This window comes from Betaproteobacteria bacterium (assembly GCA_016720065.1).
Classification (GTDB): domain Bacteria; phylum Pseudomonadota; class Gammaproteobacteria; order Burkholderiales; family Rhodocyclaceae; genus SSSZ01.
The window spans coordinates 190,344-301,319 of the sequence record JADJXY010000002.1; the positions used below are offsets into that span (position 1 = coordinate 190,344).

General features: G+C 64.1%; 114 protein-coding genes, 2 tRNA genes and 5 pseudogenes (2 of these 121 running past the window's edge). 54 read left to right on the forward strand and 67 right to left on the reverse strand.

All coding sequences use genetic code 11. The features are described from left to right. The 15 genes and pseudogenes from IPM73_03995 to IPM73_04065 form a co-directional block, all read right to left on the reverse strand. Positions 1-217 carry the 5' portion of a hypothetical protein gene (locus IPM73_03995; protein ID MBK8917229.1) on the reverse strand. The gene continues 752 nt to the left of window position 1, outside the view, so only the first 217 of its 969 coding nucleotides appear in the window; the start codon lies at positions 215-217; its stop codon lies beyond the left edge, outside the window. Beyond that, positions 214-1,293 carry a CHAT domain-containing protein gene (locus IPM73_04000; GenBank protein ID MBK8917230.1) on the reverse strand — a complete coding sequence of 360 codons (1,080 nt, stop codon included), beginning with the start codon at positions 1,291-1,293 and terminating at the stop codon, positions 214-216. The genes IPM73_03995 and IPM73_04000 overlap by 4 nt, the downstream gene beginning before the upstream one ends. 108 nt (positions 1,294-1,401) lie before the next feature. Then, entirely contained in the window at positions 1,402-2,502 is a 1,101-nt protein-coding gene (locus IPM73_04005; protein MBK8917231.1) for a caspase family protein, read from the reverse strand. A 25-nt stretch (positions 2,503-2,527) separates the two neighbouring features. Next, entirely contained in the window at positions 2,528-5,017 is a 2,490-nt protein-coding gene (locus IPM73_04010) for a hypothetical protein (GenBank protein MBK8917232.1), read from the reverse strand. A 4-nt stretch (positions 5,018-5,021) separates the two neighbouring features. Beyond that, on the reverse strand, positions 5,022-5,858 hold the full coding sequence (locus IPM73_04015; GenBank protein MBK8917233.1) for a hypothetical protein: 837 nt from the start codon (positions 5,856-5,858) through the stop codon (positions 5,022-5,024). 3 nt (positions 5,859-5,861) lie between these two features. Further along, positions 5,862-6,647, reverse strand: coding sequence for a hypothetical protein (locus IPM73_04020; GenBank protein MBK8917234.1), 786 nt, complete (start codon positions 6,645-6,647; stop codon positions 5,862-5,864). A 172-nt stretch (positions 6,648-6,819) separates the two neighbouring features. Continuing rightward, complete coding sequence (locus tag IPM73_04025) at positions 6,820-8,142, reverse strand: hypothetical protein (GenBank protein MBK8917235.1); 1,323 nt, start codon at positions 8,140-8,142, stop codon at positions 6,820-6,822. A gap of 220 nt (positions 8,143-8,362) precedes the next feature. After that, positions 8,363-9,399 (reverse strand): annotated as a pseudogene (locus IPM73_04030) (IS630 family transposase). 291 nt (positions 9,400-9,690) lie between these two features. After that, the gene (locus tag IPM73_04035; protein ID MBK8917236.1) at positions 9,691-11,280 is read right to left on the reverse strand and encodes an IS66 family transposase; all 1,590 of its coding nucleotides are present in this window, start codon (positions 11,278-11,280) and stop codon (positions 9,691-9,693) included. After that, positions 11,277-11,663, reverse strand: coding sequence for an IS66 family insertion sequence element accessory protein TnpB (gene tnpB, locus IPM73_04040; GenBank protein MBK8917237.1), 387 nt, complete (start codon positions 11,661-11,663; stop codon positions 11,277-11,279). Before tnpB ends, IPM73_04035 begins: the two co-directional genes overlap by 4 nt. Next, positions 11,647-11,892 carry an IS66 family insertion sequence element accessory protein TnpB gene (locus IPM73_04045; GenBank protein ID MBK8917238.1) on the reverse strand — a complete coding sequence of 82 codons (246 nt, stop codon included), beginning with the start codon at positions 11,890-11,892 and terminating at the stop codon, positions 11,647-11,649. Before IPM73_04045 ends, tnpB begins: the two co-directional genes overlap by 17 nt. A 172-nt stretch (positions 11,893-12,064) precedes the next feature. After that, positions 12,065-13,390 carry a type II toxin-antitoxin system HipA family toxin gene (locus tag IPM73_04050; GenBank protein MBK8917239.1) on the reverse strand — a complete coding sequence of 442 codons (1,326 nt, stop codon included), beginning with the start codon at positions 13,388-13,390 and terminating at the stop codon, positions 12,065-12,067. A gap of 2 nt (positions 13,391-13,392) precedes the next feature. Beyond that, positions 13,393-13,779 carry a helix-turn-helix transcriptional regulator gene (locus IPM73_04055; protein MBK8917240.1) on the reverse strand — a complete coding sequence of 129 codons (387 nt, stop codon included), beginning with the start codon at positions 13,777-13,779 and terminating at the stop codon, positions 13,393-13,395. Between the two features lie 130 nt (positions 13,780-13,909). After that, positions 13,910-14,530, reverse strand: coding sequence for a response regulator transcription factor (locus IPM73_04060; GenBank protein ID MBK8917241.1), 621 nt, complete (start codon positions 14,528-14,530; stop codon positions 13,910-13,912). Then, a pseudogene (locus IPM73_04065) lies at positions 14,523-16,873 on the reverse strand (PAS domain S-box protein). The gene IPM73_04060 and the pseudogene IPM73_04065 overlap by 8 nt, the downstream one beginning before the upstream one ends. A 210-nt stretch (positions 16,874-17,083) precedes the next feature. On the opposite strand from IPM73_04065, the pseudogene IPM73_04070 reads away from it, so the two are divergent. Further along, a pseudogene (locus IPM73_04070) lies at positions 17,084-19,922 on the forward strand (peptidoglycan-binding protein). Positions 19,923-19,961: 39 nt separating this feature from the next. On the opposite strand, the gene IPM73_04075 reads toward IPM73_04070, so the two are convergent. The 8 genes and pseudogenes from IPM73_04075 to IPM73_04110 form a co-directional block, all read right to left on the reverse strand. Further along, entirely contained in the window at positions 19,962-20,894 is a 933-nt protein-coding gene (locus IPM73_04075) for an HrgA protein (GenBank protein MBK8917242.1), read from the reverse strand. A 13-nt stretch (positions 20,895-20,907) separates the two neighbouring features. Next, the gene (locus IPM73_04080; GenBank protein ID MBK8917243.1) at positions 20,908-21,273 is read right to left on the reverse strand and encodes a Fic family protein; all 366 of its coding nucleotides are present in this window, start codon (positions 21,271-21,273) and stop codon (positions 20,908-20,910) included. 251 nt (positions 21,274-21,524) lie between these two features. After that, complete coding sequence (locus tag IPM73_04085) at positions 21,525-21,665, reverse strand: hypothetical protein (GenBank protein MBK8917244.1); 141 nt, start codon at positions 21,663-21,665, stop codon at positions 21,525-21,527. Continuing rightward, on the reverse strand, positions 21,643-21,834 hold the full coding sequence (locus tag IPM73_04090) for an antitoxin VbhA family protein (GenBank protein ID MBK8917245.1): 192 nt from the start codon (positions 21,832-21,834) through the stop codon (positions 21,643-21,645). Before IPM73_04090 ends, IPM73_04085 begins: the two co-directional genes overlap by 23 nt. Positions 21,835-22,056: 222 nt before the next feature. Next, positions 22,057-22,311 (reverse strand): annotated as a pseudogene (locus tag IPM73_04095) (malate synthase A). A gap of 12 nt (positions 22,312-22,323) precedes the next feature. Then, complete coding sequence (locus IPM73_04100) at positions 22,324-23,493, reverse strand: ATP-binding protein (GenBank protein MBK8917246.1); 1,170 nt, start codon at positions 23,491-23,493, stop codon at positions 22,324-22,326. Positions 23,494-23,712: 219 nt separating this feature from the next. Next, on the reverse strand, positions 23,713-25,311 hold the full coding sequence (locus IPM73_04105) for a malate synthase A (protein MBK8917247.1): 1,599 nt from the start codon (positions 25,309-25,311) through the stop codon (positions 23,713-23,715). A 22-nt stretch (positions 25,312-25,333) separates the two neighbouring features. Next, positions 25,334-26,116 carry a sulfite exporter TauE/SafE family protein gene (locus IPM73_04110; protein MBK8917248.1) on the reverse strand — a complete coding sequence of 261 codons (783 nt, stop codon included), beginning with the start codon at positions 26,114-26,116 and terminating at the stop codon, positions 25,334-25,336. Positions 26,117-26,346: 230 nt separating this feature from the next. Between IPM73_04110 and IPM73_04115 the strand changes: the two genes are divergently transcribed. The 3 genes and pseudogenes from IPM73_04115 (at position 26,347) to IPM73_04125 (ending at position 27,280) form a co-directional block, all read left to right on the forward strand. After that, positions 26,347-26,631 carry a type II toxin-antitoxin system mRNA interferase toxin, RelE/StbE family gene (locus IPM73_04115; protein ID MBK8917249.1) on the forward strand — a complete coding sequence of 95 codons (285 nt, stop codon included), beginning with the start codon at positions 26,347-26,349 and terminating at the stop codon, positions 26,629-26,631. 1 nt (position 26,632) lies between these two features. Continuing rightward, complete coding sequence (locus IPM73_04120; protein ID MBK8917250.1) at positions 26,633-26,893, forward strand: helix-turn-helix transcriptional regulator; 261 nt, start codon at positions 26,633-26,635, stop codon at positions 26,891-26,893. Between the two features lie 117 nt (positions 26,894-27,010). After that, positions 27,011-27,280: pseudogene (locus IPM73_04125) on the forward strand (LysR family transcriptional regulator). A 33-nt stretch (positions 27,281-27,313) separates the two neighbouring features. On the opposite strand, the gene IPM73_04130 reads toward IPM73_04125, so the two are convergent. Together IPM73_04130 and IPM73_04135 are read right to left on the reverse strand one after the other, a co-directional pair. After that, positions 27,314-27,715: a PIN domain nuclease gene (locus tag IPM73_04130; protein ID MBK8917251.1), complete on the reverse strand. Its 402-nt coding sequence runs from the start codon at positions 27,713-27,715 to the stop codon at positions 27,314-27,316. Then, on the reverse strand, positions 27,712-27,906 hold the full coding sequence (locus IPM73_04135; GenBank protein ID MBK8917252.1) for a type II toxin-antitoxin system VapB family antitoxin: 195 nt from the start codon (positions 27,904-27,906) through the stop codon (positions 27,712-27,714). The genes IPM73_04130 and IPM73_04135 overlap by 4 nt, the downstream gene beginning before the upstream one ends. 134 nt (positions 27,907-28,040) lie before the next feature. On the opposite strand from IPM73_04135, the gene IPM73_04140 reads away from it, so the two are divergent. The 4 genes from IPM73_04140 to IPM73_04155 all read left to right on the forward strand — a co-directional run bounded on the left by IPM73_04140 (position 28,041) and on the right by IPM73_04155 (position 30,692). Further along, entirely contained in the window at positions 28,041-28,943 is a 903-nt protein-coding gene (locus IPM73_04140) for a LysR family transcriptional regulator (GenBank protein MBK8917253.1), read from the forward strand. A gap of 5 nt (positions 28,944-28,948) precedes the next feature. Continuing rightward, positions 28,949-29,293, forward strand: coding sequence for a YbaN family protein (locus IPM73_04145; GenBank protein ID MBK8917254.1), 345 nt, complete (start codon positions 28,949-28,951; stop codon positions 29,291-29,293). A gap of 82 nt (positions 29,294-29,375) precedes the next feature. Beyond that, the gene (locus IPM73_04150; protein MBK8917255.1) at positions 29,376-30,047 is read left to right on the forward strand and encodes a glutathione S-transferase family protein; all 672 of its coding nucleotides are present in this window, start codon (positions 29,376-29,378) and stop codon (positions 30,045-30,047) included. A gap of 57 nt (positions 30,048-30,104) precedes the next feature. Next, entirely contained in the window at positions 30,105-30,692 is a 588-nt protein-coding gene (locus IPM73_04155) for a hypothetical protein (GenBank protein ID MBK8917256.1), read from the forward strand. A 46-nt stretch (positions 30,693-30,738) separates the two neighbouring features. Here IPM73_04155 and IPM73_04160 read toward each other — a convergent pair whose 3' ends face one another. The 4 genes from IPM73_04160 to IPM73_04175 all read right to left on the reverse strand — a co-directional run bounded on the left by IPM73_04160 (position 30,739) and on the right by IPM73_04175 (position 34,585). Further along, on the reverse strand, positions 30,739-31,275 hold the full coding sequence (locus IPM73_04160; GenBank protein MBK8917257.1) for a hypothetical protein: 537 nt from the start codon (positions 31,273-31,275) through the stop codon (positions 30,739-30,741). After that, positions 31,256-32,947, reverse strand: coding sequence for a nicotinate phosphoribosyltransferase (locus IPM73_04165; protein ID MBK8917258.1), 1,692 nt, complete (start codon positions 32,945-32,947; stop codon positions 31,256-31,258). The genes IPM73_04160 and IPM73_04165 overlap by 20 nt, the downstream gene beginning before the upstream one ends. After that, positions 32,944-33,786: a ribose-phosphate pyrophosphokinase gene (locus IPM73_04170; GenBank protein ID MBK8917259.1), complete on the reverse strand. Its 843-nt coding sequence runs from the start codon at positions 33,784-33,786 to the stop codon at positions 32,944-32,946. Before IPM73_04170 ends, IPM73_04165 begins: the two co-directional genes overlap by 4 nt. A gap of 142 nt (positions 33,787-33,928) precedes the next feature. Then, a complete protein-coding gene (locus IPM73_04175) occupies positions 33,929-34,585 on the reverse strand; it encodes an NUDIX hydrolase (protein MBK8917260.1) in 657 nt (218 codons plus the stop codon). A 152-nt stretch (positions 34,586-34,737) separates the two neighbouring features. Between IPM73_04175 and IPM73_04180 the strand changes: the two genes are divergently transcribed. Next, on the forward strand, positions 34,738-35,313 hold the full coding sequence (locus IPM73_04180; GenBank protein ID MBK8917261.1) for a hypothetical protein: 576 nt from the start codon (positions 34,738-34,740) through the stop codon (positions 35,311-35,313). Positions 35,314-35,318: 5 nt separating this feature from the next. Here the strand turns inward: IPM73_04180 and IPM73_04185 are convergent, their stop codons facing one another. From IPM73_04185 to clpS, 6 genes are all read right to left on the reverse strand, one after another. Beyond that, entirely contained in the window at positions 35,319-36,173 is an 855-nt protein-coding gene (locus tag IPM73_04185; protein ID MBK8917262.1) for a hypothetical protein, read from the reverse strand. Continuing rightward, positions 36,137-36,700: a hypothetical protein gene (locus IPM73_04190; protein MBK8917263.1), complete on the reverse strand. Its 564-nt coding sequence runs from the start codon at positions 36,698-36,700 to the stop codon at positions 36,137-36,139. Before IPM73_04190 ends, IPM73_04185 begins: the two co-directional genes overlap by 37 nt. A 248-nt stretch (positions 36,701-36,948) precedes the next feature. Beyond that, positions 36,949-38,259 carry an isocitrate lyase gene (aceA, locus tag IPM73_04195; GenBank protein ID MBK8917264.1) on the reverse strand — a complete coding sequence of 437 codons (1,311 nt, stop codon included), beginning with the start codon at positions 38,257-38,259 and terminating at the stop codon, positions 36,949-36,951. Between the two features lie 256 nt (positions 38,260-38,515). Next, the gene (rraA, locus tag IPM73_04200; protein MBK8917265.1) at positions 38,516-39,007 is read right to left on the reverse strand and encodes a ribonuclease E activity regulator RraA; all 492 of its coding nucleotides are present in this window, start codon (positions 39,005-39,007) and stop codon (positions 38,516-38,518) included. A gap of 69 nt (positions 39,008-39,076) precedes the next feature. Then, positions 39,077-41,332: an ATP-dependent Clp protease ATP-binding subunit ClpA gene (gene clpA / locus IPM73_04205; GenBank protein MBK8917266.1), complete on the reverse strand. Its 2,256-nt coding sequence runs from the start codon at positions 41,330-41,332 to the stop codon at positions 39,077-39,079. Further along, entirely contained in the window at positions 41,332-41,640 is a 309-nt protein-coding gene (gene clpS, locus IPM73_04210) for an ATP-dependent Clp protease adapter ClpS (protein ID MBK8917267.1), read from the reverse strand. Before clpS ends, clpA begins: the two co-directional genes overlap by 1 nt. A 318-nt stretch (positions 41,641-41,958) precedes the next feature. Here clpS and IPM73_04215 point away from each other — a divergent pair, with 318 nt between their 5' ends. Continuing rightward, a complete protein-coding gene (locus tag IPM73_04215) occupies positions 41,959-42,162 on the forward strand; it encodes a cold-shock protein (protein ID MBK8917268.1) in 204 nt (67 codons plus the stop codon). Between the two features lie 83 nt (positions 42,163-42,245). Here IPM73_04215 and soxZ read toward each other — a convergent pair whose 3' ends face one another. Genes soxZ through moaC form a run of 3 tightly spaced genes read right to left on the reverse strand, consistent with a single transcriptional unit; the run spans position 42,246 to position 43,534 of the window. Then, the gene (gene soxZ / locus IPM73_04220) at positions 42,246-42,557 is read right to left on the reverse strand and encodes a thiosulfate oxidation carrier complex protein SoxZ (protein ID MBK8917269.1); all 312 of its coding nucleotides are present in this window, start codon (positions 42,555-42,557) and stop codon (positions 42,246-42,248) included. A 1-nt stretch (position 42,558) separates the two neighbouring features. Continuing rightward, on the reverse strand, positions 42,559-43,044 hold the full coding sequence (gene soxY / locus IPM73_04225; protein ID MBK8917270.1) for a thiosulfate oxidation carrier protein SoxY: 486 nt from the start codon (positions 43,042-43,044) through the stop codon (positions 42,559-42,561). 4 nt (positions 43,045-43,048) lie between these two features. Further along, a complete protein-coding gene (gene moaC, locus IPM73_04230) occupies positions 43,049-43,534 on the reverse strand; it encodes a cyclic pyranopterin monophosphate synthase MoaC (GenBank protein MBK8917271.1) in 486 nt (161 codons plus the stop codon). 65 nt (positions 43,535-43,599) lie between these two features. Between moaC and IPM73_04235 the strand changes: the two genes are divergently transcribed. From IPM73_04235 to IPM73_04250, 4 genes are all read left to right on the forward strand, one after another. Further along, positions 43,600-45,051, forward strand: a complete 1,452-nt coding sequence (locus IPM73_04235; protein MBK8917272.1) for a M48 family metallopeptidase — start codon at positions 43,600-43,602, stop codon at positions 45,049-45,051. A 39-nt stretch (positions 45,052-45,090) separates the two neighbouring features. Next, on the forward strand, positions 45,091-45,318 hold the full coding sequence (locus tag IPM73_04240) for a sulfurtransferase TusA family protein (GenBank protein ID MBK8917273.1): 228 nt from the start codon (positions 45,091-45,093) through the stop codon (positions 45,316-45,318). Between the two features lie 102 nt (positions 45,319-45,420). Beyond that, a complete protein-coding gene (pabB, locus tag IPM73_04245) occupies positions 45,421-47,253 on the forward strand; it encodes an aminodeoxychorismate synthase component I (GenBank protein ID MBK8917274.1) in 1,833 nt (610 codons plus the stop codon). Between the two features lie 111 nt (positions 47,254-47,364). Next, the gene (locus IPM73_04250) at positions 47,365-48,492 is read left to right on the forward strand and encodes a trypsin-like peptidase domain-containing protein (GenBank protein MBK8917275.1); all 1,128 of its coding nucleotides are present in this window, start codon (positions 47,365-47,367) and stop codon (positions 48,490-48,492) included. 6 nt (positions 48,493-48,498) lie between these two features. Here IPM73_04250 and IPM73_04255 read toward each other — a convergent pair whose 3' ends face one another. The 6 genes from IPM73_04255 to IPM73_04280 all read right to left on the reverse strand — a co-directional run bounded on the left by IPM73_04255 (position 48,499) and on the right by IPM73_04280 (position 55,220). Then, positions 48,499-48,981: a hypothetical protein gene (locus IPM73_04255; GenBank protein ID MBK8917276.1), complete on the reverse strand. Its 483-nt coding sequence runs from the start codon at positions 48,979-48,981 to the stop codon at positions 48,499-48,501. A gap of 14 nt (positions 48,982-48,995) precedes the next feature. Next, positions 48,996-51,953: a valine--tRNA ligase gene (locus IPM73_04260; protein MBK8917277.1), complete on the reverse strand. Its 2,958-nt coding sequence runs from the start codon at positions 51,951-51,953 to the stop codon at positions 48,996-48,998. A 114-nt stretch (positions 51,954-52,067) separates the two neighbouring features. Then, positions 52,068-52,865, reverse strand: a complete 798-nt coding sequence (locus IPM73_04265; GenBank protein ID MBK8917278.1) for a crotonase/enoyl-CoA hydratase family protein — start codon at positions 52,863-52,865, stop codon at positions 52,068-52,070. 12 nt (positions 52,866-52,877) lie between these two features. Then, complete coding sequence (locus IPM73_04270) at positions 52,878-53,291, reverse strand: hypothetical protein (protein ID MBK8917279.1); 414 nt, start codon at positions 53,289-53,291, stop codon at positions 52,878-52,880. Continuing rightward, entirely contained in the window at positions 53,291-53,713 is a 423-nt protein-coding gene (locus IPM73_04275; protein ID MBK8917280.1) for a DNA polymerase III subunit chi, read from the reverse strand. The genes IPM73_04270 and IPM73_04275 overlap by 1 nt, the downstream gene beginning before the upstream one ends. 10 nt (positions 53,714-53,723) lie before the next feature. Next, the gene (locus IPM73_04280) at positions 53,724-55,220 is read right to left on the reverse strand and encodes a leucyl aminopeptidase (protein MBK8917281.1); all 1,497 of its coding nucleotides are present in this window, start codon (positions 55,218-55,220) and stop codon (positions 53,724-53,726) included. A 71-nt stretch (positions 55,221-55,291) separates the two neighbouring features. On the opposite strand from IPM73_04280, the gene lptF reads away from it, so the two are divergent. Beyond that, positions 55,292-56,374, forward strand: a complete 1,083-nt coding sequence (gene lptF, locus IPM73_04285; protein MBK8917282.1) for an LPS export ABC transporter permease LptF — start codon at positions 55,292-55,294, stop codon at positions 56,372-56,374. Positions 56,375-56,502: 128 nt separating this feature from the next. Then, positions 56,503-57,585 (forward strand): LPS export ABC transporter permease LptG, encoded by a 1,083-nt coding sequence (gene lptG, locus IPM73_04290; protein ID MBK8917283.1) that lies wholly within the window; start codon positions 56,503-56,505, stop codon positions 57,583-57,585. Between the two features lie 56 nt (positions 57,586-57,641). Here the strand turns inward: lptG and IPM73_04295 are convergent, their stop codons facing one another. From IPM73_04295 to IPM73_04310, 4 genes are read right to left on the reverse strand one after another with little or no spacing between them, the layout of a single operon-like run. Further along, positions 57,642-58,061 (reverse strand): RDD family protein, encoded by a 420-nt coding sequence (locus tag IPM73_04295; protein ID MBK8917284.1) that lies wholly within the window; start codon positions 58,059-58,061, stop codon positions 57,642-57,644. Beyond that, positions 58,061-58,582 carry a DUF3106 domain-containing protein gene (locus IPM73_04300; GenBank protein MBK8917285.1) on the reverse strand — a complete coding sequence of 174 codons (522 nt, stop codon included), beginning with the start codon at positions 58,580-58,582 and terminating at the stop codon, positions 58,061-58,063. The genes IPM73_04295 and IPM73_04300 overlap by 1 nt, the downstream gene beginning before the upstream one ends. Continuing rightward, positions 58,555-58,938: a DUF3619 family protein gene (locus IPM73_04305; protein MBK8917286.1), complete on the reverse strand. Its 384-nt coding sequence runs from the start codon at positions 58,936-58,938 to the stop codon at positions 58,555-58,557. Before IPM73_04305 ends, IPM73_04300 begins: the two co-directional genes overlap by 28 nt. Next, positions 58,935-59,498, reverse strand: a complete 564-nt coding sequence (locus tag IPM73_04310) for an RNA polymerase sigma factor (GenBank protein MBK8917287.1) — start codon at positions 59,496-59,498, stop codon at positions 58,935-58,937. The genes IPM73_04305 and IPM73_04310 overlap by 4 nt, the downstream gene beginning before the upstream one ends. A 121-nt stretch (positions 59,499-59,619) precedes the next feature. On the opposite strand from IPM73_04310, the gene ilvB reads away from it, so the two are divergent. The 6 genes from ilvB to IPM73_04340 all read left to right on the forward strand — a co-directional run bounded on the left by ilvB (position 59,620) and on the right by IPM73_04340 (position 66,093). After that, positions 59,620-61,320, forward strand: a complete 1,701-nt coding sequence (gene ilvB, locus IPM73_04315) for a biosynthetic-type acetolactate synthase large subunit (GenBank protein MBK8917288.1) — start codon at positions 59,620-59,622, stop codon at positions 61,318-61,320. A 17-nt stretch (positions 61,321-61,337) separates the two neighbouring features. Continuing rightward, positions 61,338-61,829, forward strand: coding sequence for an acetolactate synthase small subunit (gene ilvN / locus IPM73_04320; GenBank protein MBK8917289.1), 492 nt, complete (start codon positions 61,338-61,340; stop codon positions 61,827-61,829). An 85-nt stretch (positions 61,830-61,914) separates the two neighbouring features. Further along, complete coding sequence (ilvC, locus tag IPM73_04325) at positions 61,915-62,931, forward strand: ketol-acid reductoisomerase (GenBank protein ID MBK8917290.1); 1,017 nt, start codon at positions 61,915-61,917, stop codon at positions 62,929-62,931. 135 nt (positions 62,932-63,066) lie between these two features. Beyond that, positions 63,067-63,705, forward strand: coding sequence for a phosphatidylserine decarboxylase (locus IPM73_04330; GenBank protein MBK8917291.1), 639 nt, complete (start codon positions 63,067-63,069; stop codon positions 63,703-63,705). A 3-nt stretch (positions 63,706-63,708) separates the two neighbouring features. Then, positions 63,709-64,467, forward strand: a complete 759-nt coding sequence (pssA, locus tag IPM73_04335) for a CDP-diacylglycerol--serine O-phosphatidyltransferase (GenBank protein ID MBK8917292.1) — start codon at positions 63,709-63,711, stop codon at positions 64,465-64,467. A gap of 84 nt (positions 64,468-64,551) precedes the next feature. Continuing rightward, positions 64,552-66,093 carry a 2-isopropylmalate synthase gene (locus IPM73_04340; GenBank protein ID MBK8917293.1) on the forward strand — a complete coding sequence of 514 codons (1,542 nt, stop codon included), beginning with the start codon at positions 64,552-64,554 and terminating at the stop codon, positions 66,091-66,093. A gap of 41 nt (positions 66,094-66,134) precedes the next feature. Here the strand turns inward: IPM73_04340 and IPM73_04345 are convergent, their stop codons facing one another. Beyond that, a complete protein-coding gene (locus tag IPM73_04345) occupies positions 66,135-66,485 on the reverse strand; it encodes a DUF2069 domain-containing protein (GenBank protein MBK8917294.1) in 351 nt (116 codons plus the stop codon). Beyond that, entirely contained in the window at positions 66,482-67,078 is a 597-nt protein-coding gene (gene wrbA, locus IPM73_04350; protein MBK8917295.1) for an NAD(P)H:quinone oxidoreductase, read from the reverse strand. Before wrbA ends, IPM73_04345 begins: the two co-directional genes overlap by 4 nt. Before the next feature lie 173 nt (positions 67,079-67,251). On the opposite strand from wrbA, the gene IPM73_04355 reads away from it, so the two are divergent. Continuing rightward, positions 67,252-68,001: a YihY family inner membrane protein gene (locus tag IPM73_04355; protein ID MBK8917296.1), complete on the forward strand. Its 750-nt coding sequence runs from the start codon at positions 67,252-67,254 to the stop codon at positions 67,999-68,001. Here the strand turns inward: IPM73_04355 and IPM73_04360 are convergent. Beyond that, positions 67,973-69,478, reverse strand: coding sequence for a hypothetical protein (locus IPM73_04360; GenBank protein ID MBK8917297.1), 1,506 nt, complete (start codon positions 69,476-69,478; stop codon positions 67,973-67,975). The genes IPM73_04355 and IPM73_04360 overlap by 29 nt on opposite strands. Before the next feature lie 223 nt (positions 69,479-69,701). Between IPM73_04360 and rpsP the strand changes: the two genes are divergently transcribed. From rpsP to rplS, 4 genes are all read left to right on the forward strand, one after another. Continuing rightward, entirely contained in the window at positions 69,702-69,956 is a 255-nt protein-coding gene (gene rpsP / locus IPM73_04365) for a 30S ribosomal protein S16 (GenBank protein ID MBK8917298.1), read from the forward strand. 139 nt (positions 69,957-70,095) lie between these two features. Beyond that, positions 70,096-70,593 (forward strand): ribosome maturation factor RimM, encoded by a 498-nt coding sequence (gene rimM, locus IPM73_04370; protein MBK8917299.1) that lies wholly within the window; start codon positions 70,096-70,098, stop codon positions 70,591-70,593. Next, positions 70,575-71,387, forward strand: a complete 813-nt coding sequence (trmD, locus tag IPM73_04375; protein ID MBK8917300.1) for a tRNA (guanosine(37)-N1)-methyltransferase TrmD — start codon at positions 70,575-70,577, stop codon at positions 71,385-71,387. The genes rimM and trmD overlap by 19 nt, the downstream gene beginning before the upstream one ends. Before the next feature lie 25 nt (positions 71,388-71,412). Then, a complete protein-coding gene (rplS, locus tag IPM73_04380) occupies positions 71,413-71,781 on the forward strand; it encodes a 50S ribosomal protein L19 (protein MBK8917301.1) in 369 nt (122 codons plus the stop codon). Positions 71,782-71,887: 106 nt separating this feature from the next. Here the strand turns inward: rplS and IPM73_04385 are convergent, their stop codons facing one another. Next, the gene (locus tag IPM73_04385) at positions 71,888-72,244 is read right to left on the reverse strand and encodes a cupin domain-containing protein (GenBank protein MBK8917302.1); all 357 of its coding nucleotides are present in this window, start codon (positions 72,242-72,244) and stop codon (positions 71,888-71,890) included. A gap of 104 nt (positions 72,245-72,348) precedes the next feature. Continuing rightward, the gene (gene msrP, locus IPM73_04390; GenBank protein MBK8917303.1) at positions 72,349-73,290 is read right to left on the reverse strand and encodes a protein-methionine-sulfoxide reductase catalytic subunit MsrP; all 942 of its coding nucleotides are present in this window, start codon (positions 73,288-73,290) and stop codon (positions 72,349-72,351) included. Between the two features lie 115 nt (positions 73,291-73,405). Between msrP and IPM73_04395 the strand changes: the two genes are divergently transcribed. Further along, on the forward strand, positions 73,406-74,041 hold the full coding sequence (locus IPM73_04395) for an SGNH/GDSL hydrolase family protein (protein ID MBK8917304.1): 636 nt from the start codon (positions 73,406-73,408) through the stop codon (positions 74,039-74,041). 8 nt (positions 74,042-74,049) lie between these two features. Here IPM73_04395 and IPM73_04400 read toward each other — a convergent pair whose 3' ends face one another. The 4 genes from IPM73_04400 to IPM73_04415 form a co-directional block, all read right to left on the reverse strand. Beyond that, entirely contained in the window at positions 74,050-74,583 is a 534-nt protein-coding gene (locus tag IPM73_04400; protein ID MBK8917305.1) for a peptide deformylase, read from the reverse strand. Between the two features lie 4 nt (positions 74,584-74,587). After that, positions 74,588-74,941: a hypothetical protein gene (locus IPM73_04405; GenBank protein ID MBK8917306.1), complete on the reverse strand. Its 354-nt coding sequence runs from the start codon at positions 74,939-74,941 to the stop codon at positions 74,588-74,590. Between the two features lie 58 nt (positions 74,942-74,999). Continuing rightward, positions 75,000-76,673 (reverse strand): MCP four helix bundle domain-containing protein, encoded by a 1,674-nt coding sequence (locus IPM73_04410; GenBank protein ID MBK8917307.1) that lies wholly within the window; start codon positions 76,671-76,673, stop codon positions 75,000-75,002. A 113-nt stretch (positions 76,674-76,786) separates the two neighbouring features. Beyond that, positions 76,787-77,539, reverse strand: a complete 753-nt coding sequence (locus tag IPM73_04415; protein ID MBK8917308.1) for a fused MFS/spermidine synthase — start codon at positions 77,537-77,539, stop codon at positions 76,787-76,789. A 165-nt stretch (positions 77,540-77,704) separates the two neighbouring features. Here IPM73_04415 and IPM73_04420 point away from each other — a divergent pair, with 165 nt between their 5' ends. Then, the gene (locus IPM73_04420; protein MBK8917309.1) at positions 77,705-78,490 is read left to right on the forward strand and encodes an HDOD domain-containing protein; all 786 of its coding nucleotides are present in this window, start codon (positions 77,705-77,707) and stop codon (positions 78,488-78,490) included. A 6-nt stretch (positions 78,491-78,496) separates the two neighbouring features. On the opposite strand, the gene IPM73_04425 is transcribed toward IPM73_04420, so the two are convergent. Both IPM73_04425 and IPM73_04430 read right to left on the reverse strand, forming a co-directional pair. Next, complete coding sequence (locus IPM73_04425) at positions 78,497-79,684, reverse strand: PilT/PilU family type 4a pilus ATPase (protein ID MBK8917310.1); 1,188 nt, start codon at positions 79,682-79,684, stop codon at positions 78,497-78,499. A 320-nt stretch (positions 79,685-80,004) separates the two neighbouring features. Continuing rightward, a tRNA-Arg gene (locus IPM73_04430) sits at positions 80,005-80,079 on the reverse strand. Positions 80,080-80,220: 141 nt separating this feature from the next. On the opposite strand from IPM73_04430, the gene IPM73_04435 reads away from it, so the two are divergent. Next, the gene (locus IPM73_04435; protein ID MBK8917311.1) at positions 80,221-82,146 is read left to right on the forward strand and encodes an ATP-binding cassette domain-containing protein; all 1,926 of its coding nucleotides are present in this window, start codon (positions 80,221-80,223) and stop codon (positions 82,144-82,146) included. 153 nt (positions 82,147-82,299) lie between these two features. Here the strand turns inward: IPM73_04435 and IPM73_04440 are convergent, their stop codons facing one another. After that, positions 82,300-83,145 (reverse strand): HDOD domain-containing protein, encoded by an 846-nt coding sequence (locus tag IPM73_04440; protein ID MBK8917312.1) that lies wholly within the window; start codon positions 83,143-83,145, stop codon positions 82,300-82,302. Positions 83,146-83,309: 164 nt separating this feature from the next. Here IPM73_04440 and IPM73_04445 point away from each other — a divergent pair, with 164 nt between their 5' ends. Then, positions 83,310-83,945: an MBL fold metallo-hydrolase gene (locus tag IPM73_04445; protein MBK8917313.1), complete on the forward strand. Its 636-nt coding sequence runs from the start codon at positions 83,310-83,312 to the stop codon at positions 83,943-83,945. Positions 83,946-83,979: 34 nt separating this feature from the next. On the opposite strand, the gene IPM73_04450 is transcribed toward IPM73_04445, so the two are convergent. Next, positions 83,980-85,185: an HDOD domain-containing protein gene (locus IPM73_04450; protein ID MBK8917314.1), complete on the reverse strand. Its 1,206-nt coding sequence runs from the start codon at positions 85,183-85,185 to the stop codon at positions 83,980-83,982. A 103-nt stretch (positions 85,186-85,288) separates the two neighbouring features. On the opposite strand from IPM73_04450, the gene IPM73_04455 reads away from it, so the two are divergent. The 6 genes from IPM73_04455 to IPM73_04480 all read left to right on the forward strand — a co-directional run bounded on the left by IPM73_04455 (position 85,289) and on the right by IPM73_04480 (position 90,976). Next, on the forward strand, positions 85,289-85,906 hold the full coding sequence (locus IPM73_04455; GenBank protein ID MBK8917315.1) for a DNA-3-methyladenine glycosylase 2 family protein: 618 nt from the start codon (positions 85,289-85,291) through the stop codon (positions 85,904-85,906). Between the two features lie 194 nt (positions 85,907-86,100). Further along, on the forward strand, positions 86,101-87,069 hold the full coding sequence (locus IPM73_04460; GenBank protein ID MBK8917316.1) for an acetyl-CoA carboxylase carboxyltransferase subunit alpha: 969 nt from the start codon (positions 86,101-86,103) through the stop codon (positions 87,067-87,069). Positions 87,070-87,177: 108 nt separating this feature from the next. Continuing rightward, on the forward strand, positions 87,178-88,059 hold the full coding sequence (gene tilS, locus IPM73_04465) for a tRNA lysidine(34) synthetase TilS (protein MBK8917317.1): 882 nt from the start codon (positions 87,178-87,180) through the stop codon (positions 88,057-88,059). 139 nt (positions 88,060-88,198) lie between these two features. Beyond that, complete coding sequence (locus IPM73_04470) at positions 88,199-89,077, forward strand: 4-hydroxy-tetrahydrodipicolinate synthase (protein MBK8917318.1); 879 nt, start codon at positions 88,199-88,201, stop codon at positions 89,075-89,077. 10 nt (positions 89,078-89,087) lie between these two features. Continuing rightward, positions 89,088-90,215 (forward strand): outer membrane protein assembly factor BamC, encoded by a 1,128-nt coding sequence (gene bamC, locus IPM73_04475; protein ID MBK8917319.1) that lies wholly within the window; start codon positions 89,088-89,090, stop codon positions 90,213-90,215. Continuing rightward, entirely contained in the window at positions 90,215-90,976 is a 762-nt protein-coding gene (locus IPM73_04480) for an MBL fold metallo-hydrolase (GenBank protein ID MBK8917320.1), read from the forward strand. The genes bamC and IPM73_04480 overlap by 1 nt, the downstream gene beginning before the upstream one ends. Before the next feature lie 140 nt (positions 90,977-91,116). On the opposite strand, the gene IPM73_04485 is transcribed toward IPM73_04480, so the two are convergent. Further along, on the reverse strand, positions 91,117-91,371 hold the full coding sequence (locus IPM73_04485) for a hypothetical protein (protein ID MBK8917321.1): 255 nt from the start codon (positions 91,369-91,371) through the stop codon (positions 91,117-91,119). A 142-nt stretch (positions 91,372-91,513) separates the two neighbouring features. Continuing rightward, complete coding sequence (locus tag IPM73_04490; protein MBK8917322.1) at positions 91,514-91,984, reverse strand: hypothetical protein; 471 nt, start codon at positions 91,982-91,984, stop codon at positions 91,514-91,516. Positions 91,985-92,035: 51 nt separating this feature from the next. Here IPM73_04490 and rlmD point away from each other — a divergent pair, with 51 nt between their 5' ends. Continuing rightward, a complete protein-coding gene (gene rlmD / locus IPM73_04495; protein ID MBK8917323.1) occupies positions 92,036-93,337 on the forward strand; it encodes a 23S rRNA (uracil(1939)-C(5))-methyltransferase RlmD in 1,302 nt (433 codons plus the stop codon). Positions 93,338-93,423: 86 nt separating this feature from the next. Here the strand turns inward: rlmD and IPM73_04500 are convergent, their stop codons facing one another. Then, the gene (locus IPM73_04500; protein MBK8917324.1) at positions 93,424-94,116 is read right to left on the reverse strand and encodes a Bax inhibitor-1/YccA family protein; all 693 of its coding nucleotides are present in this window, start codon (positions 94,114-94,116) and stop codon (positions 93,424-93,426) included. Positions 94,117-94,285: 169 nt separating this feature from the next. Between IPM73_04500 and IPM73_04505 the strand changes: the two genes are divergently transcribed. Both IPM73_04505 and IPM73_04510 read left to right on the forward strand, forming a co-directional pair. Next, a tRNA-Ser gene (locus IPM73_04505) sits at positions 94,286-94,373 on the forward strand. A gap of 38 nt (positions 94,374-94,411) precedes the next feature. Further along, positions 94,412-95,185, forward strand: a complete 774-nt coding sequence (locus tag IPM73_04510) for an NAD-dependent protein deacylase (protein MBK8917325.1) — start codon at positions 94,412-94,414, stop codon at positions 95,183-95,185. A gap of 63 nt (positions 95,186-95,248) precedes the next feature. On the opposite strand, the gene IPM73_04515 is transcribed toward IPM73_04510, so the two are convergent. After that, positions 95,249-96,385 (reverse strand): patatin-like phospholipase family protein, encoded by a 1,137-nt coding sequence (locus IPM73_04515; GenBank protein ID MBK8917326.1) that lies wholly within the window; start codon positions 96,383-96,385, stop codon positions 95,249-95,251. Between the two features lie 189 nt (positions 96,386-96,574). Continuing rightward, positions 96,575-97,018: a 6-carboxytetrahydropterin synthase QueD gene (gene queD / locus IPM73_04520; protein ID MBK8917327.1), complete on the reverse strand. Its 444-nt coding sequence runs from the start codon at positions 97,016-97,018 to the stop codon at positions 96,575-96,577. A 43-nt stretch (positions 97,019-97,061) separates the two neighbouring features. Between queD and IPM73_04525 the strand changes: the two genes are divergently transcribed. Continuing rightward, positions 97,062-97,898, forward strand: a complete 837-nt coding sequence (locus IPM73_04525; GenBank protein ID MBK8917328.1) for a radical SAM protein — start codon at positions 97,062-97,064, stop codon at positions 97,896-97,898. 27 nt (positions 97,899-97,925) lie between these two features. On the opposite strand, the gene IPM73_04530 is transcribed toward IPM73_04525, so the two are convergent. Continuing rightward, positions 97,926-98,231 carry a transcriptional regulator gene (locus tag IPM73_04530; GenBank protein MBK8917329.1) on the reverse strand — a complete coding sequence of 102 codons (306 nt, stop codon included), beginning with the start codon at positions 98,229-98,231 and terminating at the stop codon, positions 97,926-97,928. A 261-nt stretch (positions 98,232-98,492) separates the two neighbouring features. Here IPM73_04530 and IPM73_04535 point away from each other — a divergent pair, with 261 nt between their 5' ends. The 13 genes from IPM73_04535 to truA all read left to right on the forward strand — a co-directional run. After that, positions 98,493-98,939, forward strand: coding sequence for a CBS domain-containing protein (locus IPM73_04535; GenBank protein MBK8917330.1), 447 nt, complete (start codon positions 98,493-98,495; stop codon positions 98,937-98,939). Between the two features lie 240 nt (positions 98,940-99,179). Then, complete coding sequence (aroC, locus tag IPM73_04540; GenBank protein ID MBK8917331.1) at positions 99,180-100,280, forward strand: chorismate synthase; 1,101 nt, start codon at positions 99,180-99,182, stop codon at positions 100,278-100,280. Between the two features lie 51 nt (positions 100,281-100,331). Beyond that, complete coding sequence (locus IPM73_04545; GenBank protein MBK8917332.1) at positions 100,332-100,595, forward strand: DUF465 domain-containing protein; 264 nt, start codon at positions 100,332-100,334, stop codon at positions 100,593-100,595. Between the two features lie 26 nt (positions 100,596-100,621). After that, entirely contained in the window at positions 100,622-101,773 is a 1,152-nt protein-coding gene (locus IPM73_04550) for an MFS transporter (protein ID MBK8917333.1), read from the forward strand. Between the two features lie 68 nt (positions 101,774-101,841). Beyond that, the gene (gene leuC / locus IPM73_04555; GenBank protein MBK8917334.1) at positions 101,842-103,248 is read left to right on the forward strand and encodes a 3-isopropylmalate dehydratase large subunit; all 1,407 of its coding nucleotides are present in this window, start codon (positions 101,842-101,844) and stop codon (positions 103,246-103,248) included. Between the two features lie 11 nt (positions 103,249-103,259). Next, positions 103,260-103,388 (forward strand): entericidin A/B family lipoprotein, encoded by a 129-nt coding sequence (locus IPM73_04560; GenBank protein MBK8917335.1) that lies wholly within the window; start codon positions 103,260-103,262, stop codon positions 103,386-103,388. Between the two features lie 18 nt (positions 103,389-103,406). Then, entirely contained in the window at positions 103,407-103,538 is a 132-nt protein-coding gene (locus IPM73_04565) for an entericidin A/B family lipoprotein (GenBank protein ID MBK8917336.1), read from the forward strand. Beyond that, on the forward strand, positions 103,538-104,176 hold the full coding sequence (gene leuD / locus IPM73_04570; protein MBK8917337.1) for a 3-isopropylmalate dehydratase small subunit: 639 nt from the start codon (positions 103,538-103,540) through the stop codon (positions 104,174-104,176). The genes IPM73_04565 and leuD overlap by 1 nt, the downstream gene beginning before the upstream one ends. Positions 104,177-104,188: 12 nt before the next feature. Continuing rightward, positions 104,189-105,244 carry a 3-isopropylmalate dehydrogenase gene (leuB, locus tag IPM73_04575; GenBank protein ID MBK8917338.1) on the forward strand — a complete coding sequence of 352 codons (1,056 nt, stop codon included), beginning with the start codon at positions 104,189-104,191 and terminating at the stop codon, positions 105,242-105,244. Between the two features lie 48 nt (positions 105,245-105,292). After that, positions 105,293-106,426, forward strand: a complete 1,134-nt coding sequence (gene asd / locus IPM73_04580) for an aspartate-semialdehyde dehydrogenase (protein ID MBK8917339.1) — start codon at positions 105,293-105,295, stop codon at positions 106,424-106,426. A 187-nt stretch (positions 106,427-106,613) separates the two neighbouring features. After that, positions 106,614-109,808, forward strand: coding sequence for a pilus assembly protein (locus IPM73_04585; GenBank protein ID MBK8917340.1), 3,195 nt, complete (start codon positions 106,614-106,616; stop codon positions 109,806-109,808). A gap of 109 nt (positions 109,809-109,917) precedes the next feature. After that, complete coding sequence (locus IPM73_04590; protein ID MBK8917341.1) at positions 109,918-110,517, forward strand: hypothetical protein; 600 nt, start codon at positions 109,918-109,920, stop codon at positions 110,515-110,517. Beyond that, positions 110,514-110,976, forward strand: partial view of a tRNA pseudouridine(38-40) synthase TruA gene (gene truA / locus IPM73_04595; GenBank protein ID MBK8917342.1) — the 5' portion only. 326 nt of this gene lie beyond the right edge of the window; 463 of the gene's 789 nt are visible here — the first part of the coding sequence; it begins with the start codon at positions 110,514-110,516; the stop codon falls past the right edge of the window. The genes IPM73_04590 and truA overlap by 4 nt, the downstream gene beginning before the upstream one ends.

The window sequence follows — 110,976 nt, forward strand, 5'->3', positions numbered from 1 at the left end:
TCTTACGTTGCTTGACTGGCTTGGCTCTGGATAAAGTATCCACGGTGCTCGATTTCGAGACCAGCGCCTCCATCAGGCCTGGAGGGATCCGATCTATTGCTAACGTCTTCGACTGCCGCTTCAGCGCAGCGCTCACGGACGATTCCGCAATCTTGCGCGAAGCAGTCAACTGGACTGGGCGGTTGACGATGCTAAACGGATTCTTTGGCTTCATCATACTTCTCCCCGCGGCGTAAACAGTTGTGCGCCCCCTGGCAATCTGTATAGAGCCGGAATTCCCCACTCGACCACCGCACTGTTCAATGGGATGGTCTTCCGCAGTTCATCCTGCAGTGCCACGCGCCCAGACATTACAGCCGCATCGATATTTCCGTCCCGAAGGAGCCTCTGGTAAAGAGCACCAACGAACGGAGCGACCGACTTGGTCGGAATCGAGGTTTGGTTGGCTACCACCGCGAGAATTCCACTGCTTATCAGTGCATTGGCGACCGGACCAAAGTCATCCCTGATGTCGCCAGCCCCGCTTAGGCAAGCGCTAAGGATCACCAGGCGCAAGTTCTGACCTGACAGCGCTGATGCGACCTGCCTGGCGGTCATGAAGTCTGACTTCTTCGTCGCGACATCGACGAGAACCAGCCGTCCTTCTCCTCCAACAATGCATCCATGGCCGAGAAAATGGAAGACGTCGTAGGACTGTTCTTCCAGCGCTTTGCGAAGTGCCCGGCTCGTTGCCCCAGGTATGACTTTGAGCGTTGCCAAGCCCTCCGTTTGAGCCTCGAATGCCCTGCGGATGGATGATTCGACGTCATGCCACGTGACCCCCGCCTGGTCTATGGGGTCCGCGACCGCTAGCAAGACCTTCAACTTTTTCAGCGACTTCGCCGGCGCCGGATCCGCTGGCGCGCAAATAGGAAGTACACGAACAACACAGCGGTCACGGTGGGGCACAGCCAACCTGTCGTGGGGTCGGATGAACTCCCAAGGGATGCGTTGAACCTTCGGATCGTCTGTCGCAATCTGGATGCTGAAGTTCACTGTCGGAACGCGGTTGTAGAGGCGAAGGACCTCACCCTGAAAGATGTGGTCAAAGAGGCGCGTGCCGATGTCATCGAGCTCGGCTACCGTTGGACGCGCGCCCCCAAGTGCCACTTGCTCGATGCGTTCCGTAAAATCGATGAACTCCTGAAGCTCAGCATGAGCTAAATCTAGCTTGGTAACAGCGGTATCGGGCCCACGACGAGCAACAACCAGCGCTTGGTCGGCAACAAAACCATTTAGTAAGAACAGATCCATACGCTCCAATCGTTGCTTCGGGCGCACCTCGCTGGCGCGGTTATTGAGCTTGGTACTGACGAATGCAGATGCTGTATGGCCCAGGCGATTATGCTAAAGCCGTCTCGCTCAAGGCACATGCAGCATCGACAACTGCGGATGGTTCGAAAAGTCTTCCTTGGCTGTTCTAAGCAAGCTGCCGAAGTTGATACTCCTACCTCCGCCGCCCTGTTTTAGCGTGCGAAGCGCTGCATGCCAAGCAGCCTGACCGGTGGGGCGAAACTGGAGGCGGGACAAGTCACCGCCTGCGCGGCTCCACACTTCCTGGTCCCGCGGTCCAAATGGGTAGAGGTCGACTAGGAGCTTCTCTAACACTAACCAAGAATCCTCCTCTTGCACCGTTGGCGTTGTTTCGGGACTGTTCGGCGACTTCTTCCCGCCTTGACTCAGAGCGACAGCGAAGTTCCCTTCAAGGTTGTCAGCCTTAAAAATTGGGTGCTGGTCGTCTGGGATTAGTTTGGGCACCTCTTCGGAGACGTAGTTAAACAGGTCAAAGACCTTGATGAAGCCGCTGGCGCTCTTGTCGGCGGCCCCACGGAGACCCGCAAGCAGTGCAGTCGAAAAAACGCTGTTCCTCGCCCCGTTAAACACGGCGGACTCTTCGTCAGCACGACACGATGCCATCAGCGCACGCCCGCTTCCAACTGCCAGCTTCGCGAAGGTGTTTGGGCTATAGCCAGATTTGAGATTGTGGCCCTTGCCATCGGACAAACTCTTCGAGATTGCAGCCCCCCCAGCATGACAAGCGTCAATGAAGACCAGCAGTCGTTTCGCCTTAATTCGCGACAATGCAGCCGCTAACACATCCGAGCTAATGGATGTGTTTTCAATGTCAGCGAGGTCGCTATCTACGGTCGCAAGCACGCTGTCCTCATGGCCGGGCCCGCCAACGACGCCACCGTGACCGGAGAAGAAAACGCAGGCCGTGTCATCAGGACCTGCCCGAGCAGCAAGTTCGTCTAAGCCCTTCAATATAGCTGCCCGAGTAGCATATTCGTCCAAGAGAGTGACGACGTTTGCCGGAGCATAAGCACAGTAGTTAGGCGACGACAGCGTTGCGGCCACGTCGTTGACGTCGTTCAGGATCGCAGCGGGTAGGCTGGAGATTTTCTGGTAGTGCGCTACGCCAATAAGAAAGGCGTGGCCTTGAGGATAGCCAGTCGGGGGCATGTTTCAACGATGGTTAGGTGAGGCGTCAGTACCAGCCAACGATATCCGTGTCAGTGGCATATAGGCGAAGTTTTTCGTTCAACGGGAAATCTTGGCACATCACTTTAAGGAGATCGCGCCTACTCGGACGGCCACCGTAACGGATTGAGTTCAACGCGGCGTGCCAACGCGTCGCCCCGTTTTCGGATCGTCCCGGCAGGTCGGAATTTTTGCCTCCTGCGCGTGACCAGAGTTCGCCGCTATCCGGACCGCTTGGATAGAGTTCACGGGCTTCATCTTCAAAGGCTTCCAACTTATCAGCCGCGCTTGGTTTTGAGATTTCAAGCTTCCAACGTGTATAAAAGCTAAGCAAGTCTGCGCACAGCCGTAGCCCTGGCATGAGATCTGGACGATGGTCGGCAAGACGGTCCGAAAGATGTTTGGCCACGCGCTCCCAATGTCGGGACGCCACAAGCGTTCCCAGCCGCTCGGAATCCGTATGAGAAAGAATGCGAACGCTCCTCAAGAGGTTGTTCAGCCATGTGATGAACACCTCTTCGCGGAACGACGGAAGGGCACTGACAATTGAGAGCCGTGCATCAACCGTCACCGATGACCTTTCAAGAACCGACTGCAAGCTCGAACTCGACATGATCACTCGCTCAAGCTCGGCTTCGGGGGGGGGCATCACCGCCCCTTGCGCAGCAAGTTCCAGCCAGCCGGTTGCGGTCGTCTGTAGGTAGTGATCACTCTGCGAAGCGGGCAGAAGCGACCACAGCCGCGCCCGCTCCGGGGTGGCGCTGAGGTCAGCCAAGGGGGTCATTGCAAGCGCCTCGAGTAGGCCGGTGTCGACGGGCCGTCCTTCGGCGAGTTGAGCTACTACGGTGTCGCGAAGACTGATGGCATTGCTAGGTGCGTTCCACAGGGAAGAGTTCTTACCAATCGCAGCGCCCCAGACCTTTTGCTCGGTGATATCGTCGCAGCGGATGTTAGACAGGATCTGAGGGTGGGCAGCGGCCAGGTCTGCGCACAATTCGACCAAGCGCAAGTCCTTATGCGCGAGTGCGCATTCCAACGTCTGGGTAGGACTCGCGTACCGAAGGGCTGACCGCAAACCGGCGCTGTGGCCTGGATCCTTGTCCACCTTGAGCTGCTGACTTGCGGCATCAAGGGGGGGCAGCGTTGACGCCATTACGGCGCCGTACGCGATCAGCCAGCGCTTCTTCAGCAGCGGCGCGAGCAGGGCCGGCGTAGTCGTAACGTGAAGCATTCTGGGAACTTCCGCCGCCAGCCGCTGCTCAACTGCCGCGTCAGCCGGTAGGGTGCCTACGGCCGTGGCGAACGCCACTTGGCTACGCTCGGCCCATCTCCAGACTGCTTGGAAAATGTCGGGCTTGTCTAGACGAGCGGCAGACGATAAGCCGGCCATCACCGCAGCTCGCCACGGCGGCAATGCGAGATCCTCATTAACCGCCGCCACGACCATCTCCATTAAGTCACTGTCGTCCTCTGGCGCAACTCCGAGGTTGCTGACGAGGAGCTCAACGGCCGACCACAGCGATCGCGTGTTGGCAAAACCAGAGAGCGCCAAATTCCTCATTGGCAGTAACTGCTTGCAGCCTGCGCTTGGAATCAAGGCCGTGAACCGACCGAGGAGCTCGTCCTTGACACTTGCGCCGAGCGTCGGCTGATTTGAGAGGCCGTCTGCCAAGCGTATGGCAGTCAGCAGATCATCGAAGCTTTCGCCGCCAGAGCGGAGGCTGTGCAGCCGCTCAAGCCTGCTCAGTTCCTTCAGCGTACTTACTTCAAGGCCCAGATCCTCGGCGAGAGCCAGGATTGGCTTCACGTCACGCTGGCCACAGAGAACCCCTGCGGATTCAGATTCCGAGGTTTGATCGTCAGGCTTGACTACGCAGTGCTTCGTCCAGCGAGCTTGGAGCTGCTCGGGCGTGCATACGAGCGCCGGCGTGGGTTGCTCAACCACGTCGTTCGGACCGAAGCTCAGCCTGAACGCGAAGTTTCGCCTTAAGGCCGGCCAGAGGTTTCTCCACAGTGAATCGACGAGGTGTTCGAATCCCTCGACGCCCAGTCGGACAACTGGAGTTGGTCCTTGGGCTGCTAACGCGTTGGCCGTGCCGATCAGGTCAGGGGCCGGCGCGTGGGTGCTGCCGGCAGTGTCAAGCTCAAGCGTTGCCACCGAACCGGAGCAGTCTGTGGCCGAGGGAGCCAGCCAGCCAAACAACGCGGCCAGGCTCCCAACCTCGCACATATCGTCCAAGCTGACGATGAGCGCGTGAGTCAGCACCATGCCGCCGCGCGACGCGCTTGAATCCAGGAACGTGCGAGCGAGAACGTAGTGATCGTCGATGGGAAAACCGCGAACGAACGGCGACCAAGCCTGGACACCTGGGGGCACTGCATCTGGCAGGTCAAGCTTTGATGCGATGGCCGCGGCTATGGGCACATCCGAACTCGACGCTCGGAGTCCGTGACCGCGGCCTGGGACCTCGCCATAGACGGCCTGCTCGACTCGCATTCGCTCAGGTCCCCTCGGCCATCAAGCGTTGGATCGGCAGGGTAATGTCGTTGTTCTTTACACCGTTGGGTAGAACCACGTAGCCGAACTCTTCGGGGCCGCGGGTTGCGTACTCCAGGTCCGCATCCGTCTTGCTGAGTGCGCGTTCAAGGGCCGACAGGCCAATGACAGTGGGCGATGTCCAATTGCTGCGCACGAACGACCACAGCATTGGCAGTCGAGAGGCAAGGAGGTCAGCCGGCAGCTCAGTCGTTTCAAGCTCATCCCAGCAGCTCAGCAAGACAGTCAGGCGAGGCTTTTGAAGCGGCCGGTCAAGGTGAAAATGTGCCAAGTAGAGCAGCATTTGAAGGAGCTCAACTGTCCTAGCTTGGTCCGACAGCTCGTATGCGGGTGTCTCTTCCTCGGGGGCAACCGCAGCGAATGACTGCAGTGGGCGCGAGAACAGGTCGTCTTCGGACCGAAGCGAATGCAGTCGGATGAGCAACACCCAGTCTGTGGCTTCGAGCACGCGCTCGCGCCAAGCGGCCGGGATCCGGCGCTGCGTGACAAGGTTACGAACCTGTTCGCCGCCGTAGTCCGGCCAAATCAGTTCGGCGTAGTGGCCGGCCTCGTCCGTAATGGGCCAGACGCTCTCGACGTAGATGTTGGCCGGTGTGTGGTCGGTTGATTTTCCTTCAGTCAGGCAACTAAGCGCTGTATTGAACGCCTCTAGGTTCGTTGGAGCGCCAGACATCTTGAGCGCGCACGCCTTGACCATGAGCCGCTTCAAAAACTGGGCCCCGTAATGAGTCTTCCCGACGTTCGACTCGCCGACCAACAAGATGGAGTGTTGAGCAGCCACCAACTATCTCCTACCGGATCGAAATAGCGGGTCGTGACCAGACGCTTCTGTCGTGGGCAAATCTACCTCCGCGCGCTTGGTGCAAAGAATCCAGCCAAATAGCTCGCGGAAGCCTTCTGCAGCGTCGACCTCACCACGGGGGGACACGCTGACAGTGAACTCCGGGACGCTTGATGAGACCGACGCCACCGCTTTTCTAATCTGTGCCTCCATGGCCGGTGCCACTTCTACGTCCCCCTTTGTCCAGACGAGTGCCAGACGCCGTCCGCGAGCCTCGGCCACTGCACGCAGAGCAAGCAACTGAAAGTCGTTTCGAGCGGCCCCCATCTTGGGCCCAGCAAGTGCCTGCCGGTCTGCAATCAGTAGCGTGACGTCTGCGTGTCGGGCAATCCAACGAGCCCCTTCCGCATCGGCTGCCTGCTCGTTGATCGCCCATTTCTGAAACCACTCTCCAGGGGCATCTGCAAAAATAAAGTCGCGTAATGACCCATCCTCACGGCGAAAACCAAGGTGAAGCATGCCGGGGGATCGAGCCGCTCCGCTAGGCGTGTGGGGCGGAAAGCTTGGGGGCAGCCCCGGCTTCCAGCGTAGATAGGTCGCCACCGCTTCCCAACCTGCCAGCGTGTAAGAGTTGCTGAACAAATTGACGTCAGTAGTCAGTGCACCTCGACCCAGCAGCAGATAGAACGCACCGAGAATGGTCGTCTTGCCGGCGCTTTCCGGGCCGACGATACCGACAGTGATGGGCTTGACCTTACCGCTGACGAAGTTGAGGTCTGCCCCTCCCATCGCTAAGCCGCTCCATGGGAGGAGCATTTGGTCGGAATCATCCGATGCGGCTACTTCGCCTTTGCTGCCACACTTCCACTCGGGGCACATATCGAGCCGGATGTGACCAAGCGTGCAGGTGGTGTTGTCGTCCGCGAAACAGTTGGGGTGGGAGCACCGGTTCATTGGAGTCTTACTTCTTCTTTACCCGCTTGGCAGGGCTGTCGCTGGTGGCGCGTGCGGTCTGAAGCTCACGAAATAGGTATGTTCCCCAATCGGACGGAGTCATCTTGGTGGAAGCGTCCACGCCACTGAGGGCGAGTAGGGTCGAAGCGTCGACTGCGCCTGAGTCCTGCGCGTGCCCAATCAACGACAGCAGCGGGCCGCGGCCAACTGGTACAGGCGCGTACTGAGCAGCCAACGCGCGGAAAGGCTGCATGAATGCTTTTGTCCTGGCGTCGCGCACAAGGCTAGCGACGTCACGCTCACCGTTGCTTTGGTCATCATTTTTAGCCGGAAGGCAGCGGATGGTCTCCCGTAGAAAGGCTGATACGCTCGCTGGCGAATAGGTTGGCACTTGTTCATGTAGATCGAGCGCCATCAACGCAGAGGCCTCGAACGGTGACAGGTCAAGGTAGCTCGCATGAGCACTCGGGGAATACAGCGCTTCCTTCCACCAAAGCAGGTTCGTGCGGCGCTGCAAACCTGCCGTCGCGCCGCTGAAGCTGGCCAACGCCTTTTCAACGTGAGATGTGACAGCCTTCGCCAGCGTAGCCAGCGGGCTCGAGAGGTCGACGGGGGCTGGCGCAAGCTCCTCAGCCATCCCATCCAACGTCTCCGCGATGGCGACGCTCATCTTGTTTGCAAATTCTTGCGCCCATTGCTGAGGGTGCTGATGGGGGGAATACTGATTTTTCGGATCAGAACCCCAAGGTCCCGCGGCGGAATGGATTTTCTTCAGAAGGTCACTTTGATCGACAGTAGGTGACTCGTAGTCCGTCGTTGCCACAGGAGCTGGCGGCGTGTACTGCAACGGATCGACCGTAATCATCTCCGGCGTTGCCCACTCGGCCTCGGCGCGTGCATCGACCTTCGTCTCAATTTCGCTGACTGCTTCGCGCCAAATCTCAGCTTCGTCGGACGTTTCGGAGTAGGCCAGCGCATTGCGCGCCGTGTTGACGAAGGCCACCGCAATCGCGTCGTCCGAACGAGCCGCCTGGATGACCGCGTCTAGCAGGATGGCTCGCAAAATGCCAACGGGACGCCCTGAAAAGGCGTTTGCCACAGTCTCCCATTGCTTGCGGAGAGAGGCCATCGCCTCCTCTACAGTTGGATCTGTGGCTGCAACATTGGGGTCGGCCGCCACCATCGTGAAGCTGGCGGTCTTCGAGGGCGTCTTTCGAAGAGTGGCTGCCAGGTCTTTTGCTGTGAGCCGGAGCTTCTCGAGTTTTGTGTCATCGCCTTTGAGGTCGATGGTTCCGACCTCAAGAAACTTCAACAGAAATTCTTGTTCCACCCCTAGCCTCCCGACCAATGTTGTGATGTTGCGAAATGATAATTGTATTTATTCTACACATCCTGCCCGCGCACTGTTCGCTCTATCTCGGCGAGGTATTTGTAATTTTATACGGTTGACATCAGCGTTAATTGCCAGCGCCGTGGAACAGGAGGAGCGCGGTAGTTCAGGGGAGGAGGCTCGCGTTCGCTATTGATCCGGCCAGCTTAAGTTTGAATTTTCAAGCGGCATATTTGACACGCGGATCTTGGAAGAAGCTTTTGACCCGCTCGGGTGATTGTTCGAGTTTGACCATGTGTTCGGTAGCGGCGAGTTTCAATTTGGCCTTGGTGCGCACCGGCACTTTCGTCCCGATGGCATGCTTGAGGTCGGCATTGAGACGCTCCTCAGGGTTCAGCTCCGGGCTATAGCTGGGCAGGTAGAACAGTTCGATCTTGTCCTGACGTTCAGCGGCCCATGCCTTGACCGGTTTGCTGTGATGGACCCGCAAATTGTCGAGAATCAAGAACACCTTCTTGCCGGCATCCTTGATCAGCGCGTCAAGGAATTCGATCAGCTTGTCGGAGTTGAACGCCTCGTCAATGATCATCCAACGTGTTTTGCCCTGATTGGTCACCGTCGCAATCATCGACAGCTTCTGCCGCGTACCGCCTACCGTGTAGGTGACCGGCGTCTTGCCTGCCGGTGCGTAGCAGCGACCGCGTACATCGGTATTGACCAAGGCAGTTTCATCGCCCCAGTGAATCTCGCCGCCTTCCGCCTTGGCACGCTTCTCTATTTCCGGGTATTGCTCATTGAGCCAGGCTTGCACGGCTTCCGGTCGTTGCTCGTAGGCCTTCTTGATCGGCTTCTGGGGGTGAAGCCCCAGCGCGACAGATAGTTGCCGACACCGCGTACCGATAGTTTGATGCCATATTCCCGTTCGATCAGTTGCATGACCGCAGCACGATTCCAAAGCGCAAATTCCATCTTCAGTTGCTCGGGGCGCTTGTCACAAATGATCTTTCGGATCGCCTCCTCTTGCTCCTCTGTCAGCGTCCGCCCTTGACCTGCACGTTTGCCTCGCTTGGTCGGCTTGAGGGCAGCAAGGCCACCTTCTTCATACCGATCAATCGCAGACCGAACTGCCGGATACGAAAGCCCACTGAGCTCGACGATTTGCATTACGCCGTAGCCCTTGCGGTGCAGCCGCACCACTTGCTTACGCCGTTCGTGCAGTTGCTCAAGTGTCGAATATCTTGCGTCGTCTTTTTCCATTCGTCCAACATGGGGGCTGACCCATAAATTTCAAGCATTATTGTGCCGAGTCAATAGTTAGAAGATCTACCGCTCGCGGCCTATCAAGACTGAAAGTCCGCTTAGGAACGGACTGCTGCCCAATTCGGCAGTTCTGACCAACGACGGCAAAGGCCGACAAGCAGAATCACGCAAACAAGCCCCACGTCCAAAACGGATTTTCGGCCTGCTACGGTCAACCGGAAAAATAGGCCAAAATTAAAATTTGCTTTACCTGCCTGGGCGTAACCGGTAACTACCGGGCGTTCTTTCCTACGCCTGAAGGCTATGCAAAGGGGAACGGAGGGGATTTTCGGCGAAGCGCTGCTTCCACAGCCGTGGCGTGAGTTCGTGGACCTGACTGGCCGGATGCTGGCCGACACGCTGGAGCACATCGACCAGATAGTCGTAGGGATCGATCTGGTGCAGGCGGCAGGTCACGATCAGACTTTGCATGATGCCGACGTGTCTGGCCCCGAGCTCGGTCCAACAGAACATCCAATTTTTCCGACCCATCGGAATGGCCCGTAGGGCGCGCTCCAGGTGGTTGGTGTCGATCGGCACGTCCGGGTCGGTCAGATAGACCTCCAGCCCGAATCGTCGCTCCCGGGCATAGGCCAGGGCCTTGGTCAGCGGGTTGCTCGGCAACAGGCCCTGGGCCTCGAACTGCTGGTTCACCCAGGCGAAGAACTGGTCGACAATCGGCTTGGCGTGCATCAGGCGATAGTCGAGCTTCTTCGCCGCATTGAGCTTCTGGTCTCGGATGTGGGCTTCCACCGCGTAGAGGCCGCTGATGAAGTCCAGTCCGCGCGCCGCCGCTTCCGGTTCGGCGCCCTGCGCCTCGAACAGCTTGCGCCGGGTGTGGGCCCAGCATTGGGCGTGGGTGAGCCCGGTCTTGTTGGTGTAGTGCGCGTACGCGGTATAGCCGTCGCTGAGCAGGACGCCGCGCTCGACCGGCGTCAGGCCGAGCGCCTCTTCGACGTGCTCGATGCGGCGACTCTCATAGAACGGGAAGCACACTTCGTCGAGCTGGCCATAGACCGGCCAGAAGTACGCGGGCTTGAGCTTGCCGGGTCCGGCGCGGCCGGCCTTGATCGGCGTCTCGTCCATGGCCTTGACACGGGAGGCGCGGATCGAGGCGAATTGCGCATCGTAGATCGGTTCGAGCAGCGCGATGGCCTGCTGCCCGATCTGGGTCAGCCACGGCCGGCTGACGGTGATGCCGGCGTCGCCAAGACGCTGGTGCTGGCGGTAGAACGGCAGGTGATAGGCGAACTTGTCGAGCAGGAGGCCGGCGAGGAAACTCACATCGGCGCGGCTGCCGTCGAGGACGCCGGCCGGCGCGCCCGGGCAGACGATGGCCTGGCTCGCCTTGAGCTTGATGACCGGCCGCCGGTACTTGAGCACCACATAGCTGCCCGGACGCTGGGCGAGCCGGAAGCTCTCCTTGTGGCCGATGACCTCGAAGTCTTCCGGAGCGAGTCCCGCGGCTTCCGGCGCGGCCAGTTCGATGACTTCGACCGGCACCCTGGTCTCGTCGAAGAAGGGCACGCTGTCGTCGCCGGTGTCGGGTTTCTTCGCCGCCATTCGCCGGGTATGGGCGGCGACGGGGCGCTCGGGCGGCGGGGGCGAAGGCGTCGGCGCCGCGTCGAGGGCCTCGCCCAGACTCATCTGGCCGTGGGCCCCGTCGATGAGGCGGCGTTCGCTCTTCTGGCCGAAGACCTGGCGCTTGAACCAATCGAGTTGATGCTTGAGGGTGTCGACTTCCCGGCTCAGCGAACCAACCAGATCGACGACCTGGTGCGGGCTGAAGGTGGCGGCCTCGGCGAGGCTGGGCACACGGCTTGTGGGCGTCGAACTCATCCCCTGATTATACCGCAGGCATCGGCGCCAGAAGGCCGCCGGTAGCGCTTCTTGACGACTTTCGCCTCGATGCCTTCGAGCAGGAGCTTGAGTCCGGTCCAGTCCATTTCCCGGGTGGTAACGCGGCGCCAGTCGGAGAGGAATCGTCCTTGTTCGAGCCGCTTCGCCCACACGCAGAAGCCGGTGCGGTCCCAGTAGAGCACCTTCATCTGGGTCGCGCGGCGGTTGATGAAGACGAACAGCCGGCCATTCAGGGGTCCTGGCCGAGTTCCTGGCGCGTCAGGGCGTAGAGACCATCGTAGGATTTGCGCATGTCGACCGGGCAGCCATAGACATGTACCCGGACTTGGCCTTCGGGGAAGAACATCAGTGGCGTACCAGATGCAGGATCAGGCCGTCGCCGAGGTCGAGCTTGAGATCGATCCGTGGCCGGGGTGTCGCCACCGAATTCAGCGTACCGAGATCGACGAATGTCGGCGCCGTCTCCCGGCCGACGACTTCGCCACCCTCGCCGAGCAGGCGGCGCCAGCGGTACAGGCTCGCCGCACTGATCGCTTCCCGTCGGCAGAAGGCGGCAACGCCCAGGCCGCTGTCGTCGAATTTCGCCAACAAGGTTCCCCACTCGTGTGGGGGCGCCGTGACCCTTTGCCCTGCTTTCGTCTTGCCATCGCTCTTGCTCCCGTCGGTGATTTGTCCAGGGAGCAATTCTCGTCATCGCGCGCGCGAACGGAAGAACGCCGTAGGGTTACCGGTTACGCCTGGGCGGAAGTTTTGCCGGAGCGCGCTATTCCACCAGTCGGGCCGCCTGATTGCGCACGCCGGAGAGAATCGTTTCGGCTACGTCTGGCGGAAAAGCGGCTGGCAATTGTTGGCTGACTTTATCGATTACTACATCCACGCCAGCGACGATTTCTTCAATCAGGCGTTCTGCGCTGGCGGCGCCGAGGCCGACGTGTTGGGCCTGGGCGAGCCAGTGGCGGCGGTGAATCTTTTCGATCAGGTAGTGGTTGGTGTTGCCGCGCACGGCCATAGCGAGGCGGGCTTTTTGCGGGGCGATTTGCTGTTTGCCGGTGCCGATGATGGGGTGGGCCGAGAGCACGTCGTATATGGGCGTGGAACGGTAGCGGCCACCGGGGCGGTGGGCGATGCTGAAGTTCTTGGCGTGACCGTCGGGGGCGGCGAGTAGCCAGAAGATGATCTGGGCGTTGAAGAAATTGGTTCGGTCCTGCTCGGCGGTTTCCGAGCCGAGCAGCAGGGACATGATGGCGGCGATGCCCGGCCCGCCTTCGGACTGGTACTTGCGCAGCGGCGAGGTGCCGGTGGCCTGGCACAGGTCTTCCTGGGGCAGGCGGACGATCCAGCTGCCGTCGCTGGCAGGCGTGCGGTCGAAACGTTCGACGACGAGGACCTTCTGGTCTTCGAAAACGCCGATGTCGCAGGGCGCGACGGGGATGCCGAAGGCAGCGACGATCTTCGCGCAGAGCCATTCGTTTTCGGCGGAGGTGCGCATGTCGGCCTGCATGTTGCCGACGAGGCCGAGGGGCAGTTTGAAGATGTGGGTGGTCGGTGTGCTGCCCTGCGGCAGCAGCCATTGGCCGTTATGGCGCAGGAGGGCGGTTTTTTCCTGGGCGCCGGCGATGGAGAGGCGCAGATCGCCGTCGTCCTGCATGCCCGGTGCGGGGGCGGCGGTGGTGTTGCGCAGCCGTTCGGCGATGTCGGCCTCGCTCAGGGCCTGGCCGTGGATTTCGTCGATGTCGCTCGGCGTTTCGTTCTCCGGCAGGAGCTGGATCGCACCGACGCAATCGCGCCCCAGTTTGTGCAGCAGTTGAAAGGCCTCGGTGCCGCCAGCCCCGTGACGCTGCGCCAGACGGCGACGGATGGCGTCGCTGTCGGGGAGCAGGTTGTCGAAGTAGTTGCCGACCGCTTCGCCGCGATGGGCGGCATTGCCGGGAAGGAAGGGCAGCGACAGGGAAAGCGGGCGGCCCTGTGGATCGGTCAGCCAGTCGTCGAAATAGGCCAGATGCTCGCCCTGCCGGCCGGTCTCCCAGTAGCCGACCGGGAGACCGTTCATCCAGATGTTGAGGCGCTGGGTCTTGGCGCGGCGTCCCATGCTTACCAGCTTTCCCGCTTCTTCGGCGGCATGGCGGGGGCGGTTTGCTGGTTCGCCGGTTTGCCTGCGGCTTTTGGGGTGGCGACCTTGCGCGGAACCGCTGCGGCTGGCGAGGCTTGGCCGTAGGGCTGAACATCCGGTTCGCTCAGGGTGTCGAGGGCCGATCCGCTTTTCGCGAGCGAAATGTCGACATCCAGCAGGCGCAATACCGTGAACAGGCGCTCCAGGCTCGCCGCTGCCGGGTTGGCCTCGAAGGCGGCGTAGCTTTGCTGGGTGACGCCCAGTTTTTCGGCCAGCGCCGCCTGGGTCAGCCCCCTTTGCTTACGGAAGGCCTTGAGGACCAGGGGCAATTGGCTCAGCGTCTTGATCGGGTAATTCATCTTCGCCATCCGCGGGGTGCAAGAACAAAAACATGGCGTAGATTGTATATTAAATTAACAGACCATAAATTGTATAAAACGATAACAATCGATCGACTGTTAATCAGCAAAACGGTTTTTGGGTTGTAGCCCCGGCGCTTCAGCCGTCATCCTTCTCCAGGGCGACCACGGCCTTCACCAGTTCGGCCAGGGTGCGTACGCCCATTTTTTCCATGACCCGGGCGCGGTGGGCTTCGACGGTCTTCATGCTGATGTCGAGTTCGTCGGCGATCTGTTTGTTGAGGCGGCCGGCCACCACCAGGCGGAGGACTTCCGCCTCCCGCGGGGTGAGCTGTTCCAGGCGGTGGCTGAGGGCGGCGTCGCGGGTGCGGCGGGCGGCGAGGACGGCGTCCAGTTCCAGGGCGCGCTGGATGCGGGAAAGGATGTCGGCGTCGTTGAAGGGCTTCTGGACGAAGTCGCAGGCGCCGCGGTGCAGGGCGGCGACGGCCATGGGGACGTCGCCGTGGCCGGTGATGAAGACGATGGGCAGGGTGGAGCCCAGGGCGTCGAGCCGTTCCTGGAGTTCCAGGCCGCTCATGTCCGGCATGCGCACGTCGAGGACCAGACAGCCGCGCATGTCGTCGCGGCGGGCGGCGAGGAAGGCAGGGGCCGAGGCGTAGGCGGCTACGGCGTAGCCTTCGCCCTCCAGCAGCCAGGTCATGGAATCGCGCATGGCGTCGTCGTCGTCGATGACGTGGATTACGGGGTTCGCGTCAGTCATGGGTTTCCTCGGCGGGTAGGGTGAAGCGGAAGACGGTGCCGCCCCCGGCGTGGGGTTCGGGCCATAGCCTTCCCTGGTGGAATTCGATCATGGAGCGGCAGATGGCGAGACCGATGCCCATGCCGTCCGGCTTGGTGGTGTAGAAGGGGGCGAATATCCGTTCGAGGTCGTCGGCGGCCAGGCCGTGGCCGCGGTCGGCCACCGCCACCTCGACCCAGCCGGCTTCGTTGTGGCGGGCCGATACGCCGAGGCGCCGCGTTCCGGCCGGCGTCGGCGCCATGGCTTCGATGCCGTTACGCATAAGGTTGAGCAGGACCTGTTCGATCATGATGCGGTCCATGACCACCCGGGGCAGGTCGGCGGGGAGGTCGATGAGCACCTCGACGCCCAGCTTGCCGGCCTCGATGTCGGCCAGGGCACGGGTCTCCTCCACCAGTTCGGCCAGGGCCACCGGCTCCCGGCGGGGGGCTTCCTTCTTCACCATGTCGCGCATGCGGCGGATGATCTTGCCGGCCCGCTCCGCCTGGGCGGCGGCCTTGTGCATGGCGGCGAGGATGTCGTCGATGCGGGGATTGCCGTCCGAGAGGCGCTTGATGCAGCCGGCGCAGTAATTGGCGATGGCCGAGAGGGGCTGGTTGAGTTCGTGGGCCAGGGAGGAGGCCATTTCGCCCATGGTGATGAGGCGGGAGGTCTGCTCCAGGCGCTTGTGCTGCTCCCGCTCGACTTCCTCCAGGTGCTTGCGTTCGGTGATGTCGGCGGCCACCTGGACGCGCACCGTGCGGCCGTCCACCCAGCGGATGGCCTGCTCGTGGACGTGGTACCAGCGCCCGTCGAGGGCATGCAGGAGTTCGCCATCGTACAGTTCGCAGGGCAGGGCGGCGGGGGGCAGGGTGGCGGGGTCCGCGGCGAGGGCCTCGGGCGGCGGGCGGCAGGCGGCGGTGACCTGGGCGGAGACGCGGCCCACGGCATGGGGACCGAAGCGGTTTTCGAAGGTCCGGTTGGCGAAGAGGATTTCGCCGCTCCCGGCGTCCGCCACATGCACTGCCGCGTCCAGACCGTCGATGACCGTTTCGAAGCGCTGGTGGGCTTCTTCCAGTTCCACCCGGGCGCGCTTGGGTTCGGTGATGTCGTTCATCGAGGCCATCCAGCCGATCTGATGGCCCTGGGCGTCGATGAGGGGGGAGAAGTAGAGCCGCACGTCGAAGCGCTCGCCGTTCTTGCGCATGATGCGCATCTCGAAGCCGCTGGCCGGGGCGAGGCCGGCCAGGGCCTGATCGATGTTGTGCTGCAACTGGGCCGCTTCCTCGGCCGGCCAGTAGGGGTAGGGAGGCGCGACGCCCAGCAATTCCTGTTCGGAAAAGCCGGTCATGCGGCAGAAGGCGGCATTGACGAAGGTGATGCGCCCCTCCAGATCCACCGCCCGCAGGCCGGTGACCAGGGATTGGGACATGGCCTGGCGAAAGGCGTAGGCGGCCCGCAACTGCTCCTCGGTGCGGGCGCGGTGCTCCGCGTGGCGGCGCAACTGGACGAGGCTCGCCGCCGCCAGCACGGTAAGGAGCGCGATCAGCGCCGCAGGGACGTAGGGCAGCCAGGCGCCGCCAGTGCGGTGGGCCACGACGTTGAGGGCAAAGCGGGTGTCGGCGAGATCGAGGCTGATTTCGCCCGCCAGGCGCCGGTCGGTGGGCCGCAGCGAGCTGTTGGCGTACAACTCGCGCTGGGACTGGTCGATGAGGGAAAGGCGGTAGCGGGCGCTGAACCAGGTGGGCAGCGACGTGCGCATCAGGACGGCCAGGGAGAGGGGGCGACGAAGGCTCCCAGATCGCTGCTGCCGCGCTGGACCGGGTGGATGAGATCGGTGCTCGGATCGCGGCCGAGTTCCAGGTAATCGGCGCCGAATCGCTGGCGGCGCTGGCGCAGGGCCTCGTTGAGGGAGTCGAGCCGTACCCCGGTGAGTTGGTCGCCGGTAAAGGTGGCGGTCGCCTCGTTGGGCGCGACCCATTCGACCTTGCCCAGGGTATCGACCCAGACGATGGCCGCAAACTCCGGGTTGTCGCGCACGTAGCGGCCGGCGCGGACCTGGAAGGATTCGTAATCCAGGCGGCCGAACTCCCTTTCCCGGGCCAGGCTGGCGAGAAAATCCTGATGCCCCCGCACCCGCGCCTCGATGGTGCGCTCAGCCCAGTGCATATCGCCTTCCAGGGCCGCCTGGGCGGTGTCCTGCTCGCGCCATTGCAGGAGCGCCGTGACGACCAGCATGGCCACCGCGAACACCCCCACCGCCAGGTAGGGGGCGGTCCACAGCCAGGATTTGTACTGGGATCGGGGAGGGGGCGGGGTGAGCATCGCGCGATTATCGCCGCCCGGTCGGGGCGGGCCATAGGGTATAACCCTAATCCCGGGCGATCGGCGGGGCAATGGCGCCCCTGCGGTGGAAGGGGCTGTCGCTCCGGATCACTCCGTATTCATTGCGATGGCATTTTTCATTCCCATGGACTAGATTGGAGTCCTCGAACCGTTGCCATACGGTTTGGTCTCGAAACTTGGAGGATCGCCATGGAAGCCATACTGCGACGCGGAGCCCGGGGTAACCGGGTGGTGGAACTGAAAAAGGCCCTCGGGGCCGTCCTCGGGCCGGTGGCGGCGGAATACGCCGGGCTGGCCATGGGTGACGCGCTGGATGCCGATACCGAAGCAGCGTTGCGACGCTGGCAGGCCGGGGTGGGGCTGATTGCGGACGGCGTCGTCGGGCCGCGCTGCCTGGAGGCCCTGGGGGTGGTGGCTTTCGCAGCGCTTGAGGCCACGCCTTCGGCCGACGCCGTGCGCACCCTCTTCCCGGCCACCAAGCCGGCCAACATCGCCCGCTTTCTGCCCTATGTGCTGGCCGCCCTGCGCGCTGCCGGACTGGCCGATCGGGGCCTGCTGCTGAGCGCCTTGGGCACCATCCGTGCCGAGAGCGAGGGCTTTCTGCCCATTTCCGAATTCCAGTCGCAATTCAACACGCCTCCCGGCGGGGCGCCTTTCAGCCTTTACGACGGCCGGAAAAACCTGGGCAACACCCAGGCCGGCGACGGGGCCCGCTTCATGGGGCGGGGGTTCGTCCAACTGACCGGGCGGGCCAATTACCGGCAGTTTGGCGCGGAGTTGGGTATCGACCTGGAAGCAGAACCGGATCTCGCCAATGCGCCGGAAATCGCCGCCGCCCTGCTCGCTGCCTTCCTCACCAGCCGGGCCTCGGCCCTGCGCGAAGCCTTGGCGGCGGACGACCTGCGCCGGGCGCGCAAACTGGTCAATGGCGGCAGCCATGGTCTGGCCCGCTTCAAGGATGTCTTTGCCCGGGCCGCTCCGTCCTGGCCGGAGGCAGCGGCGACCGGCCTCGTTGGGGCGGCAGGCCGGGCCGGGCGGCAGGCGCCCGTCGGTCGCGCCGGGCGCAAGCTTACGGCGGTGCCCGACCCGGGGGATCTGCGCGACCGCGCCTACGCGCCGCCTCCCGTGTCCTTGCCCGACCAGTATCCTCCCGACGAGCGCATCAAGGCCTGCCTGGGGGCCTATACCCGGGCCGGGCTGATCCTCGACCAGGGCCAGGAGGGGGCTTGTACCGGCTTCGGCCTGGCCTGTGTGATCAACTATCTGCTGTGGCAGAAGGCGGGCATGCCCAAGCGCCTGGAGTCGGTCAGTCCCCGCATGTTGTACGACTTTGCGCGCCGCTACGACGAATACGCCGGCGAGGATTACGACGGTTCGAGCTGCCGCGGCGCCTTGAAGGGCTGGCACAAGCATGGTGTCTGCCTGAACAAGGACTGGCCCTACCGCCAGGGGCGAAAGCGGCACGCCGCTCTTCGGTTGGGCCGAGCGGGCCACCCGCACGACCCTGGGGGTCTATTTCCGCATCGACAAGGCCTCCATCACCGACCTGCAGGCGGCCATTCGCGAAGTGGGGGCGGTCTACGTCTCCGCATTTACGCACGATGGCTGGAGTCTGGACAAAGCCGACCGCAAGCCTCCCGCAGGCCATGAGGACGTGCCCAGCATTCCCTTCGACGGCCAGCCTTCCCGCGACGGCGGCCATGCCTTTGCCCTGGTGGGTTTCAACGAACGGGGTTTCATCGTCCAGAATTCCTGGGGGGTCGATTGGGGGCGGGGCGGTTTTGCCGTCCTCGCCTACGCGGACTGGCTGGCCAACGCCATGGACGCCTGGGTGGCGGCCCTGGGGGTGCCCGGCGTCGTCGTCGGCCGCCTCACCGGCGGCGGGGCGCGGGCCGGCGCCGCCGCCGGGGCCGACCAGAGCCGCTGGTGGAGCGAGGATCAGGCCTACCGCCACAGCGTCGTCCTGGGCAACGACGGCCGGGTGGACCGCTACCTTACCGAGGACGAACCGAGCCGCAAGCTCTTCCACCAGGCCTGCGTGCTGCCCGACGCCTGGTTCCGCCAGAGCGGCGCGGACAGCAAGCGCCTGGTCATCTACGCCCACGGCGGCCTCAACAGCGAATCCGACGGGATCGACCGGGCCCGGGCCATGGGCCGCTACTTCACCGGCAACGGCTGCTACCCGCTGTTCCTGGTGTGGAAGACGGGCATCCTGGAATCCATCGGCAACCTGCTGCGGGAGGCCTTCGCACCGAAGCCCGGGCTGGCGGGCTGGTCTTTGGCCGATCTCAGTGATCCCATGATCGAAAAACATCTGGGCCGCAAGGCCGTCCGCCCCATCTGGAGCGAAATGAAGGAAAACGCCCAGCGCTCCGCCCTCACCGGCCGCGGCGGCGACCTCCTGGCGGACGCCCTCACCAAGCTCGCGGCCACCTGGGGCGACCAGCTGGAAATCTATCTGGTGGGGCACTCCGCCGGCTCCATCATCCTCGGCGCCTTCCTCAGACTCCTGGCCCAGAGAGGCCTCGTTCCCCGCCTCGCCTCCACCCATCTCTTTGCCCCGGCGTGCAGCGTGGAATTCGCCAACCAGCACTACGCCGCCCTGCCGGAAGTCATGCAGAAGCTCCACGTGCACGTACTCTCCAACCGGGTCGAACTCGACGACAATGTTGCCGGCATCTACCGGAAGTCGCTGCTGTACTTCGTTTCCAACGCCCTGGAGACGGACCTGCGCACGCCCATCCTGGGCCTGGACAAGATCAACGACCCCGGCTACGGCGGTTGGGACGGCGCCTCCAGCACTGTCGCGGCCCTCGCCACCTGGCGCGAGGTCGCCCGTGCGGCGGGTCTCGGCAAGCGCTGGAAGGTGATCGACAGCGACAAGGTGCTCAGCGCCCAAAAGCCCGAAACCCCCATCGACGCCGCCCACGGCAGCTTCGACAACGATCTGGCGGTGATCAAGAGCACCCTGGAAACCATCACCGGCGGGCCGCTGGCGCTGGCGGTGGATGATTTACGGGGGTTCTGAGGCGCCGACAGGTGGATTTTCGATGCCGGGGGCGGCGATTCAGTCGGTTGCGGCCGGCAAGTCCCAATCGCCGACCCCGGCGTTGTCGGTCTGGTGGAACTGGCGCACCCAGCTCACCACGTTCTGGAAATCGCTGTTTTCCTGGGCCAGGCGGTTGCAGGCATCCCAGTCGATGTCCGGGCGCTCCCGGGCGGGGATCAGCACTTCGCTCTCGCTCGGGTCGTGGGCGTCCAGGCGGATCAGGCCGATGCCGTAGGAGGCGGCGAGCAGCCGCAGTTCCTTCATGGCCGATTCCTGGATTTCGGCTGCCACCAGATAGCCGAGATTGGCCCAGCTGGAGTTGGAAACCGCCTGGAACCAGGCTTCCCGTACGTTGGCCCGGTTGATCAGCAACTTGACCTCGAAGGACCACAAGCGCGCCCGTTGCGCCCCCACCTGCTGCACGCAGGCGCGGATTTCCCGGTCCCACTCCCGCCCCAGGTCTTCCAGGGCCACCAGGTCGGGGAACAGCCACTTGTTGCCGTTGGGGCCGTTGCGGTTGGAAGAGCGTTTCTCGTCGATACGCTTGGGGAAGAGCTGCCATTCGCTGTGCAGGTAGCGGCAAAGCAGCGGGTAAAGCTCATGCTCGCTCAGCTTTCCCCTGGGCGTTGCGGCAGTCTTCTCCGCCTCCGCCACTTCGGCGGCTTCCGTGACCGCCGTCCAGTAATACTGGCGCGGCCGGCCTTCCGTCGTGCGCACCTGGGGCCAGCGCTTCTGGATTTCCGGGCGATTGGCGCCGATCTCGGCCACCAACTGCCACAGAAAGGCCGCGTCCTCGCGCAAATCCTGCTGACTGTTCCGCCGCTTCTCCTCGCAGGCCTCGCGCAGATTCTCGAAAATCCAGAGGGCGATCTGCCGCGCCGTGAAGCGCTCGTTGGGCCGGGCCTTGAGAAAATCGACGAGGGTTTGGCGGAGGTTGAGTTTGGTGGTCATTTGTCCAGGCCGGCTATTCGATAATCGCCGTGATTCGTTCCAGCAGTGCTTCGAGCTGCATATTGTCACCGCGGAAGCTGGCGGTCATGGCGGCGACCATTTCGTCGCGGCTGACTTCGGCGAAGTCGATGAAGTAGCCTGCCTGTTCCGCCAACTGTGCGCAGAACGCGCGTTGAACCCGGCCATTGCCGTCTCGGAAGGGATGGGCAGCGTTGATTTCGCCCAGGTCGTGGGCCAGTCGTCGGATGACGGTTTCCGGTGGGTAGCCGAGCAGGAAATTCTCCTTGGCAATCTCGTCCAGCTGCTGGCCGAGGTAGGCTTCGATCTTGCCGCAGTTACCAAAACGGCTGCTGCCCTTGCTGATGTCGACAGTGCGCAGTTGCCCGGCCCAGTCTTAGACATCCTGAAACAGATGACGGTGGATCGCTTGCAGGTGGGGTAGGTTGAATTTCCCGGCGATTGGAGTCTAGTAGTCAGTCACATAGGTTTGCGTGAATGCCGAGGCGCGCCTCCGCGCCCGGATCGCGCGAAGCGAACCGCAGCCATAGCCGAAGCTATGGCGAGGATGAGCGACAAAGCGAGCGGGGATGCGGGGCGTGCCGAACATAGCTGAACCTATGTGACTGACTACTAGGTCAGTTCCAACAGACGAATAGCCGTTGCATCCGCTTCGAACGCTGCAAGCGCCGTCTGCTCATGCAGATCAGCCTTGTTTTTCAATACATCGGATTCGGGGTAGGTGTAGCAGTCAGACCCGGCGTAGCGCGACATGGCGACTCATCACATCGGCAAGCAGTTTGTCGGTCGTGACGTTGCCGGCAATGCAGGTACGAAGCCCGCTGACGACGCTCGGACTGGGCGTCAGTTGCTCGATGCGTAGCGAAGCCAGGACGTTTGCAACAGCCTTTTGCCGCTTGGCCGACTTGCTGATCGTTTTCATGGCGCACCTCTAGAACATTGGCTTGTCGGCCTTGATTTTAGCATCCTGAGAAAATGTTCCGGCCCCGATTTGGGGGATGGGAGATGAGGTTGGAGCGTCTTCGTTGGGGAGTGGGGAGGGCTTCTCCGCCGTCCCCAACGAAAACGCCCCGGTTTCCCGGGGCGCTTTCTTGCGGCTTCTCTGTCGGGGTGGGGCGTCTGATGCGCCGCTCCCGGTTGCTGCTCAGGCCATCTCCTCGTACAGCGGGAGGGGCAGGAATTCCGGATATTCCGGGGTCAGGGACATCTTGTCAAAGGTGCCGGCGGCTTGGTCGTAGCTGGCGGTGTCCTCGCCCTGGGCGGTGACGGTGGCCTTCACCTTGGCCAGTTCCTCGGCGATCATGGGGCGCACCATCTCGACCGTGACCTTGCGGCCGTCGTTGAGCACGCCCTTGGGCGAGACCACCCACTGCCACACCTGCGAGCGGGAGATCTCGGCTGGCTAGGGCGTTCATGCTGGCGTGATGGCTGCCTGAAAGTCTCGCCAGCCCAAGATTTTCACGCCGCTGCGTTCGTGACTATCGTCTCCGCCATAGATCAGCCAGGGGGTCAGCGCTTCGTCTTCGGCCATGCGGGTAGCCCGTTGGCCGGCGCGGATGGTGTCGCTGGTGATGGTTTGCCCAGACTTGATCTCCACCATTTGCAGGCGGTTGTCCTGCTCGAAGATCAGGTCGGCCTCCAGGCCATTGTTGTCGCGCCAGAAGTAGAGGTCGGCCGGCTGTCCCCGGTTGTAGCGGGCCTTGATGAATTCGCCGACGACCCAGTTTTCGAACAGTGCGCCACGCAGTGGGTGCAGGGCGAGCACGTCTTCGCTGCGGATGCCGAGTAGCCAGCAGGCGAGGCCGGTGTCGAGAAAATACAGTTTCGGCATTTTGACCAGGCGCTTGCCGAAGTTGCGGAAATACGGCGGGAGCATGTGAATGAGGTCGCTGGATTCGAGTACGGCGAGCCAGCTTTTGGCGGTGTGAGCGGTGATGCCGGCTTCGCTGGCCAGGGCGCTGATGTTGAGGAGTTGCCCGGTGCGCCCGGCGCACAGGCGCAGGAAGCGCTGGAAGGTGGGCAGGCTCTGGATGTTAAGGACTTGCCGGATGTCGCGCTCGACGTAGGTGGCGATGTAGCTGGCGAACCAGTCGGCAGGCTCGGCGGGCAGGGTGTGCAGCGCCGGGTAGCCACCCTTGAGCATCAGGCTGTCGAGCGAGAGTTGGCGGTCGGCGACAGCCGGGATTTCGGAGGCGGCCAGTGGCAGCAGGCGGGTCATGCCGACCCGGCCGGCGAGCGACTGGGTGACCCCGGCGAGCAGGCCGAATTGCTGTGAGCCGGTGAGGATGAAGCGGCCGGGACGGCGGTCTGCATCGACCATGCCCTGCAGATGCGAGAAAAGGTCGGGCCAGCGTTGGGCTTCGTCGAAGACCGCGCCCTGGGTGAAGCGTGCCAGAAAGCCGCGCGGGTCTTCGTTGGCAAAGGCACGCTCGACCGGGTCTTCCAGGCTGACATAGGGCTTGTCGGCAAATTGAGCGCGGGCCAGCGTCGTCTTGCCGGATTGGCGTGATCCGGTCATCGCCAGCACAGGGAAGCGGGCGGCCAGACGTTGGAGCGTTGGGATAATCGAGCGAGTCAGCATTTATACAAAAATATCAATTGATTGATTGAATTGTATAGATGTGTCGCAAAGGCGTTGATGTTTTTTATCAGGTAGCCGAGTTTCCGATTTTGGCCCAAATTTCCGGCTGACCGTGGGGTTTGCAATTTGCGAACTTGCCCCGCATCTGAGCCTCATCCGCCAACAAAAAAGCGCCGGGCGTGACCCCGGCGCTTCTGTCTTGTTCCAGCCTTTTATTCCTTAGGCCATCGCCTCGTACAGCGGGAGGGTCAGGAATTCCGGATATTCCGGGGTCAGGGACATCTTGTCGAAGATGCCCGCGGCCTGGTCGTAGCTGGCGGTGTCCTCGCCCTGGGCGGTGACGGTGGCCTTCACCTTGGTCAGTTCCTCGGCGATCATGGGGCGCACCATTTCGACAGTGACTTTGCGGCCATCGTCGAGCACGCCCTTGGGCGAGACGACCCACTGCCACACTTGGGAGCGTGAGATTTCCGCGGTGGCGGCGTCTTCCATCAGGTTGTGGATGGGCACGCAGCCGTTGCCGGCCAGCCAGGAGCCGAGGTAGTGGATGCCGACGTTGATGTTGTTGCGCAGGCCGGCTTCGGTGATCGGGGTGGTGGGGCGGAAGTCCAGCCACTGGGCCGGGCCGAAGGAGCCTTCGACCTGCTTCTCGAACTGGTTCGGCTTGTCGCCCAGCACCTTGACGAACTCTTCCATGGCGATGGGCACCAGGCCCGGGTGGGCCACCCAGCCGCCGTCGAAGCCGTCGTTGGCGTCGCGGGTCTTGTCGTGACGGATGCCGGCCAGGGCCTTTTCGTTGGCCACCGGGTCGTTCTTGATGGGGATCAGGGCCGACATGCCGCCCATGGCCGGGGCGCCACGCTTGTGACAGGCCTGGACGAGAGCCAGGGCGTAGCCGCGCATGAAGGGAACTTCCATGGTGATGGCGCCGCGCTGGGCCAGGCAGAAGTCCTTGTTCTTCTTGAACTTCTTGATGCAGGAGAAGATGTAGTCCCAGCGGCCGGCATTCAGCCCGGCGGAGTGGTTGCGCAGTTCGAAGAGGATTTCTTCCATCTCGAAGGTGGCGAGGATGGTCTCGATCAGCACGGTGGCCTTGATGGTCCCTTGCGGCAGGCCGATGTGATCCTGGGCCAGGACGAAGATGTCGTTCCACAGACGGGCTTCCAGGTGGCTTTCCATCTTGGGCAGGTAGTAGAAGGGGCCGGCGCCGCGGGCGATCTGCTCCTTGGCGTTGTGGAAGAAGACCAGGCCGAAGTCGAAGATGCCGCCAGAAACGCGCTGGCCGTCGACGAGGACGTGCTTCTCGTCCAGGTGCCAGCCGCGGGGGCGGATCTGCAGGGTGGCTACTTGCTCGTTGAGCTTGTATTCCTTGCCGGCTTCGTTGGTGAAGCTGAGTTCGCGGCGGATGGCCTTGTACAGGTTCACCTGGCCCTGGATCTGGTTCTCCCAGTTGGGGGAGTTGGAATCCTCGAAGTCCGTCATGTAGGAGTCAGCGCCGGAGTTGAAGGCGTTGATGATCATCTTGGATTCCACCGGGCCGGTGATTTCCACCCGGCGGCACTGCAGGGCGGCGGGCACCGGGGCGACCTTCCAGTCCCCTTCGCGCACGGCCTTGGTTTCCGGCAGGAAATCGGGCATCTCGCCGGCGTCGATGCGGGCCTGGCGGGCGACGCGGGCCTTCAACAGCTCCTGGCGGCGGGCTTCGCAGGCGCGGTGCAGCTTGGCGACGAAGGCCAGGGCTTCGGTGCTGAGAATGGATTCCCATTCGGGCTTCACGGGGGCGGTGATTTGCACACCGGCGGGGAGGTTGAGGGCCATGTTTGCTCCTTGGTAAGAAAGGTCAGAAATAAGTCTTGAAGAAATAGATGACGGTAAGGCTCGCCCCCACGGCCACCACCAGGCGCTTGAGCCAGAGGGCCGGCAGGCGGCGGGCGAAGGCGGCACCGGCGTAGCCGCCGGCCATGGCGGTCACCAGCATCACCAGGGTATGGGGCCAACTGATGGCGCCGGCGATGATGAAGGTGGCCGATGCCACGAAATAATTGATGCCCGAAGTCAGGTTCTTCAGGGCGTTGATTTCCTGCATGTCCTCGAAGCCCTGAATGGACAGCGCGGCCAGGGTCAAAATTCCCATGCCGGCCCCGAAAAATCCGCCATAGACCGCCACCGCGAACTGGAACAGTGCGCCCCCCGAGCCGCCGGGGTTATGGGCATGGATATCGCCACCCAGCCGGCCTTTCACCCACTTCACGATCCGCGACACCTGGCCGGAGAAGGCGAAGAGGGCCGTAGCCACCAGCAGCAGCCAGGGGATCAGCCGGGAAAACGCGGCGTTGGAGGTGGCCAGCAGCAGCAGCCCACCGGCGATGCCCCCGAACAGCGACACGATCATCAACAGCACCGCCCAACGCCCATGGCGCAAGGCTTCCCGCCGATAGGCCCAGGCACTCACCAGGCTCGCCGGGCACAGGCCCACGGTATTGCTGGCATTGGCCATCACCGGCGGGACGCCAGCCGCCAGCAGGGCGGGGAAGGAGAAGAAGGTGCCGCCCCCGGCAATGGCATTCATGCCACCGGCCAGGAAGGCGCCGGCGCTGACGAGGGCGAAATCGAAGGCTTCCATGACTCAGGCGTTCATCCGGGTAGGCAGGCAGCAGGGGTTAGGGCACGATTGATGGACGGATTGTATTGATTTGTATTTAGTATAATAAGGTGTGAATATGGCAATTTATTATATACAATTAGTATGTAATAAACTAGGCAGCAACCCCCGCCTTTCCGAGTACGAGTATGAATTTCCCTCTGTGGCTCGCGGGGCTTGACATACCATTTATAGTATGTGCATGATGAGGCATGTGGCAAATCGAAGAGCACCGTCGTGTCGACAAACAACTATTCGGCTCGGTGTCTGTAGATGTCTTGAAGCGTTACGAGAAATGGAAAGACATCGCCAGGCTTTCCGGCCCGCAAGGATTGAGAGTCATCAAAGGGTTTCACGACGAGGCCTTGTCCGGTGAGTGGAAGGGTCATCGCTCCTCTCGGCTTGGGCTGCAGTGGCGGGTCATTTACCGGGTGGTCGCTGACGTACTGCAGATTCAGGTTGTCCATGTCCCCGCCCACGATTACAGGAGGCCATGAAATGAAGGAGTTCCACCCCGCAAAGAAGCGCGTCGAAGTCTCAGTGGGAGAGTCCGTCCGTATCCTCCGCGAACTCCAAGAGCTGAGCCAAAGCCAGTTGTCGGAACTGACGGGCATCCCGCAATCGACGATTTCTGCCATTGAGAACGGGCGAGTGAACTTGGGCATCGAGCGCGCCAAAATCTTCGCCCGCGCCCTCAAGTGCCATCCCGCCGTCCTCGTCTTTCCCGGCTGGGAGGTTCCGCTTGGGCACGCCGCATAGGCTTGCCAGGGGTGCGGCAATGCAAGACCTGACACCTGACTTGTGACAGGAAGTGGCGGCCCAGCGTCGCTTCGGGCTTCCTTGAAACCTTATCCCATAGACTTGGCCGGGATCTGAATGGGGTCATCTACGGCTGGCTCATCCGGCGCGGAACCTGGGGGCGCCGGCCGTGATCTTTCATTTAACGCTTGTCCGCCGGCCGTAACCGGCAAACTTCTGACCACGGACCACTTTAAGCAGATCAGCGCCTTCGTCAACGTCGCCACCCGGGGCAGCCTTTCCGCCGCCGCCAAGATGGAGGACGTTACCCCCGCCATCATCGGCCGCCGGCTGGATGCCCTGGAGGCGCGGTTCGGCGTCAAGCTGATGATCCGGGCTCTGAAAAAGGGAAAAAAGGGCCGGGCTCAATGCATCCGGCCATTACGCCCCCGGCAGCGCGGAGCGAAGCCCAAGATGCTCGACGAACGGATCGAAATCCCGGTCGCTGTACAACAGCGGCAACCCGCTCGCCATGCAGCGGGTGGCAATGATCGTATCGATGGTTTTGCGGACGGTGACGCCCAGGGCGCGCAGCGTGCGGAAGTTTCTGGCAGCCTGAATGGCAATGTCGCGGCCGCCCAGGTCCACGATTTCCAGCGAGGTCATGAGCTTCCCGGCCTGGGTGAAATCCTTTTCGCGGACAAAGCCTTGAAGCACCTCGGCCAGAATCAGGTCGCCGATGGCGATGGGCTCCACGCCGAGAAGTGTGTCCAGTCTGTCCGTCTGGGGCGTGCCAGTTCCGCGAAAGTAATCGATCCAGACGCTGGAATCGACGAGGATCATTTGTCGCGTCGCATGGCGTCGAGATCGCCCTGCCAGTCGAGTTTTCCGCGGAAATTCTTGATGGCTTCCTGCTGTCGCAGGCGCAGCAAGGTGCGCAGCCCGAGTTCAACGACTTCCCGTTTGGTTTTCAGGCCGGTTGCCCGCTGGGTGTCTGCCATGAGCGTGTCGTCGATGACGATGTTCGTACGCATGATGTGTATCCACCTCAAGAGTTATACACATCATAGGCAGCGCATGCTTCGCTGGCAAGATTTGAGGCTGCTGGAGGCTCGAGCCCAGCTTGTAAATTTGTTGCTGCCGGAATAGGACTGGCGAGCGTCTAACTATGGACCATTTCAAGCAAATCAACGCCTTCGTCAATGTCGCCACCCGGGGCAGCCTTTCCGCTGCCGCCAAGATGGAAGACGTCACCCCCGCCATCATCGGCCGCCGGCTCGACGCCCTGGAGGCGCGCCTCGGCGTCAGGCTGATGATCCGCACCACGCGCAAGCTGACGCTCACCTTCGAAGGCCAGGCCTTCCTGGAGGATTGCCAACGGGTGCTGAACGACCTGGCCAACGCCGAGGCGGCGGTTTCGCTGGGCGGGGTGAAGGCCAGCGGCCAGTTGCGGGTTTCCGCCCCGGCCGGCTTTGGGCGCCGCCATGTGGCGCCCCTGGTGGGGGCATTCATGGCGGCCAACACCGAGGTGACCGTCAATCTCGACCTCTCCGACCGCCTGGTGGACCTCATCAACGAAAACATCGACTGCGCCGTGCGCATCGGCGAGCTGACCGACTCCAGCCTGGTCAGCGTGCGGCTGGGGGAGATGCGGCGCATGGTGGTGGCCAGCCCGGCGTACCTGGTGGTCCATGGCGTGCCGCGCACGCCGGCGGACCTGGCCGGCCACAATTGCCTGTCCCTCGGCCAGCAGCGGGGCTGGCTGTTCCGCAACCCGGAGAGCGGTGAGCAGGAAAACTGGAAGGTGGCCGGAACCTTCGAATGCAACGACGGCGCCGTGCTCCACGAGTGGGCCCTGGCCGGCAAGGGCCTGGCCTGGCGTTCCCTGTGGGAGGTGGGACGGGACTTGAAGGAGGGGCGGCTTACGTCGGTGCTGGACGGCTGGCAGGCCCCGCCCATGGGCATCTATGCCGTCTTCCCCCAGCGTCGCCATCTGCCGCTGCGGGTGCGGCTGTTCATCGATCTGCTGAAAGACACCTACTGCCGGGCGAGTTACTGGGAGCTGACGTGAAGCGGGTGGCGTACAGGGGCCTGGGCATCGCCTGCGTTGGCCTGGGGGTGGTGGGGGCCTTCCTGCCGCTCCTGCCGACGACGCCCTTTCTCATTCTGGCGGCCTTCTTCTTTTCCCGCTCCCATCCGGAGTGGGAGGCACGCTTGTTGGCCCATCCCCGGATCGGCCCGGCCATCCGCGCCTGGCGCGACCACCGGGCCATCCCTCGGGTGGCCAAGATCGCCGCCACAGTGATGCTCGCCATCAGTGCCGTGGGCGGTGCCCTGACTTTGCCGGGGGTCTGGGCCTGGGTGCCCGGCGTCATCGGTGCGGGGGTGCTGGCCTGGATGTGGTCGCGGCCCGCCGCTTAGGGGAAGGGAGCGGGCGGTGGGCGGTTGAATCCCCGTGGGGTGGCATTAGCATGGCGCTTGTCCATTCCGTGCGGATTGCCCCATGTTTACCCTCTACATTGGCAACAAGAATTACTCGTCCTGGTCCCTGCGGCCCTGGCTCCTGATGAAGCACTTTGGTGTTCCCCTCGAGGAGCGCATGGTGTCCGTGGCCGGGCGCGATTACAACCCGGCCCTCAAGCCGCTCGCTGGCAATGCCCGGGTGCCGTGCCTGCACGAAGATGGCTTCCAGGTCTGGGAGTCCATCGCCATCGCGGAGTATCTTGCCGAGCGCTACCCGGCCATGTGGCCGGTGGATGCCCGGGCCCGGGCCCGGGCGCGCAGCGTCTCCGCCGAGATGCACGCCGGCTTCGCCAAGCTGCGCACGGCCATGCCCATGAACCTGAAGCTGAAGCTCAAGGGCAAGACGCCAAGCGCCGAGGTGCAGCGGGACATCGACCGGGTGATCGAAATCTGGACCGAGGCCCGCACGCAGTTCGCCACCGGCGACGGACCCTGGCTCTTCGGCGATTTCTCGGTGGCCGACGCCATGTACGCGCCCATCGTCTGGCGTCTGCACATCTACAACGTTCCCCTGCCGCCGGTCGCGGCTGCCTACAGTGCCGCCCTGATGGCCCATCCGGCCATGCAGGAATGGTTCTCGGCGGCTCTGGAGGAAACCGAGGCCCATGCGCAATACGACGAACTGGCGGCGGAGTATGGCGGCCTGCGCTAGACCGTTCGATCCCACACCAGCCGCAAGCCGGCGGGTGAGCCCGGGCCAGGGCTGATCGTGGCAGTCGGTGAGGTCGTCGGGTTCATCCGCGTCATCCTCGGCTTCATTGCCATTGGCAGCCGCTGGGTTGCCTTGCGGGACAGGAATTTCGGCCTGGTCGACTGCCTGGTGTGCTGGGCGCTCACCGGCGGCGCGCTTGCCTTGGCGCTGGCCTGCTGGGATGCCTTGTCGAGCCACGGCGACCCCTACGCCCGCCTGCTGCCCTTGTTGGGTTTGCTGGCACTTCTGCCCCTTTGCGCAGGCATGCTTGTCGTGGCCGTGAGCTTTCTCGTCCTCGGCCTCATTCAGCTCAAGTCCGTGCGCATCGCGGTGCTGGGCGGCGCGGCCTTGGCGCTCCTGGCCCAGGGCCTCGGCGGGTGGGGTGCCATAAAGTCGGACCTTGTGGATCGCGGTGCCACCCGCCAGGAAGGGGCCGAATGGGCACTGGAATCCGGAGCCGCTCAGCGGGAAGACTGCGAACGCCACTCAAAGTCTTCGAGCTTTCGGGACGGATGTACCGAACAACTGCGCCGCATGGGCAGCGGAAACCCCATGCAGGATCGGGCGCGCGAGCGATTCGAGCGGGTCGAGCGCGGGCCGGGTTGAGAGGCCCGTGTGCCTGGCTTCATGCCGGGCCGGCTCCCCCAGGCCCTCAGTGCAGGATGCCCAGGGCCGCGAGACGCTCCCGGGTTGCGCGGTGGGAGCGATGGTGCAGGCCCAGGCCGCCCCGGGCCTGCCAGGCCCGCAGGTTGCGTTCGCTGTCGTCGATGAGCAGGGCGCCGGGGGCGGCGAAGAGGGCCTTGGCTTCGCCTCCGCTGACCGTGATCACCGGCACCCGGGGGCATAAATGGCGGCGCACCCATTCGCGCTTGTCGTCCGCAGCGGTGGCCAGGCAAGCGGTGGGCAAGGGCGTGGCGGTGAGGATGGCGAGGGGCAGGGAAGCGGCCACCAGTTCGCGGAAGAGTGCCTTTGCCCCGTCCAGGGGCTGAAGCTGGCGATAGAGTGCGGGGATGGCGCTGAGGCGCCGCCAGGCCCAGCCCGGCAAGGGGGAGGGGGGGCGGCAACCCAGTTGGGCGCGGACGAAGGCGTCGAAATCGGCCATGACGCCGTCCAGATCGAGGTAGAGGCGCCGGACGCCCCCGGGGGGAGCGTCCGGCCCCGGCCGGGGGTCAGGCCTCGGAGAGTTCATGCGCCTCCACCGGCACCGGGCTCCAGGAGGCGAGCAGGCGTTGCCGAATCTCCGCCAGGCTGGTTTCGACCAGGAGCCTGCCGTCGCGGAATATCGGTTGCAGCTCGCCCCCTTGCGCCGCCTGCGGGCTCTGGCGGTCGTGCAGCACGTAGCGTTCGCCGTCCTTCTCCACCCGCAGCAGGCCTCGGGCGGAGCGCTTGGTGCCGGAGTCGGTCACCGGATCCTTGAACAGTTCCCGCGGGCTGCCCTGCACGACGCCGTAGGTGGCCTTCATGGCCCAGCCGAAGCTGTCCCGGGTGAGGTACTGGTAGGTGTAGGAACCGATGCCGAGGACCACGTTGCTGCTGGCGAAGCCCTTGGCCGCCAGGCGGGACAGAATGTCCTGAGCCCGCGAGAGGGTGATGGAATCGCCATAGATGAGGCCCACCCGGGGATTGAGCAGGCGGTAGCCGCGGGGACTCAGGCTGCCGCCGAAGATGTCCCACAGGCATTCCACCGCGCCCTTCATCTGCGGGGTGGCGGCCACCGGGGTGGCGCGTACGCCGTCCTCGCCTTCGGGGCGCAATTCGAAGAACTGGCCCTCCAGGCGGGCGTAGGCCCGGTTGCCGCCGCGGCTGTGCAGCACCGCCCGCAGCGCCTCCGGGGCCAGGCTCTTCACCGCGATGGCCTCGCCGGTGAGGATGTCCACCGGGTCGCCGCTGTCGGGCCGGAAAACCACCTTGGCGTTGCCCAGGGCATCCGGGCGACGGCTTTCTATGGTTTCCCTGAGGCGTGCCGCATAGTCTGTGATGACGCGGAAGAAGTCCCAGGTGTCCGAGACGATGGAGACGATCCCGGCCGGATACACCTCGGTGATGAGGCGGCGGAAGGTTTCGATCTCGTCCTCGCTGCCACCCATGCACATCACGCTGTGTTCGGTGGCCGGCACCGACCCGCCGATCAGCTCCTGCTCGGCATCGGCCTGGTACCAGTCTTCCAGGTAGTCGATGGCGGAAATGGTGTCGGTGCCGTAGAAGGACAGCAGGTGTCCCGCGCCGGCCTGCATGGCGTCCGCCATGCCGGACATGCCCCGGGCGGAGAAGTCGTGCCCCTGCCAGGAGACGAAATCCTCGGGGGCACCGGTCAGGCGGGCATAGCCCAGCAGCAGCTTGCGGTACTCGAAGGCGATGGTGGCCGTGGTGGCGGGCTTCCACAATTCGTTGGAAAGCACGGTCTCGATGTAGTTGGTCAGCCAGTAGAAGGCCGGCAGGGTGTTGACCACCGTGAGGGGGGGCACGCCGATGTCGACCCGTGACCCCTCGGGCAGGGCGCGGATCTCGATGGGCAGGTAACCCAGCTCCCAGAGCGCCGCGATGTGGGCAACCGGGACGGCACCAGCTCCCAGGGCTGCATCCAGGCGGCGTCGGTAGCCCTCCACGACCTCTTCCTTGGGGCGGCGGAAAAAGTTGCGCTCCCAGGTGTCCATGAGGAAGCTCTTGATGAAGCCCTGCAGGCCGAACCAGACGATCTTGTTGTCGAACAGTTCGGGAATGACCGGGGCCAGACGCGCCGAGCGGGGGGTGAAGTTGCTGTAGACCAGTTCGGTCCCCGCCGGGTACTGGAAGATGTGGCCGGTCTTGTAGAAGTCGGCCTGGGTGAGCGGGTTGATGCCGATGAGGCTGCGGGTGCTCATGATTGACCTCCTGAGGAAATGACCGTGACGGCGGGATTGCCGGAGGCGGTCCAGTCGCGGGTGGTGAAGATGCCCTGGTAATCCTTGAGCAGAACTTCGACCCCCTTGCTGAAAATGCCGTGGGTGACGTAAAGGTAAAGGGGCTGGTCGGTGACGCCGCGCAGCGCCTGGGCGAGTTCCAGGAAGGTGCGGCCGCCGTCGCAAATGTCGTCCACCACCAGGACGGGCTGGGGCAGCAGCGTGTCGGGCACCGCCACGGCAGTGATCTCGCCGCTCTTCGTGCAGCGCACCTTGTCGGCGTAGGCCACGTCCGGCAGGGCCAGGCGGCGGGCCAGGCCCGCCACCCGCTTGCGGCTCCCGCCATCCGGCGCCAGCAGGGTCACGCCGCGGCGGAATTCTTCCCGCGCCACGACCCGGGATAGCGGGATGGAGGCATCGACCACATGCACCCGGTCGAGAAGGGCCGGCACCACGTCGCTGTGGGGGTCGAGGATGGTCACCGAGGCGAAGCCCAGGCCGTTGATGAGGGTGCAGAACACCTTGGCCGCCAGGGCCTCGCCCGGGTTGCACACGCGATCCTGGCGGGCATAGGGCACGTAGGGCAGATCGAGGCTGATCGGCGCGTCGCCGATCTGGCGGCGCAGGGCATCCGCGAGCAGCAAGAGGGCCATCACGTCGTCGGAGGAGCGCAGGTCGGCGCTGATGGTCAGCGCTTCGATCTCTTCGGCCGGCAGGTCGGCCCGAACCTGGACCTCGCCCCCCGGAAAGACGAAGGACTCCGGCCGCAGGACGATTTCGCGCCGGGATCCGCGGCGGGTGGTGATGCGGAGTTCGAACATGGTACCTCTCCAGTTAGTCGCACAATGCGACGAAGTGAGCTTAGTGTAAATCAGTTATTCGTATAATGCAACTAAGTGTCGGGCGTTTTCTCGCGGCAACTGCGCGGGCTCCGGAATGCCGACCAAGAGGGGGCCGGGAGGCTCAGGCAATGCTGCGGTCGAAAAGCTCCACCGGGCGCGCCTCATAGAGCTGGGCCGGGCGGTGGGCACCCCCTTGGGTGTAGGCGTCCGTGGCCACCACGACCCCTTCGTCCTCGATCTTGCGCCGGAAGGCGGCCTTGTTCAGGGAGTGGCCGACGATGGCCTCATAGGTGGCCTGCAACTGGCTGAGGGTAAAGCGCTGCGGCAGCAACTGGGTCGGCAGGGTGGAATAACGGGTTTTGTTGCGCAGGCGCTGCACGGCCGCGGTGACGATGGCGCCGTGGTCGAAAGCCAGGACCGGCAGCGCGTCGACGCCGTGGAAGTGAAAGACCCCCTCCCGGGCCTCGGACAGCGATGCCTCGGGGACCAGGGCCACGTAGGCGACGGCGACCGACCAGGCGCGGGGATCCCGACCGGGCCCGGAAAAGACACCGAGCTGCTCGATATAGCGCGGCCGGAAACCCGTCTTGTCGAGCAGAACCCGCAGAATCGCCGCTTCCGCCGAGGCGTCCCCATCGGCATGAACGAAGCCCCCCGGCAGGGCGAGCAGGCCGAGGAAGGGCTCCGCCGGCCGGCGATGGAGGGCCACCTGCAAGCCGCCGTCCCGCAGGGTGAGCAGGACGGCATCGACGGTGACGAGGGGCTGCGGATGGTCCATGGCGATTGGCCGGTGAAGGGAGGTGTGCCGGGATTGTCCATGCGCGGGCATGCCGTATCAACCCTGCGGGATGAAGAAGCCGCGCGCCTCGTCGCGTCGTCGGCGTGTCGATGACTTGCTCCGGGGGGGCGGCCCGCCGCAGAATCCGGCCCATGGGGAAGTCGGGGGGCGACATGACGATGCTGCGGGTTCTGCTCGGTCCGGAAGGATATTGGTTGCTGATCGTCATGGCCTGCGGGCTGCTGGCGCGCTTGAACGTGCCAGCCACGGCGCGGGGCAACGAACTGCTCGTCCTCGGTGCCCAATGGCTTCCCGTGTTCGCCGTGCCGCTGCTCTTCTGGCTGGCCTTCAAGGTCTGGCCCCGGGGCGACACGAGTTGGGCGTGGACCGTCGGGCGTTTGTGGCTCGCGACCCTGGTGGGCCTGAATCTGGCAGCTTACCTGCTGCTGATGACCGTCGACTACGGCGACAGCCGCAATGCGGGGGTCGGTATGGCTCCTGTGGCCGTGACGGCTTACGGCACCTTGATCTTCATCGCCTGCACCCTGGTTTCGGCCTTGACCCTGACCCCCTGGGGATGGAAAACCAACGTGCTCGTCGTCGCCGGAGGCGGCATCTGGCTGCTCGTGTTGCTGGTGATGATCGGCGCCGGCGCGCGGACGCTGGCGTGGCTCTGGGCGGCGGCACCCGTGGTGGCAATCGGCCTGCGCTACTTCATTCTGCGCTGAGAGCTTTAGTCCCCCGGGATCGGAGCGCCACCCCACCGGACGTGCTCGCGCTCGGCGTCGGCGAATTCCCGCTCGGCGGCGCGGACTTCGCCCATCATCGCGGTGCCTTCGCCGCCACTGGTGGCCTGACCGGCCCAGGAATACCAGAAACGCATGGCCTGCTCCCGCAGCCAGCACCAGGCGACCGGGTCGCTGATGAGCGCGCCCCGGCGCAGGGCCATGGCCCGGGCGCTGCATTGACGGGCCAGGCGGGCGGCCTCGCCCCAGTCGCCCATGGGGCCGATGCCCTGGACGTAGGCGGTCCACTTATCGTGGGCCTGGACGGCCTGGCCCTTGCTCAGGAGGGCGAGGGCCTGATCGATCTGCCCCTGGAATCCGCCGCTCCCGTGCGGCGGGGTCGGTGCAACAGGCGGATTCGCGGGTATGGAGACATCTACGCCTGCCCCATGCGGGGGCTCATCAGCCTGCGGTGGAGGAACTGCGCGGAAGTGCGGCGCTGACGGTGGCGGGGGCACCTCCTGGCCCGGCCAGGGGCCCCAGGGCTGCGACTGGGCTTCGAAGAGATCCTCGAAGGCCGGGCCTTCGCGGCTGATGGCGTAGCGCAGGGTGGTGGCGACGCCATGCTCGTCCTCGAAGAGGACATCAATGGGGCAGAAGGGATCGAAGCGTTCCCGCGTCATCTGCTGGATGCGTGCGACAAAATCGGCCGGACAGGGGCGGCCCTCGCTGTCGATCCAGGGGCGCCGCGCGCGGACGACCACGCCCGAAGAATAGCGCCCCAGGGTAACGCTGCAGCCCTTGAGGCTGCCGATCTCCGGCCCGGTCATGGCGTCGTCGGCGTGGATCGGGAGGGTGACCATTCCAGGGTGGCGATCTGCCGTTCTCTGGGTTCCCCCTTGCCGCGGTCGCGCCACTGGATGCGCAGCCACATGCCGTCTTGCAGGGGGACCGGCGTCAGACCGCGGCGCTCCATCGCGATTTCGTATTCTCCGGCCATGAATTCGAAGTTGACCCCGCCAACCGTGATCGACTCCCGGTTGGAGGTATCGCCGGTGGCCGCGAGGGGTTTGGCGGTGCCGGTGCTGGTGCGTTCCTGCCAGCGCCGGTGGGCGGTAACCGGACCTTCGACCCGCCGCGCGCTACCGTCACGCACGGCAGCGAGTGTTTGGCGCGCGTCCCAGGCCGGTACCAGGACGCCGACGACGACGATCGCCACGGCGATGAATCCCAGGACGAAAACCGGTGTCGTTTCGCCCCCGGTCTTCACTGCCCGCCAGTACCACAATGCGGCGACGAGCCCGACCGCAAGCGCGACGCCGAGGGCTATTTTCCGATCCGGGGTACGGGGATCGGCGAGCTCGAAGAGTAATTGCCATTCACCAGTCATCGTGACTTCCTTGCGGGGGGGCCGCTGGCCTTTCCGCAGCGGCGACGGTGGATCGGATTCTGGCCAGGAAGGTAGCAGCGAGCCGGCCTGACGTACAGCAGCCGTCCGCGCAAGCGGCGCTCTCAGGGACGCGCCTGCGCAGGTGCCGGGACGGGTTTTCTTCCCGGGGCCTGCAAAACAAAGGGCCGGCCCCTCGTGAGGGCCGGCCCTTGTGGCCCCGCGGCATGGCGCGGGGCGGAGGGCGTTGCTTAGTGGAACTGCTCTTCTTCGGTGGAGCCGGTGAGGGCCTTGACGGAGGAGGAGCCGCCCTGGATGACGGTGGTGACTTCGTCGAAGTAACCGGTACCGACTTCCTGCTGGTGGGAGACGAAGGTGTAGCCCTGTTCGCGAGCGGCGAATTCCGGCTCCTGCACCATCTCGACGTAGTGCTTCATGCCTTCGCCGCCGGCGTAGGCCTGGGCGAACTGGAAGGTGTTGTACCAGTTGATGTGGATGCCGGCCAGGGTGATGAACTGATACTTGTAGCCGAGGGCGGACAGTTCTTCCTGGAAGGAAGCGATCTGGGAGTCGGAGAGGTTCTTCTTCCAGTTGAAGGACGGCGAGCAGTTGTAGGACAGGAGCTTGCCCGGGCAGGCGGCCAGCACGGCCTGGGCGAATTCACGGGCGAAGCCGATATCGGGCACGCCGGTTTCGCACCACACGAGGTCGGCGTAGGGCGCGTAGGCAACGCCGCGGGAGATGGACTGCTCCAGGCCGTTCTTGACGCGGAAGAAGCCTTCCTGGGTACGCTCGCCGGTGAGGAAGGGCTTGTCGTTGGCGTCGTAGTCGGAGGTGATCAGGTTGGCCGCTTCGGCATCGGTACGGGCCAGGATCAGGGTCGGAACGCCCATGACGTCGGCGGCAAAACGAGCGGAGATGAGCTTCTCGACGGCTTCACGGGTGGGAACGAGCACCTTGCCGCCCATGTGGCCGCACTTCTTGGCGGCTGCCAGCTGGTCTTCGAAGTGAACGCCAGCGGCACCGGCGGCGATCATGTTCTTCATCAGTTCGAAGGCGTTCAGAACGCCGCCGAAACCGGCTTCCGCGTCAGCGACGATGGGCAGGAAGTAGTCGATGAAACCCTTGTCGCCCGGGTTGATACCGCGGGACCACTGGATTTCGTCAGCGCGCTTGAAGGTGTTGTTGATGCGGCGAACCATGGTGGGGACGGAGTCGTAGGCGTACAGCGACTGGTCCGGGTACATGGTTTCGGAGGTGTTGCCGTCGGCAGCGACCTGCCAGCCGGACAGATACACGGCTTCCAGGCCAGCCTTTGCCTGTTGCATGGCTTGACCGGCGGTGATGGCGCCGAAAGCATTCACGTAGCCCTTCTTGGCGCCGCCGTTGACCTTTTCCCAGAGGATCTTGGCACCGCGTTGGGCCAGGGTGTATTCCGGCTGCAGGGAGCCGCGCAGGCGGACGACGTCAGCGGCGGAGTAACCGCGCTTGACGTTCTTCCAGCGGGGGTTTTCGGCCCAATCCTTTTCCAGGGCGGCGATTTGCTGTTCGCGAGTGCTCATGAGATTTCCTTGAAGATGACAGGTTGAGGTGTTGACGACGCGATCCGCACGGATTGCGCCGATGGGGAGCGAGTATAGAGGCTTTCCGGCTGGGGAGCAATTGTCTTATATAAGACATAAGACGGAATTATTGCCTTTAAAACCAATTGCTTGCATCGTAAATTTTGTATGGTGAAATGAGTTTTGTGCCAGTGAAACGCCGGTTTGGCCCCGCCGGCAGCCGGGTGGTCCTTCGACCGGAATCGGCGGCCTGGGTTCAGGTCAGAGCGCGATCCGCGACGACCACGCCGTCGGCGTCGGCGTAGAGCCACTCACCGGGCCGGAAGTTGACGCCGCCGAAGGTGACGGCCAGATTGCGGTCACCGACGCCCTTCTTGATGCTCTTCTGGGGGTGGGTGGCCAGGGCCCGGACGCCGAGGTCGACCTCGCCGATGGCGGCGGAGTCGCGGATGCAGCCATAGACCACGATGCCCTCCCAGCCGTTCTTCCGGGCCAGGACGGCCAGTTGATCGCCGACCAGGGCGCAGCGCTGGGAGCCGCCGCCGTCCACCACCAGCACCTTGCCGCGCCCGTCCTCGCCCAGCGCTTCTCGCACCAGGGAGTTGTCCTCGAACAGCTTCAGGGTGACGATCTGGCCGGCAAAGGCCGGACGGCCGCCGTAGCTGCGGAACATGGGGGCAACGACGCGGACGGTGGTGCCGAGTTCGGCTTCGTACTGGTCGCAAAGGTCGGCGGTTTCAAAGCTCATGGGAAATCTCCGGCAAGGAAAAAGAAAAGCCATGGGTTGCATGGCTTTGGGGAGTGGAGTGACGCGGTCTTAGGCGACGGCTTCGGCCTCTTCCTCGAAGACCAGCTTGACCTTGCCTTCGGCATCCAGGTCCACGGTCACGTGGCCGCCGTTGGCCAGCCTGCCGAAGAGCAGCTCGTCGGCCAGGGCGGAACGGATGGTGTCCTGGATCAAGCGGGCCATGGGGCGGGCACCCATGAGAGGATCGAAACCCTTGCCCGCCAGCATTTCCTTGAGGGCGTCGGTGAAATGGGCTTCCACCTTCTTCTCGTGGAGTTGCTCCTCCAACTGCATGAGGAACTTGTCCACCACCCGCAGGATGATGTCGTGGTCCAGGGCGGCGAAGGAAATGGTGGCGTCCAGGCGATTGCGGAATTCCGGCGTGAACAGGCGCTTGATCTCCTGCATCTCGTCGCCCGTCTGCTTGGACGAGGTGAAGCCCATGCTGGTCTTCTGCAGATCGGCGGCGCCGGCGTTGGTGGTCATGATGATGACCACGTTGCGGAAATCGGCCTTGCGCCCGTTGTTGTCGGTGAGCGTGCCATGGTCCATCACCTGGAGCAGGATGTTGAAGATGTCCGGATGGGCCTTCTCGATCTCGTCCAGGAGCAGCACGCAATAGGGCTTCTTGCTGATCGCCTCGGTCAGCAGGCCGCCCTGGTCGAAGCCCACGTACCCCGGGGGCGCGCCGATGAGGCGGGAGACCGCGTGGCGCTCCATGTATTCCGACATGTCGAAGCGCTGCAACTCGACGCCCATGCAGTAGGCGAGCTGCTTTGCCACTTCCGTCTTGCCGACGCCGGTGGGGCCGGAGAAGAGGAAGGAACCGATGGGTTTGCCCGGGTTGCCCAGGCCGGAACGGGCCATCTTGATGGCTTTGGCCAGGGCGTCGATGGCCTTGTCCTGGCCGAAGACCACGGCTTTCAGGTCGCGGTCCAGGTTCTTCAAGGCGCCACGGTCGTCGGTGGTGACGTGCTGCGAGGGGATACGGGCGATCTTGGCGACGATCTCCTCGATGTCCTGCTTGCCGATGACCTTCTTCTGCTTGGATTTGGGCAGGATGCGCTGGGCGGCACCGGCTTCGTCGATGACGTCGATGGCCTTGTCGGGCAGGTGACGGTCGGTGATGTAGCGGGCAGAAAGCTCGACAGCGGACGACAGCGCCGTGGCCGAGTACTTGATGCCGTGGTGGGCCTCGAAGCGGGCCTTGAGGCCCTTGAGGATTTCCACGGTTTCCGCCACCGACGGCTCATTGACGTCGATCTTCTGGAAGCGGCGGGAAAGGGCGCTGTCCTTCTCGAAAATGCCGCGGAATTCGGTGTACGTCGTTGCCCCGATGCACTTCAGGGAGCCGGAGGACAGCGCCGGCTTCAGCAGGTTGGAGGCATCCAGGGTGCCGCCGGAAGCCGCGCCGGCTCCGATCAGGGTATGGATTTCATCGATGAAGAGGATGGCGTTGGGGTTGTCCTGCAGGGCTTTCAGCACGCCCTTCAGACGCTGCTCGAAATCGCCGCGATACTTGGTGCCGGCCAGCAGGGCGCCCATGTCCAGGGCGTAGACGTTGGCCTTGGCCAGGATTTCCGGGACGTCGCTCTCCACCACGCGGCGGGCCAGTCCTTCGGCGATGGCCGTCTTGCCGACGCCGGCCTCGCCCACCAGCAGCGGATTATTCTTGCGCCGCCGGCACAGGGTCTGGATGACCCGCTCCAGTTCCTTGTCGCGTCCGATGAGGGGGTCGATCTTGCCTTGCAGCGCCAGGGCGTTCAGGTTGATGGTGTATTGCTCCAGGGGGCCGGCCTGGGCCTGCTCGGAGTCGGTCTCCGTCTCGCCCTCGGAGGGCGCCTTTTGCTGCGGCACCTTGCTGATGCCGTGGGAAATGAAATTGACCACGTCCAGGCGGGTGACGCCCTGTTTCTGCAGGAAATAAACCGCGTGGGAATCCTTTTCGCCGTAGATGGCCACCAGGACGTTGGCGCCATTGACCTCCTTCTTGCCGGAAGACTGCACATGCAGGATGGCGCGCTGGATGACGCGCTGGAAGCCCAGAGTGGGCTGGGTATCGATTTCATCCTCACCGGACACGGAAGGCGTGTGTTCGGCGATGAAATTGGTGAGGTCGCGCCTCAGGGCCTCGACCTTGGCACCGCAAGCGCGCAGGGCCTCGGCGGCGGAGGGGTTGTCGAGGAGGGCGAGCAACAGGTGCTCGACGGTGATGAATTCATGCCGCTTCTGCCGCGCTTCGACGAAGGCCATGTGCAGGCTGACCTCGAGTTCCTGGGCGATCATCAGTTTTCCTCCATGACGCAGGCTAGCGGATGCTGGTGCTGGCGGGAATAGGCGCTCACCTGCTCCACCTTGGTTGCGGCGATATCGCGGGGAAACACCCCGCAGAGGCCGCGACCTTCAGTGTGAACTTTGAGCATGATTCGGGTTGCCTGTTCGGTGTCCATGCCAAAAAAACGCTGGAGGACGGCGACCACGAAATCCATGGGGGTGTAATCGTCGTTCAGCAGCAGAACCTTGTACAACCGCGGTGGCCGGGCGCGCGTGCGCTGCGCTTCCAGGAGCTCTCCGTCCATCGGTTTGGTCGCCATGAATTGATTCTATACAGTCCGGGTCATTGTGCAATAGGCGTTCCCGCTGTGCACAAGCCGAGAAATCGATCTCGATTGTGCCAAGGCCGCTTTTGCCGGTCGAATGCAGGGGCCGTCGCCCGGAAACCCGCGCCAGGCCTTGGTTTTTTGCTGCGCTGCGAAAAAAATAGATGTTGACGCATAGGGTTATTGCGCGTAGAAAGCCAGAACGTTTGGATTCAGCCAGCATCAGGGATGCCCCGGGCATCAGGTCGGTGAAGTCAGACGGGGAGTCGGGGGAACCCGTTTCATTAAAGTTTTCGTAGGAAAGTAGCAGACATGGCACTAGGCACCGTCAAATGGTTCAATGATTCCAAGGGGTTTGGCTTCATTACCCCGGACGATGGCAGCGAAGACCTCTTCGCTCATTTTTCCGCCATCAACATGAACGGCTTCAAGACCCTGAAGGAAGGCGAGAAGGTTTCGTTCGAAGTCGTGCAAGGCCCCAAGGGCAAGCAAGCTTCCAACATCCAGCGCGCCTGATTTCCGGCAACGGAATTCGTCTAACCCGTCTTCGGACGGGTTTTTTTTCGCCTCCATGCGGCCCTCGTGCCTCTCTGGGAACGTCAGGCGACGGTCGTTTCGTCGCTGCGCCGTTCGCCCCGGGAATCGATCCAACTGACCTCGATCCGGTCGCCGGGTTTAGGGCCCCGGGTGCGGAAGGCAAACAAGGGATTACGGGCGACCGCCGTATTGAGCTGACCTTCGATGAGTGGGCGGCCATTCAGGCTGACGACGAAGGTCTGAATGAAATGGGCGGGCAGAATTTGGCCGCGCTCATCCTTGCGCAGACCCGTCTCCATGGGGTGCTGGAGCAGCATGCGGATTTCGGTGATCTCCCCCTGCACCTGCGCCCTGATCTTGATAGGGTCTGCCATGTCAGGCTCCGCACCCCCCCAGGGTGACCTTGACTTCGCGCCAGGCGACGTGATTCCGTCCATCGCCGGTGCGGGCGACCACCCGCAGGCGAGTACTCTCCGCCAGCTTGAGTTGAATGCGGACGTAGGGCAGTACCCCCTCGGCAAAATCGAGTGTCGCGCACAGGGGCATGGGATTCTTCTCGGCAAATACGGCCAGGTTGCGTGTGTCAGCCAGTCTGGAACTGATCTCGACTTCCACCTTGGCGCCGTTCTCGGCGATTTCTGGCGCGTTGATGGCGATGTCGCGCGTGTCCGTCGCCGTCGCTGCACCGTAGGCGCGCAGGGCATCGGAGAGGTTGCGGGCGGTGAATGCGGCGCGGTTCCAATCCGCCGCCAGCACCCGGTGCGGGACGAGGAGACCCCCTCCCAGCAGGGTCAGCAAGGGCAGGCCGGTGGCACCTCGCAGCAGGGAGCGGCGCAAGCGGCAGGCCGGTGATTCGTCCATGCTGTCAGCGGGGCCTGAGCCAGTGTCCGGACTTGCCGCCCTTCTTTTCCAGCAAGCGGATACCTTCGATACGCATGCCCCGGTCCACGGCCTTGCACATGTCGTAGATGGTGAGGAGGCCGACGGACACCGCGGTCAGTGCTTCCATCTCGACGCCGGTGCCGCCATGGCACTCTGCGGTGACTTCGCAATGGACCGCGCCCTGCTCGCTATCGACGGTAAATTCGGCAGCGACCCGGGTGAGGGCGATGGGGTGGCAGAGGGGGATCAGTTCGCCGGTGCGCTTGCTGGCCATGATGGCTGCGACCCGGGCGATTCCCAGGACATCCCCTTTCTTGGCGCTCCCGCAACGAATCAGGTCCAGGGTGGTCGCTTCCATGAAGATCGAGCCCGCCGCTCTGGCCAGACGGGCTGTGTCGCTCTTGCCGCCGACATCCACCATGTGGGCCTGGCCGGCAGCGTCGAAATGGGTGAGGGGTGAGGGATTCAAGACGGTTTACCTTCGCTTACGGGTTCGCGGACTGAGCGCCGCGCGGGTGGGCTATCATAGCACCCATGCCCCTCGCGAACCGCCTCACCGCCAGCGCCCTGGCCCTGCTGCTGACCCTTTCGCCGGCCCGCGGCGACGATCTGCCCGACCTGGGCGAAGCGTCCGCCGGAGATCTTTCCCCTGCCACGGAAAAGAAGATCGGCCAGAAAATCATGCACGAGTTCCGCTGGCGGGATCCGAGTTATCTCGACGATCCGGACATCGAAACATACCTCAATCAGTTGGGTGGCCGTCTGGTGGCCGTGAGTGACGATCCGGCCATCGGCTTTTACTTTTTTGGTGTAAACGACACTTCGATCAACGCCTTTGCCATGCCCGGGGGGTTCATCGGCGTAAACGCCGGGCTCCTGCTGGCATCCCAGAGTGAATCGGAACTGGCTGGGGTGCTCGCTCACGAAATCTCCCACGTCACCCAACGCCACATCGCCCGCCAGGTCATGCGGGAGAAGCAGTTATCCATGGGAACCATGCTGGCCATGGTGGTGGGCCTGCTGGCGGCTCGCTCCAATTCCCAGGTTGCCGGGGCCGCCATCGCTACCTCCCAGGCGGGAGCCATAGCCGCGCAACTGGGTTACAGCCGCGATTTCGAGCGCGAGGCCGACCGATCGGGCTTCGAGGTGCTGCGCAAGGCCGGGTTCGACGTGCGTGGGATGTCGATTTTCTTCGAGCGCCTCCAGAGGGCGACCCGGGTGTACGAAAACAATGCTCCGGTTTACCTGCGCACCCACCCGGTAACCGGCGAACGCATTTCGGACATGCAAAACCGGGAGCAGGCCGTTCCCTACCGTCAGGTGCCGGATAGTCTCGAATTCCAGCTCGTGCGGGCCAAGTTGCGGGCCAAGCAAGGGACGCCTGCCGAAGCGCGCAAGGACATGCAGGCTCTGGTGGGCGACCGCAAATTCGCATCCGAAGCGGCGGCCCGCTATGGCTTGGCCGTGGCCCTGGGGCGCTCCCGCGACTGGGCCGGTGCGGAAGCGGAAATCCAGGCGGTGCGGAAGCTCAAGGCCGAATCGCCCATGATTGACCACCTGCTGGCCGAGGCTCGCATCGGTCAGGGCGATGCAGCGGGGGGGCTGGCGCTCTACCGCGAGGCCATGGCCCGCTATGCGCTCAATTACGCGCTGATCTACGGCTACGCCGAGGCTCTGGTGGCCTTGAAGCGTTATGCGGAATCCCTGCACTTTGCCGAAACTCAGTTGCAGATTTACCCGGACGATGTGCGTCTGCACAAGTTCCGGGCGGAAAGCTATGCCGGCCTGGGGCGGCGCGCCCAGCAGCATCGGGCTTTGGCCGAGGTCTTTGCCCTGCAGGGGCAGACCCAGGCGGCGGTGGAACAATTGCAGTGGGCCCAAAGGGCCGGCGACGCCAATTTTTACGAGCTTTCGGTCATCGATGCGCGCCTGCGGGAAATGAAGAAGCGGCTCGAGGATGAATTGAAGGAAAAGCGGCGCTGGTAGCGCTAGAATGGGCGCCTTTCCCGAATTCTGGCGCGAACCATGCACTACGACCGCGAACTCGACGTCAAGGGGCTCAATTGCCCCCTCCCCATCCTGCGGACCAAGAAGGCCCTGGCTGAAATGGAAACGGGTCAGGTGCTGCGGGTACTGGCCACGGACCCTGGCGCCATCAAGGATTTCGCCGCCTTCGCCCGCCAGACCGGCAACGAATTGCTGCAGCAAGGTGAAGAGGACCGCGTCTTCGAGTTTTTCCTCAGGCGCAAGTAAAACTCTGTTCGCAGTCATGAAGTGCCCGCGGCGACGTGCGCGTCCCGCTTCTTCCCCCCTACGGGCGCGGGACCCCGTGACGCAGTCCGGGCGAGGGCTTCCATGACGCCGCGCAGCCAGAACATGGGCGTCGGACTCGGGCAGGAGGGGCACAGAGACGGCGCCGGCGGCGCCTCCCCGGGGGCCGGCTGTAACGACCTGGCCTTTCTGGAGGACCGCGGTGCGCTTCCCGGTCAGCCTGCAGCCTGGCTCTTTTCGGACTTGCAGGAGACGGTCGTCTGCCATAACCGGGCCGAAGTCGAGGCCATGCTTGCGCGGACGTCCGGCGCCCACTGGGTGGCTGCCCTGGCCTACGAATTGGGCCATGTCCTGGAGCCGGCGACGGGGCTTGCCACCCGGGCAGAGGGCGGCGTCCTGGCCCGCTTCTGGCGTTTTTCCCGTTGTGAGGAACTGACGCCCGACGCCGCGGGAGCCTGGCTGGACGAGCGTCTGGCCCAACTGCCGTCCGACCGGCGCCATGCTGGCGTGGGAGGCCTGTCCTATGGCACGGACCTCGCCGCCTACCGCCAGCGCCTGGAGCGCATCCAGGATTACATCGTGGCGGGGGACTGCTATCAGGTGAATTTCACCCTGGCTTGCCGATTTGCCTGGTTCGGAGACCCCCTCGCGCTCTACGCGGCGTTGCGGCAGCGGCAGCCGGTGCGCTATGGGGGATTCGTAGCGGTGGGTGGCGAAGCCATCGTCTCGCTCTCGCCCGAACTCTTCGTCGAACGACGCGGCGACAGCGTGGTGACGCGGCCCATGAAGGGCACCGCGCCACGGGAGCGGGGGGCGGAAGCGCTGCGCGCTTCGGAAAAGGACCGGGCCGAGAATCTGATGATCGTCGACCTGCTGCGCAATGACCTGGGGCGCATCGCGGTGCCGGGCAGCGTGCGGGTCGACCGCCTGTTCGAAGTGGAGGCCTATCCCACGGTCTGGCAGATGGTGTCGGAGGTTTCCGCACGGGTGCCCGAGGGCGGCCTGGGCAAGGTGTTGGCAGCGCTCTTCCCCTGCGGATCGGTGACCGGAGCGCCCAAGATACGCGCCATGCAGATCATCGGCGAACTGGAGGAGGGGTCGCGGGGCCTCTATACCGGGGCCCTGGGCTGGATCGATGCCCAGGGCGGCTTTCGCCTCAACGTCGCCATCCGCACCCTGGAACTGGCCGCCGACGGCAGCGGAACCCTGGGGATAGGCAGCGGTGTTGTGGCCGATTCCGACGCAGAAGACGAGTGGCGCGAGTGCCGCCTCAAGGCGGCCTTCCTGACCGAACACGATCCGGGCCTCGTTCTCATCGAAACCCTGCGCTGCGAGGACGGCGTGTGCCTCCGCCTCGAAGGCCACCTGGCCCGCCTGGAATGCTCGGCGACCTGGTTCGGTTTTCCCTTCCCGCGGGAGCGCATCATGGCGGCCCTGGCCGGTTGCTCTACCCGCGGTATCTGGCGCGTGCGCCTTACCCTGGGGCGCGCGGGCTGCCCCGAAGCGACGTTCTCGCCGCTCCTGCCGGAGCCTGCCGGACCCCGTTTCGCCCGTCTGGCGCTGGAGGCCATCGACGGCGACGATCCCCTGCGGCGCCACAAGACCTCAGTCCGGGGCGCCTACGACCGGGCACTCGCGACCCTGGCCGACCAGCCGGAGTGCTTTGACGTGATCTTCCTCAACCGCCGGGGTGAAGTGGCGGAAGGCGCACGCAGCACGGTCTTCGTCCCCCGGGAAGGGCTCCTGCTGACGCCGCCCATCGCCAGCGGCGCCTTGCCCGGGGTCCTGCGGGCAGAACTGCTGGCTTCGGGTCGGGCTCGCGAGGCGGTTCTGGGGCCGGCCGACCTGGCCGCGGGCTGCTTCCTGGGCAACGCCCTGCGGGGTCTGGTACCGGTCAGCCTTGTTCAGGCCCCGTGAAATGTTGGCCCTGCGGCCGGGGTATGATCAGGATCATCCTCGCCCGGCCTGTCTCACGCGTGACGGGCAGGGGCCGTCCTCGCGCTCCTCTTTCTCTCGCAATTTTCATTCATGAAATCGCTTCGTACTCCTCAGTCTCGGGCTGCCCGGGCCTCGATCTTCCTCCTGCTCACTGTTTGCTCCCTGGCCGGGGCAGTCGCTGCGCCCCCAGTGACCACAAGGGATCCTACCGTACGGCCGGTGGCGCCCCGGGGGCCCCTGACGGCGGAGGAAAATTCGACCATCGCCATCTTCAAGAAGGCCAGCCCCTCCGTGGTTTACATCACTACCCTGGACCGGGTGCTCAACCTGTGGACCATGAACGTCAAGGAGGTGCCGCGGGGAACGGGGTCCGGTTTCGTGTGGGACGACCAGGGGCACGTGGTGACCAATTTCCACGTCGTGTCGGGGGCCAAGGGCGCCCTGGTGCGGCTGGCGGACCAGCGCGGATTTGCCGCAGAACTGGTGGGCGCCAGTCCGGACCACGATCTTGCGGTGCTCAAGATCACGGTGCCCGAGCGGCGCCCCGCGCCCTTGCCCCTGGGGGCCAGCGCCGACCTTCAGGTGGGGCAGCGGGTCCTGGCCATCGGCAATCCCTTCGGCTTCGACCATACCCTGACCACTGGCGTGATTTCTGCCCTCAATCGCTCCATCGACGGCGAGGAAGGCAATCCCATCCATCGCCTGATCCAGATCGACGCGGCCATCAATCCGGGCAATTCCGGGGGGCCGTTGCTCGACAGCGCCGGTCGGCTGATCGGGGTCAATACCGCCATCTACAGCCCTTCCGGCGCGAGTGCGGGCATCGGATTTTCGGTGCCCGTGGACACGGTGAATCGGGTGGTTCCGGAATTGATCGCCTTCGGCTATTACCGAAGGCCCACGGCCGGATTCAACGTCATCGACCGGGTGAGCGCCGTGGTGCTGCAACAGATGGGGGTCAAGGGGGTTCTCATCCTGGACGTGGCGCCGGGTTCGCCCGCTGCCCAGGCCGGACTGCGCCCCTCACGTGTGGGGCGGGACGGTACGGTGGACCCGGGGGATGTCCTGCAGTCCCTGGACGGGAGCCCGGTTTACAATTCCTCCGACATCGACCGCATCCTCGGCGGCAAGCGCATCGGCGACCGCATCGTCCTGGGCATCCTGCGCGAAGGCAAGACCCTCCAGCTCAGTCTGACCCTGGCCGAAGGACGGGAGTAGGCGCGCTCAGCCCCTCAGCTTGCGCAGGTACAACCCGACCATCATGAAGATGGCGGCGCCGATGGCGTAGGTGAAGGCCCGGGCGACGTCCACGTCCTGGTAGGCGACCAGAACGGGCGTGTCGTTCTCGATGCGGTAGCGGACGATGGTCTGAAAGTGCCAGGACGAGGCCTTGACCTCGTAGACGCCCTGGTCCGAAGTCCAGCGCAGCCAGTTGAGGGGTTCTTCCAGATCGCCCGCCGGGGCTGTGGGGGCCAGGGCGGTGACTCGGCCCGCAGTGCGTTCCTGGGCCAGATCGCGCCAGGCGACACCGCAAACTTCCTTCTGCTCACCGCAGGCCACCACCAGGCGGAATTCGGGCTTCCACGCCGGATTGCTCTTCTCCCAGGGCCAGGCGGTGATGAACGCGACGGAACACACGCCAACCAGAAAGGAAAAGATCATCAGGGCGGTGAACACCTGGGTGAAGAAGCTGCGCTTGTCCTGCATCGAAATCTCCGGGTTCAGCCCAACTTGGCGAGCTGAGGCTTCAGTTTTTCCAGGGTGGCGGAAAACTCGGCCACCCGCTGTTTGGTCTGATCGACCACTGCCACCGGTGCCCGAGCCACGAAACCCTCGTTGGAGAGCTTCGCGCTGTCGCTGGCGATCTGCTTCTCCAGCTTGTCGATTTCCTTGGTCAGGCGCTCCCGCTCGGCGGCGACGTCGATCTCCACCTTGAGCATGAGACGGGTTTCGCCCACCACGGCCACCGGGGCCACGGCGTCGCTCGGCATGTCGGCGACCATTTGTACCTCGGAGAGCTTACCCAGAGCTTGCAGGATGGGGGCGAACTCCGAAATTTCCTCGCCGCCGCCGGCCACCAGCAAGGGCATGCGCTGGGCCGGAGAGATGCCCATCTCGCCCCGCAGGTTGCGGCAGGCGTAGGTGAGGGCCTTCAGGCGCTCCACCTTGGCTTCGCTGGCGGCGTCGATGCGATTGGGCTCGGCACGGGGGTAGGGGGCGAGCATGATCGAGTCGTGGGTCTTCTTGCCGGCGATGGGAGCCACCGTCTGCCACAGTTCCTCGGTGATGAAGGGCAGCAGGGGGTGGGCGAGGCGCAGGATGGCTTCCAGCACCCGCACCAGGGTGCGGCGGGCGCCCCGGGCGGCGGCCTCGTCGCCATGCTGCATCTCGACCTTGGCGATTTCCAGGTACCAGTCGCAAAACTCGTCCCAGACGAGCTTGTAGATGGCCTGGGCCAGGAGGTCGAAGCGGTAATCGGTGAAGTGCTGCTCGACTTCGGCTTCGACCCGCTGCAACTGGCTGACGATCCAGCGGTCGGCGAAGCTGAATTTCAGCCGCCCGCCGGCAGGGACCGGGCAGGAGCCGTCGGCCTGCTGCTGGTGGTCCAGCGCCAGGTCGTGGCCCTCGACGTTCATCAGCACGAAGCGGGTGGCGTTCCACAGCTTGTTGCAGAAATTGCGGTAGCCGTCGCAGCGGTTGAGGTCGAACTTGATGTCGCGGCCTGGGCTGGCCAGGCTGGCGAAGGTGAAGCGCAGGGCATCGGTGCCGAAGGCGGGGATGCCCTCGGGGAATTCTTTCCTCGTCTTCTTCTCGATCTGTTCGGCCTGCTTGGGGTTCATGAGGCCGAAGGTGCGCTTCTTGACCAGATCCTCGATGCCGATGCCGTCGATGAGGTCGATGGGGTCCAGCACGTTGCCCTTGGATTTCGACATCTTCTGGCCCTCGGCGTCGCGGATGAGGCCATGCACATAGACGTGCTTGAAGGGGATCTTGCCGGTGATGTGCTTGGTCATCATGACCATGCGGGCGACCCAGAAGAAGATGATGTCGAAGCCAGTGACCAGCACCGTCGAGGGCAGGTAGAGGTCCAGTGCCGGGTTAGACTTGGCCGGCCATTCAGACGTCCAGTCCAGGGTCGAGAAGGGCCACAGGGCGCTGGAATACCAGGTGTCGAGGACGTCCGGGTCGCGGGTGAGGCGGGGGCCTTCGGCGAGCAGGGTTTCGAGCTGCTCCAGGCTGGCGTTGGCGAGGAAATCGGGGGATTCCGGGTGGTGCTCGACGAAGCGGGCCCGGGAGAGGTCGCCCTTGAGGTGGGCGATGCGGGCTTCGGCCCGTTCCTTCCAGCGGGCGACGGCTTCCTCCTCGCTGTGGGCGACGACGACGTTGCCCAGGGCGTCATACCAGGCGGGGATCTGATGGCCCCACCAGAGTTGCCGCGAGATGCACCAGTCCTGGATGTTGTTCAGCCACTGATTGTAGGTATTGACCCAGTTTTCCGGGACGAACTTGATGTCGCCGGAAGCGACCACGTCGAGGGCCTTTGCGGTGATCGACATGCCATCGGCCCCGGGCTTGGACATGGCGACGAACCACTGATCGGTGAGCATGGGCTCGATGACCACGCCGGTGCGGTCACCGCGGGGTACCTTGAGCTTGTGCTTGTCGGTCTTTTCCAGGACGCCGTGGGCTTCCAGATCGGCGACGACGGCCTTCCGCGCGTCGAAGCGGTCCAGGCCCCGGTATTTCTCCGGGGCATTGTCGTTGACCGTGCCGTCCAGGGCGAGGATGGAAATCATCGGCAGGCCATGGCGCTGGCCCACGGCGTAGTCGTTGAAGTCGTGGGCGGGCGTGACCTTGACGCAGCCGGTGCCGAATTCGAGGTCGACGTAGCTGTCGGCAATGACGGGAATCTCGCGGTCGGTGAGCGGCAGCTTGACCCTCTTGCCGATCATCGCCTTGTAGCGCTCATCTTCCGGATGCACCATGACGGCGGTGTCGCCGAGCATGGTTTCCGGCCGGGTGGTGGCCACCACCAGCGATCCCGAGCCGTCGGCCAGGGGGTAGCGGATGTGCCACATGAAGCCGTCTTCTTCTTCCTGCACCACTTCCAGATCGGACACGGCGGTGTGCAGCTTGGGATCCCAGTTCACCAGGCGCTTGCCGCGGTAGATCAGGCCTTCTTCGTAGAGACGGACAAAGGTTTCGGTGACCACCTTGTTGAGGCCGGCGTCCATGGTGAAGCGCTCCCGGGTCCAGTCGGGGCTGGTGCCCATGCGACGCATCTGGCGGGTGATGGTGCCACCGGAGTATTCCTTCCATTCCCAGACCTTTCCCAGGAACTTCTCACGGCCGAGGTCGTGGCGGGAAATGCCCTGGGCGTCCAGTTGGCGCTCGACGACGATCTGGGTAGCGATGCCCGCGTGGTCGGTACCCGGCTGCCACAGGGTATTGTGGCCCCGCATGCGGTAGTAGCGGGTGAGGGCATCCATGAGGGTCTGGTTGAAACCGTGACCCATGTGCAGGGTGCCGGTGACGTTGGGCGGCGGCAGCAGGATGCAGAAGGCATCGCTGGCGGGCTTCGCCTGGTCGAGGCCGGCGGCGAAATAACCCTTGGATTCCCAGTCGGGATACCAGCGGCGCTCGATGTCCGCGGGTTCGAAAGCTTTGGCGAGTTCCATGGCCTTGGGAGAAAAAGGAAAACCTTGAATTATACCGGCAAGGGCCGTAGCGCCGGCAGGCTGGGACCCGCCTGCCCCGCGGATATCCGCGAGACTCCCGGCATCCACGCCAGCCTATGGACCTGGCTTGCTGCCGCGTTTGGCGAAGTAGGCCGCGACGGCGGTCTCGTGCTCCGGGGACACATGCATGAGCGCCTGGCCAGCGGCGGAGAGTTCCAGAACGCTTTCCAGGCGTGCGCTCTGCGCCTCGCGCAGGAGACGCTTGCTGAGGCGCAGGGCGCCGCCCGGGTTGCGGGCGATGCGCTCGGCCAGGGCGTGCGCTTCCGGCAGCAAACGCTCCGGCGGAACCACGCGGGAGACAAGGCCGATACGCTCGGCCTCCGCGGCGCCGATGGGCTCGCCGGTGAAACTCAATTCGGCGGCCCGGCTGTAGCCGACGACCCGCTGCAACAGCCACGCCCCGCCGTCGCCGGAGATGAGGCCGAGGGTGACGAAGCTCTCGGCAAAGAGAGCGGTATCGGAGGCGATGCGTATGTCGCAGGCGCAGGCCAGGTCGCAGCCGGCGCCAATGGCGGGTCCATTGACCGCGGCGATGGTGGGAAGGTCGAGGCGGTGCAGGGCGAGGGGAACGCGCTGAATGCCGCGGCGATAGTTTTCGCGGATATCCGCGGGGCTCCCCGCGGCGAGGCCCTCGCGGTCGCGAAAATCCTTGATGTTTCCACCAGCGCAGAAGGTTTCGCCTGCGCCGGTCAGAATGAGCACCTTGACGTGCGGATCAGCCTGGAGGGCGTCGCAGGCCGTGACGACGGCGTCGAACTGCTGCGGATCCGACAGGGCATTGCGCGTTGGGGGATCGTTCAGGGTCAGGACGGCAATGGGGCCGTCCCGTTCAAGGAGCACGCGGGGGCTCATGGGAAGAGGGCGTCAGTCGTGGCGCTGGCGCGCCGCAAACTCAGCCAGCACGTCCCGGGCGGTGTCTTCGACGCCGCGGCGCAGGTCTGCCGTGATCGCAGGCATCGCTGCTGCCAGAGCGGCTTCGACCAGATTCGGCAACTCAGCTTCCAGGCGCCGCTGCACGAGCGTGCTCAACTGCTCCGCCAGCGCAGCGGGCGCCGGGCCGGCCGGTGTTAGGGGGGTAGGCGCCGCGGCGGGTGGTGTCGCAACGGTCGTCGCGGGCAATTCGGCGTCGAGCACTGGAAGTTCGTCGTCGCCCACCACGTCGGTGAGGACGGGAATGTCCTCCGCCTCGCTGGGCGAGACAGGCCGGCGCCGATTCATCAGGGCATCGGCCCGGGCAAAGACCTTGCTGGGAGGCGCGATGCCTTCGAGCTCGTCCATCAGGAGGCGCTCAGATCGAAGTACTGGATGGCATAACCCCGCTCCTTGTAGAAGCGGACCCGCTCCCGGGCGGCGTTACGATCCTCGTCCTCCTGGCCGACCACTTCGATGAGACTGGCAAAACGGGAGAAATTGGGCGGTACTTCCGGCCCGAGGTTCAGGAGGCGCTCGTCCTGCGGCGGTGCGTCAAGGGCGGTGGTGATGAGGATGGGCGTTTCCGCCGCTAGGGGAGAGTCTGCGCGGCAGTGGGGAATGAAGCTCAGCGCCGTCTGGCTCCACAGGAGGCGATCGACTTCATCGGCTTGCCCGGGTTGGGGCGCGAAGACGAGGACCGGCTTGCGCTGGCCCCAGGCCTTGCCGATCAGGGAACAGGCGGCCGCCAGCTTGTCCCGGGCGCCGTGATAGAAGAAAACCTGGGTCACGGCCCGGGGGTCAATCCAGCTTGCCCACCCGGGCGAGCAGGTAGTGAGCGAGGAGCGGAACGGGGCGGCCGGTGGCGCCCTTGTCGTTACCCGCACGGTAGGCGGTGCCGGCAACGTCCAGGTGTGCCCAATCGTACTTCTTGGTGAAGCGGGCCAGGAAGCAGGCTGCGGTGATCGAACCGCCCCAGCGGCCGCCGATGTTGGCCATGTCGGCGAAGGGGCTCTTGAGGAGTTCCTGGTAATCGTCCCACAGGGGCAGGTGCCAGGCCCGGTCGTGGGCGGCGTCGCCGGCGTCGAGGAGATCCCGGGCCAGACTGTCGCGGCTGGAGAACAGGCCGCTGGCCACGTGGCCCAGGGCGACCACGCAGGCCCCGGTGAGGGTCGCCACGTCGATGACCGTGTCGGGCTCGAAGCGTTCGCTGTAGGTCAGGGCGTCGCAGAGAATGAGGCGGCCTTCGGCGTCGGTATTGAGGATTTCGATGGTCTGGCCAGACATGGAGGTGACGATGTCCCCCGGTCGGGTGGCACCGCCGCCGGGCATGTTCTCCACCGCCGGGACGACAACGGTGAGATTGAGGGGCAGTTTCATGCGGGCCGCAGCCAGGATGGTGCCGAGGACCGAGGCGGCACCACACATGTCGAATTTCATTTCGTCCATGTCGGCCGAGGGCTTGAGGGAAATGCCGCCGGTATCGAAGGTGACCCCCTTGCCGACCAACACGACCGGCTTGTCCCCCGCCTTGCCACCCTTGTAACCGAGGACGATGAGGCGCGGCGGTTGGTGGGATCCGCGGGAGACTGCCAGGAGGGAGTGCATTCCCAGGGCTTCCATGGCGGCACCGTCGAGGACCTCGCAACTGAGGCCTTCGTCCTTGGCGACCTGGGTGGCCTGTTCCGCCAGCCAGGTGGGATGGCACACATTGGGGGGAGTGTTGCCCAAGCTGCGGGCAAAAGCGACCCCGGCGGCGATGGCTTCGCCCTGGGCCAGGGCTTCTTCGGCGGCGGCGAGTTCATTGCGGCGCTCGACGGCCAGGGTCAGCTTGCGCAAGGGGCGGCGGACCTCGTCCTTCTTGCTCTTGTATTGGTCGAAGCGGTAGGTGGCCTCCAGGGCGGCAAGTACCGACTGGCGCACCTTCCAGGCGGTCCCCCGCTTCTTGAGTGCTGTTTCGGTCAGGAAGAAGGACGCGTCGAAGGCGCCGGTCTCATTCAGGGTCTTGACCGCGGTGCGTACCGAAGCGATGAACTCCCGTTCGCGGAAATCCTTCTCGCGGCCCAGGCCGACGAGCAGAATGCGGTCGCACAGTGTGCCGGGCACGTTGTGAAGCAGCAGGGTCGAGCCCGCCTTGCCTTCCATGTCGCCGCGGCGCAGCAGGTCGGAAAGATAACCCTCTGAGGCCTTGTCCAGAAGTTCTGCCGGCAAGGTCAGCTTGCGCGGTTCGAAGACACCGACGACGACGCAGGCGCTGCGCTGTTTTTCCGGGCTTCCGCTTTTTATGCTAAATTCCACTTGCCGCTCCTGATGACGCAAATTCATGTAATCAGGGGATTATCCCCGCATTTTTTCAGTTTCGTCAAAGCATGATATTCGAGCGCGCCGCCCGGCGCGAATTCGCTCAGGCGGCGGCTGGGATCAGCGTCGCGCTGCTCGCCATCCTCACCTCGACCCAGCTCATCCGGCTGCTCAACGACGCGGCCGGCGGAAGGATCGCTCCCGAGGGCGTGCTGGTCCTGCTGGGCTTTGCCGCGCTCAATTTTCTTCCGGTTCTGCTGTCTCTGACGCTGTTCGTTTCGATTTTGCTCAGTATGTCCCGGGTTTACCGGGATTCGGAAATGGCGGTCTGGCAGTCGGCGGGTCTCCCGCTGACGGCCTGGTTGCGGCCGGTTCTCAAGTTTTCCCTGCCTCAGATACTTGCCATTGCGCTGCTCTCCGCTTTTCTTTCCCCCTGGGCCCATCTGAAGAGTGCAGATTACCGGGCGCGACTCGCTGCCCGCAATGATGCGAGCCAGATCATTCCCGGGGCCTTCCGCGAAGTGCGGGATGGTCAGCGGGTGATATTTGTCGAGAATTTCAGTGAGGACGTCAGTCGGGTGCGTAGCGTTTTCGTGTCGTCCTACCAGAATGGAAAGCTCGGTGTCGTGATGGCCGCTTCTGGCCACCAGGAGGTCATGGACAATGGCGATCGCTTCATGATTCTGGAAAACGGCCGCCGTTACGAGGTGGAACCCGGAACGCCCGAATTCAAAGTCATGGAATTCGAACGCTATGGCGTGCGCACCGAGGATGCCGAGGCCAAGCCCTCGAACATCCTTCCCAGTCGACGGCCCTTCCCGGAAATTCTCGCCGACCCCGACAATTCGGCCCGTGGGGAAGTCGTGTGGCGTTTGGGAGTGCCGGCGTCGGCCCTGGTGCTCGCCTTGATGGCCATTCCCCTCTCTTACGTGAATCCACGAGCGGGGCGTTCCGCCAATGTCCTCGTCGCCATCCTGATCTACGCTATCTACAGCAATCTTCTCTCCATGAGCCAGTCCTGGGTCTCCCACGGCAAGGTCTCTTTCTGGGTTGGGCTGTGGCTGGCCCATGCAGCGATGCTCGTGCCGGTGGCACTCATGTTCTTCCGCCGCATACACTTGCGCATGCCCTGGCATCGGGGGCGGACCTGACGCATGGTGCGTGCGTGTATCTCATGACGAAAGCCTCTGCGGTGTTCCGTTCATTCAGGCCGGGCGACTATTACGTACTCCCCGCGCGGACAGGCCGCGGCAACGCTGCGCGTCACTTGTTCTGAGCCATGGCGCCCAAACTTTTTCAGCGTTACCTCATGCGGGAAGCCTTCGCGGCGATTTTGCTGGTGCTGGCGGCGTTCATCGCCCTCTTCAGCTTCTTCGATCTCATCAATGAATTGCGCAGCGTCGGCAAGGGGGGCTACCAGTACGGCCACGCAATCATCTTCGTCACCCTGAGCGTTCCAGCCCGCCTTTACGAGCTGATTCCCATCGCTGTGCTGATCGGGACGCTCTATTGCCTCTCGACCTTGGCGCGGCACTCGGAAATCACCGTCCTGAGGGCATCCGGCATGTCAACTCGGGATTTGCTGCTGACGCTGTTTCGAGTAGCCGGTGTCCTGGCCCTCGTGACCCTGTTGATCGGCGAGGCGGTCATGCCATTCTCCGAGCGCGCCGCCCAGGAGCTGAAGACTCGGGCGATCAAAAACGTGATCGCCCATCAGGGGTTCGACACCGGCCTTTGGGTGAAGGATGGCCGAAGTTTCATCAACATCCGCACGGCGACGGCAGATTCGCGCTTGCAGGGCGTGCGCATCTACAGATTCGACGAATCTGCTGCCCTGGAATCGGTAACCGAAGCCAGGGAAGGGGAGTTCCGAATCCCTGACCGCTGGGTGCTCACCGACGTGGTATCGACTCGCATCGAGGGGGAGCGGGCGAGCGTCGAGCGCCGCGACAGCCTGGAATGGCATTCCGCCGTGACGCCAGATCTTCTATCGGTACTGATGGTGGCACCGGAACGCATGTCCCTCTACGGCCTGTATCACTACTTTCGGCATTTGTCGGACAACCGGCAAAAGACCGAACGCTACGAGATCGCCCTGTGGAAGAAACTGATTTATCCCCTGGCGGCCCTAGTCATGGTGGCTTTGGCACTGCCCTTCGGCTACTCCCACGACCGCATTGGTGGGGTGAGCATCAAGATATTCGCCGGGGTGATGATCGGTATTCTTTTCCATATGCTGAACGGACTTTTCTCCAGCCTCGGGGTGATCAACGCATGGCCGCCCTTCGCTAGTGCCGCCATGCCCTCGGCTTTGTTCCTACTGGCTGCCGTCGGCATGATCTGGTGGGTCGAGCGCCGCTGAATTTCGGAGCTGCGGACCCGCTATGCCTGGCAGTAGGCGGGGCTGCCCCGCCGGGATCAGTCCGGAGACTCGAATACGATGCGAGTTCCGGCGATACGGTCGTGAAGAAAACGTCGGTCCCGATCGAATAGGGCGCAGAGGAACCCCGCACCAAGGAGCACCACGCTCAACCAAGCGGCAAGATAACGCAGCACCGCCTGAAGGGGCCGCAAAGCCCGACCGTCAGCATCGACGATGCGCAGCTTCCAAGTCTTCATGGCCAATGTCTGACCACCGTTGAGCCAGAACCAGACGAAATAGAGTAGCAGCATCATCACGAGATGGACCCACAGGAGGCGTCCCGGGGTGCCCTGCAGGAAAGCGGCGAGAATGATCTGCGGGATGAGAAAGCCGACCAGGAGAATGCCAAAAACGACCAGCCCCTCGTACAGGAGACTGGAAAAAAGGCGGGCCAGACCTGGGCGCCTGACGGGCATCAGGGGGCGGCCTGGGCGGTAGGGGTGGCCGCAGGCCTGGACGCTGCTGCCTCTGGCGTGGGTTTTGGGTCGGATGCTGGCTTGGGTAGCCGGCCATCTCTACGTGCCTGCGCCTTTTCTTCCTCGGACAGGCTATTGTAGGTTTCCCACTTTTGTTTGACCGCTTGACGGCGCTCGGCGGGAAGCTGGTTGAATTCCTTGTAGTTGTCCCGCACCTTCTCGCGCTGCTCAGGCGTGAGCAAAGCCCATTCGCGCATGCGGTCGTGCAGGCGTCGCTGTTCGTCGGGCTTGAGGCCTGGAAAGCGCTCGGCGATGAGCAGCCACTTTTTGCGCCTGATATGGTCTAGGCGGTCCCATTCGGCGCCCAGGGGCGCGAGCACTGCCCGCTGGCCCGGCGACAACTTGGACCAGGGTGGCTGGGACGGAGTGCCGATGACCGCGGTGGTGGGCGGCTCCGCCCAGGCTGGTGCCGCGACGAGGAAGGCGATGAACGCTATTCGTCCGGCGAGTCTCTTAGCCATTCGAAGAGGTCGTGGTCCAGGAAGGCTTCCGGGGGAAGGTCATCGGAGAGCAGGGCGCTGTCCACATCGCCTACTTCATTGACATAGTGCTCGCTATGCCAGTAGAAGGCGATCCACATCCCAGCCAGCAAGGCCAGCGCCGAAAGAAGGTTGCGCAGATAGGGGTGCCCGCTACCGACTGCTGCGCTGCGTGATCCTGCCGACGAAGCCATTTGCAGTTCAGTCTGGGAGAGTTTCTGGCGTGACAGGGCCATATGCCTCGCCGCCTCCAGGCGCCGGCTGGCAGCTGGAGGTACGTCCTGCAATCCCCGATTCAGTGCCTGGCGAACGCGGCCGGCGATTTGATGTTCTCTCATAGTTTTATCCCTCTTGCCGAGAGCGCGGCGGCCAGAGTGTGGGTGGCGCGGGAACAATGCGTCTTGACGCTGCCTTCCGAGCAACCCATGACCGCAGCCGTCTCGGCTACATCCATGTCCTCCCAGTAACGCATGAGGAAGGCTTCCCGTTGACGCGTCGGCAATTTTGCCACTTCCTCCTCGATGGCGGCTACCGTCCTGGATTGTAAGAGTTGGGCTTCCGGGGTGACGGAGAGACCGGAAGCGTCCTCGACCTGCATCGATTCCAGGGGGTCGTAGTCCTCGTCGTCGTCCGGACTGAAAGCCGAAAGCATCGATGTCCACAGCGATCTGACCTTGCTGCGGCGGAAATGATCGCGAACCGTGTTCTGGAGGATGCGCTGAAAGAGCAAGGGCAGTTCCGCGGCGGGTCGATCACCGTATTTTTCGGCAAGCTTGAGCATGCTGTCCTGAACGATGTCGAGGGCAGCCTCTTCCTCGCGGACGGCGAACATGGCCTGTTTGAATGCGCGGCGCTCAACGGATTCGAGAAAATGCGAAAGTTCGTTGGGTGAGGCCAGGTGGTCTCTCCTCGGCGGAAAGCCTTGAAAACCTTATGGTTATTGTACGGATGCCTTGACCTGTCTTGCCTGGTCGATTATGGTTATACGTTTTTCGGGCAACAGCTTTGGTAGGCGAAAAATGATGATCAGCGGTGCGGAAATTGTAATCAGGTGCCTCCAGGAAGAAAAGGTCGACACGGTCTTTGGTTATCCGGGCGGCTCCGTACTCCATATTTACGACGCCCTGTTCAAGCAGGATCAGGTCAAGCATATCCTGGTCCGCCACGAACAGGCGGCTGTCCACGCCGCCGACGCCTATTCCCGTTCTTCTCAAAGGGTAGGAGTTGCGCTGGTCACTTCGGGTCCCGGTGTCACCAATACCGTGACCGGCATTGCCACCGCCTACATGGATTCAGTGCCCATGGTGGTCATCACCGGGCAGGTACCCACCGCCTATATCGGTCAGGACGCTTTCCAGGAGTGTGATACCGTTGGCATTACGCGTCCCTGTGTCAAGCACAACTTTCTGGTCAAGGACGTCAAGGATCTCGCCGTCACCATCAAGAAGGCGTTTCACATCGCGGCGACCGGCCGGCCCGGACCGGTGGTGGTCGACATCCCCAAGGACGTCACCGCCCAGATGTGCGAATTCGAGTATCCCAAGACCATTCAGATGCGTTCCTACAACCCCGTGGTCAAGGGGCATCTGGGGCAGATCAAGAAGGCGGTCCAGCTCCTGGCAGAGGCCAAGCGGCCCATCATCTACACCGGCGGCGGTGTCATTCTTTCCGACGCGGCGGAGAAGCTTACCGAACTGGCGCGCCGTCTCAACTTCCCGGTGACTAATACCCTCATGGGGTTGGGGGGGTATCCGGCCACTGACAAGCAATTTGTCGGCATGCTGGGCATGCACGGCACCTTCGAGGCCAACATGGCCATGCATTACGCGGACGTGATCCTGGCTGTCGGTGCCCGCTTCGACGACCGTGTCATCGGGAATCCGGGTCATTTTGGCGAGGAACCGCGGCGCATCGTTCACATCGATATCGATCCCTCGTCCATCTCCAAGCGGGTGCGGGTCGATGTGCCCATTGTCGGAAACGTGCCCGATGTGATCGACGAAATCCTGAAGCTCATGGACGGCGGCTTCACGGCCGATCCCGGCGTGGCCGACTGGTGGAAGCAGATCGGCGAGTGGCGCGGCCGCGACTGCCTGCGCTACAAGCAGGACAAGCTCATCATGCCCCACTACGTGGTGGAGAAGCTCTACGAGGTTACCGGAGGGGACGCCTTCGTCACCTCCGACGTGGGGCAGCACCAGATGTTCGCCGCCCAGTACTACAAGTTCGACAAGCCCCGTCGCTGGATCAACTCGGGGGGGCTGGGCACCATGGGCGTCGGTCTGCCCTACGCCATGGGTGTCCTGTTTGCCAATCCCGGGGCCCAGGTGGCCTGTGTCACAGGCGAAGCGTCGATCCAGATGTGCATTCAGGAACTCTCGACCTGCAAGCAATTCGAGCTGCCGATCAAGATCATCAATCTGAACAATGGTTACCTGGGCATGGTGCGCCAGTGGCAGGAAATGTTCTACTCCAGCCGCTATTCCCACTCCTACGTCACTTCCTTGCCCGACTTCGTCAAGCTGGCCGAGTCCTACGGCCATGTGGGCATGAAGATCGAGCGCCCGGAGGACGTCGAACCGGCTCTCAGGAAGGCCTTTACCGAGCACAAGAATGACCTCGTGTTCATGGACTTCATCGTCGATCCGACCGCCAACGTCTTCCCCATGGTGGCGGCCGGCAAGGGCCTGACCGAAATGATTCTGGCCGAAGACCTGTGAGCGCGGAGACCGACAACATGCGACACATCATTTCCATCCTGATCGAAAACGAAGCCGGTGCCTTGTCCCGTGTGGCTGGACTCTTTTCCGCCCGTGGTTACAACATCGAGTCGCTCACCGTGGCCCCCACCGAGGATCCCTCCCTTTCGCGCATGACCATCCTGACCCGGGGGTCCGACGAGGTGCTGGAGCAGATCACTAAGCAGCTCAATAAATTGGTCGATGTGGTCAAGGTGGTCGATTTGTCGGAAGCCGCCCACGTCGAGCGGGAACTCATGCTCATCAAGTTGCGCGCCACGGGCAAGGACCGCGAGGAGATGAAGCGCATGGCCGACATCTTCCGTGGCCGCATCATCGACGTGACCGAATCGACCTACGTGGTCGAACTCACCGGCGCCAGTTCCAAGCTTGATTCCTTCATCGCCGCTCTGGATGGGGGGCTGATCCTGGAAACCGTACGTACCGGCGTTTGCGGCATAGGCCGCGGCGATCGCATTTTGAAGGTGTGAGACGTAAAAAATGAAAAGTGAAGCGTGACGGGTTCATCGCCTTTCGCCTTCCACGTTTCAATGTACTATTTTTTGTGAGGAAACAATGAAAGTTTATTACGACAAGGACGCCGACCTCTCCCTCATCAAAGGCAAGAAGGTCACCATCGTTGGCTACGGTTCCCAGGGCCATGCCCACGCCCAGAACCTCAAGGATTCCGGCGTCAAGGTGACCGTCGGCCTGCGCAAGGATGGGGCGTCCTGGTCCAAGGCAGAGAAAGCCGGCCACAAGGTCGAGGAGATCGCCAAGGCCGTCAAGGGTGCAGATGTCGTCATGATCCTTCTGCCGGATGAGCAGCAACCCTCGGTCTACTACCAGCATGTCGAGCCCAATCTGAAGAAGGGAGCGGCGCTCGCCTTCGCCCACGGCTTCAATATTCACTACAACCAGATCATTCCCCGCGAGGACGTGGATGTCATCATGGTTGCCCCCAAGGGCCCCGGCCACACGGTTCGGTCCGAGTACCTCAAGGGGGGTGGTGTGCCCTCCCTGATCGCCGTCTACCAGGACAAGACCGGCAAGGCCAAGGATGTTGCCCTGTCCTACGCCGCGGCCAATGGCGGCACCAAGGGTGGCGTCATCGAGACCAATTTCCGGGAAGAAACCGAGACCGACCTCTTCGGTGAGCAGGCCGTGCTCTGCGGCGGCGCCGTCGAGCTGGTCAAGATGGGCTTCGAAACCCTGGTTGAAGCCGGCTACGCTCCCGAAATGGCCTACTTCGAGTGCCTGCACGAACTGAAGCTGATCGTGGACCTCATGTACGAAGGCGGTATCGCCACCATGAATTACTCCATCTCCAACAACGCGGAGTATGGCGAGTACGTGACCGGTCCCGAGGTCATCAACGAGCAGTCCCGCGCCGCCATGCGTAATGCCCTCAAGCGCATCCAGCAGGGTGACTACGCCAAGATGTTCATTCTGGAAGGCAAGACCAACTACCCGGCCATGACCGCCCGCCGCCGCCTGACCGCCGCTCACCCCATCGAGCAGGTCGGCGCCAAGCTGCGTGACATGATGCCGTGGATCAAGAAGAATAAGCTGGTCGATCAGTCGAAGAACTAATTTTGCTGATGGCTCGGTAGCGCGTTGTTGCGCACGCTTGCCGTACTAAAGTACTGTCCGCGTGTGCGCGCCTAGCGCTACCTTCCCTTTGGGCGGTGTGGCAATCTGCACCGCCCGATTCGTTTTAGGGTTGAAATGAACTATCCCCATCCAATTCTGGCCCGCGAGGGCTGGCCTTTCATCGCCGGCTCGCTGGTCCTGGCGATTGCAGCGTCCTACGCCGGCGCATGGTCGCTGCCCTTGTGGATCATTTTCATCTTCTGCGTCCAGTTCTTCCGCGACCCGGGTCGCGTGATTGCCGGCAGTGGGCCCAAGAGCGTCGTGGCGCCTGCCGATGGGCGGGTGATCGTGGTCGAGGAGACCGAAGATCCCTACCTGCAACGCCGCGCCCTCAAGGTCAGCGTGTTCATGAACGTCTTCAATGTTCATTCCAATCGGGCGCCCATCGACAGCACCGTGCAGCAGAAGTGGTACAACGCGGGCAGCTTCGTCAATGCTGCCCTGGCCAAGGCTTCGATCGAAAATGAACGTTGCGCTCTCCATCTCAAAACGCAGGATGGGCGGGACGTCACTTGCGTCCAGATTGCCGGCCTGGTGGCCCGGCGCATCCTCAATTATGTCGATGCCGGAAAGGCCCTCGCCCGGGGTGAGCGTTACGGTTTTATCCGTTTCGGTTCCCGGGTCGATCTGTATCTGCCGCTGGACAGCAAGGTCAAGGTGGCCATAGGGGAAAAGGTGTATGCTTCGACGACCCTGTTGGCCGAACTCTCCTAGCCGATGACCGAACTCAAGCCCCGCAAGGCCCTGTTCAATCCCGAGATCAAGCGCCGCGGGATTTACGTCCTCCCCAATCTGTTCACCACCGCCGCGTTGTTCTGCGGATTTTTCGCCATCGTGCAAGCGATGCAGGGGGATTATTACCGCGCCGCCCTGGCCATTTTTGTCGCCATGGTCCTGGACGGCCTCGATGGCCGCGTTGCCCGCCTGACCCATACCCAGTCCGCCTTTGGCGCCGAGTACGACTCCCTTTCCGATATGGTGAGTTTTGGCGCTGCGCCCTCGCTCGTCATGTATGAATGGGCTCTTAAGGACATGGGGCGTCTGGGTTGGATCGCCGCCTTCATCTACTGCGCTGGCGCTGCGTTGCGTCTGGCCCGCTTCAACACCACCCTCACCGTGATGGACAAGCGCTTCTTCCAGGGCCTCCCCTCCCCGGCGGCAGCCGCCCTGGTGGCGGGGTTCGTCTGGGTGATGATCGACCACGGCATCGCCGGGGGCGACGTCCGTTGGCTGGCTTGCGTCCTGACGCTCTTTGCCGGCATCACCATGATCACCAATGTACGCTACTACAGCTTCAAGGACGTCAACCTCAAGAAGAGCGTGCCGTTCTTCGTGATCGCCGCCATTGCCCTTGGGTTTGCCGTGGTGGCCTACAGCCCCGAGGTATCCGCGTTTGGCTTCTTCATCATCTATGCGCTCTCGGGTTATGTCCTGGCACTGGTGGGACTTTTCCGCAAGAAGCCCACGCTGGGCTGATCCCCGGGGCAGCGCTAGAATGACCGCCTGACGCGAGGGCGGCGGATATCACCGCCGCCCGGAATTTTCCGTACGGAGCACACGATGAAGCAACCCCTGGTCATTTTCGACACCACCCTGCGCGACGGCGAGCAAAGTCCCGGCGCCTCCATGACCAAGGAGGAAAAGATCCGCGTCGCCCGCCAACTGGAAAAGATGCGGGTGGACGTCATCGAAGCCGGTTTCGCCGCCGCCTCCCCGGGGGACTTCGACGCCATCCACGCCATTGCTGCTGCCATCAAGGATTCCACCGTCTGCTCCCTGGCCCGGGCCAACGAGAACGACATCGGCCGCGCCGGCGAGGCCATCAAGCCCGCCAAATCCGGGCGCATCCATACCTTTATCGCCACCAGTCCCATCCACATGGAGAAGAAGCTGCGCATGACCCCGGACCAGGTGGTCGAGCAGGCGGTGAAGGCCATCGGCTGGGCGCGGGGCTACACCGACAACGTCGAGTTCTCCGCCGAAGACGCTGGCCGCTCCGAGCTGGATTTCCTCTGCCGCATCTTCGAGGCGGTGATCAAGGCCGGCGCCACCACCATCAACGTGCCGGACACCGTCGGCTACAACATCCCCTTCCAGTTCGCCGACACCCTGCGCCAGGTCATCGAGCGGGTGCCCAATTCCGATAAGGTGATCTGGTCCGTCCATTGCCACAACGACCTCGGCCTGGCCGTGGCCAACTCCCTGGCCGCCGTCCTGGCCGGCGCCCGCCAGGTGGAATGCACCATCAACGGTCTCGGCGAGCGGGCCGGCAACGCCTCCCTGGAAGAGGTGGTGATGGCGGTGCGTACCCGGGCCGACGTCTTCCCGGTGGAAACCCGCATCGACACCACCCAGATCGTGCCGGCCTCCAAACTGGTGTCCCAGATCACCGGCTATCCGGTGCAGCCCAACAAGGCCGTGGTCGGCGCCAACGCCTTTGCCCACGAATCGGGCATCCACCAGGATGGCGTCCTGAAGCATCGGGAAACCTACGAAATCATGCGCGCCCAGGACGTGGGCTGGACCCAGAACAAGCTGGTCCTGGGCAAGCACTCGGGCCGCAACGCCTTCAAGACCAGACTCTCCGAGCTGGGTATCGAATTGGAGAGCGACGAGGCCCTCAACGCCGCATTCGCCCGTTTCAAGGAACTGGCTGACAAGAAACACGAGATCTTCGACGAAGACCTGCATGCCCTGGTCTCCGAAGAGGTGGTGACCCCCGAGAACGACCACTACAAGCTCGTCTATTCCCACGTCTGCTCGGAAACCGGCGAAATGCCCCACGCCCAGGTCATCCTCGCCGTGGGCGGCGTCGAGCACAAGGGCGAAGCCGACGGCGGCGGGCCGGTGGATGCCACCTTCAAGGCTATTGAGAGCATTGTCGGTAGCGGGGCCGAACTGCTCCTCTATTCCGTCAACGCCATCACCACCGGCACTGACGCCCAGGGCGAAGTCACTACGCGGCTATCCAAGGGCGGACGCATCGTCAATGGCAGCGGCGCCGATACCGACATCGTCATCGCCTCCGCCCGCTCCTACCTCAACGCCCTCAACCGGCTGCATTCCAGTCTGGAGAAGGTCAAGGCCCAGGGCGACGTATGACATTCCTCGCGGGGAGCAAGAATAGGCTGCCGTCAGGCGGCCTATTCTGTTTTTGAGGGGCGGGTGGCGCGCACGTAAAGGATCACCAGGGCGAAAAGCAGGACCACCAGACTCGTTTCGACCATCGCCAGAATCTGCGACAACCCCTGATCGCTGGTGGCCCTTGCCAGTCCTTCCGCCAGGTAAAGCATGAGGAACAGCGACACCCATTTGTAGGTGTAGCGCTTGCCCCGCAGGATGCCGAACAGGGGGGCGAGGAGGAAGACGGCCTTGAGGGCGAGCCAGGAGCCGCCGGGTTTCAAAGGGGCGAGCCACAGTTCCCAGGCCAGGCAGAGGAAGATGAGGGTGACGAGGGCAGCGCTGGCTGCCAACTGGAGTCGGGCCGGGGTCAAGGGCGCACCAGTTTGGCGGCGACCTCGGCGAGGCGGCGGCCCTGGGCGAAGGCCAGGCGGCTCTCGGCCTCGGTCAGGGTGGGGTCGCCGCTGGCGCCGGCGATGTGGCTGGCACCGTAGGGGGTGCCGCCGTGGGTGGTCGTACTGAGATCGGGTTCGGTGAAGGGCAGTCCCAGCACCAGCATGCCGTGATGCAGGAGAGGCAGGGTCATGGAGATCAGGGTCGTTTCGTTGCCGCCGTGCAGGGCTGCGGTGGAGGTGAAAACGCAGGCCGGCTTGCCGGCCAGGGTGCCGTTCTGCCAGGCCGCCACCGTGCCGTCCCAGAAGTACTTCATCGGCGCCGCCATATTGCCAAATCGTGTAGGGCTGCCCAGAGCCAGGGCGCAGCACTCGGCGAGGTCAGCTTCCTCGACGTAAGGGGCGCCGTGGGGCGGTACTTCAGGTTCGGTGGCGATGCAGGTGGGCGATACCCGCGGAACGGTGCGCAGGCGGGACTGCATGCCGGGCACCGAGTCGATACCCCGGGCGATGCGCTCGGCCAGCGCGCGGACCGATCCGCGGTGGCTGTAGTAGAGGACGAGAATGTCGTGCATGGTCGGCTATTATCTCCAAAAGTGCTTGGGTTCAATCTCCCGGAGAATACCGTGCAAGGAATTTCCCCTTTCGAGAGCTTCCGGCCGTGAGCCGCCGACCTTCCCGCCCTCGGGCCGGGGGAGGCGGGCCTGGCGGTGTCGGGGCGATCGTCTCCCGCTTCCGGGAAGAGAATATGGTTCAGACCAGCGCGGCGCTGGCGTTCACAACGCTTCTGGCCCTTGTTCCGCTCCTGGCCCTCTTTGTCGCCGTCGGGAGTGCCGTGCCCTTCGTCGAAGGGCTTTTGAGTCGCTTCGACGCCCTCCTGGTCGAAACCCTCCTGCCCAGCGGCAGTAGCGGAACCATCGTCAAATATCTGGGCAATTTTGCGGGTAAGGCGCAACGGCTGACCATTCCCGGCATTGTCTTCTTGGCGGCGACGGCGATTTTCCTGCTGGCGACCATCGAGAAAGCATTCAATCACGTCTGGCGGGTGGAACCCCGGCCGCTTCTCGCGCGTCTCAAACTTTACGCCATCGTCGTTGCGGTCTGGCCCCTCGTCCTGGGTGCGATCGCTGCGCTAATGTCCTTTGCCGTTTCGGCGTCCCTGGGGGTATTCACGGAACCCCCCTGGGTCCGCATCATGCTGCTGAAGGGGCTCTCCATCGCCCTGTTGGGGCTCTTCTTTGCCTTTCTCTATTACGCAGTACCCAACGCCCGGGTGAGTCGCCGCGGGGCCTGCCTGGGGGGGCTGTTCGCCACGCTGCTTTTCGCCGCCATGCAGCGCGGTTTCGAACTTTACCTCGGTAGCTTCGGCAGTTTCAGGAGCATCTACGGCGCCTTTGCCACGGTGCCTATCTTCCTGGTGTGGCTGCAACTGTCCTGGGCGGTGATCCTCCTCGGAGGTCTGCTCGCCGCTACAGTCTTTCGTCCGGGCGGACGGTAAACATCTCGACGCTGGAGGTCTGCTCGCTGACCTCGGTCGCCCGGTATTCACGAATTTCGAAATTCCCTGCTTCGACCAGGACGATGAGTTTCTGGTCCCTGTCCGTGACCGTGCCGACCGGTACGATGAGCGCCGGCAGCGGGCGCAAGGGGGGCAGCTTGGGCAGCAGCACGGCTTCACGCTTGCCCTGGCGCTCGTTGTCGTGGGGCGCAGCGATCTGGGCTGGCATGCCGCGGGGGGACAGTACCTGGAGCCCGATTTCGACATGGGCTGGATTTTCCGAAATCGCCCAGCGCACCAGGCAGATGTGCCAGGGCCCGGTATCCGTGTCCACATGCCCCTCGTGAGGATGGACGGCGACCACGTCGCCCACCTGCAGGCGGTCGGTAGGGCCACTCACATGCATCATGGCATAGCCATCGGGGCTTTCGTTGATGACCATCCACTCGCTCTTTCCAGGCGGCTGGTCGGGGTGGCGAAGCAACTGCCAGAGCTTGTCCAGGCCACTGCACAGGTCGGCCCGATAGGACTGGCGGCGGCGGGTGAATTTCCGCTTGGCGGGGTGGCCCCATAGGGCGGCCAGACGCCGCAGGACTCCCTGCCCGGCCGTCGTTCCAGCGAAGGCAGGCAGCCCCAGTTCGGCGACCGGAACGCCGCGGCGCAGCGCCGCCAGCCGATCGGCGGCCGTCTGTGCGAGGGCGTCGCAGGCAAAGAAATAGACATCCGTCTCCGGCGGGGGCGGGCGCCGGGCCAGGGCCTGGGCAGGCTGATCCTTGCTCGGATCCACCCAGAAGATGGCTTCGCCATCCGGCGGGGGTTCGGAGCGGATGTCGACGGCTTTGGTGCAGTCGTCGATGTAGTTGACGATGAATTCCAGCTCCCGCGAGGTAAAGGAGGCTGGCTGTGCGGCGGCGACCAGCAGAATCGAGGCGTAAATCTGGGCGATACGGCGTTCCTCGCTGACCGTATCCTGCTCCCCGGCGGTAAAGCGGCGGGAAGAGCGGTAGCAACCGTGCAACTGTTGCCAAATGCCGGGCGCGGGCGGCGCTGCGACCAGAAAGCCGATGCCGAGATGCCAGGCGAGGCAGTGCATGACGCGCCGCAAAGTGATCTGGGGGGAACGTGGCCTTCCTCCGGCCTCATCGGCCCGCATCGACAGGGTGGCCACGTAGTCCTGGGCCAGGATTTCCAGCAGTTCCTGCAGGTTGCGCACGGCCTGGCGCAGCCGGCGCGGAATGGGCAATGTGGCTTCGTGCAGAGCCGGGAACTGGGCCAGGGTCATGTGGACCACGTGGCTGTACAGGAGGTCGAGAATTCTGAGGCGCTGGGTGACGCCTATGGGGGTTCCCCGCAGGCTCTGAAGCTGGGCGAGAAGCCCCTCGGCGTCGTCCAGGGTGGTGCGGCCGTGGGCCATCGCCAGCCATTCCAGAATGGCCTTGACGTTCTTTTCGGCGAGGTCGGTGGCGGTGGCGGTCATGGCGGCTCAGCGGACGGAAGGAGGGAGGATAAACAATTCCGGCGCTTTTCTCCATTGGACTAAAGTCATGGGTGTCGGCCGGGTGGGGGAAGGGCTGGCAGCATTGGGTCCGCTGGCCGCCCGCTGGGTGCCGGGCGCGCAGAAAGAGGCTCGGAACGGCTTGTTTTTGTTCGCTTAAGCGCTATAATCTCAGGTTTTTCCTGCACCGAAAGAAAGAATTTTCATGGTCGTGATCCGTCTTGCCCGTGGCGGCGCAAAGAAGCGCCCCTTCTACAACATGGTCGTTACCGACTCCCGCAACCGCCGCGATGGTCGGTTCGTCGAGCGGATCGGCTTCTACAATCCGGTGGCTGCCGAGTCCGAAGAAGGCCTGCGTGTGGCTATGGATCGCCTGAGCTACTGGCAGCAGAACGGCGCCCAGCTGTCGCCGACCGCTGCCCGCCTGGTCAAGCAGTACGCCGCCAAGCAGGCTGCCTGAGAAACCAAACGGAATGCTCCTGGCGTCGTTGCGCCTCTTCGCCGGACGGATGTGTGTTGTCTTTGTCGGCGGGCCTGGCCCGGGCCGCTTTGCTTCATTCCGTTTTCGTTTCTGAGTAGTTCGTTTGTCCGGCAGCGCTATCGTCGTCCTGGGGCGGCTGGCAGACCCCTACGGCATCCGCGGCTGGATGAGGGTGCACCCCTTCGGCGACGACCCGCTGGCCTGGAAGGCCATGCCGGCTTGGTGGGTCGGCAAGGAAGGCGGGCCCTGGCGTGAAGTCGCGCTGAAGGGTCTGAAGCTGCACAGCGACGGCGTGGTGGTACTCCTCGACGGGGTGCCGGACCGGACCGCTGCCGAAGCGCTGAAGGGCCTGCTGGTGGGGGCGCCCCGCCAGGCCTTGCCGGCCACCGGCGAAGACGAGTTTTACTGGGCCGATCTGGTTGGCCTGGAAGTAGTGAATGCCGCGGGCGAGCGGCTCGGGCAGGTGGCCGGGCTGATCGAGACCGGGGCCAACGATGTGCTGCGGGTCGCTGCGGCGGACGGAACGGAGCGTCTGCTTCCCTTCGTCGAGTCGGTGGTGCTGGCCGTGGAGAAGGAATCCGGAATCATCCGGGTGGAGTGGAGGAGCGACTGGTGAGTCGCGAACCGGGACCCGTTCTCCGGTTCGATTGCGTGACCCTCTTCCCCGAGATGTTTGCGGCGGTGACCGAGTGCGGCATTACGCGGCGGGCGCTGGAAGAAGGACGCTGGGGGTGGCAAGGCTGGAATCCGCGGGATTTTGCCGAAAACGCCTGGCGTCGGGTGGATGATCGTCCCTTTGGTGGCGGGCCGGGCATGGTGATGCAGGCCGGGCCGCTGGAAAAGGCGATCGCGGCCGCCAAGGCAGCACAGCGTGAGGCAGGTTTGGCGAAGAGCCGGGTCATCTACCTCTCGCCCCAGGGCGCGCCCCTCACCCACGAACGGGTAATGGCGCTGGCGGCTGGGGAAGAAGGCCTGGTCCTGCTGTGCGGCCGTTACGAAGGTGTGGACGAGCGTCTGATCGAGCGCTGCGTCGATGAAGAAATTTCGATCGGAGATTTTGTGCTGTCCGGCGGCGAGTTGCCGGCGATGGCGTTGATCGACGCCGTTGTCCGCCAGTTGCCGGGGGTGCTGGGCGATGCCGCTTCGGCGGTGGAAGATTCGTTCGTGACGGGCCTGTTGGACTGCCCGCACTACACGAGGCCCGAAGTGTATGAAGGACAAGGGGTGCCGGAGGTCTTGCTGTCCGGCGACCACAAGCGAATCCGGCGTTGGCGATTGAAGCAGTCGTTGGCGCGGACCCGGGAGCGCCGCCCGGAGTTGTTTGCCCATCGGCTGGCGCAGCGCGCGATGAGCGCGGAAGAGACGCAACTCCTCACGGAGCTTTCCGGAGAGGAGCAATGCGGTGAGTAGATGTTTTTAACTTGAAGGATCTCACATGAACCTGATCGAGCAACTGGAACAAGAAGAAATCGCCCGTCTGGGCAAGACCATTCCCGCTTTCGCCCCCGGCGACACCGTCGTCGTCCAGGTGAAGGTCAAGGAAGGCAACCGCGAGCGTCTGCAGGCCTACGAAGGCGTCGTCATCGCCAAGCGTAACCGCGGCCTCAACTCCGCCTTTACCGTGCGCAAGATTTCTTCCGGCGAAGGTGTCGAGCGTACTTTCCAGACCTATTCTCCTCTGGTCGCCTCCATCGAAGTGAAGCGCCGTGGCGATGTGCGCCGCGCCAAGCTCTACTTCCTGCGCGACCGCTCGGGCAAGTCTGCCCGCATCAAGGAAAAGCTGGCGGCCAAGAAGGTCGGCTGACCACTCGGCCCGCCACGACCAGGGCGCCTGCGGGCGCCCTTTTTTTGGTCGCTTTTCCGTGAGTCATGGGCGATCCATGCCCCCCGGAACCGCTGGTGCCGGGCGCTCAAGGCGTTGTGGCTTCGTACCCCGCTGCACCGGACGAAACGACGGAGACAAAGACGAAATCCTCGCTGCCCACGTTGAGGGCGCCGTGCACCTCGCCCGGGCGGGCGACGGCGACCTGTCCCTTGGACAGGGGGCGCCGAACCCCGTTGCCCTGGTAGTACTGGGCGGAACCCGAAATGACGATCCAGGTATCCTGCCCGGTGGGGTGAAAATGGGCGGCTATTTCCTGGCCCGGGCGGGCGTGCCAGACGACGACCACTGAATCGGGAGTCTCCAGCATCACCGAGCGGATGGGGGTATCGGGGGAGGGCTGAACGAAATCGACGATGTCGAATAGGCGTTGGGGTGCGGACATGAGGGGCTCCTGGCATGGGGCGGCCAATGTCAGGGATGGGCCGCAGCCACATCCTACGGCCCATCCCGGGTTTGTGCAACGCAGCAATGCCCCGTGGAGTGCCCTCAGTAATTGCGGCCGAGGTCCATGCCCGCATACAGGCCGGCGACCTGCTCGCCGTAGCCGTTGAAAGGCAGAGTGTCCCGCTTGAACAATTCGCCGATGCGGCGTTCCCGGGCCTGACTCCAGCGTGGGTGATCGACCCGCGGATTGACGTTGGCGTAGAAGCCGTAATCCCGGGGGGCAACGCGGTTCCAGGTGGTGAGCGGCTGTTCCTCGACGAAGCGGATACGGACGATGGACTTGCCGCTCTTGAAGCCGTATTTCCAGGGCACCACGACCCGCAGCGGCGCGCCGTTCTGGGGGGGCAGCACCTCGCCGTAAAGGCCCAGGGTCAGGAGAGTGAGCGGATGACGCGCTTCATCCAGCCGCAGCCCTTCCACGTAGGGAAACTCCAGTACCACGAAAAAGGGCAGGGACATGCGGGCCTGGTCGTAATAGGACTCGAATTCCACGTAGCGGGCGCTGCCCAGGGGTTCTACCTGACGCAGCAGCGCATCGAGGGGAAAACCGATCCAGGGGATGACCATGGACCAGCCTTCGACGCAGCGTAGGCGGTAGATGCGCTCTTCCAGTGGAGCCAGGCGCAGGATGTCGTCCAGGTCCAGGGTGCGGGGCCGCCGTACCAGGCCCTCCAGGGTGACGGTCCAGGGGCGCGTGGGCAGGCGATGGGCGTTGCGGGCCGGGTCCAGCTTGTTGATGCCGAATTCCTGGAAGTTGTTATAGCCGGTGACCTCCTCGTAGGCGGTGAGCTTCTCGGCGATGGAGTAAGGGCTGCGCAGGCTCGCGGCCAGTGCACTGCCCCGCCGGGGTGCCGATTCGGCCAACGCCCCCGGCAGGCTGCCGGCCAGCCCCAGGCCGGCCAGGGTACGCAGGAAGGCGCGTCGATCCTCGAACAGGGGGCGAGGGGTGATTTCCGAGGGCGGGCAGTCGGCAAGGTGGCGCATGCTTGGGAGGCTCCTTTCAATCTCGGACAGGAAGGGGTGCCGGACGTTCGCGCCGGGGCTTGTCCACCGGAGGGAATGGCGCCATCATGCGCCCATCGCGTTTCGGAGGCCCGCCATGCGGCAGATTCTGGTCTATGGAGATTCTCTCTCCTGGGGCATCGTCCCCGGAACCCGGCGCCGTTTCGATTTCTCCACCCGCTGGCCGGGGGTGCTGGAAGCGGGGCTCGCCGCCCGTTACCTTGGTGTGCGCGTCATCGAGGATTGCCTCAATGGCCGCCGCACCGTCTGGGACGACCCTTTCAAACCGGGGCGACGGGGAATCGAAGGGCTTGCCCAGCGCATCGAGGTCAATTCTCCCCTCGACCTGGTGATCCTGCTCTTGGGGACCAATGATTTCCAATCCATGCACCCCCACAACGCCTGGCATTCCGCCCAGGGGATCGCCGCCCTGGTGCAGGCCATCCGGCAGGCGCCCATAGAGCCGGGCATGCCGGTGCCGCCCGTGCTCATCGTCGTTCCTCCGCCCTTCGACGATCCCCGGGGGCCCATCGGTCCCAAGTTTTCGGGCGGGGAAGGACGCTCCGCGGGCTTGGCGGAAGCCTACCGTGAAGTTGCTTTCACTTTGGGCTGTCCCTACTTCGACGCAGGGAGCGTCACGCCCGCCAGCAGCGTGGATGGGGTGCATCTCGACGCCGATCAGCACGGTCGTCTGGGCGAGGCCCTGGTCGAGATCGTGGCGGGCCTCTTGTAGCCGCCGGCTCAGTCGTTGGGGGCGTCCAGGCCGGGAAAAAGCACTTCGGTGAAGCCGAAGCGGCTGAAGTCCCGCACCCGCATGGGGAAGAGCTTGCCGATCAGGTGATCGCATTCGTGTTGTACCACCCGGGCGTGGAAACCTTCGGCGATGCGATCGATGGGGCTGCCCTCGGGATCCACGCCCCAATAGCGAATCCGCTGCCAGCGCGGAACGACACCGCGCAGACCGGGTACGGACAGGCAGCCTTCCCAGCCGTCTTCTTCCTCTTCCCCCAGGGCTTCGATACGCGGATTGAGCAGGACCGTGCGCGGGACCGGCGGCGCATCCGGGTAGCGTTCGCTGCTGTCGAACCCGAAAAGTACGACCTGGAGTCCGACGCCGATCTGGGGGGCCGCGAGGCCGACGCCACCCGCGGCAGCCATGGTGTCGTGAAGGTCTGCGATCAGGGCGGCGAGTTCCGCCGTGCCAAAGTCGCTGACCGGCGCAGCCGTTTGCAGGAGGCGCGGGTCACCCATGCGCAGGAGGGGGCGGACGGGCATGGATTCAGACCCCTCGCCGGGGGAAGCGGGAACTGGAAGGGCGCGGCCGACGCGGTGGCGGCGGGGTCGGGCGGCGGTGGCCCCGGGCGAGATGCCAGGCGCCGAAGACCGCAGTCACCAGGAGGAGCGGTCCCAGGGCGACGAGGTCGGTGCGTGGCGCCTGGGGGTCGACGCTCGCCTCGCGCAGGCAGAAGGCCCACCAAGGCAGGGCACACAGCGCGAGGGCCAGGCGGCTGCTCGGCGAATAGATGGGAACGAAGACCGGCACCGTAAAGACGCCGGCCAGAATGGCGCACAGCAGGGGGTTGAAGGCAAATACCCCCAGGGGCCAGAAAAACAGGGTGAGCAGATCGGGCATGGAAGGGAAGAGCAAGCCGCAAGACGGCGAGGATACTCCCCTTACCGACAGGCGTCGCTCAGGTGCGGAAGCGTTGGGCGCTGCTCCTCAATTCCGCCGCCAGTGCGGTGAGGGTGCGGGCCGACTCCGCGGTCTGCTGCGCGGCGGCGTTGTTTTCTTCCGACGACTGCGCCACCTTCTCGACGCGATGGGCGATTTGCTGACTGGCCACGCTCTGCTCCCGGATGGCGTCGCCGATGTCTGTCACCGCACGGACCACGTGGTCGACGCTGTCGCGGATTTCCTGGATGGCCGACCCGGCCTGGCTGGCCAGGTCCACGCCCCGGTCCACCTGGCTGACGGCCGATTCCATCTGGTGCAGCGAGGCGGCCGTGTCCATCTGGATCTTGTCGATCATGCTGCCGATTTCGCCCGTGGCGCTCGCCGTGCGCTCGGCCAGTTTGCGCACCTCGTCTGCCACCACCGCAAAGCCGCGACCGGCCTCGCCGGCCCGGGCCGCCTCGATGGCGGCGTTGAGGGCCAGCAGATTGGTCTGGTCGGCCACGTCCTTGATGACCTGGACCACGGTGGAAATGCGTGCCGAACTCTCGCTCAGGGAATTCATGTTTTCCGCGGTGGCGCGCACGGTATTGGCGATGGTGTTGATTTCCGCGATGGCTTCCTCGATGACGCGGCCGCCGTCCTTGGAAAGCTGTCCCGCCTGCTCGGCTGTATGGAGGGCGTCCCGGGCATTGTCGGAAACGTGGTTGATGCTCACCGACATTTCCTCCACCGAGGCCGCCATGGAAGAGGCCGACTCGCTGGTGTCGGCGGAAGCCGACGCCACCTGGGAAGAAGCCCCGGCCAGCGCCGAGGCGGCTTCCTCGGTGCGGGCCACCGAACTGGACATACCGCCGATCATGCTGCGCAGGCTTTCCTGCATCTGCTGCTGGCGGGCCATGAGGCTCTCGCGGTCTCCCGCGCTGACGGCCAGGTTCTGGCGCAAATCCCCCTCGGCGATGCGGGCCACTGCCGCCCGGGCCTCGTCCGGCTCGCCACCCAGGGTCCGGAGGATCGCCGTCGTAGTGCGCAGGCCGAGGATGATGATGACCGCCAAGGCAGCAAGGGCGATCCCGACCATGAGCATGAGGGTATTGCGGCTGCTGACGTCGGCCTGGACCTTGGCCTCTTCGGCGACGGCGAGGTTGAGATCGACGATCTTGCCCAGCGTCGCCGCAGCCTGAGCGATGAGGGGATAAGCCGCGTCCAGGGCAGCCAGATATTCCTTCTTCAACTCCTCGCGGGCGAGTTCTTCGCTTGCTCCGGCCAGGCGTCCGGCGAGGTCGTTCAGCCTGGCATCGGCGGCTTTCCAGGTGTTCCACTCAGGGACGAACTGCTTCCATAAAGTCTCCTCCTCAGAAGTCTGAGGCAGGGGTTCGTAGATCGCCCAGCCCTTGTCGATATGGCTCCAGATTTCCTTGCGGTGTCCGACGACGGCCCCGATGCCGTTCCACTGCTCCGGCTGGCTGAAGATGGCCGCCACCTTGCCGTTCTCCGAGCGCAGCGCCGTCTGGCCTTCACGCATCATCTCCAGGCCGACGATGGAGGGCAGGCGCACCACGCTGATTTCGTGCAACTGGGCGCCGGTCTTCTGGATGCCCAGGATGCCCATGCCCGCGACGAGAACGAGGGCGACGAAGCTTGCAGCCAGAAGCGTGATGAGCCGCGCTTTGACGGTGGTGCCGGTTTGCATAGGGTTCTCCGAAAATCAAGTAGCATTCGACCCGCGGTTTCCCTGAGTCAATTTTCGGATATTACCTATTTTTGGCGAATCTGGACTTCACCGAGGAGAAGTTTTTTGCTGCATCACAGGGCCAGGTGGCCGCCGGGGAGGGTGTGGGCCATCTGCACCCGGGTGAGGGTCGGCCGGAGGTCGAGTCCCGTGGCGGCTTTGAGGGCTGCGGCCCGCTGGCGCAGATCTTCCAGGGAGCAGGCCAGCGTCTCGCCCACCGCGGCAAAGGTGATGGCATTGCCGCTGTCGCAGGAGGGGAAAGCCAGGGCGCGGTCGTCGAAGGCGGCGGCGATACGCTCCACACTGGCCCGGTAGCCCCGGTTGCGCCCCAGGTGATTGACGGCAATGAGCCCTTGATCCGTCAGGCGCGCGCGGCAGGCGGTGTAGAAGGGGGCGGTGTCCAGCACGCCGGCACGGCCGTCGGGGTCGAAGCCATCCACCACGATCAGATCGTAATCCTCGCCTCCCGCCGCCATGAAGCGGGCGCCGTCATCGACGACGATGGACAGCCGCCGCGGGTCGTCGGGAAGGCGGAAGTAGTGGCGGGCGACGCTCTCCATGCGCGGGTCGATTTCCACCACCGTGATGCGGCAGTCCGGCCGATGCCGGTAGAGAAACTTGGGTACCGATCCCGCCCCCAGTCCCACCAGCAGGGCGCGACGCGGCCAGGCCGCATCCGGCTTCAGGAGCAAGGCGGCCATCAGTTCCCGGGTATAGTGCAGTTCCAGGGACCAGGGGCGGCCGATGCGCATGGCGCCCTGGATCCAGTCGGACCCGAAGTGGAGATAGCGAACGCCGGCTTCTTCGCTGAGGTCTATCGCATGCATGGGGCGGCCTTTCTGGGCCGGCATTGTAGCTTGCTCAAGAGGCCGTCGTTTCGGCCGTAATGAAGCCGTTGGCGTCTGCGGGGGAAAACTGTGCTGACTGCGCATCAGATGCGTTGGGGAGTGGACCAGTGGGCCGCCTATCTGAGTGGCCAGGAACTTCCCTGCATGCCACGTTCCAAGGTCATGCTGGCGGCCCTGGAGCAGGTCAAGGGTGACTTCCTTTCTGCAAGGGAACTCGCCGACATCGTTTCCGCCGACCCCTTTCTCTGCCTGCGCCTGCTGCGGGAGGCCGAAAAGCGGCGTACCCAGCGCCTGGGCCACGAGACGACCACCCCCCTTGCAGCGGTGATGCAACTGGGGGTCGACGGCTTCCGCGAACTCCTCCTCAGCAGTCCGGAAACCGTCGAGGACAATCTCGGGCTCGCTGCCTGTGAAGCCCGCTCCCATCTGGCCGCCCAACTGGCCTTACAGTGGGGGTCGGCGCGCTCCGACATCTCGCCGGAGGAAGTGGCCTTGGCCACCCTGTTGGCGGAAATGGGCGAATTGCTCCTCTGGGCTTTCGCTCCGGAATTGCCCCTCGCTGCCCTGGAAGCCCTGGAATCGGGCCGGGCCGACCGCAGCGCCCATGCCCAGGAGCAGGTCTGCGGCTTCGTCTTCAAGCAGCTCACCCTCAAATGCACGGTGATCTGGAGCCTGCCCCCCCTGGTGCAGCAATTGATGCGGGGGGCCGACAATCCCCGCGCCAATCTCTCCCGCATCTGCGTCGATACCGCGCGCCACCTGGCGGCAGGGCCGGACAATCCTGCACTGCCCAGCGACCTTGCGGCCGCCCGCAAGATGATTCCAGGCGCTTCCCTGCCATGGCTGGCCGAGCGCATGGCAGGCCTGGACGAGGCGCGCCGGGGCCAAGTGGTCGCAGCGGCGGAAGAAATCCTGCGCGCTGGAGAATGACAGGTCTCAGGCGGAGCCTGCTTCCTCGCCGGGCACGGGCTCCGGAGCCTTATCCACCTCGATGGTCAGGGACATGCCGCTGGTGCTGGAGGGCTCGCCCTTGCGGCTCCTGAGCTTGATGGCCAGCCGCAACTCGTTGGTCGAATCGGCGTTGCGGATGGCCTCCTCGTAACTGATGTGGCCGGCGTCGTAGAGGTCGAAGAGCGCCTGGTCGAAGGTCTGCATCCCCAGTTCCCGGCTTTTGTCCATGACCGGCTTGATCGCCGCCGACTGACCCTTGGACAGCAGTTCCGCCACCGTGGGGGTGTTGAGCAGGATTTCGATGGCGGCCTTGCGCTTGCCGTCCAGGGACCGGATCAGGCGCTGGGAAATCACCGCCTTGAGGTTGGTGGCCAGATCCATCATCACCTGGGGCTTGCGTTCGTCGGGGAAAAAATTGACCACCCGGTCCAGGGTCTGGTTGGCGTTGTTGGCGTGCAGGGTCCCCATGCACAGGTGGCCGGTTTCGGCGAAAGCCAGGGCGTGCTCCATGGTTTCCAGGTCGCGGATTTCCCCGATCAGGATGACGTCCGGCGCCTGGCGCAGGGTGTTCTTCAGCGCGTTGTGCCAGGAAAGCGTGTCTATCCCCACCTCGCGGTGGGACACCAGGCACTGCTTTGAAACGTGAACGTACTCCACCGGATCCTCCACCGTGATGATGTGGCCCGGCGCACTGCCGTTGCGGTGGTCGATCATGGCGGCCATGGTCGTCGATTTGCCCGACCCCGTCCCCCCCACCACCAGCACCAGGCCGCGCTTGGCGGTGATCACCTCCTTGAGGACCGGCGGCAGGCCCAGTTTTTCGAAATTGGGGATTTCGCTGGTGATGGTGCGGATCACCATGCTCACCGCCGCCTGTTGCTGAAAGACATTGACGCGAAAGCGCGCCACGCCGGGCAGGGAAATGGCGAAATTGCACTCCAGTTCCCGGTCGAATTCCTCCCGCTGATTGCGGTTCATCATGGTCATCGCCAGATTGCGGGCCACGTCGGCCGTCAGCTTCTGGTTCGAAAGCGCCTTCATGGTGCCGTGCACCTTCATCGTCGGGGAAAAATCCCGGGCGATGAACAAATCGGAGCCGCCGTGCTGAACCATCGCTTTCAGCAGGTTATGCATGTAATTCTTGTACTGGTCGCCCAGGATTTCTTCGCTCATGTGCCACCTCGCCGCTGTCGGGGAAAGGCCGTCGCCAAACGCTCCCGCGCCGACCACAGCCACCCGGCAAGGCTACAGGGCCTGAGCCATCAGTCAACCGTCATGGCTGTTCGCCGGCTGACGCCATCCTGGACAGGGCAGCCGCGTCCGAGTATGCGGAAATTGCCGGGGCGATGAGCCTGGCACGCCGTCCCGCGAGGGCCTCGGTCTCGGCGCCGCGGTAGGCTCGGTTCGCCTCCGTGGGGTGTGGCGAAACCTCGTGGCGCATCGGACTTTGGGCGGGGAGGTGGTCAGTGTGTATCGCGCAGGACGGACCAATCTGGTCCCCTCGACAGGAATCGAACCTGTATTTGCCGCTTAGGAGGCGGCCGTTCTATCCATTGAACTACGAGGAGCGCGGGGGCCGTATTGTAGCCTGGGCCCTGCGGGGGCGCCAATTTGCCAGGATGGGACTTTTGCGGGCTGGCACGGGTCTCAGCCGGTACAATGCGGGCGGTTCGGACCTCGCTTTTGGCCGCCTTTCTGTCCTTCTTCCCATGCCCGTTCTCAAGCTTACCGGCGCCTGCTTGGCCTTTGGTCATGTGCCCCTCCTCGATCAGGCCGATTTCCAGCTCGATGCCGGCGAGCGGGTGGCTTTGATCGGCCGTAACGGGAGCGGGAAATCCTCGCTCCTTGCGGCTCTGGCAGCGGGCAACGGGCGGGCGGGGCTGGATGATGGCGAGGTCTGGGTTCAGCCGGGGAAGCGGGTCGCCTATGTGTCCCAGGAGCCGGAGTTTCCCCCCGGTGCGTCGGTCTTCGAGGCGGTGGTGGCCGGGCTGGGCGAGATATCCGCGTTGTTGGCCCGTTACCACGAGGTGTCGCATCGGCTGGCCGAGGGGGGCGGCGGGCAGGAATCCCTGCTTACCCAACTGGACGACTTGCAGCACGCTCTGGAGGCCCGCGGGGCGTGGAGCCTGGAGGCCCAGGCGGAACGGGCGGTGGCGCGTTTCAACCTGGAGCCCGACGCGCCGGTGGCGACGCTTTCCGGCGGCCAGAAGAAGCGTTTGGCCCTGGCGCGGGCGCTGGTCTCGGCGCCGGAGGTCTTGCTGCTGGACGAGCCGACCAATCACCTGGACATTGCCGCCATCGAGTGGCTGGAGACCCTGCTGGTCGAAAGCGGCATGACCCTGCTATTCATTTCCCACGACCGCCGCTTCCTGGACCGGGTGTGCACGCGCATCGTGGAACTGGACCGGGGGCGCCTGGCGAGTTTCCCGGGCAGCTTTACCCAGTATCAGGCACGCAAGGATGCCCTGCTGCACGAAGAGTCCCTGGCCAGCGCGCGGGCCGACAAGCTGCTGCGGCAGGAGGAGCTTTGGATCCGCAAGGGGGTCGAGGCGCGGCGCACGCGGGCGGTGTTTCGGGTGCAGCGTCTGGATCGCCTGCGGGCGGAGCGCGCCGCCCGGCGGGAGCGCCTGGGCCAGGCCAGCCTGCGGGTGGAAAGCGGGGACCGGAGTGGCCGCCTGGTAGCCGAATTGGAGCGGGTGAGCAAAGGCTACGGCGGAGCACCGGTAGTGAAGGACTTTTCCTGCCGCCTGCAGCGGGGCGACAAGCTTGGGCTGATCGGCCCCAACGGCGCCGGCAAGACTACGCTGCTGCGGCTCTTTCTGGGCGAATTGGAACCGGACGAGGGCAGTCTGCGCCGGGGAACCCGGCTGGAGATCGCCTATTTCGACCAGTTTCGCGCCCAACTGGATCCGGAGGCGACCCTGGCCGACGTGATCTCGCCCGGTTCGGACTATGTGGAGGTGGGCGGAGCGCGCAAGCACGTCATCGGTTACCTGGAGGATTTTCTTTTTGCGCCGGAGCGGGCCCGCTCGCCGGTGAAATCCCTTTCCGGCGGCGAGCGCAATCGCCTCCTGCTGGCCCGTCTATTCGCCCGGCCAGCCAATGTCCTGGTGCTGGACGAGCCCACCAATGACCTGGACATCGAAACCCTGGAGTTGCTCGAGCAACTGTTGCAGGACTACGACGGAACGCTCTTTCTGGTGAGCCACGACCGGGCCTTCCTGGACAATGTCGTGACCCAGACAGTGGCGGCGGAGGGGGGCGGGACGTGGCGCGAATACGTGGGCGGGTACTCCGATTGGCTGATCCAGTCGGCCACCCGCGCAGCGCCGCCTGAGCCCACGGCCCGGATCCCCGCGCCGCCGGCGGCGAAGCCTTCTTTGGCGCGGGAGCGGGGAAACAAGCTTTCCTGGAAGGAGCAACGGGAACTGGAGAGCCTCCCCGACCGTATCGCGACCCTGGAGGGCGAACAGAAGGAAATAGCCCTGCGCTTGGAGGATCCTGACCTCTACCGCCGCGACCCACCGGGTGCCCAGGCGGCTGCGGCTCGCCTTGCGGCCATAGACGAGGAACTCCTCGCCTTGCTCGAACGCTGGGAGAACCTGGAAAGCCGTGGCGGCGTCGAAGGAGCATGACGCAGCGTCTTTGTTCCTGCCAATACCCGCGATGAAACCGGGCTGGCGCAGCTTTTTCCTGGGGGCCGCCGTCGCCGCAGCGGTTCTGGTGCTGGGGGCGGCCTTTCTGGCCTACCAGGCGCCGGAACTCCTGCTGGATTGGGTCAACCTGCGTTACTGCGGCTGATCGGGGGGCGCGTCCTGGGCGATGCCGAGCCGTTGGGCGAGGGCTTCGCGGCTGAGGTGAACGAGGTCGGCGATTTCCTGCAGGTCGTCGGGCAGGGCGGGATCGTTCCAGCCCTTGGCCGAGTGTCGCGCAAGGCGTACGGCGAGGGTGACGTTCTTGACGCGCAGTTGGCCCGCGTTGTCGTCATCGATCAATTCCTTCAGGAGTTCGGGCAGGTGCCAGACGCCGCAGAGCGCCATCTGGATTTCCAGGAAGGTGAAGCCCAGCACGTCGCTTTGCGCCACGGCGCTGCGCAGGCCCGGCAGGGCGACCAGCCTTGACCGCATGCGCAGCAGCAGCCGGGGGGCAAAGCAGCCCACCAGAATTTCGGCCAGGTCGTGCAGCAGGGCGGCGATGCGCACTTCCTCCGGGTTCTTGTCGTGGCGCCAGTGGGCCCAGGAGTCGGCGTAATCGGCCGCCCGCTGGGCACGCCGGATGGTCTGCAGGACGGCGAGGAGCGCCTGGGGATCCTCGTCCGCCAGCATGCCTTCGATGGTCGGCATGTCCTGGAAGCGGTTGAAGAAGGGTTCGATTCCCGCCATGAGCACGGCGCCGGCGATGGTGGTGATGTCGCGGTGCAGGGCCTTGCCGGTGATGGGCTGGATGTAGGCCAGTACGCGCACCGTCATGATGGGATCCTGGAGGATGACCCGGGCGAGCTTGCGGCCGTCCACGCCATCGAGATCGGCGCGCATGGCCTGGATTTGACGCTTCGTCTGGCGCAGGACGGGCAGGCTGTTGCCTGAGAACAGCAGCAGCCAGGCTTCAAGATCCTGCAGCGGGTGGTCAAGCATGGAATCGATCTGAAAGGGGGGTGAGGGCGCCAACGCTGGAATCAGGGGAAAGCGCGGTGTTTGCAGCTTCTGCCATGGTTCCCGGCAGTGTATGCAGCGCTCCGGGCGAGAGCAAGCCCTGCTGGCGTGCGATAATGGGGCGATTCGCCAGAGTTCGGATCGCCATGCGCTACGCCATCATCCCCGTGACCCCTTTTGAACAGAACTGTTCCGTCTTCTGGTGCGAAGTGACGCGCCAGGCGGCGGTCATCGATCCCGGGGGCGATATCGAGCGAATCGAGAGTTTCCTCGCCGAGCAGCGCCTGACCCTGGCCAAGATTCTGGTCACCCATGGTCATATCGATCATGCCGGTGGGGTCGCGGCCCTGGCGGAAAAGACCGGGGTGCCCATCGAAGGCCCCCAGCGCGAAGATCAGTTCTGGATTGACGGCATGGCTGAGCAGAGCCGCATGTTTGGCTTTCCCGGGGTGCGCCCCTTCGTGCCCACCCGCTGGCTGGAAGAGGGCGATCGCGTGCAGTTCGGCGAGGTGGAACTGGAAGTTCTGCATTGCCCGGGCCACACACCTGGGCACGTGGTGTTCTTTCACCGCCTGAGCAAGCTGCTCCAGGTGGGGGACGTGCTCTTTCAGGGCTCCATCGGGCGGACGGATTTTCCGCGGGGCGATTACGACACCCTGATCGCTTCCATCCGGGACAAGCTGTTTCCCTTGGGCGATGACGTCGAATTCATCCCCGGGCACGGCCCCATGTCCACCCTGGGTGAAGAACGCCGCTACAACCCCTTCCTGGGCGGGCGTTAGGGCTCTTCCCCGCTGCGCGGGGAAGCTTGCTTGCTCAACTTGCCACGGAGCGGATCTTGGCAGCCCAGGTCAGGGCTTCGATCTGATCCTCGACGTAGACTTCCGGCGCGACGGCGTGCTCCCGCAGGAGCGAGGAAGCCAAGTCGAGTTCGCCGTGGTCGGCGGAATCGGAAATCTTCAAGAGCTTGCCCAGGGCTCCGCCCTGGTGCGCCAGGGCGTCGGCGACCGGCTGCGGCAGGGGCAATTGCGGCAGGATTTCCGTCATCGAGAGGTTGAGCAGCACAGGCAGGAAGGAGAAGGTGCCCACCATGAACGCGGCGTCGCCCACGTTTTCCACCCCCTCGATACCCGGGATGCGTGCACTGAGGATTTCGAGCAGGCGCCCGCGGTTGGCCGCGTAGAGCAGGAGGGGATTGGGGGCGGCACCGTTGGCGGTGTCGGCATAAACCAGCAATTGCAGCCAGCGCTGGAGTTGCCGGCGGCCCAGGAGGTTGATGGCCTGGGAAAAATTGGTGATCGGTGAGCGCGGCGCAATGGCCGCCGAGTTCACGAGGCGCAGGAGCCCGTAGGAAAGCTTGGGCTGCTGTTTGAAAATTTCCTCCAGGGCGCGGGTATCGGCATCCTGGGCGACCAGGGCAAGCAGTTCGAGGAGCTTGAGGCGCGAGACATCGGCCTTGCCCAGCGCCGTGTTGCGGGTCAGGAGATATTCCCCCGAGACGATGCGACACTGGTTGGAAATCGCCCAGGAGAAGTCGTTGCGCGTGCGCACGGAATGGACGACGATGGCCGAGCGCACGGCGAGCCCCATGAGGGTGAAGGGCGGCAGGGTGCGGGCATGGCCCACCGAGAGCACCACGTATTCGAAGGCGCCGGTTGGGGGCAGCGGGTCGCCCGGGGCGAGGGAGAGGGCGATTTTTCGTCCTTCCCGGCGCAGGCCGGCTTCGAGTTTTTCCGCCGCTTCCTGACCGTCGGGGTTGGCCGGGGGCGCGAGGAGAAAGACGATTCTGTCGGCGGGAATTGCCTGGGTGCGGTTCAGGTCCGCTTCCGTGGCGACGGGAACGAACCAGCGCAGGCCCGAATTGACCGTCTGAGCAGCGGGCAGGGAGAAGAGGTGGGCGATTTCCTCTGGACAGGGGCTGGTGCCGGAGGCGGCAAGATGGAACCCGGCCCAGGTTTCGTCGGGATTCAGCCAGGGTTGGATAAAGAGCTGGTGTTCGCCTGCCATGAGTGACCCCCACATCTTGTTTTCCGTGGATGGTAGCAAGTTTGTCCGGCTGCGTCAGCCGAAAGTCCAGGCAAAAGCGGCTCTTGGTCCCCCGGGGGCTCCTGGTCATAATGACGTCATGAAGCCGGACTACTGGGCCACCGCCATCGCCGACCTCGTCTCCGCCGATACTGTCCTGGCCGGGCTTGTCGCCGCGTATCCGGGCGGTGCCCTGCGCTCTTTGGGGGATCCTTTTGCGACCCTGGCCCGCTCCATCGTCGGGCAGCAAATTTCCGTCAAGGCCTCCGACGCCGTATGGGGGCGCCTCTGCCAACGCGTCGACCGGGTCACGCCAGGGGGCGTCCTCGCCCTGTCGGCAGCGGATCTTGCCGCCTGCGGGCTTTCCCGTCGCAAGGTCGAGTACCTGGTCGATCTGGCCGGAAACTTTGCTGCCCGACGCATCGATCCGGACGCCTGGCAGTCCCTCGAGGACGAGGCCATCATCGCGCAACTGACTGCCGTGCGTGGCATCGGTCGCTGGACGGCAGAGATGTTCCTGATCTTCCATCTTCTGCGCCCCGACGTCCTTCCCGTGGACGACATCGGCCTGCAAAAGGCCGTGGCGCTCCACTATCGCCAGGGCCTGCGCCCGCTGCGGGCGGACCTCGTCGCCCTGGGGGAAGGCTGGCGTCCCTGGCGCTCGGTGGCGACCTGGTATCTCTGGCGCAGTCTGGATCCGGTGCCGGTAGAGTATTGAGCGTCCCCGCCGGCAGCCCGCTGTCGAGGGAGGGGCGGTCCTTTTGGGCTAGAATACCGGCCGGCCTGACGGGCCTGTGTCGAGCGCCCCCCGAACGCGAGAGGCACCCATGCCCGTTCCCTCCCCACCGCCCCCGCTTCCGCCGTGTGGGGGAGGGGAGGTCATAGAGACGCTGTACGGATAGGGACGTCCCCATGAAAATCAGTTTCCTCGACTTCGAGCAATCGGTCGCCGACCTCGAAGCCAAGATCGAAGAATTGCGCTCCGTCCAGGAAGGCTCCGAGGTGGATATTTCGGCCGAGATCGCGCGCCTCGAAAAGAAGAGCGCCCAACTCACCAAGGAAATCTACGCCAAGCTGACCCCCTGGCAGGTTGCCCAGGTGGCGCGCCATCCCCAGAGGCCCTACACCCTCGATTACATTGCCCGACTGTGCACCGACTTCGAAGAGTTGCATGGGGACCGCGCCTTTGCCGACGATCATGCCATCGTTGGGGGGCTGGCCCGCTTCGAGGGCGCGCCGGTGGTGGTCATCGGCCACCAGAAGGGGCGCGATACCAAGGAAAAAATCTACCGCAATTTCGGCATGCCCCGTCCCGAGGGTTACCGCAAGGCCCTGCGCCTGATGAAACTGGCAGAGAAGTTCGGCCTTCCGGTGCTGACCTTCATCGATACGCCGGGGGCCTATCCCGGCATCGACGCGGAAGAGCGCGGCCAGTCCGAAGCCATCGGCAGAAATCTCTACGTGATGACGGAACTCAAGGTTCCCGTCATCGTCACCGTCATCGGAGAGGGGGGGTCAGGCGGTGCCCTGGCCATCGCTGTCGGGGACGTGGTGCAGATGTTGCAGCACTCGACCTACTCCGTCATTTCCCCAGAAGGCTGCGCTTCCATCCTGTGGAAAAGCGCCGAAAAAGCCCCCGAAGCAGCCGATACCATGGGCATCACGGCGACCCGCCTGCGCGCCCTGGGCCTGGTCGATCGCATCATCGCCGAGCCCCCGGGCGGTGCACACCGGGACCACGAGGCCATGGCGGCAAATCTCAGGAAGGCCCTGCAGGAGTCCCTGGTTCAGGTCGGCGCCATGTCCGTGAAGGAGCTCCTGGCGACGCGTTACGAGCGGCTCATGGGCTATGGGCGTTTCAAGCTTCAGCCCGCGGCCTGACCGTCGCCGCACTGCGGCAGCGTGACGGGGGCGATGGGCGACGGTTCGGTCCCCGCAGCCGTGGCGGCCTTTCTCGCGCCGCGAGTCGGTGCGGCGGAGCCGTTGTGCGTGGGCTTGTCCGGAGGACGGGATTCGGTTGCCCTGCTTGCGGCCCTCGTCGATCTTGGCCGGGAGGGTGCGGTGTCGGCCCTGCACATCCATCACGGACTTTCGCCTGCGGCCGACGATTGGGCGTGTTTTTGCGTCGACCTCGGGGTTCGTCTGGGCGTGGCCGTGCAGGTGCGGCGGGTCGTCGTGGCCCCGCGGGGTGAAGGCGTCGAAGCGGCTGCCCGGGCGGCCCGCTATCACGCATTCGCGCAAGAGGGCGCCTGCAACCTCCTTTTGGGGCACCACCGCGACGATCAGGCCGAGACGGTCCTGTTCAATCTGCTTCGTGGTTGCGGAGTCGCGGGTGCGGCGGGTATCCCTGCCGAACGGCGATTTCCCGGCCAGCGCATCCTGCGGCCGCTCCTGGGCGTCGGCAGGAACGCCATCAGTGGATACCTGCAGGGACGCGATCTGCCCTGGATCGAAGACGAGAGCAATGCCGACACGGCCTTGTCGCGCAATTTTCTGCGACGCACAATCCTTCCGCCTTTGGAAGCGCGCTTTCCAGGTGCCGGCGAACGCCTTGCGGCGGCCGCCGGCCGTTTCGCCGCGGCTGACGCACTGCTTGGCGAGTTGGCCGGCCTCGACTGGGAACGCCTCTCCCTGGGGGAAACCTTGCCGCTTGCAAGTGCGCGCAGCCTGTCAGCGCCGCGCCTTGCCAATCTCTTGCGGGGACGCCTGCGGCACTTGGGGTGGCAGCCCCCAACGGCGTCCCGGCTTGACGAATTCGTACGCCAGATTCTGGCGGCCGGACCGGGCAAGCGCCCGGAACTCCACCTTCCGGCCGGCAGAATGGCTGTGCGCCGCGGCGCCCTGTGCTGGATCGCGACAGAAGCGCTTTAGCGTTCGGGGTGACCGGTTTGCCGCCGCGCCGACGCCGCTGGGAACGAGATATCCGGAAACAGTTTCCTCTGCCGGCCGGCTCCCGCCCATTCCGCCCTTGGGTTAGAATCGCCACCTTGTCCATTTTCACGCCACGGCCATGATTACCGGATCCATCGTCGCCATCGTTACCCCCATGTTCGATGACGGCAGCCTTGATTTTGCTGCCTTCCGCAAGCTCATCGACCTCCACGCCCAGGAAGGAACCGACGCCATCGTCGTGGTGGGGACGACCGGCGAATCGCCCACGGTCGATGTCGAGGAGCACTGCGAACTGATTCGTGTCGCCGTCGAGCATTCCGCCGGCCGCATTCCCATCATCGCCGGCACGGGGGCCAACTCCACTTCCGAGGCCATCGAACTCAGCCGCTTTGCCAAGGATGCGGGTGCACAGGCCGGCTTGTCCGTGGTGCCCTATTACAACAAGCCGACCCAGGAGGGGCTTTACCGGCACTTTCGCGCCATCGCCGAGGCGGTGGAGTTGCCGCTGCTGCTCTACAACGTGCCTGGCCGTACCGTGGCCGACATGAGTAATGACACCATTCTGAGTCTGGCTGAGATACCGGGGGTCATCGGGGTCAAGGACGCCACTGGCAACCTGGATCGGGCCTGCGACCTCATCGCCCGGGCGCCCCAGGGCTTTGCGCTCTACAGCGGCGACGACATGACCTGCCTTGCCAGCATCATGCTGGGCTTCCACGGCAACATCTCCGTCACCGCCAACGTGGCGCCCAGGCTGATGCACGAGATGTGCGTCGCCGCCGCCGCGGGGGACGTGGCCAAGGCGCGACAAATCCACTTCCGTCTCTTGGGGCTGCACCGCGACCTGTTCTGCGAAGCCAATCCGATCCCGGTCAAGTGGGCAGTCGAACGCCTTGGGTTGAGCCAGGGGGGGATACGTCTGCCCCTGACGCCGCTCTCCCCCGCCGGACAGGAGCGGGTCCTTGCCGCTTTGCGGCAGGCCGGCCTGGTCGGCTGACGGAGCGTTCATGAAAGCGATTTCTCCAGCTCTGGTGGGGCTTTGTGTCGTGACGGCCCTGGCCGGTTGCAGCATGCTGCCCGAATCGAAGAAGATCGAATACAAGTCCGCCGGAAAAGCACCGAGCCTTGAGGTACCTCCGGATCTCACCCAGATCACGCGGGACGACCGCTACCTTGTGCCGGATACCGGTGCCCGGGGCAGCGCGACTTATTCGGCGTATTCAGCCGATCGTTCCGGTGCCAACCAGCCTCAGAACAGCGCGGTGCTCCCGGCAGTGGACAATGTCCGCATCGAGCGGGCCGGAAACCAGCGTTGGCTGGTCGTTGCGCTGCCCCCCGACAAGCTGTGGGGGACGATCAAGGATTTCTGGCAGGAAACCGGTTTCATCGTCAGCGTCGAGCGGCCCGAAGCGGGCGTCATCGAGACCGACTGGGCGGAGAACCGAGCCAAGATTCCCAGCGACATCATTCGCAACACCCTGGGCCGGATTCTCGACTCCCTGTACTCGTCGGGCGAGATGGACAAATTCCGCACCCGCCTCGAGCCTGGGGCGACGCCGGGAACCACCGATATTTTCATCAGCCACCGCGGCATGGAAGAGATCTATACCTCGTCAGCCAAGGACGAAACCCGGTGGCAACCCCGGGCCGCCGATCCGGAACTGGAGGCGGAGATGCTGCGTCGCCTGATGGTCCGCCTGGGAGCCGAAGAAAAGCGCGCCGACGTGGCCATTGCCCAGGCCAAGGCCGAGCCCAAGGCCAAGCTGGCGAGCAGCGACGATGGCTCCGGCGGCGTCGAGGTTCAGGAACGCTTCGATCGCGCCTGGCGGCGGGTCGGGCTGGCCCTCGATCGTGTGGGCTTCACGGTCGAGGATCGGGATCGCACCAAGGGCCTCTATTTCGTGCGTTATGTCGACCCCCATCTCGATGCGCGCAAGGAAGAGAAGGGATTCCTCTCCAAGCTTGCCTTCTGGAAGAGCAGTGAAGTGGATCTCGACAACAAGGTCCGCTATCGCATTTTCGTGCGGGACAACGGTGGGTCGAGCACCGTCCAGATCCTGACCGGCGAGGGCGGTGTCGACCGCTCCGATACGGCGCGCAAGATTCTCGGTCTGCTCTACGCCCAATTGCAGTGATCCGCGCTGCCTCCCTCGGCAGCGGCAGCGCCGGAAACGGCATGCTGGTAGAAACCGGGGGAGGGCGGGTCCTGCTCGACTGCGGTTTTGGGCTGGCGGCAGCGACATCCCGACTGGACCGCCTGGGCGTCTGTCCCCAGTCCATCGATGGCATCGTCGTTACCCACGAGCACGGCGATCACGCGGGGGGCGCCTTCCGTCTTGCGCGCCGTCACGGGCTTCCTGTCTGGCTGAGTCATGGCACCCTGCGGGCCTGTTCGGCCCTGGCGGAAGGTGTCGACTGCCGGGTCGTCGCCTGTGGCGAGCGTTTTACGGTCGGCGACCTCGAAATCCTTCCCTATACCGTGCCCCACGATGCGCAGGAGCCCTTGCAGTTCGTGTTTAGCGGCGGCGGCCGTTCCATCGGTGTGCTGACCGATGCCGGAGAGATCACCGACCATGTGCGACGCTGCCTGAGCGGCTGCAATGGACTGGTGCTGGAGTGCAACCACGATGCCGGGCTGCTTGCCCGGTCACGCTATCCCGCGTCGCTCAAACGGCGCATCGCCGGGCCCTTTGGGCACCTTGCAAACGATTGTGCGGCGGGGCTTCTGCAAGACATCGACGTGTCACGCCTGGAATGGGTGGTCGCCGCCCACTTGAGCACGGAGAACAATCGTCCAGACCTTGCCGCTCGGGCCTTGGCCGAGGTGCTGGCATGGCCGATCGAGCGCGTGCAGGTGGCAACCCAGGACGAGGGGTTCGCTTGGTGTGGGCTCTGAGCAGCCGCCAACAATCCGTTCATTCCCTGCATGTCGTGCCCAGCCTCTGGCGGACTAGTCGCCATATTCGCGGCAGGGCGAGTTCTAGGCACAAAAAAAGCGGGGCATGCGCCCCGCTTTTTGGATGCTTGTAAGCCTGATTACTTCTTGGCTTCGGCAGGAGCGGCAGCCGGAGCAGCGGCGTCGGCCGGCTTGGCGGCTTCCGGGGCGGCAGCCGGAGCAGCGGCGTCGGCCGGCTTGGCGGCTTCCGGGGCGGCAGCAGGAGCGGGAGCCGGGGCGGCCGGGGCAGCAGCAGGAGCGGGAGCCGGGGCCGGGGCGGCAGCGGGTTCTTCCTTCTTACCGCAAGCGGTGAGGGTCAGGGCAACCAGGGCAGCGAGGAGGACGGACTTGTTCATGGAAAATTTCCTTATCAAAATTAACGAACAGACTAGCCAAAAATTTTTGGTGACTGAACGACCAGTCAGTGCCGGATTATAACAAGAATCGGCCGCCACTCCCGTCGCAAATGGTGCACTGCGCAATGGTGTTGTTTTATGGCTACAACCCCGTCGTGGTCGCGGTGACGGGGGTGCCAGCCTCCAGCCAGATGTCTTCGAAGCGCTTGCAATAGGGGGCGAGTTCCTCGGTCTCTGCGATGAGGAGCTTGCTGCGCGGGTTTTCGCGGTCGAAGCGAATCAGCCCGTGGCATCCGTCTGCCAGCACCATGGCGTCTCGCAAGGAAGCGAGGGAGTCACCGCTTTGCTGTACGGCCATGCGGTGGTTGAACGTAGTCATCAAACCCAGAAGACGAGGATGATTGGTGCGCAAGGGCTGGGGGTCCTGGACGACGACGCGCACACTGCCTCCGCCGGCAAGAATGCGACGCAATGCGTCGATGCGCGCGGGTGCGTCGAGTTGCAACGCGACGAGATCCGGATCCCAGATGAGAACCTCGCTGCCGCCCACGGCCAGCAGACGGTCAAGTGCGCCACGGTAATCAGACCAGCTGGTGTGAAGTTCCCTCGCCATGGCCTCCAGTGTAGTCGATTGGTAGAATTCGCGCTTTTTCGCGGAGTCCCCATGCCCGTCGCGGCCATAGAATCCCTTGACCACGAAGCCAGGGGCATTGCACGTCAGGAAGGCAAGACGATTTTTGTCGACGGCGCCCTGCCCGGAGAGGTCGTCGAGTACGCGAGCTTTCGCCGCAAGCCCAGCTACGAACTCGCGCACCTGATCCGCGTGGTCTCCACATCGCCTGTCCGGGTCGTACCCCGCTGCCCTCATTTTGGCGTTTGCGGGGGCTGCGCGATGCAGCATTTCGACCCGGCCGCCCAGGTGGCGGCCAAGCAGCGGGTGCTCGAAGACAGCTTGTGGCATATCGGGCGGGTGCGGCCGGAGGAAATTCTGCCTCCCATCCAGGGCTATCCCTGGGGGTACCGGCGGCGGGCCCGCCTCGCGGTCCGTTGGGTGCCTAAGAAAGGCGGCATGCTGGTCGGATTTCACGAGCGGCGCAGCAGCTATATTGCGGACATGCAGTCCTGCGCAGTGCTGCCTCCGGAGGTTTCCGACATGCTCCTGCCTCTGCGCGAACTGATTGGAGGTCTTTCGATCCGTGAGCGCCTGCCCCAGGTCGAGGTGGCGGCTGGAGAGTCCTGCATCGCACTGGTCCTGCGCATTCTGGAGCCCCTGACAGGCGTCGATGAGGATCGCCTGCGGGGCTTCGCCGATCAGTACGGTGTTGTCATCTATCTTCAGTCCAAGGGACCGGATACGGCAGTGCGATTTCATCCCCTGCCAGGCCCCAGGCTTTCCTACACGCTCCCCGAGTTCGGCCTTGAACTCGAGTTTCGGCCGACGGAATTTACTCAAGTCAATCACGCCGTGAACCGGGTGCTGGTGCGGCGAGCCATCCGGCTGCTGGATCCACGGCCCGGTGAGCGTATTGCCGATCTTTTTTGCGGTCTGGGAAATTTCACGCTGCCGATGGCCAGTCTGGGTGCAGCGGTCGTGGGCATCGAGGGGAGCGCGGCTTTGGTGGCCCGGGGGCGGGAAAGCGCCTTGGGCAATGGTCTTGCGCATCGCGTCGAGTTTGCCGTGGCCAATCTGTTCGAGTGTACCGAGGAGTCCCTTGGCCGCCTCGGGCACTTGGACAAGATGCTCATCGATCCCCCGCGCGAGGGGGCCATCGAGGTGGTCAAGGCCCTGGGAAGCGAAGGGGGGCCGAAGCGCATTGTCTACGTTTCATGCAATCCGGCCACTCTCGCACGGGACGCTGCCGTCCTGACCGGGGTCAAGGGCTACCGCTTCCGCGCTGCCGGCGCGGTCAACATGTTTCCCCATACGGCCCACGTCGAGTCGATCGCGGTATTCGAACGGGGCTGACAGGCGCCTCGCCCGGGGAGAAGCTGCACGCGGCCCCCGCGCAAAAAGGCGGCCGAAGCCGCCTTTTTTACCGCACAGGGCTACGGTCAGTCCCGTTCGCCGCTCAGGGCCATGAGCAGATTGAGCAGGCTGACGAAGATGTTGTAGATGTCGAGATAGATCGCCAGCGTGGCGCTGACATAATTGGTCTCGCCGCCGCGAACGATACGATTGATGTCGTAGAGGACGTAGGCGGAGAAGATGGCCACGGCCGCAGCAGAAATGGCCAGGTGGAGCGCAGGCATCTGAAGCCAGATGTTGGCAACGCCAGCCAGCAACACCAGGATCACGCCAGCGAAGAGAAAATTTCCCATGCCGCTGAAATCCCGCTTGCTGACTGCAGCGACGGACGCCAGGGTGAAGAACAGGGCACCGGTGCCACCCGCCGCCAAGGCGATGAGGGAGCCGCCGTTGGAAAAGCCGAGGGCCACCTGAAGGATGCGCGACAGCATCAGGCCCATGAAGAAGGTGAAGCCAAGCAGCAGCGCAACGCCCCAGCCGCTGTCCTTGGTGCGCTCGATACCGTACATGAAGGCAAAGGCGATGCCCAGGAAAACGATGAAGGCGATGAAGGGACTGCCGGAGAGGAAGCTGAACTGCAACTGCACGCCCACCAATGCCCCGAGAATGGTCGGAACCATGCTGAGGCCGAGCAGCATGTAGGTGTTGCGCAGGACGCGGTTGTGCTGCAGATCCAGGGTCTGGGCGGTTTGACCGGGAAGGGGGAAACCGTTGGTCATACTTGTGCTCCTGAGAAGAAAGTGAGTGTGAAGCGACCGTAAGACTACCCATCGGGGGTGAAAGTTGCAACTTGACACGCGTGACTGCGACCCGCGTGACTGACTTCTCGCCAAGATTCCGGGTTAAACTCGCGGCCGCGCGGGGGTTTCCCCCACGGCCAGAGGTCGCGGAGGTGTGGCAGAGTGGTCGATTGCACTGGTCTTGAAAACCAGCAAGGGGCAACCCTTCGTGAGTTCGAATCTCACCGCCTCCGCCATCGTGCGTACAGGTTTGCGTTCTGTCGGGGGTACAGTGATCGGCGCCGCTGATCTGGCCGCCCGAATCGACCGTGTTGCCGCGCTCGTGGCTTCGGCGCGCCGCCTCTTGTTCATTACCGGCGCCGGCATTTCCGCCGATTCCGGTCTCCCGACCTACCGGGGGATTGGGGGTTTGTATGATCGGGAACTGACCGACGAGGGCCTGCGCATCGAAGAAGCTCTCTCTGGTGAGGTTTTCGCGGCTTTCCCCGAAGTCACCTGGAAGTATCTCGCCCAGATCGAAGAGGCCTGTCGCGGGGTGGAGCCCAACGCCGCGCACTGGGTGATGGCCCGCATCGAACGCGAACGGCCCGGCAGTCTCGTCCTGACCCAGAATATCGACGGGCTCCACCGCCGCGCCGGGAGTCTCAATCTGATCGAGATCCACGGCAATCTCCAGAATCTCGCCTGTACCGCGTGTCACTTCCGTACTTTTTGCCCCACGCTGGAGGGTTGGGCAATTCCCCCGCACTGTCCCGAGTGCGACGCTGTGATGAGGCCGACAGTGGTTCTGTTTGGCGAGTCCCTTCCCTCAGGGGCCATGGATCGATTTCTGGATGCTTTGGAGGCCGGGTTCGACGCTGTATTTTCGATTGGTACTTCGAGTGCCTTTCCGTATATTGCCCAACCGGTTCTGTGGGCGGCCCGAAGCGGGATCCCTACGGTTGAGATCAATCCTGGCGAGACGCTCCTGAGCGGTATCGTCGATACGCGCATTCCTCTGGGTGCCGCTGCGGCCATGACTGCGCTGCTCGAACGTCTGGAGTGGTAGGGGCGCGGGGGGCGCGATCCGTAAGTCTGCTGGATTTCCAGCGCCGGCAGCCGCGGTTCCGGGTTATACCTCCAGAAAGTCGCGCACCTCGGCCGCCCGGGCCATGGTGTCCCGGTAACCCAGGTCCATCAGGGCCTCGGTGTAAGGCTGCTCGAAAAGCAAGTAGCTGGTGAGGGCGCCGCCGCGCCGATTCATGGCGCCGATTCCTCGCAGCAGTATCTTTACGGGCCGGGGAAGGGCATCGGCGTGGTTGGCGGCGATCAGATCGAGGCGCTCCGAGGGGGCGATAATCAGCGTGCGAATCTTGCGCAGGGGAACTTCGGCCTGGGCGAGCACATCCGGGGAGAGGGAGGCGACGGTTTCATTGATGCGTTGCAGTCGCTCGATATCCACGGCGAGGCTGTCCAGGAAGATGCTGGCGAGGGCGTGGCCGGCGATCTGGGCCAGGGAAGGATGGCGGGCGCTGCTATTGCGTTCCTTCGGTTCATTGAGTCGCCCGGCGCCGATGACAAAAATGCGCTCTGCACCGAGGTGGATGGCGGGGGAGATGGGGGCCAGTTGGCGCATCGATCCGTCACCGAAAAATTCGCGGTTGATGTGGGTGGCGGGGAAGATGAAGGGTATTGCACTGGAGGCCAACAGGTGGCTGACGTTGATCTTGCAGCGGATGCCCACGCGCTGCACCCGGCGCCAGGGCTCGGCAGTGGGGTGGCCCTGGAAGAAGGTGATGCTTTCGCCGGATTCGTAGCCCGACGCCGTGATGGACAGGGCGTGGAGGGCGCCGGAGCGGATGGCGTGGTCTACGCCGCGAAAATCGAGGTAACGGTTGAGCAGATCCCGCAGGGGCGTGTTGTCGAGGAGGGAACGGGGACGGCTGCGAATCGCCCAGCCCGCCACCAGCATGGAGAGCCAGTGGGCGCCGGAGCGCACGATACCTGCTGTATCCGCGCGATAGATGTGGCCCGCGTGCATGCTGCGCCAGACGTGGGCCACCATTTCGACAGCCTTGCCGAAGTTGTCCGCCAGACAGGCGACGCTCGCGGCATTGATGGCGCCCGCCGAGGTTCCGCACAGGATGGGGAAGGGATTTTGGCGCGGGTTGGGGAGCAATTCGGCGACTGCCATGAGCACGCCGACCTGATAGGCGGCGCGTGCGCCGCCGCCGGTGAGGATAAGCGCGGTGCGGGGGCGGGAGTTCATGCGCTGGCGCCCTGACGAGGGGGGGGCTGACACCTGATCAAGGCATACTCCATGACGTCGTCGCCTGCGGATGTGAATAACATACCCATCGATTTTCCCCGAGGCGCTTCTGTGCGCCTTTCCTGAACATTCGCGAGTATAGGAGAGCGACGCATCGCCCTCAATCGCGGTATTGACAGGAACGGGCGGTCAGGGTCGGAAGGCGTCGGCCCAGCAGTTGGGCGTTTCGTACAGTCGTACGCGCTCGAGGCGCAAATGATTGCCGTAAGTATCGCGATAGACCGGATCGAGAATGGTGAAGGCGAGGCGGGCGAGATTCTCGGCTGTCGGCACGCGGTCCAGGACGACCGTCTTGTGGTCGGGGATGCTGGACAGGAACGCTACCACGGTGGTGTCGCCAGCATAGGCAAGAAAGGCGTGGTCCCAGAGATCGACCAGGTGGTGCCGGGCCAAATCCTTCACCTGCGAGAAATCCATCACCATGCCATTGGCAGCGTCCCCCTCCCTTTCGATGATCTCGCCTGCCAGGGTGATCTCGATGGCATAGCGATGGCCATGCAGGTGCCGGCACTGGCTGCGGTGATCGGGAATGCGATGGCCGGCGTCGAATTCCAGGCGGCGGGTGATGAGCATTGGGCGGCAGGGTTTGAGGGAGGCAGGATTATACAATGGCGCCATGCTTACCCTCTCCGACCATCGCCGCGACATCGCGGGACTCACCTACGTCTATCCCGTCGTTTCCCGCCGGGCAGGGGGGCTGTCCCTGGGAATCAACCTCAATGTCAATAACGCCTGCAATTGGGCCTGTGTCTATTGCCAGGTGGAAGGCTTGACCCGTGGCGGACCCCCGCCGGTGGATCTGGTCCTGCTGGAGAATGAGCTGGAAGGCTTTCTGGAGAGACTGGCCAATGGCGATTTTTTCCAGCGCGAAGTTCCGCCGCAATACCGCAGGCTGGTAGATGTAGCCTTTTCGGGCAATGGCGAGCCAAGCGCTGCGGCGGAATTTCCTGCTGCGGTAGCTCTGGTGCGGCGGCTGCTTGCGGCGCGGGGGCTGACGCCGGGTGTCCTGATCCGACTCATCACCAACGGCAGCCTGCTGCATCGTCCGGCCGTTCAGGCGGGCATTCGCGCCTTGGGCGAGGGTGGGGGAGAGGTGTGGTTCAAGGTCGATCGCCTTGGGGCACAAGCGACCGCCGTGGTCAATGGCGTGCGCCTGGACCCGGATAAGGTGCTGCGTAATCTGCGCCGCTGCACGGCACTGGCGCCCACTTGGATCCAGACCTGCTGGTTTGCGCTGGACGGGGCTGCACCGGACAGGGTGACCCGGGATGCCTACTGTGAATTCGTCGGCCAGGTTGCCGCTTGCATTCGCGGCATCCACCTCTACGGTCTGGCGCGCCCCTCGCAGCAAGCCGCCGCCCCTCGCCTGGGCGTGCTCGCCGAGAGCGAACTCTGCGAATTTGCGCGGCACATAGAAAAGAAAACGGGCGTCCGGACCGTAGTCAGTCCGTGACGCCCGCAAATACGGGTTGACCTGCGGTCAGGCGGCCTTCTTGGCCTTGGCCCGGGCAGATTTCTTGAGCGATTTGAACAGTTCCGACTCGTTGGCACGCAGGTACTCAATCACTTCCCAGTCTTCCCGCTTGATGGCCTTGATGTCGATCTGCTCGACATGGACGAGGCGCAGGAGCTCGCGTACCGGCTTGGGCATGTTGCGGCCGCTTTCGTAGCGGGAGCCGCCGCTCTGGGTCACGCCGATGGTGGACCAGAATTGCTGTTGATTGAGGCCGAGCTTGCGACGGATTTCGCGGGGCTCGATTTTCTCGATGGTCTTGGTTGTGCTCATGATGAAATCTCCATACGCCGACGTTGTAGGGTTAGCCCGATATACTTTTTGTGTATGACCTAGGTCATAGGACGAATTGTATAGAGACTTTTGTGGTTTGCAAGTGGCATCGCGAAATTTTTTTTGGGTTTTTCGCTCGGGCAAGTCCTTCATCGCAATGGGGAAAACACTTGAGCCGCGTGCGGATGGCGGGGGGCTCGGTTTCTTTGCCAAACGCCCCGGATGCTCTAACATCGCCGGAAATATCCGTGGGAGACAGTCATGCAGGTCCGCGAAATCATGCGCATCAAGGGGGCCACCCTCTATACGACGACGCCGCAGCAGGCGCTGGGTGTGGCGGTTGAAACCATGGCGGAGTTCGATGTCGGCTCCCTGGTCGTCATGGAAGGAGGTCGGATGGCGGGCATGCTGACCTTCCGTGAGGTCCTGAAGGCCTTCAATGACCACGGCGGGCAGCTCGCCGGAGTCACCGTCGGTGAGGTCATGGTTCCCGACCCGGTGACCGCGCCGCCTTCCATGGAAGCCAACGACCTGCGGCGCCTGATGATCGACAAACATTCGCGCTATCTGCCCATCATGGATGGCGAAACGCTGCTGGGCGTGATTTCCTTCCTGGATGTCGCCAAGGCAGTCCTCGAAGAGCAGAACTTCGAGAACAAGATGCTCAAGAATTACATCAAGAACTGGCCCGGCGATTCCGGGAACTGACCCGCACCACAGGTGCGGGATTGCGCTGGGGCCGCAGCCGACTGCTTGTTCCGGTCAGCGTCCGTTCCACCCATAACGCTTGGTGCGTTGCCAGCGCAGGTCTGGCTGAGCGCGAGGGTTGCTGGCGGCGCGCGAATCGGGATGCGGCGGCGCCTTCCTGGCGGGGCTGGGAGGGGGGGCGGAGGGCTTGCGGGTGACCATGGTAAACTCGCCGCTCCATTCTAACCACTTGGCACCCCGATGTCCGGCAATACCTTCGGCACCCTGTTCAGCGTCACTTCCTTCGGCGAATCCCACGGGCCCGGTATTGGCTGCGTGGTGGATGGTTGTCCTCCGGGGCTTGCGCTCTGCGAGGCCGATATCCAGGCAGAACTCGACCGTCGCCGACCCGGAACTTCGCGTCATGTGACGCAACGGCGGGAGCCGGATACGGTGGAAATTCTGTCCGGGGTTTTCGAAGGGCGGACGACCGGTACCCCGATCGGTCTCTTGATCCGCAATCAGGATCAGCGCAGCAAGGATTACGGCAATATCGCCGAAACCTTCCGACCGGGCCACGCCGACTATACGTATACCCAAAAGTACGGGTTCCGCGACTACCGCGGAGGGGGGCGATCCTCGGCGCGGGAAACCGCGGTGCGGGTGGCCGCCGGCGCCATCGCCCGCAAGTGGCTGCGGGAGCGCCATGGGGTCGGGATCCGTGGTTGGATGAGCGCCCTGGGCCCCATCGACATCCCCTTTGTCAGCGAGGCGGATATCGACGCCAATGCCTTTTTCGCCCCCAATGCGGCCCTCGTCCCGCAATTGGAAAGCTACATGGACAGCCTGCGCCGTGACCTCGACTCGGTAGGGGCCCGCATTACCGTGATCGCCCGTGGTGTGCCGCCCGGCTGGGGAGAACCGGTTTACGATCGCCTCGACGCCGACCTTGCCTACGCGATGATGGGTATCAATGCCGTCAAGGGTGTCGAAGTCGGCGCGGGCTTTGCGAGCATCGCCCAGCGAGGGAGCGAACACGGCGACGAAATGCGGCCCGAGGGATTTCTGTCCAACAACGCAGGAGGAATCCTGGGCGGCATTTCCACCGGTCAGGACATCGTGGTCAGCATGGCCATCAAGCCCACCTCGTCCATCGCCCAGCCGCGCCGCGCGGTCAATGTGCGTGGCGAGCCCGTCGAGGTCGCAACGGAGGGGAGGCATGACCCCTGCGTCGGCATCCGCGCCACGCCCATCGCCGAGGCGATGCTCGCGCTTGTTCTCATGGACCATGCTCTGCGCCACCGCGCCCAGTGCGGGGACGTGGCGTGTGCCACGCCGCGCATTCCGGGGAAAGTCGGCTAGAATCCCGGTTTTTTCGCCGTTTTGGCAGCAGCAGGACCAGAGGGGACCCAAATGCAAGTCGATCACCACGAACTCCATAACGAATTTCCCGAAATGCGCGACGCCATTGACGTCCTCAAGGCGTCCAACGCCCAGTTCGCGCGGCTCATGGCCAGTTATCATCGTCTGACGGGCAAAGTGGAGGATCTGGAAGAGCACGACATGCCGGTGTCCGACTTCACCCTCGAAGACATGAAAAAGCAGCGCGTCAAGTTGAAGGACGAGCTCTACCACCTGCTGCTGGCCTTCCGCACGGGGCAGAAACACCCGGCCTGAGGGCGCTCCCGGGTAGAATCCCGGGGATGCACGTCCTGCCCTACTGGCGCCTTTCGGGCTACTACTTCTTCTACTTCGCCTTCATTGGCGCCTTCTCGCCCTACTTCGGGCTCTATCTCCAGTCGCTCCACTTTTCTGCCTGGGACATCGGTCTCCTGATGTCCCAGATGCAGCTCATGCGTGTCTTCGGCCCCAATCTCTGGGGTTGGATGGCCGACCGCAAGGGCCACCGCGTGGCCATCGTGCGGCTCGCTTCGCTCCTCGCCCTTCTTGGGTTTACCGCTTTTTTCTGGTTTGACCGCCTGACTCCCATGCTGGCGGCCATGGCGGTCCTCGCCTTTTTCTGGAGCGCCGCCCTGCCCCTAGTGGAGGCGCTGACCTTCGATCACCTTCGGGATGAGGGCGCCCGCTACGGCCGTGTCCGCCTCTGGGGATCGGTTGGGTTCATCGTCGCCGTGCTGGGGGCCGGGGCCCTCTTGGACCGTGTGCCGGTGGCCGGCATTGTCTGGATTTGCTGGGCAATTCTGCTGGGTATCCTGCTGCTTGCCCTGGTTCTGCCCGAAGCGCCTCCCGTACGCGCCGCAGGCGAAGCGCCGGGGCTTAGGGACATCCTGGGGGAAGCTCGGGTGCGAGCCCTGCTTGGCGCCTGCGTCGCCATGTCGGCGGCCCATGGGGCGCTCTATGTCTTCTATTCCATCCACCTTGCCGATCACGGCTACAGCACGACTGCGGTGGGGATTCTCTGGTCCCTGGGGGTGGTGGCGGAGATTGGCGTTTTCATGCTGATGCCGCGCCTCCTGGCGCGTTACTCGGTCGAGGCGCTGCTCGCCTTCAGCTTTGCCGTGGCGGTATTGCGTTTTCTCCTCATTGGCTGGGCCGTGGACAGCCTGCTTCTCGCCATCCTGGCGCAGACCCTGCATGGGGTGACCTTCGGAGTCTTTCACGCTGCGGCGATCGCTGCCGTCAACCACTGGTTTCCCGGGCGGGCCCAGGGCCGCGGGCAAGCGCTCTACTCCAGCCTATCCTTCGGTGCCGGCGGGCTCCTGGGGGGACTGGCGAGTGGCTGGGTCTGGGATGCCCTCGGCGCAGGATGGACCTACACCCTCAGTTCCGGTTTTGCCCTGGCGGGCCTGGTGCTGATGCTCGCCTGCGGACCTGCGCGTCGCACCGTCCGGTGATACGCCGGCCTTCGGTGGGCGCGGAAGCTATGCGATAATTCAACGCTTTACGGCTCTTTCTTGCCACCATGCCGAAGACGCTCTACGACAAGCTTTGGGAAAGCCATGTTGTCCGCCAGGAGGACGACGGGACCGCCCTTCTTTACATCGACCGCCACCTGGTGCACGAAGTCACCAGCCCCCAGGCTTTCGAAGGCCTGAAACTCGCCGGCCGCAGGCCCTGGCGGATTTCCTCCATCGTCGCCACCGCCGACCACAACACGCCGACGGATCACTGGGATGAAGGCATCAAGGATCCGGTGTCCCGGCTACAGGTCGAAACCCTGGATGCCAACATCCGCGAGGTCGGCGCCCTGGCCTATTTCCCCTTCAGGGATCCCAAGCAGGGCATCGTCCACGTGGTAGGCCCCGAAAACGGTGCCACCCTGCCCGGGATGACCGTGGTGTGCGGCGATTCGCACACCTCCACTCACGGCGCCTTCGCCTGTTTGGCACACGGCATCGGGACCTCCGAGGTGGAGCACGTGCTGGCCACGCAGTGCCTGGTGCAGAAAAAGTCAAAGACCATGCTGGTGGCCGTGGAAGGTCGTCTGGGCAAGGGCGTCACCGGCAAGGACATCGCCCTGGCGGTGATCGGTACCATCGGCACCGCCGGCGGCACGGGCTACGCCATCGAGTTCGCTGGCAGCGCCATCCGAGGCCTGTCCATGGAAGGTCGCATGACGCTGTGCAACATGGCTATCGAGGCCGGTGCCCGCATGGGATTCGTCGCGGTGGACGACACCACGATCCATTACCTCAAGGACCGGCCCTTCTCCCCCAGGGGTGACGCCTGGGAGCAGGCGGTAGCCTACTGGCGCACCCTCAAGTCCGACGAGGGTGCTCGCTACGACACCGTGGTCAGCTTGCGGGCCGAGGACATCCAGCCCCAGGTGACCTGGGGCACTTCGCCGGAAATGGTCGTCGCCGTGGACGCCGTGGTGCCCGATCCGGCCCGGCAGGCGGACCCGGTCAAGCGGGAAGGCATGGAGCGTGCCTTGCAATACATGGGGCTGACGCCCAATACGCCGATCAAGGCCATCGCCATCGACAAGGTCTTCATCGGTTCCTGCACCAATTCCCGTATCGAGGATTTGCGCGAGGCGGCGTCCGTGCTCAAGGGGCGTCATATCGCAGCCAGCGTCAAGCTGGCCCTGGCCGTACCGGGTTCGGGCCTGGTCAAGCGCCAGGCCGAGGCCGAAGGGTTGGACAAGGTATTCCTGGCCGCCGGCTTCGAGTGGCGCGAGCCGGGCTGCTCCATGTGCCTGGCCATGAATGCCGACCGCCTGGAGCCGGGTGAGCGCTGTGCCTCCACCTCCAATCGTAATTTCGAAGGCCGCCAGGGCCCCGGCGGCCGCACCCATCTGGTCAGCCCGGCCATGGCGGCCGCCGCATCCATTGCCGGCCACTTCGCCGACGTTCGCGAACTGCTGTGAGGAGTGCCCCGATGAAGAAATGTCTTGGATTCATCCTGGCTGGTGTTTTCGCGCTTGTCCTGACCGGCTGCAATACGGTTCATGGCATGGGTAAGGACATCAAAAAAGGTGGAGAAGCCATTGAAAAGGCTGGGAAATAGCAATTGAAGGAGAATGCCATGAAGAGAAAACTTTCCCTCGTTATAGCCCTCGGCACCGTGCTGGCGATGCTCACCGCATGCAACACCATGCAGGGCATCGGCAAGGACATCGAGAAGGGTGGCCAGGCCATCGAGAAGGCTGCCAAGTAATGGAGAAGTTTGTTCGTCTCGAAGGCCTGGTGGCGCCTCTGGATCGCAATAACGTCGATACCGATGCCATCATCCCCAAGCAGTTCCTGAAATCGATCAAGCGTTCCGGCTTCGGCCCCAACGCTTTTGACGAATGGCGCTACATGGATGTCGGCGAGCCGGGGCAGGATTGCGCCCGGCGGCCGAAGAACCCCAATTTCGTGCTCAACCAGGCGCGCTACCAGGGGGCGCAAATCCTCATCACCCGCCAGAACTTCGGTTGTGGCTCGTCCCGGGAGCACGCCCCTTGGGCGCTGCTGGATTTCGGCTTCAAGGCCATCATCGCCGAGAGCTTTGCGGACATTTTCTTCAACAACTGCTTCAAGAACGGCATCCTGCCCATCGTCTTGCCGGCGGGGGAAGTGGACGCGCTGTTCCAGCAGGTGCAGGCGACGCCGGGCTACAAGCTGGTGGTCGATTTGCCGGCCCAGGCAGTGATCCGCCCCGACGGCCACGGGATTCAGTTCCTGGTGGACGCCTTCCGCAAGGAGTGCCTGATCAACGGTTGGGATGATATCGGCCTGACCCTGCGCCATGCCGACGCCATCCGTGCATTCGAAGAGAAGCGCCGCATCGAGCAGCCCTGGCTGTTCGCGTAACAAGGAAAAAGCATGAAGATTTGCGTACTCCCCGGGGACGGCATCGGTCCCGAAATCACGGCCGAGGCCGTGCGTGTGCTCAAGGCCCTCGATCTCAAGTTCGAGATGGAAGAAGCCCTCCTCGGAGGTGCGGCGGTGGATGCCACCGGCGCCCCCTATCCTGAGGCCACCCAGAAGCTCGCCCGCGCGGCGGATGCGGTGCTCCTCGGCGCCGTCGGCGGCCCCCAGTGGGACCGCCTGCCCCGGGAGCAGCGTCCGGAGCGCGGCCTGCTGGGCATCCGCAAGGATCTCAACCTCTTCGCCAACCTGCGTCCGGCCATTCTCTATCCCGAACTGGCCAACGCCTCCACCCTCAAGCCGGAAGTGGTGGCGGGGCTCGACATCCTCATCGTCCGCGAACTGACCGGCGACATCTACTTCGGCCAGCCCCGCGGCGTGCGGGAAGAAAATGGCGAGCGGGTCGGCTTCAACACCATGGTCTACAGCGAGTCGGAAATCCGCCGCATTGGCCATGTCGCCTTCCAGGCCGCCCGGAAGCGCAACAAGAAATTGTGTTCGGTGGACAAGATGAACGTCCTCGAATGCACCCAACTGTGGCGCGACGTGATGATCGAGGTGGCCAAGGACTACCCGGACGTGGAACTCAGCCACATGCTGGTGGACAACGCCGCCATGCAGTTGGTCAAGGCCCCCAAGCAGTTCGACGTGATGGTCACCGGCAACATGTTCGGCGACATTCTGTCCGACGAAGCCTCCATGCTTACCGGCTCCATCGGCATGCTGCCCTCGGCCTCCCTGGACGAGAAGAACAAGGGCCTCTACGAGCCCTCCCATGGCTCGGCCCCGGACATCGCCGGCAAGGGCGTGGCCAATCCGCTCGCCACCATCCTGTCGGCGGCGATGCTGCTGCGCTACACCTTTGGCCTGGAAGAGCAGGCACTGCGGGTGGAAAATGCGGTCAAAAAGGTTCTGGCCCAGGGTTACCGCACCGGTGACATCTACGAGCGCGGCACCACCAAGGTGGGGACTCGGGAAATGGGCGACGCCGTGCTGGCGGCCCTCGCGTAATACGAAAAGCGCTGTGGCGCGTTGAACGATTTTTTGGAGAGAGTCGAAATGAGAAAGGTTGGTCTGGTTGGTTGGCGCGGCATGGTCGGTTCCGTCCTCATGCAGCGCATGGTGGAAGAGGGCGACTTCGCCCATATCGATCCCGTCTATTTCTCCACCTCCAACGCCGGTGGCAAGGCTCCGGTGTTCGGCGGCAAGGAAGCTTCCTTGCCTCTGCAGGATGCCTCCAACATCGAGGCCCTCAAAGCCTGCGAGATCATCATCACCTGCCAGGGCGGCGACTACACCAAGGACGTCTTCCCGGCACTGCGTTCCGCCGGCTGGAACGGCCACTGGATCGACGCCGCCTCCGCCCTGCGCATGAAGGACGACGCGGTCATCATCCTCGACCCGGTCAACATGCACGTCATCAAGGATGCTCTCGCCAAAGGCGGCAAGAACTGGATCGGCGGCAACTGCACCGTCTCCCTCATGCTCATGGGCCTGGGCGGCCTCTTCCAGCACAACCTGGTGGAGTGGATTTCCTCCATGACCTACCAGGCGGCCTCCGGCGCCGGCGCCCAGAACATGCGCGAACTGATCGCCCAGATGGGCGCCATCCACGCCTCCGTCGCCGACCTGCTGGCCGATCCGGCCTCCGCCATTCTGGAGATCGACCGCAAGGTGGCCGAGACCATCCGTTCCGACGCCTTCCCCAGGAAGAACTTCCGCAACACCCCCCTGGCCGGCAGTCTCATTCCCTGGATCGACGTGCCTGTCGAGGGGGGGCAGTCCAAAGAAGAATGGAAGGGCGGCGCCGAGTGCAACAAGATTCTCGGCAACCCGGCCTTCCGCACCCCGGGTTCGATCCCCATCGACGGCCTGTGCGTGCGTATCGGCGCCATGCGCTGCCACTCCCAGGCGCTCACCATCAAGCTCAGGAAAGATGTTCCCCTGGACGAAGTGTCCGACATCATCGCCAAGGGCAATCAATGGGCCAAGGTCGTGCCGAACGAGCGCGAAATCAGTGAGCGGGAACTGACCCCCGCCGCCGTGACCGGCACCCTGACGGTTCCCGTCGGCCGCTTGCACAAGATGGCCATGGGGCCTGAGTATCTGGCCGCCTTCACCTGCGGCGACCAGCTGCTGTGGGGCGCTGCCGAGCCCCTGCGCCGCATGCTGCGTATCCTGCTCGACGCCTGACCCTCAAGGCCTTGAACGCAAAAGACCGGGGCTGCGGCCCCGGTTTTTTTTGTTGGGATTATGCCTACAGGGCGAAAAACTAGAAGCGGGATTAGCTTGCATAGCTAAGTTCATGATGTTATTTTAAAAGCCCCATTTCGACGCTCAGGGTGGCGCCGTGAAAAAAAATCTCGCAAATCGATTCAAGATGCGTGCTGCGGTCGCTGCCGTGGCCTCCTGTCTGACCCTGATGCCCGGGCTCGCCGATGCGGCTGGTCTCGGCAGGATCACTGTCCTTTCCGGACTGGGTCAGCCCTTGAGGGCGGAGGTCGAACTGAGCGCGACGCGCGACGAACTGGTCGGCATGACGGCGCGCCTCGCGCCCCAGGATGCCTTCCGCCAGGCGGGGGTCGAATTCCCCTCGGGTCTGCTCGACCTGCGCTTCGCGGTCGACCGGCGGACCAACGGCAAGTCCGTCGTGCGGATCACGTCGTCCAAACCGGTGAACGAACCCTTCCTCGATTTCCTGGTGGAACTCAACTGGCCGGCGGGCCGGCTGGTGCGGGAGTACACCTTCCTGCTCGATCCGCCGGAGGTTGCTGCCGCGGCTGCAGGCCAGCCTGTTTCCGTGGCGGAAGCCAAACCCGTAGCCTCCGTGCGAGGGGGGGGGTCCGATGGGGCCGCTCCGGAAGCGGCCAGGGCTCCCGCCAAGCGTGAGGCCAAACCCCGGGCGGCGGCCCCCGAGCCGGCAGCGTCCGCCGGGGGGGGGAGCCGCGAGGTCAAGACCGGTGACACCCTGGGAAAAATAGCCCGGGAAACGCGCCACGAGGGCGTTTCGCTGGAGCAGATGCTGGTCGGATTGTTCAAGTCCAATTCCGAAGCCTTCATCGGCGGCAATATGCACCGCTTGAAATCCGGTGCCATCCTGAACGTGCCGGACCGGGAAACCGTCGCCGCCATTCCCGAAGCTGAAGCCAAGCAGGTCTACGTATCCCACACTGCGGACTGGAATGGTTATCGCAAGAAACTGGCGGCCGCGACTGCCGACGGGCCTGCCCAGGCGGATGGGGGCACTCAGGCCGCAGCGGGGAAGATCACCCCCAAGGTGGAAGAGAAAGCTGCACCGGCCGACGCAGGCAAGGACCAGGTCAAGGTATCCAAGACCGAGGCCGCCGGCAAAGGAGCCAAGGGACGTAGCGGCGAAGAGGATGTTGTCGCCAAGGACAGGGCGCTCAGGGAAGCCAACGAGCGCATGGCCATGCTGGAGAAAAACGTCACTGAACTCCAGAAACTGGTGGAGTTGAAGAACCAGAGCCTGGCGGAGCTGCAAAAGCAGTCCGCGGGCAAGAAGCCCGAAGATAGCAAAGCGGCTGAAGCCGCCCGGAGAGCAGAAGAAACGAAAAAGGCCGAGGAGGCGAAGAAGGCCGAGGAGGCCCGTAAGCTCGAGGAAGCCAAGAAGGCCGAGGAATCGAGGAAAGCCCTCGAAGCTCAGATGGCGGAGCAGACCAAAAAGGCCGCCGAAGCCAAGAAAGCCGAAGAAGCCAAGAAGGCCGAAGAAACCAGGTTGGCCGAGGAGGCCAAAAAGGTAGAGGAAGCCAAGAAGGCCGAGGAGGCCAAAAAGGCTGCAGAGGCCGCGAAGCCCGCTGAACCGCCCAAGCCCCCTGAACCCCAGGCTGCCGCGGAAGCGCCGAAGCCCGCCGAAGCACCCAAGCCGGCCGAGTCCCCGAAACCGCCTCCCAAGAAACCCGTCCCCCCACCCCCGCCCGAGCCGGAACCGGAAGAGATGGATCTCTTCCTTCCCATCGCCGGGGGCGGTGCCATCGCAGCCCTTCTGGCCGGCTATCTCTTCTATCGCCGGCGCAAGGCCCCGCTGCCCTCCGTGCCGACTACCGCCGTTCCAAGTCCTTCCAGCCTGGGCCCCAATTCGGTTTTCCGGGCGACGGGAGGCCAGAGCGTGGATACCGGTCAAACGCCCCCCCGGACGGCCGATTTCAGCCAGACCGGACCGGGCACCATCGACACGGACGAAGTCGATCCTGTCGCCGAGGCGGATGTTTACATGGCCTATGGGCGCGATGCCCAGGCCGAGGAGATTCTCCTCGAAGCCATGCAGAAGGACCCGCAGCGCCTCGCCATTCACGCCAAGCTGCTCGAAATCTACGCCAACCGCAAGAGTGTCAAGCAATTCGAGACCCTGGCGAGCGAACTCTACGCCCAGACCGGCGGCGCCGGTCCCGAATGGGAGAAGGTGGCTGGTCTCGGGGCCAAGCTGGATCCGGGCAATCCCCTCTACACCACCGGTCGCGCATCGGTAGGGGGTGCGGCGGAATTCGATGCAGACGCCACCATGGTCGCGTCGGCCAAGACCGGCGACGCCCTGCGCTCGACGGTCACCTTGCCGGGTGCCTTGGGCCAGATGGCTTCCGCCGCCACGGCGGCGGCTCCCTCCGGCTCCTACGCCGGGGCCGAGGCGACGGTGGTGAAGCCCTTGCAGGAGGCTGCCACGGGCAGCGAAACGGCGCCGGTGGAAAACGAGCTCATGAGCCTCGATTTCGACCTGGGTCCGGCGCCCGCCGCAGCACCTGCGGAAGCGGCCGCAGCGCCTGCCGAACTGGACGAGGACGAGGTTGCCTTCGTCGATACGGTCACCAATGCCGAGGCCAACGTCGTCGATTTCAATCTGGACGCCAATCGCCCGCCCCAGGCCCCCGTGCCCGCGGCCCCGGCCGAACCGGAAATGCTCGATTTCGACTTGGGCTTCGGTACTGAAGCCGCCCCGGCGGAGGATTACCAGAGCACCCACAAGCTTCACGTCCGCGATACCCTGGGGGCGGCCGCCACGGTGCCCGAGCAGGCCGCCGCCGAGGCCCCTTATGCCGAGGAATTCAACCTGGATTTGCCGGTGGCCGGGGAAACCATGGTCAATCCGCAGGTGCTCGACCTCGATGCGCCGCCCCTCAGTCCCGAATCCACCGTCGTCAACCCCTTGGCCATGATGCAGGAACCCCCGTCCAAGGTCGATGACGAGATCGTGGACATTGGCGTGGTGGATGGCGATGCCCTGGAGTTCGACGTCAAGCTCACCGATTCGACCATCCTGGGGCAGCCCATGCAGGCTCCCAGCTTCGACATGGGTTCGATCAACCTCGATCTGGCTGCCGAACCCGTGGCGCCGCCGGCAGCGGCAGAGGCGCCCGCCCCTGCCGACGAGCCCGTGGCCGACGACAGTGTAGGCATGGGAACCCAGTGGGAGGCTGTCAGCACGAAGCTTGATCTCGCCAAGGCCTATGAGGAAATGGGCGACCTGGAAGGGGCCCGGGAACTCTTGCAGGAAGTCCTGAGTGAAGGTTCGCCGGCCCTGGCCGAGCAGGCCCAGGCCATTCTGGCACGCATCGGAAACTGAGCTTCACCTTGTTCAGCGATGGCCCCCGGAGCGGGGCCATCGTCGTTTCCGGGCCCGCGTTCGGGGCTCTGCGGGGTAGCCCCGGGCGGTTCCGGGCTAGAATCCGCGCATGATCCATCCCGGCGCCGTCGTTCTCACCTGGCTGCTCGCCACCGTGACCCTGCAATTCCTCGGGGCTCACGCCCTGGGCCTTGCTGCGCTGGCCCTTTTGCTGACGGGTAAAGGGGTCATCGGGCGCTGGGCCCGCCAGGTACGCCGGGCGCGCTGGCTGTTGCTGACCCTGGCGCTTGTCTTCGCTTTCGGCACGCCGGGGGAGGCTGCCTTTCCCGTGGCCTGGGCGCCCACCGATGCCGGCGTGGAAGCGGCGGGCCTGCATGGTTTTCGCCTGGTGCTCCTCCTGGGCCTCCTCGCTCTATTGTTCGAGTGGCTCGACCGCAGACGTCTGATCGTCGGTCTGGGGTCCATCGCCGCACCCCTGCGCTGTGTCGGCCTGCCCGTCGACGCTGCCGTGGTGCGTCTTGCCCTGGTCTTCGAATACCTGGAGACCCAGCCGGACAAGGGGTCCTGGAGAAGCATCCTGCAAGGGGCGGAAGGCGACGCTGCGGGACCGGACGTCCTGCAACTGGAGATCACCTCCTGGCGACTGCGCGATGCTTTCCTCCCGGGGGCGGCACTGGTTGTCCTTGTCGGCCTCGGGGCGCTGCCATGAGGATCGCCCTGGGGCTCGAATATTGTGGAACCGACTTCCACGGCTGGCAGAGCCAAAAGGAGGGCAGTACCGTCCAGGACGCTCTGGAGGGCGCGCTGGCCTGCATCGCCGATGGGCCGGTAGCGACGCTGTGCGCCGGTCGCACCGACACCGGGGTCCATGCCACGCAGCAGGTGGTTCATTTCGACACCGCTGCCGAGCGGCCGCTCAGCGCCTGGGTGAGGGGCGTCAACACGCACCTGCCCGATAGTGTGGCGGTGCGCTGGGCGCAGCCGGTGAGCGAGGATTTCCATGCCCGCTTCAGCGCCCGGGGCCGGCGCTACAGTTATCTTCTGCTCAATCGCCCCCAGAGGCCGGGGCTGTGGCGCGGACGTACCGGCTGGTTCCACGGCCCGCTGAGTCTTGAAGCCATGCGGGCCGGCGCTGCCCACCTCCTCGGCGAGCACGATTTCTCCGCCT

Coding starts and splice junctions, on each gene's coding strand:
- IPM73_04000 (MBK8917230.1), bottom strand. CDS start 1,293: ATGGATCTGTTCTTACTAAATGGTTTTGTTGCCGACCAAGCGCTGGTT.
- IPM73_04005 (MBK8917231.1), bottom strand. CDS start 2,502: ATGCCCCCGACTGGCTATCCTCAAGGCCACGCCTTTCTTATTGGCGTA.
- IPM73_04010 (MBK8917232.1), bottom strand. CDS start 5,017: ATGCGAGTCGAGCAGGCCGTCTATGGCGAGGTCCCAGGCCGCGGTCAC.
- IPM73_04020 (MBK8917234.1), bottom strand. CDS start 6,647: ATGGGAGGGGCAGACCTCAACTTCGTCAGCGGTAAGGTCAAGCCCATC.
- IPM73_04035 (MBK8917236.1), bottom strand. CDS start 11,280: ATGAGTTCGACGCCCACAAGCCGTGTGCCCAGCCTCGCCGAGGCCGCC.
- IPM73_04050 (MBK8917239.1), bottom strand. CDS start 13,390: ATGGGACGCCGCGCCAAGACCCAGCGCCTCAACATCTGGATGAACGGT.
- IPM73_04055 (MBK8917240.1), bottom strand. CDS start 13,779: ATGGCGAAGATGAATTACCCGATCAAGACGCTGAGCCAATTGCCCCTG.
- IPM73_04060 (MBK8917241.1), bottom strand. CDS start 14,530: ATGACTGACGCGAACCCCGTAATCCACGTCATCGACGACGACGACGCC.
- IPM73_04075 (MBK8917242.1), bottom strand. CDS start 20,894: ATGACCACCAAACTCAACCTCCGCCAAACCCTCGTCGATTTTCTCAAG.
- IPM73_04085 (MBK8917244.1), bottom strand. CDS start 21,665: ATGTCGCGCTACGCCGGGTCTGACTGCTACACCTACCCCGAATCCGAT.
- IPM73_04090 (MBK8917245.1), bottom strand. CDS start 21,834: ATGAAAACGATCAGCAAGTCGGCCAAGCGGCAAAAGGCTGTTGCAAAC.
- IPM73_04100 (MBK8917246.1), bottom strand. CDS start 23,493: ATGCTGACTCGCTCGATTATCCCAACGCTCCAACGTCTGGCCGCCCGC.
- IPM73_04105 (MBK8917247.1), bottom strand. CDS start 25,311: ATGGCCCTCAACCTCCCCGCCGGTGTGCAAATCACCGCCCCCGTGAAG.
- IPM73_04110 (MBK8917248.1), bottom strand. CDS start 26,116: ATGGAAGCCTTCGATTTCGCCCTCGTCAGCGCCGGCGCCTTCCTGGCC.
- IPM73_04115 (MBK8917249.1), top strand. CDS start 26,347: ATGTGGCAAATCGAAGAGCACCGTCGTGTCGACAAACAACTATTCGGC.
- IPM73_04120 (MBK8917250.1), top strand. CDS start 26,633: ATGAAGGAGTTCCACCCCGCAAAGAAGCGCGTCGAAGTCTCAGTGGGA.
- IPM73_04130 (MBK8917251.1), bottom strand. CDS start 27,715: ATGATCCTCGTCGATTCCAGCGTCTGGATCGATTACTTTCGCGGAACT.
- IPM73_04135 (MBK8917252.1), bottom strand. CDS start 27,906: ATGCGTACGAACATCGTCATCGACGACACGCTCATGGCAGACACCCAG.
- IPM73_04140 (MBK8917253.1), top strand. CDS start 28,041: ATGGACCATTTCAAGCAAATCAACGCCTTCGTCAATGTCGCCACCCGG.
- IPM73_04150 (MBK8917255.1), top strand. CDS start 29,376: ATGTTTACCCTCTACATTGGCAACAAGAATTACTCGTCCTGGTCCCTG.
- IPM73_04160 (MBK8917257.1), bottom strand. CDS start 31,275: ATGAACTCTCCGAGGCCTGACCCCCGGCCGGGGCCGGACGCTCCCCCC.
- IPM73_04165 (MBK8917258.1), bottom strand. CDS start 32,947: ATGAGCACCCGCAGCCTCATCGGCATCAACCCGCTCACCCAGGCCGAC.
- IPM73_04170 (MBK8917259.1), bottom strand. CDS start 33,786: ATGTTCGAACTCCGCATCACCACCCGCCGCGGATCCCGGCGCGAAATC.
- IPM73_04175 (MBK8917260.1), bottom strand. CDS start 34,585: ATGGACCATCCGCAGCCCCTCGTCACCGTCGATGCCGTCCTGCTCACC.
- IPM73_04180 (MBK8917261.1), top strand. CDS start 34,738: ATGGGGAAGTCGGGGGGCGACATGACGATGCTGCGGGTTCTGCTCGGT.
- IPM73_04185 (MBK8917262.1), bottom strand. CDS start 36,173: ATGGTCACCCTCCCGATCCACGCCGACGACGCCATGACCGGGCCGGAG.
- IPM73_04190 (MBK8917263.1), bottom strand. CDS start 36,700: ATGACTGGTGAATGGCAATTACTCTTCGAGCTCGCCGATCCCCGTACC.
- aceA (MBK8917264.1), bottom strand. CDS start 38,259: ATGAGCACTCGCGAACAGCAAATCGCCGCCCTGGAAAAGGATTGGGCC.
- rraA (MBK8917265.1), bottom strand. CDS start 39,007: ATGAGCTTTGAAACCGCCGACCTTTGCGACCAGTACGAAGCCGAACTC.
- clpA (MBK8917266.1), bottom strand. CDS start 41,332: ATGATCGCCCAGGAACTCGAGGTCAGCCTGCACATGGCCTTCGTCGAA.
- clpS (MBK8917267.1), bottom strand. CDS start 41,640: ATGGCGACCAAACCGATGGACGGAGAGCTCCTGGAAGCGCAGCGCACG.
- IPM73_04215 (MBK8917268.1), top strand. CDS start 41,959: ATGGCACTAGGCACCGTCAAATGGTTCAATGATTCCAAGGGGTTTGGC.
- soxZ (MBK8917269.1), bottom strand. CDS start 42,557: ATGGCAGACCCTATCAAGATCAGGGCGCAGGTGCAGGGGGAGATCACC.
- soxY (MBK8917270.1), bottom strand. CDS start 43,044: ATGGACGAATCACCGGCCTGCCGCTTGCGCCGCTCCCTGCTGCGAGGT.
- IPM73_04235 (MBK8917272.1), top strand. CDS start 43,600: ATGCCCCTCGCGAACCGCCTCACCGCCAGCGCCCTGGCCCTGCTGCTG.
- IPM73_04240 (MBK8917273.1), top strand. CDS start 45,091: ATGCACTACGACCGCGAACTCGACGTCAAGGGGCTCAATTGCCCCCTC.
- pabB (MBK8917274.1), top strand. CDS start 45,421: ATGACGCCGCGCAGCCAGAACATGGGCGTCGGACTCGGGCAGGAGGGG.
- IPM73_04250 (MBK8917275.1), top strand. CDS start 47,365: ATGAAATCGCTTCGTACTCCTCAGTCTCGGGCTGCCCGGGCCTCGATC.
- IPM73_04255 (MBK8917276.1), bottom strand. CDS start 48,981: ATGCAGGACAAGCGCAGCTTCTTCACCCAGGTGTTCACCGCCCTGATG.
- IPM73_04260 (MBK8917277.1), bottom strand. CDS start 51,953: ATGGAACTCGCCAAAGCTTTCGAACCCGCGGACATCGAGCGCCGCTGG.
- IPM73_04265 (MBK8917278.1), bottom strand. CDS start 52,865: ATGAGCCCCCGCGTGCTCCTTGAACGGGACGGCCCCATTGCCGTCCTG.
- IPM73_04270 (MBK8917279.1), bottom strand. CDS start 53,291: ATGGACGAGCTCGAAGGCATCGCGCCTCCCAGCAAGGTCTTTGCCCGG.
- lptF (MBK8917282.1), top strand. CDS start 55,292: ATGATATTCGAGCGCGCCGCCCGGCGCGAATTCGCTCAGGCGGCGGCT.
- lptG (MBK8917283.1), top strand. CDS start 56,503: ATGGCGCCCAAACTTTTTCAGCGTTACCTCATGCGGGAAGCCTTCGCG.
- IPM73_04295 (MBK8917284.1), bottom strand. CDS start 58,061: ATGCCCGTCAGGCGCCCAGGTCTGGCCCGCCTTTTTTCCAGTCTCCTG.
- IPM73_04300 (MBK8917285.1), bottom strand. CDS start 58,582: ATGGCTAAGAGACTCGCCGGACGAATAGCGTTCATCGCCTTCCTCGTC.
- IPM73_04305 (MBK8917286.1), bottom strand. CDS start 58,938: ATGAGAGAACATCAAATCGCCGGCCGCGTTCGCCAGGCACTGAATCGG.
- ilvB (MBK8917288.1), top strand. CDS start 59,620: ATGATGATCAGCGGTGCGGAAATTGTAATCAGGTGCCTCCAGGAAGAA.
- ilvN (MBK8917289.1), top strand. CDS start 61,338: ATGCGACACATCATTTCCATCCTGATCGAAAACGAAGCCGGTGCCTTG.
- ilvC (MBK8917290.1), top strand. CDS start 61,915: ATGAAAGTTTATTACGACAAGGACGCCGACCTCTCCCTCATCAAAGGC.
- IPM73_04330 (MBK8917291.1), top strand. CDS start 63,067: ATGAACTATCCCCATCCAATTCTGGCCCGCGAGGGCTGGCCTTTCATC.
- pssA (MBK8917292.1), top strand. CDS start 63,709: ATGACCGAACTCAAGCCCCGCAAGGCCCTGTTCAATCCCGAGATCAAG.
- IPM73_04340 (MBK8917293.1), top strand. CDS start 64,552: ATGAAGCAACCCCTGGTCATTTTCGACACCACCCTGCGCGACGGCGAG.
- wrbA (MBK8917295.1), bottom strand. CDS start 67,078: ATGCACGACATTCTCGTCCTCTACTACAGCCACCGCGGATCGGTCCGC.
- IPM73_04355 (MBK8917296.1), top strand. CDS start 67,252: ATGGTTCAGACCAGCGCGGCGCTGGCGTTCACAACGCTTCTGGCCCTT.
- IPM73_04360 (MBK8917297.1), bottom strand. CDS start 69,478: ATGACCGCCACCGCCACCGACCTCGCCGAAAAGAACGTCAAGGCCATT.
- rpsP (MBK8917298.1), top strand. CDS start 69,702: ATGGTCGTGATCCGTCTTGCCCGTGGCGGCGCAAAGAAGCGCCCCTTC.
- rplS (MBK8917301.1), top strand. CDS start 71,413: ATGAACCTGATCGAGCAACTGGAACAAGAAGAAATCGCCCGTCTGGGC.
- IPM73_04385 (MBK8917302.1), bottom strand. CDS start 72,244: ATGTCCGCACCCCAACGCCTATTCGACATCGTCGATTTCGTTCAGCCC.
- msrP (MBK8917303.1), bottom strand. CDS start 73,290: ATGCGCCACCTTGCCGACTGCCCGCCCTCGGAAATCACCCCTCGCCCC.
- IPM73_04395 (MBK8917304.1), top strand. CDS start 73,406: ATGCGGCAGATTCTGGTCTATGGAGATTCTCTCTCCTGGGGCATCGTC.
- IPM73_04400 (MBK8917305.1), bottom strand. CDS start 74,583: ATGCCCGTCCGCCCCCTCCTGCGCATGGGTGACCCGCGCCTCCTGCAA.
- IPM73_04405 (MBK8917306.1), bottom strand. CDS start 74,941: ATGCCCGATCTGCTCACCCTGTTTTTCTGGCCCCTGGGGGTATTTGCC.
- IPM73_04410 (MBK8917307.1), bottom strand. CDS start 76,673: ATGCAAACCGGCACCACCGTCAAAGCGCGGCTCATCACGCTTCTGGCT.
- IPM73_04415 (MBK8917308.1), bottom strand. CDS start 77,539: ATGCATGCGATAGACCTCAGCGAAGAAGCCGGCGTTCGCTATCTCCAC.
- IPM73_04420 (MBK8917309.1), top strand. CDS start 77,705: ATGCCACGTTCCAAGGTCATGCTGGCGGCCCTGGAGCAGGTCAAGGGT.
- IPM73_04425 (MBK8917310.1), bottom strand. CDS start 79,684: ATGAGCGAAGAAATCCTGGGCGACCAGTACAAGAATTACATGCATAAC.
- IPM73_04435 (MBK8917311.1), top strand. CDS start 80,221: ATGCCCGTTCTCAAGCTTACCGGCGCCTGCTTGGCCTTTGGTCATGTG.
- IPM73_04440 (MBK8917312.1), bottom strand. CDS start 83,145: ATGCTTGACCACCCGCTGCAGGATCTTGAAGCCTGGCTGCTGCTGTTC.
- IPM73_04445 (MBK8917313.1), top strand. CDS start 83,310: ATGCGCTACGCCATCATCCCCGTGACCCCTTTTGAACAGAACTGTTCC.
- IPM73_04450 (MBK8917314.1), bottom strand. CDS start 85,185: ATGTGGGGGTCACTCATGGCAGGCGAACACCAGCTCTTTATCCAACCC.
- IPM73_04455 (MBK8917315.1), top strand. CDS start 85,289: ATGAAGCCGGACTACTGGGCCACCGCCATCGCCGACCTCGTCTCCGCC.
- IPM73_04460 (MBK8917316.1), top strand. CDS start 86,101: ATGAAAATCAGTTTCCTCGACTTCGAGCAATCGGTCGCCGACCTCGAA.
- IPM73_04470 (MBK8917318.1), top strand. CDS start 88,199: ATGATTACCGGATCCATCGTCGCCATCGTTACCCCCATGTTCGATGAC.
- bamC (MBK8917319.1), top strand. CDS start 89,088: ATGAAAGCGATTTCTCCAGCTCTGGTGGGGCTTTGTGTCGTGACGGCC.
- IPM73_04485 (MBK8917321.1), bottom strand. CDS start 91,371: ATGAACAAGTCCGTCCTCCTCGCTGCCCTGGTTGCCCTGACCCTCACC.
- IPM73_04490 (MBK8917322.1), bottom strand. CDS start 91,984: ATGGCGAGGGAACTTCACACCAGCTGGTCTGATTACCGTGGCGCACTT.
- rlmD (MBK8917323.1), top strand. CDS start 92,036: ATGCCCGTCGCGGCCATAGAATCCCTTGACCACGAAGCCAGGGGCATT.
- IPM73_04500 (MBK8917324.1), bottom strand. CDS start 94,116: ATGACCAACGGTTTCCCCCTTCCCGGTCAAACCGCCCAGACCCTGGAT.
- IPM73_04515 (MBK8917326.1), bottom strand. CDS start 96,385: ATGAACTCCCGCCCCCGCACCGCGCTTATCCTCACCGGCGGCGGCGCA.
- queD (MBK8917327.1), bottom strand. CDS start 97,018: ATGCTCATCACCCGCCGCCTGGAATTCGACGCCGGCCATCGCATTCCC.
- IPM73_04525 (MBK8917328.1), top strand. CDS start 97,062: ATGCTTACCCTCTCCGACCATCGCCGCGACATCGCGGGACTCACCTAC.
- IPM73_04530 (MBK8917329.1), bottom strand. CDS start 98,231: ATGAGCACAACCAAGACCATCGAGAAAATCGAGCCCCGCGAAATCCGT.
- IPM73_04535 (MBK8917330.1), top strand. CDS start 98,493: ATGCAGGTCCGCGAAATCATGCGCATCAAGGGGGCCACCCTCTATACG.
- aroC (MBK8917331.1), top strand. CDS start 99,180: ATGTCCGGCAATACCTTCGGCACCCTGTTCAGCGTCACTTCCTTCGGC.
- IPM73_04545 (MBK8917332.1), top strand. CDS start 100,332: ATGCAAGTCGATCACCACGAACTCCATAACGAATTTCCCGAAATGCGC.
- IPM73_04550 (MBK8917333.1), top strand. CDS start 100,622: ATGCACGTCCTGCCCTACTGGCGCCTTTCGGGCTACTACTTCTTCTAC.
- leuC (MBK8917334.1), top strand. CDS start 101,842: ATGCCGAAGACGCTCTACGACAAGCTTTGGGAAAGCCATGTTGTCCGC.
- IPM73_04560 (MBK8917335.1), top strand. CDS start 103,260: ATGAAGAAATGTCTTGGATTCATCCTGGCTGGTGTTTTCGCGCTTGTC.
- IPM73_04565 (MBK8917336.1), top strand. CDS start 103,407: ATGAAGAGAAAACTTTCCCTCGTTATAGCCCTCGGCACCGTGCTGGCG.
- leuD (MBK8917337.1), top strand. CDS start 103,538: ATGGAGAAGTTTGTTCGTCTCGAAGGCCTGGTGGCGCCTCTGGATCGC.
- leuB (MBK8917338.1), top strand. CDS start 104,189: ATGAAGATTTGCGTACTCCCCGGGGACGGCATCGGTCCCGAAATCACG.
- asd (MBK8917339.1), top strand. CDS start 105,293: ATGAGAAAGGTTGGTCTGGTTGGTTGGCGCGGCATGGTCGGTTCCGTC.
- IPM73_04585 (MBK8917340.1), top strand. CDS start 106,614: ATGCGTGCTGCGGTCGCTGCCGTGGCCTCCTGTCTGACCCTGATGCCC.
- IPM73_04590 (MBK8917341.1), top strand. CDS start 109,918: ATGATCCATCCCGGCGCCGTCGTTCTCACCTGGCTGCTCGCCACCGTG.